General features: G+C 59.6%; 83 protein-coding genes (1 of these 83 only partly in view). 38 read left to right on the top strand and 45 right to left on the bottom strand.

All coding sequences use genetic code 11. The features are described from left to right. Window positions 1-51 precede the first annotated feature (51 nt). The 7 genes from AB4Y89_RS16375 to priA all read left to right on the top strand — a co-directional run bounded on the left by AB4Y89_RS16375 (window position 52) and on the right by priA (window position 9,038). Window positions 52-1,218, top strand: coding sequence for a transposase (locus tag AB4Y89_RS16375; RefSeq protein WP_442302011.1), 1,167 nt, complete (start codon window positions 52-54; stop codon window positions 1,216-1,218). Between the two features lie 144 nt (window positions 1,219-1,362). After that, window positions 1,363-3,492, top strand: coding sequence for a methionine--tRNA ligase (gene metG, locus AB4Y89_RS16370; protein ID WP_442302010.1), 2,130 nt, complete (start codon window positions 1,363-1,365; stop codon window positions 3,490-3,492). After that, window positions 3,492-4,319 (top strand): TatD family hydrolase, encoded by an 828-nt coding sequence (locus AB4Y89_RS16365; RefSeq protein WP_442302009.1) that lies wholly within the window; start codon window positions 3,492-3,494, stop codon window positions 4,317-4,319. Before metG ends, AB4Y89_RS16365 begins: the two co-directional genes overlap by 1 nt. 15 nt (window positions 4,320-4,334) lie before the next feature. Further along, window positions 4,335-4,835: a YajQ family cyclic di-GMP-binding protein gene (locus tag AB4Y89_RS16360; protein WP_442302008.1), complete on the top strand. Its 501-nt coding sequence runs from the start codon at window positions 4,335-4,337 to the stop codon at window positions 4,833-4,835. 116 nt (window positions 4,836-4,951) lie between these two features. Then, a complete protein-coding gene (locus AB4Y89_RS16355; RefSeq protein ID WP_442302007.1) occupies window positions 4,952-5,239 on the top strand; it encodes a hypothetical protein in 288 nt (95 codons plus the stop codon). 17 nt (window positions 5,240-5,256) lie between these two features. Further along, on the top strand, window positions 5,257-6,246 hold the full coding sequence (locus AB4Y89_RS16350) for a polyprenyl synthetase family protein (protein ID WP_442302006.1): 990 nt from the start codon (window positions 5,257-5,259) through the stop codon (window positions 6,244-6,246). A 299-nt stretch (window positions 6,247-6,545) separates the two neighbouring features. Next, window positions 6,546-9,038, top strand: a complete 2,493-nt coding sequence (priA, locus tag AB4Y89_RS16345) for a replication restart helicase PriA (RefSeq protein ID WP_442302005.1) — start codon at window positions 6,546-6,548, stop codon at window positions 9,036-9,038. A gap of 224 nt (window positions 9,039-9,262) precedes the next feature. Here priA and AB4Y89_RS16340 read toward each other — a convergent pair whose 3' ends face one another. After that, complete coding sequence (locus AB4Y89_RS16340; protein WP_442302004.1) at window positions 9,263-10,261, bottom strand: site-2 protease family protein; 999 nt, start codon at window positions 10,259-10,261, stop codon at window positions 9,263-9,265. 54 nt (window positions 10,262-10,315) lie between these two features. Beyond that, entirely contained in the window at window positions 10,316-10,585 is a 270-nt protein-coding gene (locus tag AB4Y89_RS16335) for an HU family DNA-binding protein (protein ID WP_147650135.1), read from the bottom strand. 178 nt (window positions 10,586-10,763) lie between these two features. Here AB4Y89_RS16335 and dcd point away from each other — a divergent pair, with 178 nt between their 5' ends. The 8 genes from dcd (at window position 10,764) to AB4Y89_RS16295 (ending at window position 18,598) form a co-directional block, all read left to right on the top strand. After that, window positions 10,764-11,318, top strand: coding sequence for a dCTP deaminase (gene dcd, locus AB4Y89_RS16330; RefSeq protein ID WP_147650136.1), 555 nt, complete (start codon window positions 10,764-10,766; stop codon window positions 11,316-11,318). A 96-nt stretch (window positions 11,319-11,414) separates the two neighbouring features. Continuing rightward, complete coding sequence (locus AB4Y89_RS16325; protein WP_442302003.1) at window positions 11,415-12,071, top strand: response regulator transcription factor; 657 nt, start codon at window positions 11,415-11,417, stop codon at window positions 12,069-12,071. A gap of 304 nt (window positions 12,072-12,375) precedes the next feature. Continuing rightward, window positions 12,376-13,068 carry a lipid-binding SYLF domain-containing protein gene (locus tag AB4Y89_RS16320; protein WP_442302002.1) on the top strand — a complete coding sequence of 231 codons (693 nt, stop codon included), beginning with the start codon at window positions 12,376-12,378 and terminating at the stop codon, window positions 13,066-13,068. An 81-nt stretch (window positions 13,069-13,149) separates the two neighbouring features. Beyond that, complete coding sequence (locus AB4Y89_RS16315; RefSeq protein WP_442302001.1) at window positions 13,150-14,739, top strand: PAS domain S-box protein; 1,590 nt, start codon at window positions 13,150-13,152, stop codon at window positions 14,737-14,739. Window positions 14,740-14,857: 118 nt separating this feature from the next. Continuing rightward, window positions 14,858-15,787 carry a lysophospholipid acyltransferase family protein gene (locus AB4Y89_RS16310; protein ID WP_442302000.1) on the top strand — a complete coding sequence of 310 codons (930 nt, stop codon included), beginning with the start codon at window positions 14,858-14,860 and terminating at the stop codon, window positions 15,785-15,787. Window positions 15,788-15,790: 3 nt separating this feature from the next. Next, complete coding sequence (locus tag AB4Y89_RS16305) at window positions 15,791-16,990, top strand: sialidase family protein (RefSeq protein ID WP_442301999.1); 1,200 nt, start codon at window positions 15,791-15,793, stop codon at window positions 16,988-16,990. An 18-nt stretch (window positions 16,991-17,008) separates the two neighbouring features. Further along, a complete protein-coding gene (gene lpxD / locus AB4Y89_RS16300) occupies window positions 17,009-17,944 on the top strand; it encodes a UDP-3-O-(3-hydroxymyristoyl)glucosamine N-acyltransferase (RefSeq protein WP_442301998.1) in 936 nt (311 codons plus the stop codon). Between the two features lie 9 nt (window positions 17,945-17,953). Beyond that, the gene (locus tag AB4Y89_RS16295; protein WP_442301997.1) at window positions 17,954-18,598 is read left to right on the top strand and encodes a hypothetical protein; all 645 of its coding nucleotides are present in this window, start codon (window positions 17,954-17,956) and stop codon (window positions 18,596-18,598) included. Between the two features lie 78 nt (window positions 18,599-18,676). On the opposite strand, the gene AB4Y89_RS16290 is transcribed toward AB4Y89_RS16295, so the two are convergent. Further along, window positions 18,677-20,125 (bottom strand): hypothetical protein, encoded by a 1,449-nt coding sequence (locus tag AB4Y89_RS16290; protein WP_442301996.1) that lies wholly within the window; start codon window positions 20,123-20,125, stop codon window positions 18,677-18,679. A gap of 136 nt (window positions 20,126-20,261) precedes the next feature. On the opposite strand from AB4Y89_RS16290, the gene AB4Y89_RS16285 reads away from it, so the two are divergent. The 3 genes from AB4Y89_RS16285 to rpiA all read left to right on the top strand — a co-directional run bounded on the left by AB4Y89_RS16285 (window position 20,262) and on the right by rpiA (window position 23,232). After that, window positions 20,262-22,133 (top strand): bifunctional homocysteine S-methyltransferase/methylenetetrahydrofolate reductase, encoded by a 1,872-nt coding sequence (locus tag AB4Y89_RS16285; RefSeq protein WP_442301995.1) that lies wholly within the window; start codon window positions 20,262-20,264, stop codon window positions 22,131-22,133. Between the two features lie 126 nt (window positions 22,134-22,259). Further along, a complete protein-coding gene (xseB, locus tag AB4Y89_RS16280) occupies window positions 22,260-22,478 on the top strand; it encodes an exodeoxyribonuclease VII small subunit (RefSeq protein WP_147650145.1) in 219 nt (72 codons plus the stop codon). A gap of 58 nt (window positions 22,479-22,536) precedes the next feature. Continuing rightward, complete coding sequence (gene rpiA, locus AB4Y89_RS16275; protein WP_442301994.1) at window positions 22,537-23,232, top strand: ribose-5-phosphate isomerase RpiA; 696 nt, start codon at window positions 22,537-22,539, stop codon at window positions 23,230-23,232. Window positions 23,233-23,518: 286 nt separating this feature from the next. Here rpiA and AB4Y89_RS16270 read toward each other — a convergent pair whose 3' ends face one another. Further along, window positions 23,519-23,785, bottom strand: a complete 267-nt coding sequence (locus AB4Y89_RS16270; RefSeq protein WP_442301993.1) for a hypothetical protein — start codon at window positions 23,783-23,785, stop codon at window positions 23,519-23,521. Continuing rightward, window positions 23,785-24,780, bottom strand: coding sequence for a class 1 fructose-bisphosphatase (gene fbp / locus AB4Y89_RS16265; protein WP_442301992.1), 996 nt, complete (start codon window positions 24,778-24,780; stop codon window positions 23,785-23,787). The genes AB4Y89_RS16270 and fbp overlap by 1 nt, the downstream gene beginning before the upstream one ends. Window positions 24,781-24,995: 215 nt before the next feature. On the opposite strand from fbp, the gene AB4Y89_RS16260 reads away from it, so the two are divergent. Beyond that, window positions 24,996-26,294 (top strand): M24 family metallopeptidase, encoded by a 1,299-nt coding sequence (locus AB4Y89_RS16260; protein ID WP_442301991.1) that lies wholly within the window; start codon window positions 24,996-24,998, stop codon window positions 26,292-26,294. Window positions 26,295-26,588: 294 nt separating this feature from the next. Here the strand turns inward: AB4Y89_RS16260 and AB4Y89_RS16255 are convergent, their stop codons facing one another. The 6 genes from AB4Y89_RS16255 to tilS all read right to left on the bottom strand — a co-directional run bounded on the left by AB4Y89_RS16255 (window position 26,589) and on the right by tilS (window position 34,150). Next, window positions 26,589-27,854, bottom strand: a complete 1,266-nt coding sequence (locus tag AB4Y89_RS16255) for a GGDEF domain-containing protein (protein WP_442301990.1) — start codon at window positions 27,852-27,854, stop codon at window positions 26,589-26,591. A gap of 535 nt (window positions 27,855-28,389) precedes the next feature. Continuing rightward, window positions 28,390-29,532 (bottom strand): DNA polymerase III subunit delta, encoded by a 1,143-nt coding sequence (holA, locus tag AB4Y89_RS16250; RefSeq protein ID WP_442301989.1) that lies wholly within the window; start codon window positions 29,530-29,532, stop codon window positions 28,390-28,392. A gap of 216 nt (window positions 29,533-29,748) precedes the next feature. After that, on the bottom strand, window positions 29,749-30,264 hold the full coding sequence (lptE, locus tag AB4Y89_RS16245; RefSeq protein ID WP_442301988.1) for an LPS assembly lipoprotein LptE: 516 nt from the start codon (window positions 30,262-30,264) through the stop codon (window positions 29,749-29,751). Between the two features lie 269 nt (window positions 30,265-30,533). Continuing rightward, window positions 30,534-30,890 carry a DUF4260 domain-containing protein gene (locus tag AB4Y89_RS16240; protein ID WP_442301987.1) on the bottom strand — a complete coding sequence of 119 codons (357 nt, stop codon included), beginning with the start codon at window positions 30,888-30,890 and terminating at the stop codon, window positions 30,534-30,536. 63 nt (window positions 30,891-30,953) lie between these two features. Then, window positions 30,954-32,870, bottom strand: a complete 1,917-nt coding sequence (ftsH, locus tag AB4Y89_RS16235; protein ID WP_442301986.1) for an ATP-dependent zinc metalloprotease FtsH — start codon at window positions 32,868-32,870, stop codon at window positions 30,954-30,956. 215 nt (window positions 32,871-33,085) lie between these two features. After that, window positions 33,086-34,150, bottom strand: coding sequence for a tRNA lysidine(34) synthetase TilS (gene tilS, locus AB4Y89_RS16230; protein ID WP_442301985.1), 1,065 nt, complete (start codon window positions 34,148-34,150; stop codon window positions 33,086-33,088). 20 nt (window positions 34,151-34,170) lie between these two features. On the opposite strand from tilS, the gene AB4Y89_RS16225 reads away from it, so the two are divergent. Continuing rightward, on the top strand, window positions 34,171-34,626 hold the full coding sequence (locus tag AB4Y89_RS16225) for a GNAT family N-acetyltransferase (protein WP_442301984.1): 456 nt from the start codon (window positions 34,171-34,173) through the stop codon (window positions 34,624-34,626). A 132-nt stretch (window positions 34,627-34,758) separates the two neighbouring features. Here AB4Y89_RS16225 and ispD read toward each other — a convergent pair whose 3' ends face one another. Then, window positions 34,759-35,460: a 2-C-methyl-D-erythritol 4-phosphate cytidylyltransferase gene (gene ispD, locus AB4Y89_RS16220; RefSeq protein WP_442301983.1), complete on the bottom strand. Its 702-nt coding sequence runs from the start codon at window positions 35,458-35,460 to the stop codon at window positions 34,759-34,761. Between the two features lie 54 nt (window positions 35,461-35,514). On the opposite strand from ispD, the gene ispF reads away from it, so the two are divergent. The 3 genes from ispF (at window position 35,515) to gltX (ending at window position 38,357) form a co-directional block, all read left to right on the top strand. Beyond that, a complete protein-coding gene (ispF, locus tag AB4Y89_RS16215) occupies window positions 35,515-36,117 on the top strand; it encodes a 2-C-methyl-D-erythritol 2,4-cyclodiphosphate synthase (protein ID WP_442301982.1) in 603 nt (200 codons plus the stop codon). Window positions 36,118-36,235: 118 nt separating this feature from the next. Then, window positions 36,236-36,529, top strand: a complete 294-nt coding sequence (locus AB4Y89_RS16210) for a hypothetical protein (protein WP_442301981.1) — start codon at window positions 36,236-36,238, stop codon at window positions 36,527-36,529. A gap of 328 nt (window positions 36,530-36,857) precedes the next feature. Continuing rightward, complete coding sequence (gene gltX / locus AB4Y89_RS16205; RefSeq protein ID WP_442301980.1) at window positions 36,858-38,357, top strand: glutamate--tRNA ligase; 1,500 nt, start codon at window positions 36,858-36,860, stop codon at window positions 38,355-38,357. Between the two features lie 399 nt (window positions 38,358-38,756). Here the strand turns inward: gltX and AB4Y89_RS16200 are convergent, their stop codons facing one another. Beyond that, window positions 38,757-39,233 (bottom strand): protein-disulfide reductase DsbD N-terminal domain-containing protein, encoded by a 477-nt coding sequence (locus AB4Y89_RS16200; RefSeq protein WP_442301979.1) that lies wholly within the window; start codon window positions 39,231-39,233, stop codon window positions 38,757-38,759. Between the two features lie 2 nt (window positions 39,234-39,235). Further along, window positions 39,236-39,871: a TlpA disulfide reductase family protein gene (locus tag AB4Y89_RS16195; RefSeq protein ID WP_442301978.1), complete on the bottom strand. Its 636-nt coding sequence runs from the start codon at window positions 39,869-39,871 to the stop codon at window positions 39,236-39,238. A gap of 76 nt (window positions 39,872-39,947) precedes the next feature. On the opposite strand from AB4Y89_RS16195, the gene AB4Y89_RS16190 reads away from it, so the two are divergent. Continuing rightward, window positions 39,948-40,934, top strand: coding sequence for a KpsF/GutQ family sugar-phosphate isomerase (locus AB4Y89_RS16190; protein WP_442301977.1), 987 nt, complete (start codon window positions 39,948-39,950; stop codon window positions 40,932-40,934). Window positions 40,935-41,154: 220 nt separating this feature from the next. Here AB4Y89_RS16190 and AB4Y89_RS16185 read toward each other — a convergent pair whose 3' ends face one another. After that, entirely contained in the window at window positions 41,155-41,895 is a 741-nt protein-coding gene (locus AB4Y89_RS16185; protein ID WP_442301976.1) for a Crp/Fnr family transcriptional regulator, read from the bottom strand. Window positions 41,896-42,096: 201 nt separating this feature from the next. Beyond that, the gene (locus AB4Y89_RS16180; protein WP_147650166.1) at window positions 42,097-42,441 is read right to left on the bottom strand and encodes an STAS domain-containing protein; all 345 of its coding nucleotides are present in this window, start codon (window positions 42,439-42,441) and stop codon (window positions 42,097-42,099) included. Between the two features lie 81 nt (window positions 42,442-42,522). Between AB4Y89_RS16180 and AB4Y89_RS16175 the strand changes: the two genes are divergently transcribed. From AB4Y89_RS16175 to rimM, 5 genes are all read left to right on the top strand, one after another. Continuing rightward, window positions 42,523-44,268, top strand: a complete 1,746-nt coding sequence (locus AB4Y89_RS16175; RefSeq protein WP_442301975.1) for a proline--tRNA ligase — start codon at window positions 42,523-42,525, stop codon at window positions 44,266-44,268. A 10-nt stretch (window positions 44,269-44,278) separates the two neighbouring features. After that, window positions 44,279-46,876, top strand: coding sequence for a transglycosylase domain-containing protein (locus tag AB4Y89_RS16170; RefSeq protein WP_442301974.1), 2,598 nt, complete (start codon window positions 44,279-44,281; stop codon window positions 46,874-46,876). 146 nt (window positions 46,877-47,022) lie between these two features. Further along, window positions 47,023-47,790, top strand: a complete 768-nt coding sequence (locus tag AB4Y89_RS16165) for an enoyl-ACP reductase FabI (protein WP_442301973.1) — start codon at window positions 47,023-47,025, stop codon at window positions 47,788-47,790. Between the two features lie 11 nt (window positions 47,791-47,801). Continuing rightward, a complete protein-coding gene (locus AB4Y89_RS16160; RefSeq protein ID WP_442301972.1) occupies window positions 47,802-48,311 on the top strand; it encodes a DinB family protein in 510 nt (169 codons plus the stop codon). After that, the gene (gene rimM / locus AB4Y89_RS16155; RefSeq protein ID WP_442301971.1) at window positions 48,308-48,856 is read left to right on the top strand and encodes a ribosome maturation factor RimM; all 549 of its coding nucleotides are present in this window, start codon (window positions 48,308-48,310) and stop codon (window positions 48,854-48,856) included. Before AB4Y89_RS16160 ends, rimM begins: the two co-directional genes overlap by 4 nt. Window positions 48,857-48,981: 125 nt before the next feature. Here the strand turns inward: rimM and AB4Y89_RS16150 are convergent, their stop codons facing one another. From AB4Y89_RS16150 to AB4Y89_RS16125, 6 genes are all read right to left on the bottom strand, one after another. Then, window positions 48,982-49,908, bottom strand: coding sequence for a hypothetical protein (locus AB4Y89_RS16150; RefSeq protein WP_442301970.1), 927 nt, complete (start codon window positions 49,906-49,908; stop codon window positions 48,982-48,984). 502 nt (window positions 49,909-50,410) lie between these two features. Further along, complete coding sequence (locus AB4Y89_RS16145) at window positions 50,411-51,805, bottom strand: alpha/beta hydrolase family protein (RefSeq protein WP_442301969.1); 1,395 nt, start codon at window positions 51,803-51,805, stop codon at window positions 50,411-50,413. A 30-nt stretch (window positions 51,806-51,835) separates the two neighbouring features. Continuing rightward, window positions 51,836-52,843 carry a pectinesterase family protein gene (locus AB4Y89_RS16140; RefSeq protein ID WP_442301968.1) on the bottom strand — a complete coding sequence of 336 codons (1,008 nt, stop codon included), beginning with the start codon at window positions 52,841-52,843 and terminating at the stop codon, window positions 51,836-51,838. A 53-nt stretch (window positions 52,844-52,896) separates the two neighbouring features. Then, window positions 52,897-53,163, bottom strand: a complete 267-nt coding sequence (locus AB4Y89_RS16135; RefSeq protein WP_442301967.1) for a hypothetical protein — start codon at window positions 53,161-53,163, stop codon at window positions 52,897-52,899. A gap of 12 nt (window positions 53,164-53,175) precedes the next feature. Then, window positions 53,176-54,903, bottom strand: coding sequence for a sodium:solute symporter family protein (locus tag AB4Y89_RS16130; protein ID WP_442301966.1), 1,728 nt, complete (start codon window positions 54,901-54,903; stop codon window positions 53,176-53,178). 229 nt (window positions 54,904-55,132) lie between these two features. Next, complete coding sequence (locus tag AB4Y89_RS16125; protein WP_442301965.1) at window positions 55,133-56,230, bottom strand: L-rhamnose/proton symporter RhaT; 1,098 nt, start codon at window positions 56,228-56,230, stop codon at window positions 55,133-55,135. A 174-nt stretch (window positions 56,231-56,404) separates the two neighbouring features. Between AB4Y89_RS16125 and AB4Y89_RS16120 the strand changes: the two genes are divergently transcribed. The 5 genes from AB4Y89_RS16120 (at window position 56,405) to AB4Y89_RS16100 (ending at window position 64,512) form a co-directional block, all read left to right on the top strand. After that, window positions 56,405-57,619: a TIM barrel protein gene (locus AB4Y89_RS16120; protein WP_442301964.1), complete on the top strand. Its 1,215-nt coding sequence runs from the start codon at window positions 56,405-56,407 to the stop codon at window positions 57,617-57,619. Between the two features lie 60 nt (window positions 57,620-57,679). Then, on the top strand, window positions 57,680-58,777 hold the full coding sequence (locus tag AB4Y89_RS16115; RefSeq protein WP_442301963.1) for a substrate-binding domain-containing protein: 1,098 nt from the start codon (window positions 57,680-57,682) through the stop codon (window positions 58,775-58,777). A 340-nt stretch (window positions 58,778-59,117) separates the two neighbouring features. Then, a complete protein-coding gene (locus tag AB4Y89_RS16110) occupies window positions 59,118-61,871 on the top strand; it encodes a glycosyl hydrolase (protein ID WP_442301962.1) in 2,754 nt (917 codons plus the stop codon). 12 nt (window positions 61,872-61,883) lie between these two features. Then, on the top strand, window positions 61,884-63,293 hold the full coding sequence (locus AB4Y89_RS16105) for a glycoside hydrolase family 28 protein (protein ID WP_442301961.1): 1,410 nt from the start codon (window positions 61,884-61,886) through the stop codon (window positions 63,291-63,293). A 7-nt stretch (window positions 63,294-63,300) separates the two neighbouring features. Further along, window positions 63,301-64,512, top strand: a complete 1,212-nt coding sequence (locus AB4Y89_RS16100) for a glycoside hydrolase family 88/105 protein (RefSeq protein WP_442301960.1) — start codon at window positions 63,301-63,303, stop codon at window positions 64,510-64,512. 303 nt (window positions 64,513-64,815) lie between these two features. On the opposite strand, the gene AB4Y89_RS16095 is transcribed toward AB4Y89_RS16100, so the two are convergent. From AB4Y89_RS16095 to AB4Y89_RS16085, 3 genes are all read right to left on the bottom strand, one after another. Next, the gene (locus tag AB4Y89_RS16095; RefSeq protein ID WP_442301959.1) at window positions 64,816-66,156 is read right to left on the bottom strand and encodes an oligogalacturonate lyase family protein; all 1,341 of its coding nucleotides are present in this window, start codon (window positions 66,154-66,156) and stop codon (window positions 64,816-64,818) included. A gap of 95 nt (window positions 66,157-66,251) precedes the next feature. Next, on the bottom strand, window positions 66,252-70,199 hold the full coding sequence (locus tag AB4Y89_RS16090) for a carboxypeptidase regulatory-like domain-containing protein (protein ID WP_442301958.1): 3,948 nt from the start codon (window positions 70,197-70,199) through the stop codon (window positions 66,252-66,254). A gap of 266 nt (window positions 70,200-70,465) precedes the next feature. Then, window positions 70,466-72,343 (bottom strand): alpha-L-arabinofuranosidase C-terminal domain-containing protein, encoded by a 1,878-nt coding sequence (locus tag AB4Y89_RS16085; RefSeq protein WP_442301957.1) that lies wholly within the window; start codon window positions 72,341-72,343, stop codon window positions 70,466-70,468. 186 nt (window positions 72,344-72,529) lie between these two features. Between AB4Y89_RS16085 and trmD the strand changes: the two genes are divergently transcribed. After that, complete coding sequence (trmD, locus tag AB4Y89_RS16080; RefSeq protein WP_442301956.1) at window positions 72,530-73,324, top strand: tRNA (guanosine(37)-N1)-methyltransferase TrmD; 795 nt, start codon at window positions 72,530-72,532, stop codon at window positions 73,322-73,324. Between the two features lie 308 nt (window positions 73,325-73,632). On the opposite strand, the gene AB4Y89_RS16075 is transcribed toward trmD, so the two are convergent. From AB4Y89_RS16075 to dnaK, 11 genes are all read right to left on the bottom strand, one after another. After that, entirely contained in the window at window positions 73,633-74,865 is a 1,233-nt protein-coding gene (locus AB4Y89_RS16075) for an MFS transporter (RefSeq protein ID WP_442301955.1), read from the bottom strand. Continuing rightward, window positions 74,865-76,466: a fucose isomerase gene (locus AB4Y89_RS16070; protein ID WP_442301954.1), complete on the bottom strand. Its 1,602-nt coding sequence runs from the start codon at window positions 76,464-76,466 to the stop codon at window positions 74,865-74,867. Before AB4Y89_RS16070 ends, AB4Y89_RS16075 begins: the two co-directional genes overlap by 1 nt. Before the next feature lie 5 nt (window positions 76,467-76,471). Then, window positions 76,472-77,374 (bottom strand): dihydrodipicolinate synthase family protein, encoded by a 903-nt coding sequence (locus AB4Y89_RS16065; protein WP_442301953.1) that lies wholly within the window; start codon window positions 77,372-77,374, stop codon window positions 76,472-76,474. A gap of 377 nt (window positions 77,375-77,751) precedes the next feature. After that, window positions 77,752-78,504 (bottom strand): GntR family transcriptional regulator, encoded by a 753-nt coding sequence (locus AB4Y89_RS16060; RefSeq protein WP_442301952.1) that lies wholly within the window; start codon window positions 78,502-78,504, stop codon window positions 77,752-77,754. A gap of 132 nt (window positions 78,505-78,636) precedes the next feature. Then, window positions 78,637-80,562 carry a CocE/NonD family hydrolase gene (locus AB4Y89_RS16055; RefSeq protein WP_442301951.1) on the bottom strand — a complete coding sequence of 642 codons (1,926 nt, stop codon included), beginning with the start codon at window positions 80,560-80,562 and terminating at the stop codon, window positions 78,637-78,639. A gap of 68 nt (window positions 80,563-80,630) precedes the next feature. Continuing rightward, on the bottom strand, window positions 80,631-81,017 hold the full coding sequence (locus AB4Y89_RS16050) for a DUF3037 domain-containing protein (RefSeq protein ID WP_246153480.1): 387 nt from the start codon (window positions 81,015-81,017) through the stop codon (window positions 80,631-80,633). After that, the gene (locus tag AB4Y89_RS16045; protein ID WP_442301950.1) at window positions 81,001-81,780 is read right to left on the bottom strand and encodes a HipA family kinase; all 780 of its coding nucleotides are present in this window, start codon (window positions 81,778-81,780) and stop codon (window positions 81,001-81,003) included. Before AB4Y89_RS16045 ends, AB4Y89_RS16050 begins: the two co-directional genes overlap by 17 nt. 482 nt (window positions 81,781-82,262) lie before the next feature. Further along, window positions 82,263-83,465, bottom strand: a complete 1,203-nt coding sequence (locus AB4Y89_RS16040) for a DnaJ C-terminal domain-containing protein (RefSeq protein WP_442301949.1) — start codon at window positions 83,463-83,465, stop codon at window positions 82,263-82,265. A gap of 18 nt (window positions 83,466-83,483) precedes the next feature. After that, the gene (locus AB4Y89_RS16035; protein WP_442301948.1) at window positions 83,484-84,401 is read right to left on the bottom strand and encodes an Fpg/Nei family DNA glycosylase; all 918 of its coding nucleotides are present in this window, start codon (window positions 84,399-84,401) and stop codon (window positions 83,484-83,486) included. Between the two features lie 30 nt (window positions 84,402-84,431). Continuing rightward, complete coding sequence (locus tag AB4Y89_RS16030; protein WP_442301947.1) at window positions 84,432-84,602, bottom strand: hypothetical protein; 171 nt, start codon at window positions 84,600-84,602, stop codon at window positions 84,432-84,434. A gap of 136 nt (window positions 84,603-84,738) precedes the next feature. Next, window positions 84,739-86,652: a molecular chaperone DnaK gene (gene dnaK / locus AB4Y89_RS16025; RefSeq protein ID WP_442301946.1), complete on the bottom strand. Its 1,914-nt coding sequence runs from the start codon at window positions 86,650-86,652 to the stop codon at window positions 84,739-84,741. A 186-nt stretch (window positions 86,653-86,838) separates the two neighbouring features. Here dnaK and AB4Y89_RS16020 point away from each other — a divergent pair, with 186 nt between their 5' ends. Beyond that, window positions 86,839-87,606: a hypothetical protein gene (locus AB4Y89_RS16020; protein WP_442301945.1), complete on the top strand. Its 768-nt coding sequence runs from the start codon at window positions 86,839-86,841 to the stop codon at window positions 87,604-87,606. Window positions 87,607-87,697: 91 nt separating this feature from the next. Here the strand turns inward: AB4Y89_RS16020 and AB4Y89_RS16015 are convergent, their stop codons facing one another. From AB4Y89_RS16015 to AB4Y89_RS16005, 3 genes are all read right to left on the bottom strand, one after another. Further along, on the bottom strand, window positions 87,698-88,576 hold the full coding sequence (locus AB4Y89_RS16015; protein ID WP_442301944.1) for a transglutaminase-like domain-containing protein: 879 nt from the start codon (window positions 88,574-88,576) through the stop codon (window positions 87,698-87,700). Between the two features lie 89 nt (window positions 88,577-88,665). Beyond that, window positions 88,666-89,415, bottom strand: coding sequence for a molybdopterin-dependent oxidoreductase (locus tag AB4Y89_RS16010; protein WP_442301943.1), 750 nt, complete (start codon window positions 89,413-89,415; stop codon window positions 88,666-88,668). A 2-nt stretch (window positions 89,416-89,417) separates the two neighbouring features. Then, the gene (locus AB4Y89_RS16005) at window positions 89,418-90,164 is read right to left on the bottom strand and encodes a cytochrome b/b6 domain-containing protein (RefSeq protein ID WP_442301942.1); all 747 of its coding nucleotides are present in this window, start codon (window positions 90,162-90,164) and stop codon (window positions 89,418-89,420) included. A gap of 72 nt (window positions 90,165-90,236) precedes the next feature. Here AB4Y89_RS16005 and AB4Y89_RS16000 point away from each other — a divergent pair, with 72 nt between their 5' ends. Then, window positions 90,237-91,403 (top strand): AAA family ATPase, encoded by a 1,167-nt coding sequence (locus tag AB4Y89_RS16000; protein WP_442301941.1) that lies wholly within the window; start codon window positions 90,237-90,239, stop codon window positions 91,401-91,403. Window positions 91,404-91,513: 110 nt separating this feature from the next. Here AB4Y89_RS16000 and AB4Y89_RS15995 read toward each other — a convergent pair whose 3' ends face one another. After that, window positions 91,514-92,734 carry a hypothetical protein gene (locus tag AB4Y89_RS15995; RefSeq protein ID WP_442301940.1) on the bottom strand — a complete coding sequence of 407 codons (1,221 nt, stop codon included), beginning with the start codon at window positions 92,732-92,734 and terminating at the stop codon, window positions 91,514-91,516. Between the two features lie 757 nt (window positions 92,735-93,491). Between AB4Y89_RS15995 and AB4Y89_RS15990 the strand changes: the two genes are divergently transcribed. Continuing rightward, a complete protein-coding gene (locus tag AB4Y89_RS15990) occupies window positions 93,492-96,437 on the top strand; it encodes a hypothetical protein (protein ID WP_442301939.1) in 2,946 nt (981 codons plus the stop codon). 423 nt (window positions 96,438-96,860) lie between these two features. Here AB4Y89_RS15990 and AB4Y89_RS15985 read toward each other — a convergent pair whose 3' ends face one another. From AB4Y89_RS15985 to AB4Y89_RS15965, 5 genes are all read right to left on the bottom strand, one after another. Continuing rightward, a complete protein-coding gene (locus AB4Y89_RS15985) occupies window positions 96,861-97,937 on the bottom strand; it encodes a glycoside hydrolase family 88/105 protein (RefSeq protein WP_442301938.1) in 1,077 nt (358 codons plus the stop codon). Window positions 97,938-98,095: 158 nt separating this feature from the next. After that, window positions 98,096-99,181, bottom strand: a complete 1,086-nt coding sequence (locus AB4Y89_RS15980; RefSeq protein ID WP_442301937.1) for a hypothetical protein — start codon at window positions 99,179-99,181, stop codon at window positions 98,096-98,098. 134 nt (window positions 99,182-99,315) lie between these two features. Next, window positions 99,316-100,560: an MFS transporter gene (locus AB4Y89_RS15975; protein ID WP_442301936.1), complete on the bottom strand. Its 1,245-nt coding sequence runs from the start codon at window positions 100,558-100,560 to the stop codon at window positions 99,316-99,318. Window positions 100,561-100,650: 90 nt separating this feature from the next. Then, complete coding sequence (gene metK, locus AB4Y89_RS15970) at window positions 100,651-101,847, bottom strand: methionine adenosyltransferase (protein ID WP_442301935.1); 1,197 nt, start codon at window positions 101,845-101,847, stop codon at window positions 100,651-100,653. A 183-nt stretch (window positions 101,848-102,030) separates the two neighbouring features. Continuing rightward, window positions 102,031-105,047, bottom strand: the 3' portion of a protein-coding gene (locus tag AB4Y89_RS15965) for a TonB-dependent receptor domain-containing protein (RefSeq protein ID WP_442301934.1). The gene runs 532 nt beyond the window's last position; 3,017 of the gene's 3,549 nt are visible here — the last part of the coding sequence; its start codon lies beyond the right edge, outside the window — the gene reads right to left on this strand; it ends in the stop codon at window positions 102,031-102,033.

Here is a 105,047-nt window from a genome sequence, read left to right as displayed (position 1 = left end):
AGAGTCTGTGTGAGTACTTGCTTTTCGGGGTTATTTATACGAGAAGAGAGTATGTCACGGTATTTGCCCTATTCGCCGGAGCAAGGGTACCTGGTGCCGCCTCGAGTGGATGAAGTTCTGAGTGCGGATCATCTGTGTTTTTTCGTTCACAAGAGTGTAGAGAAGCTGGATCTGAGCCGGTTTGCTCAGTCGTATGGTCAGATAGGCGGGCGTCTGTATGATCCATCGCTGATGTTGAAGGTGTGGCTGTATGCCTACCTCCTGGGTGTAACGTCGTCTCGCCGTCTGGAGCAGCGTATCCGTGAAGACCTCGCGTTCCGCTTCCTTGCGGGAGCGGCGACGCCTGACTTCTGGGCGTTGAACGCGTTCCGCACCCGTCATGGACGGGCGATCAACGACTGCTTCACGCAGGTGGTGGAGATGGCCCGATCGTTGGGGTTAGCTCAGTTAGGCACCGTAGCGATCGACGCGACTCGGATCAAGGCGTCGGCATCCCCGGACAAGGTCATCGCCAAGGAGCGGCAGCAAAGGGCCAAGACCCGCCGGAACATACGCCGCTGGCAGCAGAGCTGCGACGGGGATGAGCCGAACGAAGGCGCGGGCAGTCGCGTAGGAACTGCGATCGACGCCATCGAGGACGCTGCTGGGACGCTCAAGCCGCTTCCCCGGCGGGCGAAGAGACCCTCTGAGAAGCGCTCGATCACCGACCCGGATGCGCGCTTTTTACGCAGCCGCGGCAACCGCTTCCTGCTGGGCTACTCCGGTGAGATCGCGGTCTCAGAAGATCACCTCATCGTGGCTCAGAGGGTGACTCAGTCGGGCAACGAGAACGACGGCCTGGAACCGATGGTGAAGTTGGTCAACGAGACCTGCGGAGAGCTTCCCCGGCGCGTGCTGGCCGACTCCGGCTACTACTCCAACCAAAACGTAGAACGAATGGAAGTGCTCAACGTCGATGCCTATGTACCGGACTCCAACCTGGCCCGCGAACTCAACACCCGCAAGCCGGCAACCGATCTTGCCGGCCATGATCCGCGTCTGAAACGCATGCGCCACAAGCTACGAGATCCGGACGGAAGAGCGATGTACATTCGCCCTCGCCGCCACCGCCTACAACCTCAAACGCATCTACATCCTCCAGAAATCCCACTAAAACAGCTCCCATCCACACTCAACAATGAAATCCTCCAACAACGGCTCACTCATCCAGAGAGATGATGCCTCTCTCACACAGACTCTAAAGCCCTTTAAATCCTGTGGGCCTCGAAACCTGGGGCGTTGCCCCAGGCTGGTATGGAACGCGCCTTCAGCGCTTCCCGCCCATTTATCTGCCTCCCACCCGTTTATCCTTAACAACTGACCATGTCTGACCAGCACAAGCCCGGCACCTTCTACCTGACCACGCCGATCTACTACGTCAATGCGCGTCCGCACATCGGCCATGCCTACACCACGCTCGCGGCCGATACGATTGCGCGCCGCCAGCGCCTGCTGCGCGGCAACGACAACGTCTACTTCCTCACCGGCACCGATGAGCACGGCCAGAAGGTTCAGCGCTCCGCCGCGGCTGCCGGCATTACGCCGCAGCAGTTCACCGACGAGGTCTCGGCGACCTTCCGCGCCCTGTGGGACCGGATGGGCATTACCTACAACGACTACATCCGCACCACCGAGAAACGCCACGCCAAGGGCGTTCAGGCGCTCTTCAACCGTCTCTACGAGGGCGGACACATCTACCTGGACAGCTATACCGGCAGCTACTGCGTCTCCGATGAGGCGTTTGTCGATCTGCCCCCGGGGACGCCCTGCCCAGACTGCGGACGCCCGCTGGAGACCGTCACCGAAGAGAACTTCTACTTCCGCCTCTCGGGCTTTCAGCTTCAGTTGATCGACCTGATCGAGTCGGGCCGCTTCGCCGTCGAGCCGGAAGCCCGCCGCAACGAGGTGCTGAGCTTCCTGCGTGGCAATGTAGCCGCTGCGCCCGCCGAGGTACTCGAGCTCTCCGCCGCCGGCACGGCCTATATCCCCGGAGCACTCAAGGACCTCTCCATCTCCCGCTCAAGCTTCGACTGGGGCATTCCCGTTCCTGAGCCGGCCGCCTCCGAGAGCAAGCAGAAGCACGTCATCTACGTCTGGCTGGACGCGCTGGCAAACTACATGACCGCGCTCGGCTTCGGACAGGACGACTGCGAGACCTACGACAAGTTCTGGCCCGCCGATCTCCACCTCGTCGGCAAAGAGATCATCCGCTTCCACTGCATCTACTGGCCGGCCTTCCTTCTGGCCGCCGGCCTTCCGCTGCCGAAGATGGTGCAGGCGCATGGCTGGCTGCTCTTTGAGGAGAGCAAGATGAGCAAGTCGCGCGGCAACATCGTGCGCGCCGAGACCATTCTGGACGCCTTTGGCAGCCTGAAGCCCGGGGCTACGACGGAAGAACAGGACCTCTTCGGTACCGACGTGCTCCGCTACTTCCTGATGCGCGAGATTCCCTTCGGCCAGGACGGCAGCTTCAGCTTCGATGCGCTGGTGCAGCGCTATAACTCTGACCTCGCCAACGGCTACGGCAATCTCGTCAGCCGCACCTTGGCGATGATTGAGAAGTACTTCGGGGGCATTGTCCCGAACGTAGCAAACACTGCCACGACGGGCTCTCATCCCCGCGAAGCCCTCTTGAGCGGTGTCCCGACCGACTACGACTTCGGTACGCATCTGCAGCGGATCTGGAACCTGATCGCTGTCACCGATGGCTACATCACGGCCAATGCGCCGTGGAAGCTTGCGGCTGACGAGACGAAGAAGGAGCAGCTTGCAGAGGTGCTTTACAGCGCGGCCGAGGCGATCCGTCACCTCACGGCATCGCTCTATCCCTACCTCCCGTACACCACCTGCAAGGTCTGGGCCCAGCTTGGGCTCGGCCACATGAGTGAGGCCGCCAACAGCGGTGAACTCAAAAACCTCGAATGGGGCGGCCTCAGGCCGGGCACGAAGCTCGGTGCGCTTGCTCCTATCTTCCCGCGTGCACCCAAGGAACTGATTCAGAAGATGACCGACACCGAACAGAAACCCGTCGCCACCGAAGCTGCTACCGCGGTAGCCGAAGCCACTGCACCCGCAGAAGCTGCTGCGCCCGCCGAGGATGCCAACGGTATTCCCTCTATCGCCGAGACCATCACCATCGACGACTTCGCCAAGGTCGACCTGCGTGTCGCCAAGGTGCTCGCCGCCGAACGCATTCCCAAGGCAGACAAGCTGCTGAAGCTGCAGGTAGACCTGGGCTTCGAGCAGCGGCAGATCCTCTCCGGCATTGCCGAGTTCTACGAGCCCGAACAGCTCATCGGCCGCACTGTCGTCATCGTCGCCAACCTCGCGCCCCGCAAGATGCGTGGCCTGGAGTCGAACGGCATGATCGTAGCCGCCAGCATCGGCGACCACGGACATCCCTACCTGGCCACCTTCCTCGAAAGCCTGCCGCTGGGAGCACGCCTGAAGTAATGCATCTGGTCGATTCGCACTGCCACCTGGACAATCCCCGCTTTGCCGAGGATCTGGACGCCGTGCTGGCGCGCTCCTATGCCGCCGGCGTCCGCACCATCCTGACCATCGGCATCGGGGAAGGCCCCGCCTCCATGGGCAACGGCCTGGCGCTGGCTCGTCCAGCAACCGCCTCGACTCCCGCCGTCTACGCCAGCGCCGGTATCTATCCCGGCAACGCGCATGAGGCCACGGAAGCCGACTACGCGCGCCTGGAACAGCTTGTGCAGGATCCCAACTGCATCGCCGTCGGCGAGATCGGCCTGGACTACTACCACGCCGAATCGCCGGCTCCAGAGATTCAGGCAGCATGCTTCGCACGGCAGATGCAGATTGCCGTGGCGGCTCGTAAACCTATCCTGATCCACTGCCGCCCCAACGACGGCACCCCGAACTTCCCCGGCCTGGATGTGTGGAACGATCTCTTCACCCTGATCGAAGAGCACTGGACACCACACGACATCACCGGCGTTATGCACTGCTTCAGTGGAACGCAGGACCACGCCGACCGGAGCCTGGCCAACAACTTCGTCCTCTCCTTCGCCGGACATACGACCTTCCCGAAGTCCAAAGACCTGATGGCGGTGGCCATCTCGACACCGCTGGACCGCATTCTGGTGGAGACCGACGCTCCCTATCTGGCTCCGATTCCTCATCGCGGCCAGCGCAACGAGCCCGCCTACACGGCCTATACCGCAGCAGCAATCGCCGCCGCGCGCGGCCTGACGCCGCAGGATTTTGCCCAGGCGACTACCGCCAACTTCCGGCGCATCTTTGGCGTAAGCTAGACCACGGAGAAAAACATGGCAGGCGAAAACTCGTTTGATGTTGTCAGCAAAGTAGATATTCAGGAAGTACGAAACGCCATTGAACAGGCGTTGAAAGAAGTAAAGGCCCGCTTCGATCTGAAGGACGCCAAGGGCGAGATCACCCTCGAAGGTCAGGACGTGATCCAGACCGCCGCCACAGACGAGTACAAGCTGAAGGCGGTCAGCGAGATTCTGCAGCAGAAGCTGGTCAAGCGCGGCATCTCGCTCAAGAACCTGGACTTCGAAAAGATTGAGCAGGGCTCGCACGGATCTGCCCGCCAGAAGATCAAACTGCAACAGGGCATCCCCTCCGAGAAGGCCAAGCAGATCGTTGCCCTGGTCAAGGACTCCAAGAAGAAGGCTCAGGCCTCGATTCAGGGCGATACCGTCCGTATCGCCTCCAAGGACCGCGACGTGCTGCAGGAGGTTATGGCTCTGCTGCGCGGGAAAGACCTCGGCATCGATCTGCAGTTCACCAACTACCGTTCGAACTAGAGCGTTTTCCCTGTTGCTGGGTATCCCGGAAGCGTCGTACAGCGGCGCTTTCATTACGGAAAGCGCCCATAGATGCGGAAGCCCTACACTACACCCACAGGGAAAAGCTCCAAGCCATGACCAGAACCGCGGTAGTCGTCCAATACATTCAGACTGCCGTGGTTCTTGGCGTTCTCGCCGAGTTCATTGACGGAGCTACGCGGCACCTTCGCCCACCCTGTCCGAGCTGCCTTACCCCTCACGGCTGGCCGTTTCACTATTACTTCGATCCCGGCTCCGTCGGGCGGGGAGGCTGGATCTGGACCGGGCTTACGCTGGACCTGCTGCTGCTGCTCGGTCTCAGCGCGGTAATCGTCCGGCACCGGCAACGCCGCGCTCTTACGGCATCACCTTCGTCCAAGTAACTGGTACATTCAAAAGAGTGAGTGATTTGCAGATAGCGACGGCGAAAGAGGTCTTCGACCTGCTGCGTGACGATCTTGCCGCCATTGAGCGGGAGTTCGTCTCACAGTCGCAGTCCCAGGTGGAAGTCATCACCGAGATCGGCCGCTATCTCATCGCCGGCGGCGGCAAGCGCATCCGCCCCCTGCTGCTGCTGCTCAGCGCCAAGGCGCTCGGTTTCGAGGGCGAATCGCGTATCCGGCTGGGATCAGTGGTCGAGATGCTGCACACCGCCACCCTGGTACACGACGACATCATCGACGAGGCGGACACCCGCCGCGGCCGTCCCAGCTCCAACACCACCTGGGGCAACTCCAAATGTGTCCTGGCCGGCGACTGGCTCTATATGCAGGCCTTCAACGCGGCGCTGCAGGAGCAGAACTTCCACATCCTCGACCTGCTGATCTCACTGACCCAGCAGATGGTCGAAGGCGAGCTGCTACAGATGCAGAAGCTCGGCCACCTGATCAACGAGGAAGAGTACTTCGACCTGATCTTCCGCAAGACCGCCTGCCTCTTCAAGGTCTCCATGCAGCTTGGCGCGACTGTCGCCGGCGCTCCAGATGCCATTGAAGCCCAGCTCGGCGAATACGGCCGCAATCTCGGCCTGGCCTTCCAGATCATCGACGACGTGCTGGACCTCACCGCGACCGAGTCCACCCTGGGCAAGCCTGTCGCCAGCGACCTTCGCGAAGGCAAAGCGACCCTGGCCGTGATCCACGCCCTGGAGCGTGGCACCGGAGCCGACCGTGAGGCCATCCGTACCGTATTGGCCGACCGCAGCTTCCAGCGGGTGACGCACTCGCAGATTCTGGAGATCCTCGGACGGCACGGCTCACTCGAGTACGCGCACGACACCGCCCGCGCCTACGCCGAAGCGGCACGGCTCTCCATCGCCGACCTGCCCGACACTGACGCCAAGCGCGCCCTGTTGTGGGTGCCGGCCTACGTCGTCGACCGCGACCGCTAGATAAAACCGCTTTTTAGTTTTGTCATTTCGTAGCGTAGCGGAGAAATCYGCTTCTCCAACACWTTGCCCTCAGCGGCTAAAGCCGCTTCCTTCGCAGCTCAACTCCGGCATGGCTGAAGCCATGCCCTTAAGCAAAACCGTTGCGCACCGCGCAACTAGTTCGCACCTGCGGTGCGAATGTCTTGCTTAAGGGGACGGCTTTCAGCCGTCCCGTACAAACGCTCCACAGACGGCGGCTTCAGCCGCTGAGGGCAAATCCAGACCACATATCCGCACCCAATCCTCGTACCCTAGAAGCAGTGTCCCGCTTCGCCGACATCGCTCTGCCCGTCCCCCTGGACCGCCCCTTTACCTACGCGGTAAATGGCGTCGTTCCGGCTGTCGGAGCCCGCGTTCTGGTTCCCTTCTCCGGGCAGAAGCTGATGGGTATCGTCGTCAAAGTCCATGACACGCCACCGCCTCCAGAGGTCGAGACCAAACCGATCCAGCAGGTGCTGGATGCAGAAGCCGTACTCTCACCTGAGCAGATGGAGCTGGCCGCCTGGATCAGCAGCTACTACCTCGCTCCGCTGGGCGAGGTGCTGCGCGGCATGCTGCCCCTGATGGCGGAAGTCCGCCGCGACATCACTTATCGCATCAGCGAGACAGGACGCGCCATTCTTTACCAGGGAGCCGAAGTCGGCTCTTCCCGCCGCAGCAAGCTCTCGCCTGAAGACCAGAACCGCGAGTACGCCGTCCTGAACCTGCTGGAAGCCGGTGATGCTCTGCGCCCCGGCCGCATTCGCTCCAGCACCGGAGCCAACAAAGCGCTGCTGGAAGGCATGGTGCGCAAGAAGTGGCTCGTACGCGAGACCGTCGCCGAACAGCGCGACGCCCGCCGCATGGAGCGCGTTGCCGTCCTTGTCCCTGACGCCCGGCTTCCCAAGCTCAACGCCAACCAGATGCGCCTGCTCTCGGAGCTCGCCGCCGTCAATGGTCGGATGAAGCTCGCCGACCTGCGCGGGCTTCCGGTGCCGCAGACAACGCTCGTCACACTGGTCCGGCGAGGCCTGGTGACCATCGAAGAGGTCCCCGAGAACTTCCATCTCGGCGCAGTCCACGCACCCGGCAAGAAACATGCCCACGAACACACGCTGAACTCGCAACAGCAGGCCGCCGCCGACGCCATCATCGCGGCACTGGACGCGCCTGCAGAACAGTTCCAGCCCATCCTGCTCTACGGCGTGACCGGCAGCGGTAAGACCGCCGTCTACTTCGCCGCCATGCAGGCCGCGCTTGACCGGGGCAAAGCCGCCATCCTTCTCGTTCCGGAGATCGGCCTCACGCCCGCCATGGCCGCGCAGCTCTACGCGGCCTTTGGATCGCAGGTGGCCCTGCTGCACTCGCAGCTCTCCCCCGATGAGCGCGCCGAGCAGTGGCATCGCATTCGCCGCGGCGAAGCGCCTATCGTCGTCGGTACGCGGTCAGCCATCTTCGCGCCGGCATCGAACCTCGGGCTCATCCTTGTGGACGAGGAGCATGACGGCAGCTACAAGCAGGAGGAGACGCCTCGTTACCACGCGCGCGACACGGCCATCGTTCGTGCTCGCCTGAACGGCGCTGCCATCGCCCTGGGCTCCGCCACGCCCTCCCTTGAGAGCTGGCACAACGGGCAGCGGGGCAAGTATGCGCGCGTCGAGATGCCAGACCGCGTCTCCAACCGTCCGCTGCCCGAGGTTGAACTCATAGACATGCGCGCCGAGTTCCAGCAAACCGGCGCAGACCAGATCTTCTCGCGCACGCTGATTGAAGAAACCCGTGCCGCACTCGACCGCGGCGAGCAGGCCATCATTCTTCTCAACCGACGCGGCTACAGCTTCGTGGTGATGTGCCGCTCCTGCGGTGAAAAGATCGAGTGCCAGAACTGCGCCATCGCCATGACCTATCACAAGCATGGCCGCGCCGATGAGATGGACAATCACGCGCGTGCCGGGCAGCGTCTGGAATGCCACTACTGCGGCTTCCGTCGCACCGTACCGCAACACTGCCCGCACTGCCAGTCAGAACACCTGTACTACCTCGGCGCGGGCTCACAGCAGGGCGAAGAGCGGCTGGCCGAGATCTTTCCCAACGCGCGCATCGGCCGCATGGACCGCGATACCGTGCGCGGCCGCGCGGATATGGAACGCCTGCTCACGCGCCTGCACTCCGGTGAGATCAATCTCCTGGTCGGTACGCAGATGATCGCCAAGGGCCACGACATCCACGGTGTCACGCTGGTCGGCGTCGTCGGCGCGGACTTTGCTTTGGGTCTCCCTGATTTCCGCGCCGCCGAGCGTGTCTTTCAACTGCTCACCCAGGTCAGCGGACGCGCCGGACGCGGCGACAAACCCGGACGAGTCGTGGTGCAGAGCTATCATCCCGAGCACTACGCCATGAAGTTCGCGCAGCAGCATGACTTCCACGCCTTCGTGCAGAAAGAGCTGCAGTACCGGCGGTGGATGCACTATCCACCATTTACGGCGCTCGCAAACCTGGTCATCCAGTCAGACCATCTGGAGCAGGCGGCGGGATGGGCAGCAACGCTCGGACGCTTCCTGGAAAAGATGTCTCTACCGAAGGTGCGCATCATCGGCCCGGCAATCGCTCCGCTCTCGCGGATCAAACGGATCTATCGCTTCCACTTTGTGCTGAAGTCGGAGAGCCGTGCCGCGCTGTCTGAGGCGCTGCGCGCCATGCTCGCGCACGCTGCCGAACAACAGATCCCACGTGCGGCGCTGATCGCCGATGTCGATGCGGTTCATCTGATGTAACTCGGAGTTCTGGCTGACAATCCGATTTCTCCCATACACCGGGTGCCCCATTCACGCGAAGCGTGAGTGGGATATCGAGCGAAGCGAGACCGCTTTTAGGTTTTGTAGTTCTTCTTGCCCACCCTAACTTCGTGAGGGTGGGGCACCCGGCTATGCTTTACTCAACCGGGTGCCCCACCCTCGCAACGCTAGGGTGGGCGAAGAGTCAGCGCAACACGTCAGCCCTAACGTCCCCAGGTAATGCGCGAGAACTCAGCCACCAGGCTTGCGTCGGCGAAGGGCTGCAGCGAGAAACACAGCAGGAAGATCACACCGCAGACAGCAATCACGCCAACCTGCCACGGCTGCATCTCATCGTCGAGAGGAACATTCGGATGTTTCATTGCGGGCAGCATCAACAGCATCGCCCACAGCAGCCAGCCGATCCAGTAAACAGTTCCCAGCAGCATCAGCACGCCAATGGTGATCTGCGTGCCGATGTGGTGTGCTTTGGGAGAGATGGAGTAAAGGATATGGCCGCCATCAAGCTGTCCGGCTGGGATGAGGTTGACGGCCGTGATCAGCACACCAACCCAGCTTGCCACCACCATCGGGTGCGGAACGATGTTATAGATATCCGGCAGCGAGTGATTCGTCCCCTGCACCAGCAGATGAAAGATCTGCAGCAGCAGCGGCGGATTGAAGCGAACGATCGAAGAAGCCAGGGGCTCCGGCCTGGAGTTCGCCAGGCCCACCCATGTGGTGAAGATTGCAACCAGGAAACCCGCAATCGGGCCCGAAGCTCCGATCAACAGCAGTGCCTTGCGGGAGCGGATGCGCGAACGCAAGCGGATCACGGCGCCCACCGTGCCGCTGAGTGTCGGCGCAGGCAACAGGTACGGCAGCGAGGCGCGCACGCCCACATAACGGCAGGCAGCATAGTGCGCGAACTCATGCGCCAGAAGGATGGCCAGAAGCGTCAGGGAGAACGGCAGCCCCATCGGCAGAAGATTCAGATGGCCTGCGATCCACAGGTGCGGAAGGATGTCTTCGCTGCTCGCCAGCGGAGGCTTGCCCTGGTTGAAGTTGACCATGTAGCGCATGCCGAGCGCCGTGGTCGTGAACAGGGTCAGGAGGAACAGCAACAGATGCACCCAGATGGGCGAAGATAGCGGGCGGCGCGCACTTACCTGTGGTGCTTCAACAACGGGTTCGGCAAAGGTATCCAGTAGGCCGGCACTCATAGGACCACGAGCTTCCTACGGCTCAGTGGGCAGTGAGGCCTTGAATATCCAAATTCAGCCAATGACCTGAAGGTCCTTGCCGGGCTTGAAGCGAACTGCTTTTCCTGGAGTGATGCTGACCTCGGCGCCAGTCCTGGGATTGCGGCCGATGCCGGTCTTGCGCGGGCGTACGTTGAAGACACCGAAGCCGCGAAGCTCAATCCTGTCTCCGGCCGCCAGAGTCTGCTTCATGGCATCGAAGATAGTGTCGACAGCCGCCTCGGCTTTCGTCCGTGGAAGGCCGGTACGATCCACAATCCGCTGAATGAGATCTTGCTTGATCAAGAAGGATTGCCTCGCCACCGTGGAATTCTGCACAGACTCGAAACGACGCCATATGCATGTGCTGATGGTAGAAAGCGTTGAAAAGATTGTCAACGCGCAGCCCGTCCCGTAAGATTGCCTTTTCCGGCTCCCGTTAAAAGAGCATGGAATTTGTTACCCAAGGAGATTCACCCCAGACATGTCCATCAAGAGCGACCGCTGGATTCGTCAGCAGGCCATCGAACACGGAATGATTCGCCCGTTTAGCGAGAAGCAGGTACGGGAAGGCGTCATTTCCTACGGGCTGTCGTCGTACGGCTACGATCTCAGGGTCTCCGATGAATTCAAGATCTTCACTAACGTCAACTCGGCCATCATCGATCCAAAGCAGTTCGATGAGCGCTCGTTTGTGACGGTACAGGCGGAATCTGTCATTGTTCCGCCAAACTCCTTTGCTCTGGCACGATCGATTGAGTACTTCAAAATCCCCCGTGACGTACTGACTATCTGCGTTGGAAAGTCTACGTACGCTCGATGCGGCATCATCGTCAACGTGACGCCGTTCGAGCCTGAATGGGAGGGTTTTGTGACCCTTGAGATCTCAAATACAACCCCTCTGCCGGCGCGTGTCTACGCCAACGAGGGCCTTTGCCAGATTCTCTTCTTCCAGTCGGATGAACGCTGCGAGGTCAGTTATGCCGATCGCGGCGGAAAATATCAGAACCAACAGGGGATCGTTCTACCGAAACTCTAACGATCATCCCCTGGTCTCTGTTGTCGTTCCCAGGCAAAGCACGAAATTCCTCGTGTTGTGCCCGCAGCCCTGTTGAGTAGAAATCACTGCGGAAATATGACACTAGCGTCCAAGAATCACCCTTTCCGTTTGGGTCTGATGACGACGGACCTCGTGCGCCTTGCCGGCCTCGAGGCAATCTTCGAATCATCGAGGATTGAAGTCGTCCCGATCGCGATCCCAGGCGGCTTCCGAGAGGACGAGATCTCCGTCCTCATCATCGACTCTCAGGCGACGGAGCATCCGTTCGTTCTGCTGGCATCGCTCGCACGCACGCATCCCTCGCTGCTCACCATGGTTCTGGGGGATCGCACGGATCAGGAGTATGTCGAAAAAGTCATCGCTGCGGGTGCGCGCGGTTACCTGACCTACTCCGCTTCAGAAAGAGACTTCCAGATGGCGATTGACGCCATGCGCGAAGGCTCCATCTGGGCGCCGCGGAAGGTGCTGGCGAAACTCATCAGTCAGGCTCCAACCAACAGCCGAACCACACCCGAGCCGCCGGAATTCACGCCTCGCGAGCTTCAGGTTTTGGAGTTACTCACCGCCGGACGGTCGAATCGTGAGATTGGGCTCTCCCTCGACATTGACGAGTCCACGGTCAAAGCACACGTCGGCCGGCTCATGCGGAAGGTAGGAGTAGCGAACCGTATCTCATTGACAATGTTCGCGATGCAGCACCTCTTCCCAATCTCGGGAAGGAAAAACCGGTAACTTTAAGCTGTTTGCAAACTAGTAAACTTTTTTAGCACTTACGTCGATAGACCTCCGTACCGTTGCGTACTCTCTCGTAACCACTCAGAGTAATCACAGCAACACAGACCTGGGAGAAGCGGGGCTGACGGATACGGGACCCACCGGGAACGCAGCCCCCATTTTTTTACCCCTCTACTTCTCCACTCATTCACCAGATCACAACCTAGGTTCTTCGCACTTGTTCCTTCGGGACAACTTCTCGAATTGCCCGTCCATCCATTCCAATAGGACGAGGCGCTTGCGCCCGAAAGGAAGAAAGAACATGAAAAAGTTTGCAGCAGCACTGTGTGGCACGCTGATGACTGTGGCTCCGCTGGTTCACGCAGCCGACAACTCCAAAGAGCTGGAGCGCCTGCAGGCATCCGAAGGTGTACTCAACGAGATCATGGCAACTCCTGACAAGTCGATTCCAGAGAGCATTCTTGCCAGCGCTTACTGCGTCACCGTGATTCCTTCGTACAAGAAGGCTGCCTTTGTCGTGGGTGGACAGTACGGCCAGGGTGTTACGACCTGTCGCACCGGCCACGGCTGGTCTGCACCTGTCTTTGTGAAGCTGACTGGCGGCAGCCTCGGTTTTCAGATCGGCGGTCAGGCAACTGATCTGGTCATCATTGCGATGAATCAGAAAGGCATGCAGGACATGCTGAAGAATAAGTTCAAGATCGGTGGCGATGCCGCAGCGTCAGCCGGACCGGTGGGCCGTAACGCCCAGGCCGGAACGGACTGGAAGCTCAACGCCGAACTGCTGACCTACTCCCGTTCGAAGGGACTGTTTGCCGGCATCGATCTGGAGGGTGCGTGGTTCGAACAGAATTCCGACGATACCCGCGATTTCTACGGCTCGGCAATTCCCTTTGAGACCATCCTGAAAGGAAATACCCCTACTCCTCCCGCGGCTCACCCATTCGTCAGCACGGTGGCGAAGTACTTCGTGACCGCCAAGGCATCCCGGTAATCTCTCACGCATCTCAACAAATGAGGCCGCCTCTCCGGCGGCCTCACGTATCTTCTGACTAGAATGTCTGCCGCCGCACACATGACGATCTTGAGGGAACAGGTCGATACCTCGCGCCTGCTCGCGGAAGCGGGTCTGTCTCTTCTCCGTGCAACGGAGAGCACGCAGGCATTGTGCTTTGCGGCCGATACCGGGCGCACTCTCAGCGCTGCAGACGCAGGGGTTCTGCTGTATCGTCCATCTGACACCGGGTCGGTGTGGTGTGCGGAACCAGGCGCATCTGTGACGCCGCTTGCCGCCGACTTTCCTATCCCCGATAAAGTCATTCGCATCGATAACGCCAGTACCCGCTTCGGCATACCTGCTCTGCCGGAAAAGATCTCCCGCAAAGCGTTTCGCAGCTTGCTGGCGGTTCCATTGCCGTGCATCATCGGCGCGGGAGCCCTCCTTTACATCAGCAGTCGAACCGCCGCCTTTTCCGAGGAGGGTGTGTTCTCGATGAGCGTGTTGGCATCACAGACGGCGGCTTGCCTGGAAACCATCCGTTTACGGAAACAACTCGTCCTGCACGCCGGCGAGCAAAAGGAACATGCCAGACGTCTCAGTGAGCTTGCGGCGATTGTCACTTCATCCGACGACCCGATCCTGAGCAAGGACCTGAACGGCATCATTGCCAGCTGGAATGACGCGGCGACCCGCGTATTTGGGTATCGCCCCGAGGAGATAGTCGGGCAGTCCATCCTGAAGCTCATCCCACCGGAGTTCCATGCCGACGAGGAGCTTATCCTGAGCAAGATCAGAGCGGGAGAACGGATCGACCACTTTGAAACCACGCGCTTGACAAGGGGCGGAGAGCGGATTCCGGTCTCCCTGACGGTCTCGCCGGTCAAAGATGAAACCGGTAGAATCGTCGGCGCCTCAAAGATTCTTCGCGACATCTCCAACCGCAAGCGGATGGAAGAGTCGCTGCTGCAGGCGGAGAAGATCGCGGCTACTGGACGGATGGCCGCCACCATCGCACATGAGATCAACAATCCACTGGAAGCCGTGGTGAATCTCCTCTACCTGATGCGGCCCATGATTGCCGACCCACAGGGTATGGCCTATCTCGAGACAGCCGAGAGCGAGCTGGCACGCGTCTCTCATATCGCGAAACAGACCCTGGGCTACTACCGCGAACACTCTTCGGCGAAACCCACCTCCATCTCCGACCTGGTGGAGAATGCTCTCAAGGTCTATGAGCCACGTTGCAAGGCCTATCGTATTGCGCTGGAGAGGCATCTGGAGTCAGACCGGAAGATCGTCCTGCGTCAGGGCGAGATGCTGCAGGTGATCTCAAACCTCATCACCAACTCCCTCTATGCCATGCCCCAGGGCGGCACCCTTGCTGTTTCGGTGCAGGATGTCTCATTCCCCTCAGATGGAGTTAGGCTGCGCGTCAAAGACACAGGCGTTGGCATTCCAAAGGAGAACCTCGAGCGTGTCTTCGAGGCGTTTTTCACCACGCGCAGCACCATCGGCACCGGCATCGGCCTGTTTGTCGCGAAGCAGTTCGTGGAAGGCCACGGCGGGACTATCCGGGTGGAGAGCAGCACCGCCCCGGAGACCCACGGAACTACCCTGGAGATCTTTCTGCCCGTTCACACGCCTCACGAGCTACAAAGACCATAGAGTATTTTCCCTGTAGGTCTAAGGCTTCCGCATCTATGGACGTTTTCCGCAATGAAAACGCCGCTGCACGTCGCGTCGGTGATACCCGGCAACAGGAAAAACGCTCTAGACTGTTGTTTTGGCAATAAGCACGAACAAATCCGCGACCTTTCGCCACTGGCTTGAATTCATCCCTCTGTGGCTTCTTGTTGGCGCTCTGCGCATCCTGCCCCGCTTTGTGGCCCGGATCGTTGGCGCCGCTATTGGTACTGCGGCATTTCATCTGCTCTCCCGGCTTCGAAAAACAGGGGTCCGCAACCTGGAGATCGCGTTCCCGGCGATGCCCCCCGAGGAGCGGGAGCGCATTCTGCGCTCACTCTACCGGCACCTCGGATGGCAGCTGGCGGAGTTCTGCCAGATGGCGGGATACACCGCCGAGCGCGCCAGCCAGTTCATTCGCTATGAAGGCCTGGATAACTACCTGAAGGCCCGGGACAAAGGCCGCGGAGTCCTGATCATCACCGGCCACCTGGGAGCATGGGAGCTCTCAAGCTTCTTCCACTCCCTGCGCGGCTTTCCGATGGCCATGGTGATCCGGCGTCTGGACAATCCGCTGGTCGACAGATTCGTCAACGAAATCCGCTGCATGCACGGCAACCGCGTCCTTCACAAAGATGATTCCGCACGCGGTCTGCTGCGCGCCATGCATCAGGGCGAGACGGTCGGCATCCTGATGGACACGAACATGACGCCGCCTCAGGGGGTCTTCGTTCCATACTTCGGAACCCAGGCATGCACCGGCGCAGGCCTGGCGCGCGTCGCTCTCAAGACCAATGCCGCCGTCCTGGCGGGCTTCCTATTGTGGAATGAAGCAGAGAAACGCTATGTACTTCACTTCGGTCCCGAGATCGAGCTGACCCGCACCGGCGACCACGAGAGGGACGCAATCGCCAACACCGCTCTCTTCACCTTGGAGATCGAACGCTATGTGCGCGAGTATCCTGACCAGTGGCTATGGGTTCACCGCCGTTGGAAGACCCGGCCGGAAGGAGAAGCGAAGCTTTACTAAACTATGTTGGTTCCCCACCTTCTGCTCGCATTGGCTCTTCAGGCCCCCGTCGCGAACGAACCCTCGAAACAACTTGTAGACCCTGCCCTAGCGGCAACCGCGGACGGCGTTGTGCGGCACGCGGCGAACGGAACAGAACAGGCCCTGCTACCGATTGGCTTCCCGAGCTCGCACGCCGCCAACCTGCTGCAACTGAAGAATGGAGACCTGCTGTGTGTGTGGTTTGCCGGCTCGTGGGAGGGAAACTCCGGTGTCGGCATCGTGCTGTCGCGGCTGAATCGCGGATCGCACACCTGGACGAAGCCGCAGCTGATCGATAATCACGACGGCGAGTCCTACCAGAACCCGGTGATCTTCCAGTCGCCCGACGGAGCAGTGCACATCTATCACACGACACAGGGAGCAGGAGCTGGAGAGGCGAACTCCAAGGTACTCGAGGTCGTCTCACGCGATAACGGCCAGCATTGGTCTGCGCCGGTGGTCCTGTTCGACAAGGGAGGCTCCTTCACCCGCCATCCGCTGCTGGTTCTGGCGCCGAAGACCTGGCTGCTGCCCATGACGTATGTCACCAGCAGAGGCATCGGCGAGGGCGCCGAGACCAACTACTCCGCCATGAAGCTCACCCGCGATGGCGGGGCACACTGGGAGGAGTGCGTCGTTACCGACTCCTTTGCCCGGGTACAGCCGACGGTGGTGCAGATCGATTCCCATCATTTCGTCGCCTGGTTCCGCGATCGCAAATCGCAGTGGGTCTATCGCAGCACCTCGTCCGATGGCTGCCATTGGAGCAAACCGGAGGCTACCACTCTTCCGAACAACAACGCGTCGGTTCAGGCCGTCCGTTTGCAAAACGGATGTATCGTCATGGTCTTCAATAACTCCCACGATGACCGTTCGGGCTCTAAGCCGATACCTGGCCTGCGGAAACCGCTGTCGGTCGCTCTGAGCGAGGATAACGGCGCAACCTGGAGCTACGTACGAGATCTGGAAACAGGGCGGCCCGGCTTCGGCATCGAGGAGCAGCGCCCCAAAACGCCCGGACGCGAGGAGTATTCTTATCCAACCGTGATACAGACTAGCGACGGCAGGATCCATGTGGCATTTACCTACCGCCGCCAGACGATTAAGGAAGTCACTCTGGACGAAGGCTGGATTCGACACGGATCTACCGAGGGACTCTACAAGGGCTCCAGCACGAAGTAAGGTACGGAGGCACACCGCATGTTTGACCTTTCGCAGCTAGCAGCGAAGATTACGGCCTCCGGCTGTCCCACATTTGCCTCAGCCGACGAGGGCCCGGGTGAGATCGCTCGTGTTTCCGCCATCAGCAAAGCGACTCCGGATGCTGTTGTCTTCGCCAGTGATGAAAAAACACTGGAGGCTGCTCTGCTGTCGGCCGCCGGGGCAATTCTGACCAAGCCGACGCTCACTGCCGACATCTCCGACCCTCGCATCGTTCTGACCAAAGACCCGCGGCTTGCCTTTTCCCTGGCCGCGCAGCATTTCCTGGCTCCGCAGACGACGGAGATTCATCCCTCTGCTGTCGTGGATGAGACCGCCGTCATCGGGAAAGGCGTAAGCATTGGTCCTTACACCGTGATTGAGGCGCGAGTCAGCATCGGCGATGGTTGCGTGATCGGGCCTCGCGTGACCATTCTTGCGGATACGATTCTTGGCGAACGCTGCGTCATTCAAACCGGCGCTGTACTCGGCTCGTTCGGCTTCGGCTATGCGCGCTCGTCTTCCGGAGCGTATACGCTGTTTCCGCAGCAAGGGACGCTAACCCTGGAAGACGACGTCGAGGTGGGCGCAAACTCCACCATCGACCGCGGCGCTCTGGAAGAGACCCGCATCGGCCAGGGCACAAAGATCGACAACCTGGTGCATATCGGGCACAACTGCCGGATCGGAAAGCACGTCGTCATCGCGGCGCAGACAGGCATCTCCGGAAGTTCCGTGGTGGAAGACGGAGCGATCCTCGGAGGCCAGGTCGGTATCGGAGAAAAGGCCTTTATCGGCCCCGGAGTCATTCTGGGCGGCGGCGCCGGCGTACTCTCGAATAAGAAGCTCTTCGGAGCCAACCAGGTCTTCTGGGGCCGTCCGGCCCAGCCTCTGAAGCAATATCTGCGAGACCTGGCCAAACTGCGGAAGGATTAGGGCCCAGCCGTGCTGGTCGTTATCGGAGGACACACACGCAACATCGGCAAGACCTCTGCCGTCTGCGAGCTGATACGCACCTTCCCTGCCCTGCATTGGACCGCGGTCAAGATCACACAGTACGGTCACAACGTCTGCTCCGCCAATGGCGAGCCATGCGACTGCCAGACAGCCGACCACACCATTGCCCTGAGCGAAGAACGCGACTCGGCCTCGGGTACCGACACCAGCAGGTATCTCGCAGCCGGTGCTGCCCGCTCCCTGTGGCTGCGCACCCGTCAGGGCCAACTCGCGGAAGCGATGCCCCGTCTGCGCGCCGAGCTGGCCAAGTCAGCCAACAACATCCTGGAATCGAACTCAGTGATGCGCTTTCTGCGACCCGACCTCTACCTGGCAGTACTGTCGCCGGAGACAGCCGACTTCAAGCCCTCGGCACAGTACGTTCTGGACCGCGCCGACGCTTACCTGCTGACGGCAAAGCCGGACGCACCCACATGGCAGGGTGTCTCGCTAAGGCTGCTGGCAGGGAAACCGAACTTTGCATACACGGTTGGAGAACCGTTCTCTCCCGAGTTGAAGGACTGGCTGGCGGAGAAGCTGGGGTATTCCGAACCCACCCTAGCGTTGCGAGGGCGGGGCACCCGGGAAGGGTAAGCGCCTTCAGCGCTGCCCATCCTCTACGCAAAAGACAGAAGCGCTGCCCTCGGGCAGCGCTTCCGGCAAAGGCTCACCCTAGTTATCGAAGTTCGTCAGCGCATCCATGAACGCCACATCCAGAACCGTTCCCTGAATGGTGATCTGGCTGTTGTTGATCTCCGATCCATCAGAGGTGTTGAAGGCATGGATCTGGCCGCCGTAGGCCGTGTACATCTTATGCAGGCTCTGCACCCAGCACAGGCCCGTCAGGTCACCGTAGTAGTACAGGTTGTAATCCTGGTTGGGATACTTCACGGTGGTGTTGGCGTTGCGGTTCACCGACGGCACAATCTGGACGGAGCTGGCTGAGCGGTCAAAGCGAGTCAGGCAGTTGTAGTTCGCTGCCTGGGACGTGACGCCAAGATCCGCCTGGTGGGCACGCTCGCCGTTCGCGCAGCTCTGCGATCCGATCCAGAGCGTGTTGTCATCACCGAACAGCATCTTGGTGTGATAGCCGTCAGAGATCGAGTACTTGCCGGTCACCGTCTTCGTGGAGAGATTCAGCGTCGAGAGGTTCCCCGACCAATACCCGTCAGCCAGGAATTGCTGTCCGCTGAGATAAAGCGTCGAACCATCCGTCAGCGCCGCCGTCACACCTCCCGGCACAACCACCGTCTGCGACACATAGTTGGGCTCGGGCGAGACCGTCGGGATGTTGTAGATGGTCAGGTTGCTGAGGCTCAGGAAGCTGACACCGGCTGTCGTGCCCCCGCACTCCGGTCCGCAGTTCAGGATGTAAGCCTGGCTGCCGTCATTGGAGAAGTAGGCGCCGACCGGACGATCGAAGGAGCCCGTCACCTTCACCAGGCAGTAAACCGGCAACTGGTAGGGCTGGCAATCCACCGCTCCCGGAGGCACAGCCTGGTTGCTGTTCAGCTTCACCAGGCGATAGATGTTGTTGCCGTTCCGCTGCATGGCCAGAACCACCGTGTTGCCCTGGTTCGCGAAGACCCGGTTCACGTTTGGCAGGTTCAGCGAATAGCTTGCCTGGGTTGCGCCACGGATCACCACCTGAAGYTGGCCGGCAGTCTCCTGCGCCGAATAGACCATGGTCTGGTCGGTAGAAACCTTGATTCCGTCCGGAACGGCAGTTCTATTGATCAGCGTCGCGGCCGCGCCGCCGGTTTTCTCCGCACCGTAGTCGATGGCTGCCAGAGAGCCGTCGCCCTGGGCGTAGACGTAGCCGGCGACCTGCTCCGGGAAGTTCAGGATCGGGCTCGGCGAGTTCCCCGAGTAGCCCGAGATCGTGTAGGACGAGTTCGCGTCAAAGACGTTGTTGCGCAGGTCACGCTGCGCGTCCAGAATCTGCAGGCCTCCGCTCAGCGTGCTGGTGTAGGAGGCGAGCACGCGATACGCGAACTTACTGGGAGGAATCGGGCGTCCGGCGTAGGTGTATTGCGGAAACTTATAGTAGCGGACACCGCAGGCGCTCAGCACCATAGCCACAGCGGTCAGGGCTGCAAAAACATACAACTTACGCTTCATCAAGTAACGGACTCCAGCCCACCGCCCGGCGGTAGCAAACTGCGGTGTAAAAACCGCCTGAACTTTTGCCTCAAGTATAAAGCAAGCGCCCGCCCGGCTGCCCCATTCCCGCTACACTGGAAACAGCATATCCGCCATGGTCGAGACCTCAGAATCCTTGCTTGAGACCCTGATCGCCCCCGGACGCACTGTATTGTGTGACGGTGCGATGGGCACCATGTTGTACGCCCGCGGTGTCTTTATCAACCGCTGCTACGACGAGTTGAACCTCTCCCAGCCTGACCTGATCCGCTCCATTCACGAGGAGTATCTCCATGCCGGCGCGGAGATGATTGAAACCAACACCTTTGGCGCCAATGCCATCCGGCTGGCGCGCTATGGCCTGGCTGACAAGGTTTCCGCCATTAACCATGCCGGTGTCGCCCTGGCCCGCAAAGCGGCCCAGCACTCCGAGGAGAAGACGGCCACCCATGCCTACGTCGCGGGCGCCATCGGCCCCCTGGGAGCCCGTCTGGCCCCCGCGGGCACCATCACAGTACAGCAGGCGCACGATGCCTTTGCCGAGCAGATCGCAGCCCTGGCTGCCGCAGGCGCCGATCTTCTGATCGCCGAGACCTTCCCCTCGGTTGCCGAAGCGGAGATTGTGGTGCGCGCCGCCCGGGATATTGCTCCCCATCTGCCGATCTTCGTCATGGTGACGGTCGACGACAACGGCAACACCCTTGACGGCACCACCGCCGAGGAAACGGCGACCCGTCTGACCATCGCCGGCGCTAACGCTGTGGGCTGCAACTGCAGCTCCGGACCGCACGCCGTTCTGGACGTGATTGAGCGCATGCGCGCCGTCACCCATCTTCCGCTGGCGGCGATGCCCAATGCCGGTCTGCCGCGCGCCGTCGACGGCCGCAACATCTACCTGACCTCGCCTGAATATATGGCCAGCTTCGCCCGCAAGTTCGCCAAGGCGGGAGCGACCTTCATCGGCGGATGCTGCGGCACCACGCCGAACCACATCAAGGCGATGCGCTCCGCCCTGCGCGCGATCGACGCCCAGGTGACCGCCAAAGCCGACGTCACCGATGAGACCCAGGCAGCCGTCCAGCCGCCGGCCTTCGGCCAACGCTCCAAGCTCGCCGGCCTGCTTGCCAACCGCCAGTTCGTATCCATGGTGGAGATTGTGCCGCCGCTCGGCGTCAACTGCCAGAAGGAGCTGGACGGGGCAAAGAAGCTCGCCGACCTGGGCGTGCACGTCATCAACGTGCCGGACTCTCCCCGCGCCTCCGCGCGTATGTCTGCGCAGTCGCTGTGCGTTCAGATCCAGCACACGATCGGCATCGAGACCCTGATCCACGTCACCTGCCGTGACCGCAACCTGCTGGCGATCCAGTCAGACATGCTGGGCGCCTCCTCCATCGGGCTGAAGAATGTGCTCTGCTTGACGGGCGACCCGCCCAAGCTGGGGAACTATCCGGATGCGACCGCTGTCTTCGACGTGGATGCGATCGGCCTGGTAAACATCCTCCGCAACCTGAACCACGGCCTCGACCTGGGCAAAAACCCGATCGGTGAGTCCGCTGCCTTCGCCATCGGCGTCGCCGCCAATCCCGGCGTGCCGGACGTGGACAACGAAGTTCACCGCTTTGCGCTCAAGGTGGAAGCAGGCGCGGAGTACGCCATCACGCAGCCAGTCTTCGACATGCGTCTGCTGGAGACCTTCCTTCGTCGCGTCGAGCAGTTCCGCATCCCGGTCATCGCCGGCATCTGGCCGCTGACCTCGCTGCGCAACGCCGAGTTCATGAAGAACGACCTTCGCGTCGCCGTACCGGACGAGATTATGTTCCGCATGCACAAGGCAGGCGAGGTCTCAGCCGACCATGCACGCGCCGAAGGCATCAAAATCGCGCAAGAGATGCTGGCCCACACGCGGCCCCAGGTCGAGGGCGTACAGGTCTCGGCCCCCTTCGGCAAGTACACCGCAGCCGCACAGGTGCTGGAAGTGCTGGGATAGAGTATTTTCCCTGTAGGTGTAGTGTAGGGTTTCCGCATCTATGGGCGTTTTCCGCAATGAAAACGCCGCTGTACGCCTCTTCCGGGATACCCGGTAACAGGGAAAATGCTCTAAACGAGGAAGACGATGCCGACCTTTGAAGAGAATCTGAAAGCGCTGGAAACGGTGGTGGAACAGTTGGAGCGGGGCGACCTGCCGCTGGAAGACTCCGTCAAGCTCTTCGAGCAGGGCATGGCGCTCTCTGCCGCATGCAAACAGGACCTGGAGGCAGCCGAAGGCAAGCTGCAGGTCCTGATGAAACAGCAGAACGGCAAGATGGAAGCCAAGGATCTGAACCTGGAATAAAGAGGCTTCGTCCCCACCCGGCAAGATAAGCGCCATGCCGTGGATATACCCTAGTTCCATGCCTACTCAGGACGAGCTCAAGCTTCTCGCCGCCAAACGCGCACTCGACTTTATTGAACCCGGCATGGTCGTTGGCCTGGGCTCCGGCTCTACCGCTACCCTGTTCATCAAGCTGCTGGGCGAAAAAGTGCAGCAGGGCCTGAAGATCCGCGGCATCGCATCGTCCGAAGACTCTGCGAAGCTGGGAGCATCCCTGGGTATCCCTGTTATCGGCTTCACGGAAGCGACCGAGACCGATGTCACCGTCGATGGCGCCGACGAGGTCGCTCCCGGTCTGGCCTTGATCAAAGGCGGAGGCGGCAAGCTGCTGCGCGAAAAGATCGTCGCCTCCGCTTCGAAGAAATTCATCATCGTGGCTGACTCGTCAAAGGTCGTAAAGAAGCTGGGCAAATTCAAACTGCCGATCGAGGTTATTCCCATGGCGGAGCCTCTGGTTTCGGAGCGTCTGCGTGCGCTGGGTTACCCCAGCAGCATCCGTCAGGCCAAGGACGGCAGCGGCAACTACATCACTGACGAGGGCAATCTCATCCTCGACTGCGACCCGACGCAGATCGACGATCCTGCGGCTCTGGCAGCGCAGTTGGACACGATGGTCGGGGTCGTCGAACACGGCCTGTTCCTCGGCATGGCAAGCCTCGTACTGGTCGCCGGCGAAGACGCCATCACCGAGTACACACCGGAGACCAAGTTCTAAGACTTCCCATGCACCGGGTGCCCATCCATCGCAAAATCGGGGTCCCCGACGAACTTGTTCGTTGGGGTGATAACGCGATGGGTGGGACGTTCGCGCTTTGCGCGAATCCTTGTTTGCCCTCAGGAGCTGAAAAGCCCCTTTCTCTCGATGGCACGATACGGGACGGGCTGAAGCCGTCCCCTTAAGCGCAAGACATTCGCGCTTCCGCGCGAACCATATCCCCTAAACAAAGAGGGATGGCAGTCAAGCCATCCCTCCGTAATCACCAACCGGCAACTGGCAACTGTTAACTGGCAACTGGCCTTTCACTCACCCGCCCCACAACCACCGTTCCCTCGAGCAACGGCTTCATGGTCACGTGCCACGTCACGCCAGCCTCGTCTCGCACTACTTCCAACACCGGGACCTCCAGCTTCGCTCCGCTGCGCGCGGTGGCCTCCAACACGCCCGTCGCTCCCGGTGTGAACTCCGTGTGGCTAAGCGAGATCTGCCATACAGACCGACCCTGCTGCCGCGATGCCTCGCGGATATCTGTCACTTCTGCTTCGAACATTACTTCGCCAACGCGCTGCGCAGCGCCTCCACTTCCACCTTGCTGCCGATAGCCAGCGGTGTGCGCTGGTGGATCGCTTCGGGCTTAATGTCGAGGATGCGATCGATACCATTGGTCGCCATGCCGCCCGCCTGCTCCGCGATGAACGCCAGCGGATTAGCCTCATACATCAGCCGCAGCTTGCCAGTGGGAACCTTGGTCGTCGGCGGATAGAAGAAGATACCGCCCTTCAGCAGTGTGCGATGGAAGTCCGCCACCAGCGAACCGATGTAGCGCGAGCCATGCTTCTCACCGATCTTGCCGGCACGCATGTCATGCACGAACTGTGTGTACTCAGGTGCCGACTCTTCGAGATTCGCTTCGTTGACCGAGTAGTACGGCCCGGACTCCGGCATACGCATGTTCTCCCAGCTCAGGAGGAATGCACCGATCGTCTGGTCGAGCGTGAACCCGTGTACGCCGTGTCCTGTGGTGTAGACCAGAATTGTCGACGGCCCATACAGCACATAGCCGGCGGCCACCTGCTTGATGCCCTGCTGCAACACCGAGGTATTCACATCGCCCCACTGCGGACGGCGGAAGACGGAGAAGATCGTGCCGACGTTTACATTGACGTCGATGTTCGACGAGCCATCCAGAGGATCAAAGACGATGATGTACTTTCCGGTTTCACCATCGCGATTGAAGACCACGGGCTCATCGTCTTCTTCGCTCACCAGTGCGGCCACGCTGTCACGCAGACCGAGGCAATGCTCCATCGCGCGGTTGGCGTAGACATCGAGCTTCTGCTGCTGCTCGCCCTGCACATTCGTCTGTCCGTAGGCCCCGAGGATGTCGCTCAATCCGGCGGAGCGGATCTTGGCTTCGATCATCTTTGCCGCAAGCGTGACGCCCGAGAGCAGCCATGAGAAGGTTCCCGTCGCGTCGGGAAAGTTCTTCTGCTGCTGCAGAATATGCTGCTGGACCGTGGTGATCATCGACTGCTGCTGAGCCATGTTTGTTTTTATCCCTTTCCCCCATGCTAGAGCATTTCTCCTGTAGGTGTAGTGCGGGGCTGATGCATCTATGGGCGTTTTCCTCAATGAAAACGCCGCTGCACGTTCCTCGCGGGATACCCAGCAACAGGAGAAATGCTCTGAAGGCTGGGGCGTGCCCCAGTGCGTAGATAACACGCCCTATGTTCTAACTTGCCGCTACAATCTCAGTCATCATGAATCGCAGAAATTTCCTTCTCTCCTCGGCTGGAGTTGCGGCCGCTGGTCTTGTTGAAGCGCCGTTATTCGCACAGGGACGTGGCAGTGCGCAGATGCCCAACGGTCCACTGCCGCCTGCGATTGCCGCGCTGACCAATCGCGTATCAGGCGTGAAGCCTATCGCCATTGCAGAACGCGAGGAACGCTGTAACCGTGCGCAAACATTGATGGCGAAGGACAAGATTGACGCCATCGTCATCACCAGCGGCACTTCCCTGGTCTATTTCACAGGCATGCGCGGCGGCAATTCAGAGCGGCTCTTCGCATGGGTACTTCCCGTCAAAGGTCCGGCCTTTATCATCTGCCCGGTCTTCGAAGAAGAGCGTATGCGCGAGCTCACCGGCAATGTCCCCGGAGGCGACAAGGTTCGCTTTTATACCTGGGACGAGCACGAGAATCCCTATGCGCTGCTTGGAAAAGGCTTGAAAGAGGCGGGTCTGGCGACCGGAAACATCGGTGTGGAAGAGCAGACAAAGTTCGCCTTCTCGGACGGTTTTGCCCACGCCCTGCCTGCGGCAAAGATCGTCTCCGCAACGCCCGTGACTGCAGGTTGCCGTGGAGTGAAGTCAGCTCATGAACTGGAACTGATGAAGCTGGCCAACAACATTACCTGGCATGTCTACGAAGCGGCATGGAAATCACTCACCCCTGGTATGACCACACGCGACGCGTCCGCGCTGATCTCAGCCGCCTATATGAAGTGCGGTGTCTCCGGATTTGCCTCGGTGGAAGTAGACGAGTTCTCCGCTCTGCCGCACGGCTCCATCAAACCGCAGACGCTGAAGGAAGGCTCCATCGTGATGATCGACGACGGGTGCACGGTTGAGGGCTATCAGTCTGATATCACCCGCACCTTTGTGCTCGGCGGCAAAGCGACCGACAAGCAGAAGCAGGTCTTCGAGATCGTACGCAAAGCCCAGGCCGCCGCACTCGCCGCAGCAAAGCCCGGCGCGCCCTGCGAAGCAGTCGATATTGCCGCACGCAAAGTGATCACTGACGCCGGCTACGGCCCCGACTATAAGTTCTTCACCCACCGCCTGGGTCACGGCATCGGTATGGACGGCCACGAGTGGCCGTACCTTGTACGCGGCAATAAACAGCCGCTGGCGATCGGAAATACCTTCTCCGATGAGCCGGGCGTCTACATCCGCGGTGAGTTCGGCGTGCGTCTGGAAGATGACTGGGTAATGACAGAGAACGGCGGCGAGATGTTCACGCCAACCAGCAAATCAATCGAAGAACCCTTCGCCATCTGAATGAAGGCATGTACTGGGTGCCCCATTCACGCGACAGCGTGAGTGGGACATTCGGGGTCCCCGGCGAACTCCGTTCGCTGGGGTGAACCATTCGAGCAACGCTCGAACCGCCTTTTTTGTTTGTCATTTCGTAGCTCCGGGGTCCCCGACCAGCTTGCTGGTTGGGGTGGTCGACCAAAGGGAGCGGAGAAATCTGCTTTTCGCCCTTCACAAAAACGGTTCGCGCTTTTGCGCGAATACCCAGGTCCCCTAGGGACCTGGGCACCCAGTGTTTACTGCTCCCGAATGTGTCGCTTACTCATAACCCTTATGCTGCCAGGCGGCCTCAAGCAACGGCGCGGCGCATACGCGATTACGACCTTCAGCCTTAGCCGCGTAGAGCGCCGTATCCGCGGCAAGCAATAGCCGGCGGCGATCAATCCCTTCGACATTCTGGGCGGAAGCGACACCGCAACTCACCGTCGTCCACAACCCAAGCTCCGGTTGCGGCACAGGGTGAGACGGAGCGGGAGAACCGGCCATCTTGATCAGTTGCCGTATGCGCTCCGCCACCTTCATCGCGGACTCAAGGGTCGCTCCCGGCAGTAGGAGAACAAACTCCTCGCCGCCGTAGCGGGCTGCAAAGTCATCTTTACCTCGCAGCGCCTGCTGGATCAACAAGGCCACGCGCTTGATCACTTCATCGCCGTACAGATGTCCCTGCGTATCGTTCACGATCTTGAAGTGATCGATGTCGATCATGACCGCGGAGATCGGCTGGCGCGTCTGTGCCGCGTGACCCCACAGTACTTCGAACTCCTTCTCGAAGGCAGAACGGTTCGCAAGCTGCGTCATCGGATCGTGAGTAGAGATCAGCTCTAGCTCACGATTGGCTTCGCTGAGCTCTACACGCTTCAACTCATTGCTCCGCAACAGCAGATAGGAGAGCCGTTCCTCACGCTCCAGGCTGTAGTTCGCAATCAGGATGAATACACCGCCCCAAAAGACCAGGCCTCCCATGTGCACCTTTTCGATCGGCTGCAGAAAGGGATCTTTCACAAGGAAGGCAATCGACGTGAGATTGCAGAAGAGCATGGATGCAATTGCGTAGTTGAAACGCAGCCGCATCACGATATTGGTCACCAGCAGGATCAGCATCAGGCTGACGGATGCATGCGTCGAGATCTGATCGGAGACGTGCCAGTAAAGGATCACGGCACAAGTGGCGGCAACGCCCGCAAGCACAACGATAGAGCCTTCCCGAACGCGGGCGGATGGCTCTCGCCGGAGTACGCCATAGATCAGCAAAGCGACTGGCGTAAAGATACAGGTGCGCAGGAAAACCGCCAGCCAGATGCGCTGCGGCATCGCCTGATAATCGCCGATCAGAAACAGGTTGTAGATCAGAATGATGAGCAGGCCGTCCCGGCTCATCCGCAGCGCGCGCAGAGCTCCTACCGCGCCCTCGAACCGCTCTTCCAGCTCCCTGGGAAAACGCAGGGGGGCAAAACGCCCGGCTTTCAGACGGGCGATCTGCCGATCCAGCAGCAACTCCTGCGCATTGGCGGTATTCCGTACCACGGTACTTTCCACCGTAGACGTATATCGGCATCAATCCCATCACCCATTAGTGGAGTTTTCATTACGTTGGAGTAACGGCGCCTACCGCGAAGAGGCTAGGGCGTGTCATCAAACGCCTCAGGGATATCGACAAATTCGGGTACCCATACTCTGGGTGCCCCATCCATTGCATCGCAATGGGTGGGAAATTCGGGGTCCCCGGCGAACTTGGCTCGTTGGGGTGAACTATTCGAGTGAAGCTCGAACCGGGTGGGAGCATAGGGCCCCCGGCCAGCTTCGCTGGCTGGGGTAAAGGCGTGGGCTTCTTGAGCAATTCTCCTAATACTGTGGTGTTGGATACATCCGCGAATGCCGTTTTCTTTGCGGAAAACGGCGCAAATAGCCAGAACTTCGCTCTACACCTTTAGGAGAATTGCTCTAGCCCACGGTTTATAGGCTCAACATAGAAGCGGGCTGAAGCCGCTGAACACCCCAGCCAGCAAGCTTGCCGGGGGCCCGCTGCTCCCACAGTTTCAGCGTGCTCTGGACTACTCCCCTAAATTTCCATCGCGTACTGCCCTGAGACAAAGCCCGGAGGCGTCGGCTTTGGCTCCGCCGCCAGATCGAGGATCAGCCGCTCCAGCACCAGCCGCTTATCCGGCGGGCTGGAACGCAGCTCCAGGTCGGCCCTGGCAATAAGACGCAGAGCGCGCGTCAGCTCACGGCGTGTCTTATAGCGGCGTGCCTGCCGGATAAGATCTTCCGCCGCAAACGGAGGCATGCGGAACCCCTGCCACAGGGCCTGCCAGATAGCACGCGTATCGCGCACGTTCTTCTCCAGAATGATCAGCATCTGGCGGAAGGTACGCGCCAGCATGTAGAGGTGTCCGATCGCCGAGTCTTCCCCGCCGTCCGACGCATTCAACAGGCCATGCAGCAGCGCTAATGCTGCGGCGCGGTCATGGCGAGAGATCGCGTCGGTCAGCTCGTACAGCGAGCGCTGCTTGGCGGCGAGCACCTGGGTCTCGACATCGCCCAGCGTGATGCGGCCCTTGCCCAGGGTGTAGAGCAACAGCTTCTCCACCTCGGAGGCGATCAGCATCATGTCCGCACCGAGCGCATCCACCAACTCGCGGGCAGCATCCTGCTCAAAGTTCGCCTGCTGCTGGGCGGCATACTCAGTCACCCAGCGCACGGCATCGCCCTCGTCCACGCGGCCCATCTCCACCACACCGCACCAGTCGCCCAGCGTCTCGCGGATGCGATCGAACCGCTCCTTCTCCTGATAGTCCATGCGCCGCAGATCGGCGGGAATGCGGAGGTGATCCGCGACAAAGAGGATCAGCGCCTGCGGATTGGCAACGCGGAAGTAGGCGTCGATCGCGGCAAACTCGTCTTTCTTTGCGCCGCGGGTATAGAGGTTCTTCAGATTGCGGATGAAGATGACCTGGAAGGGCGCCATCAGCGACGGTGTTCGCGCAATATCCAGAGCGTCGAAGATCGAGGTCTCTGCCAGGTCCAGATCATGCAGGCAGAAGTCACGCAGATCGCCGGGCACAAACTGAGCCAGCACGGCCTTACGAGCCCGTTCCAACAGGAACAGCTCATCGCCGACGAGAACATATCCGGGCTTCGGGTTCGGGGAAGCGATCTCCGCCTGAAACCGGTCCACGGATGCAAAGCTGCGCAAAGCTGCCATTACCTTGATTTTCAACGGCTACGGCGTGTTAACGGCAGTGGAAATCAGGGGACGAATCCAAAGAAGAACATACTTTGAGCCTTGACCGACGCGGCGTGCACAAAGGATTGTGCAATCCACAGGGCCCTCGGATAACTGGATACCCTTACTGGCGGTCCAAGTCGTCTCCGACTACGCACCATTCAACAATTCAACGATTCAACCATTCAACTTCTTTTAGAAGCTCTCCACCATGTCGCTGACCAACGCCTGGGCAAAGTTCCGTGCCAGCCGCTGGACGGCCGGACTGTCTTCCTGGATGAAGGCACCCAGGTCCTGTGTCGACTGATACTGCTCCCGGAAGCTGAAGCCGTTGTTCTTGTACAGAACCCGTCCGTCCGGCGCGGTCAGCTCCACCTTGGCCACAATCGTGATCAGGTAACTGGAGGTTTGTCCGCTGGTGGAGTCATACGTTAGCGGAGCAATGGTCTGAGAGGTGATGGTTCCGGTCAACAGAGCGTCACTGTTCTCCGGCTTCTCATCAGACGTGACTACATAGCGGGTGCGATTGTTGAGCGCGTGCACCACGGCCTGCGTAAAAGCTACTTCGGTGTGATAGCTCTGCGTATTGTTCTTGAAGATGGGGACCGCGAGTGTACGCACGCCCGCCGGAATATGCGTAGCCTGCCCCGCACGGTGATAGCCACAACCAGTTGCTGCCAGCAAAACAGAGAGAAAGACGAACCGCTTCATCGCATGTTCAGTGTACGCAGAATCAAAGGTACCCCACTCTTTTTACTTGCCACTTCGGAGCGCTGAAGGCGCGTTCTATATCAGCCTGGGGCAACGCCCCAGGTAGCGAGTCCACAAAGAGTTGGAGGGCTGAAGGCCCGTTCTATATTCATGCAGTCTTGCGTTCTTGAAACGTCTCGATACCGCCGCGCACTTAACTCGCAGCCCACAGCTCGCTTGGCAGAGCACACTATGACAAAATTCGATCTCACGCTAGCTATAGGGCAGGCCTACAGACGCTGCAGATGCGTGTCTTTGAAGTGCGTAGGGTACTTCAATCCATAGCCCAGCAGGCGGTCAAAGCCAATATGGCTGATCCAGATCAGCGCAATCGCCAAAGCTCGCGGATGGTGCGCCCAGGCAGCCACGATAGCAAGCAGAACAGGCAGCACCTCCGTGTGAAAGAAGTTGTACGCCGCCGCTCCAATGCGAGCGCCCGCTGCAAAACCGATCATCGAAAGATCCGGCACAAGGAAGAGCAGACCGAAGAGCAGCCAGCTTGCATGGATCTGTTGGTAGAAGAACAGGGCAGCCGCAAAGACGGCGGCACCTTCGAGATGCAACAGAACTCGGGGACGCGTCAGCATGCCTTCACGCTAAACGAAAAGGCCACCCGGAAGGGTGGCCTTTCGATTTCCTGTATCAGGAATTTATGCGGGGCTAGGACGGCTGTCGCCAAAGCCAGGAGCGCGGCCGCTCTCAGGCTTCAGGACCTTCTGCGTATCCGCAGTGTTCGAGTCCGCGTGGGCCAGAGCCGACTTCGACGGAGGCAGATCCTTGCCTTCGATGATGAGGCGGATCTCCTGTGCGTCGATCGTCTCACGCTCCAGCAGGGCTTGCGCCATGCGGTGCATGATGTCCTGGTTGTTCTCCAGGATCGAGTAAGCCGACTTGTAACCCGCATCGACGAAGTTACGAACCTCACCGTCGATCTGCCTGGCCGTATCGTCAGAGAAATCGCGGTGCTGTGCGATCTCGCGGCCGAGGAAGATCTGCTCTTCCTTCTTGCCGAAAGTCAACGGGCCAAGATTCGACATACCGTACTCGCAGACCATGCGGCGAGCCAGATCAGAGGAACGCTCGATGTCATTACCGGCGCCGGTGGTCATCTTCTTGAGGAAGATCTCCTCGGCGCAGCGGCCGCCCATCAGGATGGCAAGCTGCGTCTCCAGGTAGTCCTTGGTGACGGTGTGCCTGTCTTCCTCAGGAATCTGCATGGTCACACCCAGAGCCATACCGCGCGGGATGATGGTGACCTTGTGCAGCGGGTCAGCATTCTCGCGCATGGCGGCAACCAGGGCGTGGCCGGCTTCGTGATAGGCCGTGACCTTCTTCTCTTCGTCGGTCAGCAGCATCGACTTGCGCTCGGCGCCCATCAGGACCTTGTCCTTGGCAACTTCAAAGTCGTACATGTGTACGGCCTTACGGTTGTTGCGGGCAGCGATCAGGGCAGCTTCATTGACCATATTGGCAAGGTCGGCGCCGGAGAAGCCCGGTGTCCCGCGAGCCAGAATGTTCAGGTCAACGTCCTCAGCCAGAGGAACCTTCTTGGAGTGAACGCGGAGCACTTCCTCGCGGCCACGGACATCCGGACGGCCCACGATCACGCGGCGGTCGAAACGGCCGGGACGCAGCAGCGCCGGGTCAAGAACATCAGGACGGTTGGTGGCAGCCACCAGGATCACGCCGTCGTTGGACTCAAAGCCGTCCATCTCGACGAGAAGCTGGTTCAGTGTCTGCTCACGCTCATCGTGTCCGCCGCCCAGGCCAGCGCCGCGGTGACGGCCGACAGCGTCGATCTCGTCGATGAAGATGATGCAGGGAGCGTTCTTCTTGCCCTGTTCGAAGAGGTCGCGAACGCGGCTGGCGCCCACACCGACGAACATCTCAACGAAGTCCGAACCGGAGATCGAGAAGAACGGAACATTGGCCTCGCCGGCGACTGCGCGCGCCAGCAGGGTCTTACCGGTTCCCGGAGGTCCGACGAGGAGCACGCCCTTGGGGATACGGCCACCCAGGCGCTGGAACTTCTGCGCCTCGCGCAGGAACTCGATGATCTCCTTCAGCTCTTCCTTGGCCTCGTCCACGCCGGCAACGTCCTTGAACGTCACCTTCTTCTGCTGCATGCTCAGCAGACGGGCACGGCTCTTGCCAAAGCTGAGGGCTTTGTTGCCGCCGGACTGCATCTGGCGCAGGAGGAAGAACCACAAACTCAGAATCAGCGCGAAGGGAGCGATCTGGATCAACAGGCCAAGCCATGCATTCGACTGCTGATCCTTCACCGTAATGGCGACACCGTGATCACGCAGCGACTTGTACATGTCCGGATAGTTGGCCGGAATGGTGGTATGGAACTGGTCCTTGTTGTCTCGGTAATGTCCGGTCACTTCCGTGCCGTTGACCACTACGTCAGAGATCTTGCCTTGTTCGGCATCGTTCAACAACTGACTCAGGGAGATGGTTGTGTCATGTCCGATGCCTGTTCCCTTGACCACGAACTGCCACAGAATCACGAGGCAGGTGATCATGAATACCCAGATCAGGACGGTTTTAACAGTTGAATTCAAATCCGGTTCCTCTTTCCGGCTGCTTCGCCTGGAAGCTAAACCAGCCGGCACGTTTCGCAGAAACGTCCCTGCAATGGTTTAGACGCCACCCAGGGGCGGAAGGTGCTCCCGGGAAAAGCGTTCGCGCTGGTGTTTTTGATTCTACTCCCAGCATTAACGATTCCGCCGCCACTTTCAGGGGAAGTTTCTGCAACTTCGGTCGGAGGTAACGATGTTCAAATCCGGGACAGTTGCAGCTCCCGGGCGGTTCTGCGGGCCCGTAAACCACCCTGTAGGTGAAGCTGGGCCCCAGGCTTGGCCGAGACGGTGGGATCCGGCGTCCACCCCTCCCCCGCCAGACCGCACATCGCCAGCAATTTTGCCGTCTCCACGAAGCTGAGCCGGCACCCAAGCCCGGCTGCTGCCCCCCGCAGCACCCGTCGCCGCGCCGCCACCGAAAGCGGCCGCAGCCGCTCAATCTCCATAGCGACCGCCCTGGCGCCGGGAGCCGTCTCCGAACTGCGGCCCCCGCCCCGGACCGGCGTCCCGGGCAGCACCAGCCCCGGCAACAGCCTCGCCAGCTCTCCAGCCCAGAACTCCTCCTCGGCACGGGCCAGCTCCGCTACCTGAGCCAGAGCTGGCGTGATCTGCGGGTTGAACTGCCGCAGCAGCGGCATCAGCTCATGCCGGACACGGTTGCGGGTCAGATCGAGGGACCGGTTGGTCGAATCCTCCCGCCACTCCTGGCCCCGCGACCGCAAATACGCCTCCACCTCCGCCCGGGAGACGGCAAGCATAGGACGAACAATCCTTGGCCCGAGCTGGGATCCCATCTGGGGCGCCTCGCCCGCGACCACCGGCGAAATGGCCCCCAGCCCTTCCGTCCAGGCGCCGCGCAGCAGCTTCATCAGCACCGTCTCCGCCTGGTCATCCTGGGTATGGGCGGTAGCGACGGCATCGGCGTCCAGACGCGCGAAGACCTGGTATCGCAGAGTGCGGGCGGCCTCCTCGACGGACTCCTTTTCCTGCTCCACCCGCGCTGGGACATCGACCCGTTCCACGGTCACCGGAATCTCGAGGCGCTCGCAGAGCTGCTGCACAAAGGCCGCATCGGCCTCTCCTTCTTCTCCGCGAATCCCATGCTCCACATGCACAACGCTGAGGCCGATGCCCAGGTCCGCTCTCCGGTCAGCCAGGGCAAGCAGCAACGCCACCGAGTCTGCCCCGCCCGAGACGCCGACGGCGACGCGGTCACCCACCCGGAAAAGACTGCCGTTCAAATTCAGTGCACCTTGAGCCATCGTTCCATTATCAATACGTTATGTTCCATACACGTCCTGCCACGCCAGCCGACGCCGCCCTTATCGCCGAACACCGCCAGCGCATGTTCGCTGACTCCGGCCAGGGAGATGAAGCCGTCCGTGCCACGGTGCGCGCCAACTTTGAACCCTGGGTCAGGCCGCGGCTCGAGTCTGGCGAATACACCGGATGGATCGTCGAACTCGATGGCCGTCCCATTGCCGGCGCGGGAATCTGGTGGATGCAGTGGCCGCCGCACTTCTTAGACCCAGTACCGCTGCGCCCTTACCTGCTCAATGTCTTCGTGGATCCGGCGCACCGCGGCCATGGTCTGGCGCGGAAACTGGTCGAACTTGCCATTGAAGCCTCACGGAGCCGCGGCTGCCGCCTGCTCTCGCTCCATGCCTCACGCATGGGAAAACCCATCTACGAAAAGATGGGCTTCAGCGGAACAACGGAGATGATGCTTCACTTGTAAATCGCCTAAATCACCACAAGACTCGATATCCCACCCATCGCGTATCGGGGTCCCCCACGAACTTCGTTCGTTGGGGTGAGTAGCGATGGATGGGGCACTCAGTGCATAGGCTCCCACCGGAATCGATAGCCCCTAATGCTTCAAATAAAACTCAGCCAGCTCCAAATCCCCAGGTTGCGTGATCTTGAAATTGCGGTGTGATCCCGCGACCACAGCGACCTCCATCCCTGCACGCTCAAGCACGCTCGCCTCATCGGTTCCGCTAAAGCCATCCGCATTGGCCTCCGCAAACGCCCTCCGCAACCGAGCGGCGGTGGCGCCCTGCGGCGTCTGTGCCTGCACAATCAGCTCACGCGGAATGGTGCTGGTGATAATCGCTCCGTCGGCGGTACGCTCCACCTGCTTGATGGTGTCGATGGCGGGTACGCCGACAATCGCCGCTCCGTGCTTCTGAATCGCCGCAATAGTGCGTTCGATGGTGTGTCCGTCGATCAGCGGACGCACAGCATCGTGCACCAGCACAATGTCATCATCAGCACAATCCAGCGCAGCCAAGGCATTGGCTACCGATCCCTGGCGGTTTTCTCCGCCTTCAACCACACGCACGCGGCCGTTGAGACCTGCCGCGGCAACCTGCTGGTGGACACGCTTCATCTCCTGCGGCCGCACCGCGACCAGAATCTCAGTGACCGCCGCAACTCCGGCGAAGGTCTTAAGGCTGTGAATCAGGATCGGCTGGCCGCCCAGCTCGAGAAACTGTTTGGGAGCGGAAGCGCCTGCCGCCGCCATGCGCGTGCCGATTCCGGCCGCTGGAAGAATGACAAAGACTCGCATATATCAGGACGCGAGTATATCGCGTCCGCCCGGTGCATTTATGCTGGTGCTTGCATGCGAATTGGTTACGGCTTCGATTCTCACGCCTTTAAACCCGGCGTTCCCCTCATCATCGGCGGTCTGCCGATTGACTCTCCGGAAGGCCTGGCCGGGCACTCGGATGGTGACGTACTGTTGCACGCCATCACGGATGCCCTGCTTGGAGCAGTCTCCGCCGGAGATATCGGCACCTTCTTCCCTCCGAGCGATGCGCGCTGGAAAGGCGCGGCCTCTGACATCTTCCTGCGCACCGCGCTGGAAGAGGTAGCTGCTGCCGGCTATCGCATCGTGAACATCGACACCGTGCTGGTGCTGGCCAAACCGAAGATCGTTCCCATCGCCGGAGACATGCGCGCCCGCGTCGCCGAACTGCTCGGCGTCTCGCCCCGTGACGTCGGCATCAAGGCCAAGACACCTGAGGGTCTGAACCAGGATGGAGTCGCCGTGGCCCACGCGACCGTTCTCCTGGAAGAGATCAAGACCCCCGAAGGCAAACTGGCCATCGCTGTGGAAGATGATGTCGACGCCGCCGTGAAGAACCTTGTGGACGGCATCGAAGTCCACGACACCCGCGCCCTGGGCCGTAAACCGGCCTTCGATACCGACGATCTGACTTAGTCTTTGTCTAGTATTCAAACGAAGGGCGTCCCGCGGGACGCCCTTCGTTTTTTCATTGGCAGACCGCCGGAAAGCATCTACAGTGGCTCACATCTTCAGGAAAGCGAGTTGAGCTGGCATGAATTCTGGTAATCCCGATCCATCCGCAATCATCGCTCTTATGGCGCCCGTGATCCTTATGTGCTGGATCATCGGCGCGGCCATCATCGTCGTTCCCTTCTGGCAGATCTTCAAGAAAGCCGGCATGGCGCCTGCGCTTTCGTTTCTGATGGTGGTGCCGCTGGCGAACCTTGTGATGCTGTATGTCCTGGCCTTCTCACAGTGGAAGACTCCAGTTGTTCCGGTATACGCAACAGCCGGATATCCGCCACCACCGCCACCGTCGCCCTATGAGGCTCCGCCGCAAGCCTGATTGCCGTGAAAAGATCAGCTTCGAAGGTCATAACATCCATACAGGAGAACAATTCAAAAATGGGTGAGCTTTTCGCTCCAACTCATCTCATCGTCCTCTTCTTTTTCGGCTCCTTGGTAATAGTTCCCTTCTGGCAGATCTTCAGGAAGTGCGGCTTCCCGCCAGCGCTCAGCCTTCTGATGATCGTCCCACTGGTTAATCTGGGGCTTCTCTTCGTGATTGCCTTCGGGAGAGGAAATCCACCACGGCAGTCCGTTTAGGCCAGGACGTCAAATCCGGGAACGGGCGGAATCTCCGCTAGAATCAGAGATTGGTTCTGATATCCAGCATGACTGATTCCGCCCGCCCTACTCGCGTCCGTATTGCTCCTTCGCCCACCGGCGATCCCCACGTCGGCACCGCCTACATTGGCCTGCTGAACTACATCTTTGCGCGCCAGCGCGGGGGACAGTTCATCCTGCGCATTGAAGATACGGACCGCACCCGTTTTGTCCCCACCTCCGAGCAGATGATCTTCGACTCGCTGCGCTGGCTGGGGCTGGACTGGAATGAGGGTCCGGATGTCGGCGGCCCCCACGGCCCCTACCGCCAGTCGGAGCGCACCGAGATCTATCGGGAGCACGTGCAGACGCTGCTCAACAACGGCACCGCCTACCGCTGCTTCTGTACCCCCGAGGAGCTGGAAGCCAAGCGCAAGGCCCAGATGGCCGCCAAGGTCGCACCCAAGTACGACCGCACCTGCAAGTACCTGCCGAAGGAGACCGTCGAGGCGAATATCGCCGCCGGTAAGACCTTCACCATTCGCATGGCCGTGCCGGAAGATGGTTCCACCACCTTCCGCGATGAGCTGCGCGGCGAGATTGTCATCGACCACAACAACGTCGATGACCAGGTGCTGCTGAAGTCCGACGGCTTCCCCACCTATCACCTGGCAAACGTCGTTGACGACCACCTGATGCAGATCACTGACGTGATCCGCGCCGAGGAGTGGATCAGCTCCACGCCGAAGCACGTGCTGCTCTATGCTTCCTTCGGTTGGGAGCGGCCTAAGTTCTGGCACATGCCGCTGCTGCGCAATGTCGACAAGTCGAAGATCTCCAAACGCAAGAATCCGGTTTCGCTGATCTACTATCGCGAGTCCGGCTTCCTGCCGCAGGCCATGATCAACTTCCTGGGCCTGATGGGCGGCGGCATGCCGACTCTCAATCCCGTGGAAGCCGCCAACGCCGGCAACACCAAAGAGATCGATATCTTCTCGCTGACGCAGATGGTGGAGAAGTTTGAGTTCCCGCGCATCTCCCTCGGCGGCCCCGTCTTTGATCTGGTGAAACTGAAGTGGCTGAACGGCGAATACCTCCGCGCCCTTCCGCAGGAAGAGTTCGTCGCTGTGCTGAAGCAGACAATCCTCTCCGACAGCTACATCCGAGCCATCGCGCCGCTGGTGCAGACGCGTATGGAGACGCTGGGACAGTGGGGTGACCTGACCGACTTCTTCTTCCGCGACATCGTCGCTCCGCCCGCCGATGTGTGGATTCCGAAGAAGCGCACGCCGGAAGAGACTCTCGCCTTCGCCGCGGAGATGCTTACTGCGCTGGAAGGAACGGACTGGACGACGGAAGCGATCGATGCAGCACTGCGCGCACTGCTGACCGCAAAGGAGTGGTCTGTCAAAGAAGCCTTCATGCTGCTGCGCGCCATCCTCACCGGAAGTGCACAGTCGCCGCCGCTGCTGGAGTCGCTGGTGGTCTTCGGCAAAGCCCGCAGCATCGACCGCATCCGGCGCTTCATCGATAACCAGAAGAAGGCAGCCGCCAATACAAAGAAATAAGAAAAGCCCGGCAACCGCCGGGCTTTCTATTTCTTTGTTGTCATCCTGAGCGTAAGCGAAGGACCCGCTTTATTGCCGCCACATTGCCCTCAGCGGCTAAAGCCGCGGCCTTCGCGGGCTCTGGGCGGCACGGCTGAAGCCGTGCCCTTAAACAAGACCATCCTGTGAAGTTGATCGCGGTGGCTGATGGCGAATAAAACCCGATGGAGAGTTTCGATGCATTGCTCATTGCCGGCCCCGCAAAACCGTTGCGCGTAGCGCAACCATTTCGCGCTGCAGGCGCGAATGCCTTGCTTAAGCGCACGGCTTCAGCCGTGCGATATCAAGGCCAGATGAGAGCGGCTTTAGCCGCTGAGGGCAATTTATTGGACTTCGCTACGAAATGACAGAAGACCCGACTTACTTCGCAGTGACCTCAATCTCCACCGGAAGCTTCTTCGGCGGATAGCAGGCGGCGTTGTCGCAGGCCTGGTAGCTGAGCACGCCCTTCACCGTATACGTTCCCGCCGCTGCCGCGGTGAGATGCGTCTTCAACGTCAGGTCGCCGGTATAGACATCCAGCTTCTCCTGCGGACTGAACGAGAAGCTGTACTCATGCCCCGCCGGATAGTCGATCGCACCCAGCTTGACGCCGGTGGCCGGCTCCAGCTTCAGCACGGTAGGAATCAGCAACTCGCTCTTCGGTGTATGCGAGTTCATGTGATAGCCGTCGAGCACCTTGAAGTGCAGTTCCACCACCGCAGCCTTCTTCGCCGCAATCGACGCAGGCTCGGCGGCGTAGGTCACGAAGCTCTTCGGCACAGGGCCGTTCATCTGTGCAGAAGCGAGTCCCGCAGCGAATACAGGTACAACCAGCAGGTTCAGCAGACGCTTCATGGTTACATGGCTCCCGTTGCAGCAATGGTCTTTTTGATCTTGGTTTCGATGTCGTCCTTGCTTCCCAGCCCGGCCGACTGCTCGACGATGGTGCCGTTGCCGGCGATGTAAAAGCTCATGGGCAGGATCGCGAAGTCGCCATAGGCCTTATCCGCTTTGTGATCGGTCAGCAGGATGGGATAGGTCACACCCAGCTTGTTTGCGGCTTTGGCAATCGCTTCCTTCGGCTCATCCTCATCTTCAGAGATGCCAAGAATCGTGAATCCCTGATCCGCATACTTCTTGCGGAGCTCTTCGAACCAGGGCATCTCCAGCTTGCAGGGCGCACACCAGGTGGCCCAGAAGTTCACCAGCACCGGCTTGCCCTTGTAATCGCTGAGCGAGACCTTCTTGCCCTCGAGCGTGGTCAGCGTGAAAGCCGGCGCAGGTTTACCCCGCAGATCCAGATCTCCTACGAAGCTGTCTGCGCTCACACTCGGCGTGGGAGGCGCCTCTCCCTCTTTCACCAGGGCCAGCTCCGGCGCCTGCTTTGCTTTCTCTGCCGCCAGACGGCGTGCGCGCAGGTTCTGCACCCCCGCCCACACCAGCGCCGCCACCAGCAACGCAAGGACGCCGAGTACTGCCAGATTCCGCTTCACGATTGAAGTCTCCTACCCTCCAGTGTACCGGCAGAGCTCTCAGTCATGCCTGCCGGTGTAGCATCTGGTTGGACTGATGGAAACCGCAAACAGCATCACCCCCTCCGATCTGGTGCGCATTGAAGCCGCTGCGCTGGAGAGCCTAGCCTCACGCCTGGACGGCTCCATGCACCAGGCCTTTCACGACGCCGCCACGCGGCTGGCCGCCTGTGCCAACAATCGTCAGCGCGTCGTGGTCACCGGCATGGGCAAGAGCGGACTCATCGCGCAGAAGATTGCCGCAACCCTGAACTCCACCGGCACCCCGGCACAGTTCCTGCATCCCGCGGAGGCCATCCACGGAGACCTCGGCATGCTTACCCGCGGAGACCTGGTGCTGGCGCTCTCCTACTCCGGTCAGACCGAAGAGATTCTGCGCCTGCTGGAGTTGCTGAAGCGGCTGGGCGATGCCCTCATCACCATGACCGGCGAACCGCAGTCGACGCTCGCCCAGGCAAGCGATGTTGTTCTGGACTGCTCCGTTTCCCGTGAGGCCTGCACGTTGAACCTCGCACCGACAGCCTCCACCACCGTGATGCTCGCACTCGGAGATGCGCTCGCCATTGAGGTGGCGCGGCAACGCGGGTTCCGCAGCGAAGATTTCGCACAGCTTCATCCCGGCGGCAAGCTGGGCAAACGGCTGCGGCTGGTCTCGCAGCTCATGCATGCAGGCGACAACATTCCCATCGTCGCGCCCTCCACCCCCATGCCGGAGGTCATCCATGAGATGAGCCGTAAGCGGCTCGGCATCACCACGGTGGCGGAAGACGGCAGACTGCTCGGCATTATCTCGGATGGCGACCTGCGCCGCCTGCTGGAACGGGAGCAGGCGCAGGCACTCTCCCGCACCGCCGTAGAGGTGATGAACACGGCGCCCCAGACCATCGCTCCGGATGCCCTGGCCTCGTCCGCCCTGGCTGTGATGGAAGAACGAAAGATTACCTCGCTGGTGGTTGTCACCAAAGACAGCCATCTGCAGGGAGTTCTACACCTTCACGACCTCTGGGGCCTGGAACTGGTTTAGGAGTGTCGACAGATTCGGGATAACCCATGCACCGGCTGCCCCATGTCCCTCGGGGACATGGGCCCGTCTTTCACTTTCCTGTGCACTTTTACCAATCTTTCTGAACCAACGTTAGGGTTACAGAAATACGATCGCGCGAAGCGCGATACCCCACCCTTCGCGATAAAACCGCGAAGAATGGGGCAGCAAGAGTCTACTGCTTCCGGATCTGCCGAGCGCCCTAAGCCTTCTTCAGAGCCGCCGGCCGAAACCGTTCCGTCGCCGTACGGAGCGTGTGATAGCACTCACACGCTGCCTTCTCCAGCTCAACGCGATCCTTGATGCGGATCTTGCCGCGGGTGTACTCCATCAGTCCGGCTCGTTGCAGATCGCCCGCCGCAATCGTCACGGTCGACCGGCGCGCACCCAGCATCTGTGACAGATACTCTTGCGTCAGCCGAAGCGAATTCGATTGCATGCGGTCAGAAGCTGTCAGCAGCCAGCGCGCCAGGCGCTGTTCGACAGAGTGGATGCGGTTGCAGACCACGTTCTGGCCCATCTGCACCATCTTGAGGTATGCCGCCTGGTGTACAGCATGGAGCAGCGCCGGATCGCGGCGCACCTCCTCACGCATCATTGCGGAACGGATGCGCAGAGCCGAACCCTCGCCCCGGACAGTAGCCAGGTGGGGCCCAACAGGCTGATCGATCAGCGGACCGACATTGATCAGGCTTTCGTGACCGATCGTGGCCACCTCGACCGAATCGCCCGACTCAGTAAGCACGCTCAGTGAGACGAATCCGCTCAACGGAAAATACACAAACTCCGTCGGCTTCTCCGGTTCTGCAAGTGTCATACCCACCTGTAACTCCACTTGCGTGAAATGCCGTTGCAGTGCGGCATAGGTGGCTTCCGGGAGTTGTAGCAAAATCCAGTTCAGGGGCCGTTGATTCATGGTCCCCGTCGTTTCCAGTCCATTCATCGTGGGGTTCCTTACACAACACAGAGCACGACGAATGCCATACCTGGGGTATGCCTATCCCTGGCATTTTCAGAGTGTGTATCGAAGTGCTGAACCTATCGTGAATGATTCTGCATATACGTGTCTGTCATACAGCACACATAGTGCAACTTTTTGAAAAAAAAGACCGTTTTGGATCTGGAACCTTAAGCCCGAATTAAGCTACAGGGTCGACTCGGCGTCGGCTACGGTGGGGAACACCTTCAACACCGTATTCACCTTGGTGAGTTCCATCAGCGCGGCGATGCGCTGTTGCGGGGCCGCAACGGCCAGCCTTCGCCCCTGTTTCTGGGCTGCCAGATGGAAGTTCATGATGGCGCCGAGCCCGGCAGAGTCGACGTACGGTACCCCCGAGATATCCAGAACCACCAGGGGCTCCGTAGACGCCTTTGCCGCCGCCTGCAGTTTAGGCAGATCGCCAAGCGTCAGCGAACCGGAGAGACGCATGATGAGGATTCCCTCCAACGCACCAGGAGCAGTATCAATCTTCAGCGGCACAGGCGGCATGGTGCCTACCACTATACCAAGCAGGAACCGGGGGCGCCGGAACCGTTTTTCGCCGGGTTCCCTTCGATACAATCAACACTTATGCATCGTTGGTCTCAGCTCTTTATCCCCACCTTGCGCGAGGCTCCGGCCGACGCCGAGGTGGCAAGCCATAAGCTGCTTCTCCGGGCGGGGTATGTGCGCCAGTTGGGCGCCGGTATTTACAGCTACCTGCTTCTCGGCAACCGTTCGATCAACAAGATCGTCGCCATCGTCCGCGAAGAGATGGACGCTATCGGGCAGGAGTTCCTTCTGCCGGCGCTGAACCCCCGCGAGATCTGGGAGGCCAGCGGCCGCTGGTCTGTGATGGGCGAGAACATGTTCCGCCTGAAAGACCGCAAGGGCGCCGACCTCTGTCTGGGCATGACCCACGAAGAGGTCATGACCGACATCGCCCGCAAGGAGCTGCGCAGCTACAAACAGCTGCCGCAGATCTGGTACCAGATCCAGACCAAGTTCCGCGATGAGCCCCGTCCCAAGGCGGGCCTGCTGCGCGTCCGCCAGTTCATCATGAAGGACTCCTACAGCTTCGACATCGATGCTGCCGGCCTGGACGTGAGCTACGACAAGCACGACCGCGCCTACCGGAATATCTTCTCGCGCTGCGGCCTGGACTTTGTCGCCGTCGAGGCCGACTCCGGCGCAATGGGCGGCTCCGCCTCGCAGGAGTTCATGGTCTACACCGATGCCGGCGAAGACCTGATCGCAAGCTGCCCCAACTGCCACTACGCCGCCAATCTGGAGAAAGCCACCAGCGCCCTGGCGGTTGTCACTGAACTCGAAGACGGCATTGTCGAAGAGGTCTCCACGCCAACCCAGCGCACCATCGACGAAGTAGGCGCGTTCCTGAACGTTGCCCCGGTCTACCAGATGAAGACCATGGCAATGGTCGTCACTACTCCCGACGGCAAGTCGAAGACCATCGTCGCTTTCCTGCGCGGAGACCACATGCTGAACGAGGCCAAGCTCGCAACCGCTGTCGGCGGAGGTGAGCTGCGTCCCATGGTCGCTGAAGAGATTCTGGCTGCCTTCGGCGCTCCGGCCGGCTTCCTTGGTCCGATCGGCGTCAAAGCCGACTTCGTCATCCTCGATGCCGCCCTGGAAGGCCGCAAGAACTTGATCACCGGAGCCAACAAGGAAGGCTTCCATCTACGCAACGTCACGCCGGGTAAGGACTTCAAACCGACCCTGATCGCGGACGTCCGCAACATCAACGAAGGCGAGCCCTGCCCGAAGTGCGGCACATCGCTCAAGCTGGGCAAGGCAGTCGAGATCGGCCATATCTTCAAGCTCGGCTACCGCTACTCAGAGTCGATGGGTGCCAGCGTGCTCGATCGCGAAGGCAAGGAAGTCATGCCCATCATGGGCTGCTACGGCATCGGCATCGAGCGCATCCTCACCGCGGCCATCGAGCAGTCTGCCGCTAATCGTGGTATCGACTCCAGGGGCGAGATCAGCTATGCCATGCCGCCCTCCATCGCGCCGTTCGAAGTGGTGGTCACGGTGACCAACGTCGCCGACGAGACGCTTCGCGCAGCCGGTGAAACCGTGGCCCAGGCACTCGACAAGGCCGGCTTCGATACGATTCTCGATGACCGCGACGAGCGTGCCGGAGTGAAGTTCAAGGATGCCGATCTGGCCGGTATCCCCTTCCGTATCAACATCGGCAAGAAACTTGCCGAGGGGAAGGTGGAGTTTGTGAACCGCCTGACCAATGAGAGCGTAGATGTTGCTGTAGAGGAAGTTACGCAGGCACTGACGCGTGTCTGCGAATCTGCGTCTAAGTAAGAGAACACCTATGGCCGTAAAAGTGAAGATCGGCGGCAACAGCCGCACCGGCGCCCAGCATTCGCTGGGCGTTCGTATCCTTCGGGTCGCGCTGATCGCGTGCTCGGCGCTGCTGCTTCTGTTCTTCTCCGTCTTCGGCTACTACTACTTCAGGTATCAGAAGATCGTGGACGACCGGCTGAACGCCGGTCCCATGTTTACCAATACCTCGCAGATCTTCGCTGCTCCACGTGAGGTGCGTCCCGGCCAGAAGTTAAGCGCCGGCGCCATCGGGCAGGAGCTTCGCCAGGCCGGATACAACAACAACCCGCAGATGGGCACCTTCCAACTACGCGGCGATACCATCCTGATCAAGCCTGGTCCGCAGAGCTTCCACTCCACTGACGGCGCCACCATCACCACCGAGGATGGAGAAGTTCAGTCCATCACCGCGGAAAACGGTGTGGCGTTGCGCGGCTACGAGCTGGAACCGCTGCTCATCACCGGCCTCTCCGAAGATAAGAACCGTATCAAGCGCCGCCTGGTCAGCTACAAGGACATTCCGCAGCGCATGGTGCAGTCAGTCACTGCAATCGAAGACCGTCAGTTCTTCGAACACGGCGGCATCAACTATGCCCGTACTATCAAGTGCGGCGTGCAGGACGTGTTGAGCGGCCGCAAAGCCTGCGGCGGATCCACACTGACGCAGCAGCTTGCTCGCGGCTTCTTCCTTACGCCTGAAAAGCACATCAAGCGCAAGCTGATCGAGATCCTCATCAGCTTCCAGCTTGAGGCCCGGTTCACCAAGCAGCAGATCTTCGAGATGTATGCCAACCAGATCAACCTGGGTCAGCGTGGCAGCTTCGCCATCAACGGCTTTGGCGAAGCGGCACAGGCGTACTTCGGCAAAGACCTCAAGCAGCTTGATCTGGCCGAGTGCGCGATGTTGGCCGGGATGATTCAGCGGCCCAACTACTTCTCGCCCTACAAGCATCCGGAACGCGCGATGGAGCGTCGCAATATCGTTCTCGATTCGATGGTGGAGACGAATGCCATCACGAAGAGCGAGGCTGAGCGCGCCAAGGCAGAGCCTATCCGCCTGGCTCCGCCGAACGTCGATGCCTCTGAGGCTCCGTACTTCGTCGACGTCGTGCATGACAACCTGGTGCAGCGCATCGGTGACCAGGAACTCTCGCACCAATCGCTGCGCATCTACACCTCGCTTGATCCGGATCTGCAGCGTGCCGCGTCAGAAGCTGTCGCTATCGGCATGCAGAACGTGGATGAGATGGTCCGCAAGCAGCATCGCGGCAATGGCCCCATCACCTGGCCGCAGGTCTCTCTCGTCGCCCTCAACCCGCACACCGGTCAGGTTCTGGCAATGGTCGGCGGACGCAACTACGGCGTCTCGCAGTTGAACCACGCCACCTCGAAGCGGCCGACAGGATCGATCTTCAAACCCTTCGTCTACGCGGCTGCCTACAACGCCAGCGTGAATGGCCAGACGATCGGCGATAAAGGCATTTTCACCGCGACGACGATGCTGGACGACGAACCCACCACGTTTACCTTCGACAACGGCCGTCAGACCTACGCGCCGCGCAACTACAAGGACGAATTCCACGGCTCTGTAACCGCCATCTATGCGCTGGCGCACTCGCTGAACAACGCCACCATCTCGCTGGGACAGATGGTGGGCTTTGAGAACGTCGCTGCGCTGGGGCGCCAGGCCGGCATTGCCGCTGCACGCGGCACACCTGCTGTCTCACTGGGAGCGTATGACGCCACGCCGCTCGACATGGCCGGCGCGTACACCATCTTTGCCAACAACGGCGTGCATCTGAACCCGTGGACACTGGCCAGCGTCCGCAATCTGAACGGCGATATCGTCGCCGACTTCGCGCCCGAAGCGCGCCAGGTGCTTGATCCACGCGTCGCCGCACTCTCCACCTCGCTGATGGAAGGCGTGATGAACTTCGGCTACGGCTATGAGACCCGCAAGCGCGGCTTCATGGCTCCGGCCGCGGGCAAGACCGGCACCAGCCACGACGCGTGGTTCGCAGGCTACACCTCGAACCTGATCTGCATTGTGTGGGTAGGCAACGATGACTACACCGACGTGAAGCTTGCCGGTGCTCTGGCCGCGGCGCCCATCTGGGCGGAGTTCATGAACCGCGCCATCAAGCTGCCGCAGTACTCCGATATGAAGCCGTTCAGCTATCCGGACGGCGTCGTGCTGGAGCGGCTGGATAAGAGCACCAACCTGCTTTCTGACTCGTCCTGCCCCAACGCCTACTCAGCCGCCTTCCTCTCAGGAACCGAGCCGCACAACACCTGCTCACACATGGGCGACGACCAGCGCAACTTCTTCCAGAAGATGCTGGGCATCGGCGGACAGGCACAATCGCAGGAGAACCAGCAACCTCCCGCAGGCAACGAGCCGGGAGCTTCGCCGAATCCAGCCGCGGTACGTTCAGGCCCGCCACCAAATCCGGGGGCACAGCCGAATCCTGGTTCTTCACCGAATCCAGCGGTGGAAGAGCCGAAAAAGAAGAAGAACTTCTTGCAGAAGATCTTCGGCGGCGGAGGCGACAAGGAGCAGCAACAACCTACACAGCCTCAGCAGTAGCAAGGCTCAGAGTCGTACCGAAGGCTCGATATAAGGTCCGCCAACCCGGGCTGAGGCCCGCTGCTCCCACCACGATCAAGACGCAACCATCTGGCCTCATCTTGCTCCAATCCTGATACCCTTTCCAATGGAAAGGAAGGATTTGCATGATTGATCTGACCGGCAAAGTTGCCGTTATTTTCGGCCTGGCCAACAAGCGCAGCATCGCCTGGGGTATTGCCCAGAAGCTCTCTGAGGCAGGTGCGACCATCGCCCTCTGCTACCAGAATGAGCGTCTGAAGAGAGAAGCCGATGCTCTGCTGCCGGAGCTGAAAAGCGCCAAAGCCTTCCAGTGCGATCTCTCCGTCGATGCTGAGATTGAGTCAACCTTCGCCGCCTTCCAGCAGGAGTTCGGCAAGATTGACATCCTGATCCACGCCGTTGCCTACGCACCAGCCGATGAGATCAAGAACGACTTCATCTTCACCAGCCGCGAAGGCTTCCGCATTGCACACGACGTCAGCGCTTACACGCTGATCGCCGTCTCGCGTGCGGCGCTGCCGCTGATGACGGACGGCGGGGCCATCCTCACGCTGAGCTACTACGGCGCGGAGAAGGTCTTCCCCAACTACAACGTCATGGGCGTCGCCAAGGCTGCGCTGGAAGCGACCGTGCGCTACCTCGCCGCCTCGCTCGGACCGAAGAACATCCGCGTCAACGCCATCTCCGCCGGTCCCATCAAGACCCTGGCTGCGCGTGGCATCGGCGACTTCACCAAGATCCTGGACACCGTGACCGAGCGCGCCCCGCTGCATCGCAATGTCGATCAGCTCGAGGTGGGTGGCGCAGCAGTCTTCCTGTGCTCTCCTCTGGCCAGCGCCATCACCGGCGAGATCACCTACGTCGACTGCGGTTACAACATCACGGGAATGTAAGGAGACCCTTCATGCGCATTGCAGATGTTCTGCTGGCCGACTACGACACGGAGATCAGAAGCGCCCAGCGGCTCTTCGAGCGGCTCCCCTCCGTTGAGAAGGCCGACTGGAAGCCCCATGAAAGGTCCATGCTCTTCGGCAAGCTGGTGATGCACGTAGCCACCCTGCCGGGCTTTGGCGCCACGGTGCTCAGCGAGCCGGTCGTCGACCTCTCGCAGAGCAAGATACCGAGCTTTACCTTCGAAAGCCCGGCAGTGGCCTCTGCGGTACTGGCTGAAACCTCAGCAAAGACGCGCGCACTGCTCGCAAACATCTCCGACGAAGAGATGGAGACGACCTGGCAGTTGAAGTACCATGATCGCGTCCTCTTTACCGGTGGCCGCATCCTGGCCTACCGCACCATGTTCTTCAACCATTTCGTGCATCACCGGGCACAGCTTGGCGTCTATCTGCGCCTGCTGGAAGTTCCCATCCCCGGCATGTATGGTCCGTCGGCGGACGAGCAGAGCATTCTCGGATGAGCAGTTCACCTTACACCGCTATCGCTCGCCTTCTGCGTCCCCAGGGACGCAAGGGCGAGGTGTTGGCGGATCTGCTCACCGACTTTCCGGAGCGCTTTGAAACCACCAGCTCCGTGCTGCTGGAAAATGCTGCCGGCGAACCTACACCCGCCACGGTGGAAGGCCACTGGTTTCCCGTCGGCCGCAACGCCGGCCGTGTCGTGTTGAAGCTGAGCGGCATTGATTCCATCAATGATGCTGAAACCCTGCAGGGCAAGCTGGTGTTCGTTCCCGACGCAGAACGCGTGGCCCTCGCAGAAGACCGCGTGTGGATCGCAGATCTGATCGGTTGCGAGCTCTATCATCACGATCGCCCTATCGGCACCATTGTCGATGTTCACGGGAGTGAATCGCCGCACGGCGCATCGCTTCTCGTCGTGAAGAAACACGAGAGCGACGATGAGCTTCTGATCCCCTTCGTGCAGGCATATATCCAGTCGCTGAATCTCGATGCGAAACGCATCGAGATGAACCTGCCGGAAGGTTTGCTGGAGATCAATGGTTAACCAACAACGCCTCGCGGCTTGCGAGGCGTTTGTTGTTACCAGAGATACCACCGGAGAGAAATGGGACGGCTTTCACCGTCCCTGCGAAGCCTAACTAGCATGCGGCTTCGAAAAACCAATCAAGTTTAGTCACGTGATCCGAAGTTCCAGGCAAAGCCAACGGAGATAACCGGATACACCGTTGCATAGTCCTTGAGATCGTTCTGGATCTTCACACGCTGGCGCTGCAGGTCAGCCTGAGCACCGGCGTCGGTCGAAAGCTTGCCGCAGCCCTGCGGATCGCAGACCGTTCCATCCATGTCCAGGCCGAACTTCGGAGCTCCCGTGAAGACCACTCCGATGTCGACCGGAATGCTCCAGCGGCGGCCATTGCGCGGAATCAGATTGCCGAAACCGAAGGTGACCATCGGCGCCACCGTGCGATCGTAGGCAAAGGTGGCATTTCCCTTGACCGGGTCGGTCGCCGAGTTTGTGTAGGTGCCGTCGCCCATGTCGAACCGAGCGCCTGGATCGATATGGATAAACGCCGATCCATGGTTCTTCTGGAAGGCAAGACCCGGACTGACGTGGAATCCGCCTGCCTTATAGAACGGAAAGTAGTCGACCTGCACCTGTCCGGACTTGAAGTTGAGGTCGGCGTCATAGTTCCAGCCGCCGTTCCCAAAGGTGCCGGTATACCCAAAGAAGTTTGCACCCATGCGCAGGTTAACTCGCCGGCCAAGCGGCGTAGCTACCTCCGGTCCGAACCCGAGAGAACCAAAGCGAACTGCAGTAGCGTATTGACGAAATGGACGAATCTGGAAGGCCGACCGTCCTGCAGGAGGCGGGATGATCGCCCCGGCATCCGCATCCGCCTCGTCCATGGAGCCAATAGGCTGGGACGAGCTGCTCATATCGAGCGCGGCGAGCTGCAGTGTGGGACGATTCGACCGGCTATCTACCGACCAGTCAGAAGTTGTTGATTGCAAAGGTGACGAACTCTGTGCGTGCAGGGGGAGGGATGCGACGCCGGCGGCGGCCAGCGTAAGCATTAGAATTCGGCGTTTCAGCACGTTATTCGATGTCCTAATAGAGGGAAATTTGGTCAAGACACACACACATCTACCCGGCAGGTTTCGCATACACGATCCCCTTTTGAGGCTCACTCGTCGTTCCGGGACCCCACCCGCTCACTGCAAATTGTGGCTGACTTCGTGAACCTAGAATAGCCCGGTTTCGGCGCTTCTCAATGAATTCCGCGCAAACCGGGATTCCAAATGTACCATTCTGGGACACTAGGGTGTGCCATCAAACTCCTGCCGTCAGCGTTGCGAGCGCAAGTTTGTCCAGACGAGGCGGAGGCCGAAGGCTGTGGCGGGTCCACAGCCGAGGACGACAACGAAGTATGGGCGAATTTGCGCCGCAACCCGAAGGGCCGGGGCAGATTTTCCCGATCTCTTCGTCACTCGTCGTTCCAGTAGACCAGCTACAGTTCGCTCCTCACTCCTCGATCTCGTAAAAATCTGCTCCCGGCGCTGACGGCAGGAGTTTGATGACACACCCCAGCGTCCTCCCTCAGCGGGCGGCGTTCCGGGCCTGCATCTGCCCCGCCCACGACTCGTACAGAAGCTGCTTCTGCTCCCGCTTCCACTCCTCTTCCGGAAGCACCATCAGATCCGCTCGTGGAATTCCCGGAAACCCAGTCCCGACCGCATCGAGCCCGCCTTCGCGGTCTTCGCGGATGTAATTCTTCGAGATCTCCACATTGTTCTTCTGGATCCACGCGGAGATATGCGTCGTCCCGGCGGCACGGATTCCCGCCTCATCCCAGAAAGCAAAGTGCAACTGCCGGTTGAGCCACAGCATGCCATCCAGGTTCACCCAACTGGTGCGATGGCTGATGCCCGGATACAGCACCGTCGTAAACAGCCCCTCTTCGGTGTCCATCAGGTTTGCCGCACGCTCGCGTGTCGCCGCAAACCACGCCGGAGGATGATCGCTCATCTTCATCACCGTATCCGCATCGCCATTCATCACGTACATGGGGCCGCGCTCGGCGTTCAGCGTGTAGAGAATCGGTCCACGATCGCCCAGCACCGCCAGCGCACGATACGGAGGCGCCTGGCAGGGCAGCTTGCCGGTATCGAAGTACTCATGTGGACCGTCGAAGGTGCCGCCACCGCTCAGCAGTACCGCATGGATCCGCGTGTCGATCGCTCCGGTAATACCGCTGACAAACGCACCCATGGAGTAGCCGACTGTACCGATCCGTGCGGCATCGACTTGCGGCAGCGAACGCAGATAGCTGACCGCCTGCATCACATCCACCTGCATCAGGCCCGCAAGCCGTTGCCCCCAGTGCGGTTGATCGACGGCGGCGTCATGCGGAGATGGACTCTCACGGCTGGCACGATGCGCATTGCGCTCTCCCTCGCCGATCGGATCGTAAGTCACCGCAACCGCGCCTGCCTTTGCGAAGAGCAGGCCGCTGTAAAAGGCATACCAACTGAACTTGTCGCCGCCGTGCCCGTTCACGACCACGATGCCAGGTAGCTTCTGCCCGGGCTTCAGCAGCTTCGGATCGGGACGATAGACGATCGCCGGAACACGCATACCGTCAGCCGTCGCATAGGTCACGCGATCGGCAACGACGCCTGGCATCGGTGAGAAGCTCGACCACACCTTTGCCCCGAGCGCAGGAAGACGATCCGGAACGTAAAGCTGCCGGCGGATCTCATGCCGCCACGCAGCATTACGCGCCTCCCTCTGCGCCGGAGTGAGCGAGCTCCCCGGCTTGATGAAGTTGCCGCTGTCAAACGGAGGCTGCACCTGAAAGTACTGCTCCGGGCGAGGATCGCCGCCGCCGCCGGCAGCCACAGGAGGCACATCCACGTGGCTCTGCGCAGCCAGCACACCCGCCGCGGTCAACGCGATACTGACAAGACTTTTACGGAACAGTACGAATCGCATGGCGGCTGTCGCTCCTGATGCGGTTTTTAGTTATGGCAGCCTTGCTGCTTCGGCAACCGGATTCCAGCCATCGCTTCCCTTCAGGAAGACCGCAGGCTCAAACGGCTTTGCCTGTGCGGCAGTAAGTTGATGCGTCCATGACGGACGATGTGCCGTATCCGCTCCAGGCCCGGTGTTGCCAAACTCAGCGTAGAAGGTCTTGGCGAGGTCGGCGGCATTCGATTTCCACTCCTGCCAGCCCTGCGGATTCAACGTTGCCGGCAGCTCCGTATGCATGAAGACCCCGCGAGAGTACGCGCGCCACGGACGTCCAAGATAGAACCCTTTGCCCTCGACGTTCTCCGCCGTCACCTTTGAGTTGGTGATGACATAGCCCGTCGTTTGCTCCGCTGTCGTTCGTGACTGAGCTGTCAGATAACCGGGACGAAAGATGTGGATCTCGCTCCTGTCGAAGACCGCGGTTGCGTTGCCAAAGATGAAGTCCACGCCGCCCGCGATGTAGGAGTCCACATAGTACTGACGGCCGAAGTCGGCAAAGAGCGTGTCCTGATCGCCGAGGAAGCGACAGTGCTTGAAGATGGCTCGGTCAGAGCTGACCGCAATCGCAACCGCCTGCCCTGTGTTGCCCGCAGTGTTCTCGAAGGTGACGTTATCGGCCTGGAAGTCGTCGCCGTTGATCTCGACCGACTCCGAAAAAAAAGTACCGCCCGTCGTCGGGCCGGTGCGCGCGGCCGTAATCACCACCTGTGACGGATCGCTGCCGGTGCCGAGAAAGGTCGTATGCGCTCGGCGACGCGAGACCCATACCCGCTCCTTGTAGGTGCCGGGGGCGATGTGCAGATACAGACGTCCGTTCGGTCCGGGGTCAGGCGCGTGATCCATCGCCATCTGGATCGTGGGGAAATCGTCGCTGCTGGAGGTGTTGCCCTTCGAATCAGGAGAGACCTTCACGTGAACATCCTGTGCCGTCAGTGCAGGAACAGACACCAGCCAGGCAGCAAGCGCCAGACTCGGCGCGGCAAACATCCGTAGACGCACGACTCATCCTCCAGTAAAACGTTTTGATTTAAAGACACGATCCTCCTCCTCCGTTATGGCCGGAAGCGGATCGTGTAGAAAGCACCAAAGAGGGTCATCCCGAGCCCCCACCAGAAGGTCGAGTGAAGCTCTGCCAGAACGACAGCCGGCGGATGCGAGAACTGGTACGCGCCGATCGGCAACAGCACCAGGCCGTAACCCAGGCAGAGAATTCCGACGAAGAACCAGATGGAGAGCGACCGACGGCCGCTCTCGGGTGCCGTTACCGACGAGGACGCCGGATGCGGATGAACATTAGGGTGAGGCGTTTGACCGGACATTGAGGCTTCCTCCTACCAGAAGATGATATTGACGATCACGAGCAAGACGGCCACAACCCCGGCCCAGAAGATTGGACGCTGCCACAGCGGAACTTCATCCTCTGCAGGAATGACCGTGGCTCCATAGACCAGCCCGTTGAGCTCCTCATCGGACTTCGCCTTGCCCATATAGCTGACCACTACGGTGATGCCAACGCAGATCAGCCAGCTCCACAACGCGCGATACAGATTCTCCGCCATCGGCTTCGCATCCGGGGAAAGCGCGATATACCGCAGCGCACCGGGATCTTTATAGACCCAGATCCACATGACGATCGAGGAGAGCGTTCCGATCAGCAGACCCCAGAAACCACCAGCGTTCGTGCTGCGCTTCCAGAGCATGCCCAGGATTACGGTTCCAAACAACGGGGCAATGAAGAAGCTGAACAGCGCCTGCACGTAGTCCATGATCGAAGCCGCATTCATCACCAGGTACGCCGTCGCAACCGACAGCAACATACCCACCACCGTGGACGCACGGCCAACCATGACGTAGTGCTTGTCGGGAGCATCCTTCTTCATGAAGGCGCCGTACAGGTCATAGGTCCACACCGTGGAGAAGGCACTGACGTTACCCGCCATGCCACTCATAAAGCCTGCAACCAGCGCAGTGATGCCAAGGCCAAGAAGTCCAGGACCGCAATAGCGCACCAGCATCAGTGGAAGAGCTTCGTTGAAGCTGTGTTGGCCGGTACGGATCGCTTCGCTCTCCGAGACCAGGTGCATCAGCGTTCCATCAGGATTACGCAGCACGGCAATCGCCAGCACGCCCGGCAGAATCACGATCAGCGGCACAGCCATCTTGAAGATGGCGCCGATGATTGGAGCCATCTTGGCCGCGCGGAGGTTATTGGCGGAGAGCACACGCTGCACCACCAAGAAGTCCGTCGTCCAGTAGCCGAAGCTGATGACGAATCCAAGACCGAAGACCAGGCCGGTCCAGTGGATACCCATCGCGTTGCCCTGGAAGCTGCCGGTGTTAGCCCACAGATGCATGTAGCTTTCGTTGCCGATCTGCGCAGCGATCTGATGCTTCAGGTTGGTCCAGCCGCCGGCCTCGATCAGGCCGAGAATCGGCACCAGCGCAGCGCCCGCCCAGATGAGCACAAACTGCAGCACTTCATTGATGATGGCCGAACGCAGACCGCCGAGCATGACATACAGGCCGACCGTAAAGGCGCCCACCCAGATGGAGAAGTTGATATCCCAGCCGAGTACGACCTTCATCACCAGCGCCATCGAGTACATGTTCACGCCGCTCATCAGCACCGTCATGACGCCGAAGGTGACCGCGCTGACCGCACGCGCGCCTTCACCGAAGCGTAGCTGCAGATAGCCCGGAACCGAGTGCGTCTTGGAGATGTAATAGAACGGCATCATCACGATGCCCAGGAAGAGCATCGCGGGAATCGCGCCGATCCAGTACCAGTGCGTCGCCAGAAGGCCGTACTGGTAGGCCGTTCCTGCCCATCCCATCAGCTCCAGCGAACCCAGATTCGCAGAAACGAAGCTGAGACCCGCAATCCAGGCCGTCATCTCACGACCCGCAAGGAAGAACTCTTCGCTGGTATTGGCTGAATCCTTCACGTAAAAGCCGATGAAGATCACCAGCACGAAGTACATCAGCAAAATCAAAATGTCGGGCCAGGACAAGGTAGCAAGCTGCCTGGCACTCAAGAGCGCGAGCGCGAGATGGGTCATAGTGGCGGTTCGGTCTGCGAATCCATCATCAACGATAGACGATTATTTTCGCAGGCCGAATTATATCAATGGGGTTTTATCTTTGGCTCCCAGAGAATACGTTTTCTCGCTAAGACGTATAAACCGCAGGGATAACCGGCTATACGCCCGTCCAACAGGACGTTGCGTTCAGCGCAACGATTTCTCAAGCTTCACCCCAACGAACAAGATCGTTGGGGTGGTCACTCGTCTAATGCGCCGACCGGTAGTTGCCGTATCCCACAATCACCGTCGAAAGAATCAGCAGCCCTACACCGCACGCAAGCACTGCCTTCGCCCGCGGGCTCGCCGACTTCCATTCCTTCAGACTCACACCCCAGATCGCCGCAAAGATGATGATCGAAGCCATATGCAACGTCCAGCTCGAAAAGTCATACTTGCCCATCTTGGTCTGGCCCATCGAGTAGAAGAAGAACTGGAAGTACCAGATGATGCCGGCTGAGGCCGCACAGAGATAGTTCTTCGCCAACTGTCCGCCGGTGAGTTTGTTGACGCCACCGGCCTGAGGATCAGAGACCGCACCCGCAAGCTGTCCTGCCGAGCGCTTCCGCAGGATCAGCCACGTTGACCATGCAAGGTTCGTCGCAAAGCCGCCCCACAGCACCACGATCAACACCGGCAGGTTCTGCCAGAGATCGAGCCGGCCCTGCGCGCGCAGCTCAACGGCGGCGATATCGCCGATCGGCTTGCCTGCCGCCAGACCAAAGGCAAAGAACGAGCTCATGATGCCGGCGAAGACCGCGACCACAATACCCTTACCAAACGAAAGATCTTTCTGCTGCTCGCTCGTCGGTGTCTCATCGGCCGTGTCACGGTCCTTGTAGTAACCGGCAAGGCCATTCACCGCGATCGCCAGCAGGCACACGCCTACACCCAGAAGAATGATCCGCCCGCCGGTCTGGCTGGCGATAACACTGAGCTGCCCTGCCAGCATGGGCGGAATCAGCGTGCCGAAGGCCGTGCAGAAACCTAGCGCAACCGCGTATCCAAGCGCGATACCGAGATAGCGCACCGCAAGTCCAAAGGTCAGGCCGCCAAAGCCCCAGGCCACGCCATAGAGAACGGCATGGACAACAGCCTCACGCGGAGAGCGAGAGAGGATCTCGCTTACATGCGGAACAAAGATCCAGGCGATGACCGAGGGAGCGATGAGCCACGCAGCGACGCCCTGAATGATCCAGTAGATCTCGAACGACCAGCGCCGGATGGCGCGAAACGGAATGAAGTTACTGGCTGACGCAAGTCCGCCAAGCCAGTGATACAGGACGCCGAGCAGAGGTCCGGGCATGCAAACTTTCCTTTAGCTGCAAAAGATAGGTACGGCTATGCTGAAAAACATCCATGAGACGGCTCAGATACCAAGAAGAGCCTTCCTTCATTAGGTGAATAGTTTCTCATGTGAATTCACACTCTGGTAGTATGTGCGTTGCAGTAATCGAAATCATTTCCAAGGACCCTGACGATGGAACGTAGCGTGTCATCTCTTCCGCAGGAGAAACAGGAGCGCGTGTGGCGCGCTCTCGATGGACTCCAGATCGAGATTCCATCGTGGGGCTTTGCCAATACCGGAACCCGCTTCGGCAAGTTCATTCAGGCGGCCGCCGCCACCAACCTGACCGAAAAGTTCGCGGACGCCTCTGAAGTCCATCGCCTGACTGGCATCACGCCCACTGTGGCACTGCATGTGCTGTGGGATCTCCCCGAAGGCGAAGGCAGCGTTGCGCAGGTGAAGGAGCTGGAGCAGGCCTACGGCGTGCGCGCCGGCTCCATCAATCCAAATCTCTTCCAGGATCAGGAGTACAAGTACGGCTCGCTTTGTAACCCTGACCCGGCCGTTCGCGAAAAAGCCGTGCAGCATATGCTGGCCTCAGTCCGCATCGCCAAGGCTCTCGATTCGCGCGATATCTCGCTGTGGGTCTCCGATGGATCGAACTATCCCGGCACACAAAGCATCTCCCGCCGCATCGGCTGGCTGGAAGAAGCTCTCAAAGCTACCCACAATGAGATGGCGCCGACACAGCGTCTGCTGGTGGAGTACAAGCCCTTCGAGCCTGCCTTCTATCACACCGATATCGCCGACTGGGGTATGGCCTACTCACTCGCCAAGGCTGCAGGACCGCAGGCCGTCGTCCTTGTCGATACCGGACATCACGCTCTGGGCACCAACATCGAACAGATTGTTGCGTGGCTGCTTCGTCTGGGCGTTCTGGGCGGCTTCCACTTCAATGACCGCAAGTTCGCTGACGACGACCTCACCATCGGATCGATCGATCCATACCAGGTCTTCCGCATCTTCCACGAGATTCTGAGCTACAAGACCTGGAACGAGGTCCACGAAGACCAGATCGCCTACATGATCGACCAGAGCCATAACCTCAAGGGCAAGATGGAGGCCATGGTACAGACTGTCATGCAGGCGCAGGAGCTCTTCGCCCGCGCCGCCCTGGTGGACCAGCATCTGCTCGCCGAGCTGCAGGACGCCTGCAAGCTGGTCGAGGCCGAAGAGCACTTCCGCGGCTGTTTCTATACCGACATCCGCCCCATGGTTGCCGAGTGGCGCCAGTCGCGCGGTTTACCCGCAAATCCCCTCGAAGCCCTGCGTACCAGCGGCTACGTGGCGAAGATTACCGAAGAGCGGGCGGCAAAAAACAGCAATACCCAGAGCTCTTACGCCTAACCCGCATCATCGCCCTAGGCGGCTCTATGATGGTTCCTTCATAATGGAAGGCACCTGAACGTGGCACCCAAAGGCAAAAGCCGGCAGCTCTACCTGATCCCTGTTCTCTCCAAGGCCCTCGACATCCTCGAGATGCTGCAGCAGAGCCAGGGCATGACGCTCGAATCCATTCACAAGCAGACGGGCATCTCCAAGACCACCGTCTACCGCATCCTGAAGAGCTTCGTGCATCGCGGTTACGTCTCGCAGAGCGCTGACGGCGCCTACCGCCATGTCACCCGGCAAAAGAAGCTGCGTTTCGGCTTCGGCAGCCAGAGCAGCGAAATGCCCTTCGCCATCGCCGTCGAAAAGAGCCTGCGCAAAGCCGCGGCCGCTGTCGGCGTCGATCTGCTGGTGCTGGACAACTCCTACGACGGCGCCACCGCCGTCGCCAATGCCGAAAAGTTTGTGCAGAGCAAGGTCGATGTCGTGATCGAGTGCCAGATCGACCAGCACGTAGCGCCCATCATCGCCGACCGCATCGCAGCGGCCAACATCCCCATGATCGCGGTCGACATCCCTCACCCGCACGCCATCTACTTCGGAGTCGATAACTATCGCGTCGGCTATGCCGTAGGCGAGGTCCTCGCCGAACATGCCCTCGAGCGCTGGAAGGGCAAGATCGACTGGATCATTGGCCTCGATCTCGCTGAAGCAGGCCCCATGGTACAGAGCCGCATCACAGGCGTCTTCGAAGCCCTGCGCAACCGTCTGCCCGAAACGCCGGTGGAATGCTTCGTGCGCATCGACACCCGAGGCCTGCGCGATAAAAGCTCCACGGCAGTCCTCGAGTTCCTCAAACGCCACCCGAAAGACCGCCGCATCCTGATCGCAGCGGCCAACGACACCGCCGCTCTCGGCGCTATCGACGCCGTCCGCAAGCTGGGCCGCGAGAAGCAGGTCGCCGTCGCCGGCCACGACTGCGTAGAAGAGATGATCGCCGAGCTCCGCCGCAACGATTCTCCGGTCGTCGCCTCCGTCTCCCACGAGGTCTCACAGTACGGCGAATACCTGATGCGCCTGGGCCTCTCCCTGCTGCGCGGCGAGATCGTGCCCCCCTACAACTTCACGCAGTACGAAGTAGTCACCCGCGAGAACCTGCCCGCCTCCGGCTCCTAGCACCCCAACCGACAACTTCGGACTGAACTTTAAAGCCAATGCACTGGGTGCCCCATCCATCGCGCATCGGGGTCCCCGACCAACTTATTGGTTGGGGTGAATAGCGATGGGTGGGAGATTCGAGCGAAGCTCGAACCGTCCTTCTGTGGATGTTCATGCCACCTGGGGCCCCGCCCTCGCAACGCTAGGGCGGGTAAGGATGGCACAACTCTCCAAACGACCATAGATCAAATACTGTCATCGCAATCGCCGACGTGAACACTTCCAGAAACTGTTTACCTATTGACACTGGCATGTCAGGTTCACTAGAGTTCGCACCTGAGGGAGTAAGCTCGCCAGCATGAAATCTCTACCCTGCAAACAGCTGCTCCTGCCGGCAGCTGCCTTGGCTTTTGCCTGCTGCCACGTCTCTGCCTACGCGCAAGCGGCACCATCTCTGCAAGCCATCCAACAGGGATTTCTGAATCCACCCAACGAAGCCAAACCCATGGTGCGCTGGTGGTGGTTCGGCCCCGCGGTCGAGAAGCCCGAGATCCTGCGCGAGCTGCAGCAGATGAAGGCCGATGGCATCGGTGGAGCAGAGCTCGCCTTCGTCTATCCCGAGGTCCTCGACGATCCTGCGCGCGGCCTGAAGAACTTTACCTTTCTTTCTCCAGAAATGCTCGATGCCGTGCAATACGCCCAGGCAGAGGGCCGCAAACTTGGCCTGCGCATTGATGTCACCCTCGGCAGCGGCTGGCCCTACGGCGGCCCTACCGTCACGCTGCACAACGCCGCTACACGCCTGCGCACCATCGTTGCGGCTCTGCCTGCGGGATCCGCCAGCACGCCGCTGCCCGCATTGAAAGAGGGCGAGAGCCTCATCTACGCCGCTGTAGTGAACGGCACGCAGTCGAAGTGGGATGCCTCCACCTCGTCGCTCGCAACCATTGACTCTGAAGCTGCAAAGGTCACCCCTGCGGACACGCCACGCGTCATCCTCTTCTTTGTGCAGAGCCACACCGGCCAGATGGTGAAGCGCGCCGCCGTCGGCGCTGAAGGCTGGGTGCTCGATCCGTTCAGCAAGGAAGCCGTCGCCACCCACCTGAAGACCGTGGGAGAGCCGCTCGTCAAAGCCTTCGGCGACACTCCTCCTTACGCCATCTTCTCCGACTCGCTCGAAGCCTACGGAGCCGACTGGACACCGACGCTTCCCGAGGAGTTCCGCAAGCGCCGCGGCTACGATCTGCTGCCACACCTACCGGAGCTGGTGGCAGGCGATACCCCCAACGCCGCAAACATTCGCCATGACTGGGGCAAAACGTTGACCGAGCTGGTGAACGAAGCCTATCTGGTGCAGATCAACGACTGGGCCAACCAGCACGGCACGAAGTTCCGTTCGCAGACCTACGGCGAGCCGGCCGTATCGCTCTCGAGCCAGAGGCTGGTCGTCCTGCCCGAAGGTGAAGGCCCGCAGTGGCGCGCCTTTTCGACGCTGCGCTGGGCCAGCTCCGGCAATCATCTCCTCGGCAACAACGTCACCTCCGGCGAGACTTTTACCTGGCTACACTCGCCCGTCTTCCGCGCGACCCCGCTCGACATGAAGGCCGAGGCCGACATCGACTTCATCATGGGCGAGAACCAGCTCATCTTCCACGGCTGGCCTTACTCAGCGCCGCAGGCCGGTGAGCCCGGATGGTCGCTCTACGCCGCCGCCGTCTTCAACGATCACAATCCGTGGCATCCGGTCATGCCAACGGTGAATAACTACATCGCCCGCCTGAGCTACCTGATGCGCCAGGGCAAGCCCGCAAACCAGGTCGCCGTTCTGTTGCCGACCGACGATGCATGGGCAGCATTCAAGCCCTCCAAGGTAACCGTCACCGGAGCGATGCAGGACCTGCTTCCCAAGGAGATGCTGGGCGCCATCCTCTCCGCGGGCTATAACTTCGACTTCACCGATGCCGAAGCGATTGACACCCTGGGCGTGCAACACAGCATTCTGCTGCTGCCTCCAACGACGCGCATCCCTGTCGCCACACTGCGCAAAATCGCAGCCTTTAAGGCAGCCGGCGGCAAAGTGGTCGCCTTCGGCCACACGCCCACACTCACCTCTGAAGGCAAGTCTTCCGGTGAACTCACGCAGCTGGCCTCCCAACTCTTTCCTGCCGCCGCCAACACAGCAGCCGAGTTGACAACGGCTCTGCACCAGGCTGCAGCTCCAGATCTCAGCTTCGAGACCGCAGAGTTCGACCGCAATGCGATCGGCTTCATCCGCCGCAAGCTTCCGACCGGCGATATCTACTTCCTGACCAACACCAGCAACCGCGAGATCAAAGCGACCGTCAGCTTCGCCACCAGCTATACCTCAGGCGCTGCGCTCGATCCGGAAACCGGCCATGCACTGCCCGGCACGCTCACGCCGAAGAAGATCACACTGACACTGGCTCCTTACGAGTCAAGGACGTATCTCTTCGGCAATAGCGTCACCGCGGCCAAAACCACAACGACAGCACCGACTGCTCCCATCGATCTCAGCCACGACTGGAGTGTCAGCTTCACCGGCACCGGCAAGACCGAGACACAACACACGCTTGCTGACTGGACGTCGAACGAAGTCACGTCGCACTACTCCGGCGAGGCCGTCTACTCGCGCAGCTTCCAGATCGAGAAAGCTCCGCCCTCAGGCGTATATCTCGCCATCACCGGCGGCAGTGCAGAGCTTGGAGCCCCCGACGCTCCACCGACTGCCGAGAAACGTGAGGGCATTCCCAATCCCCTGCTCACACGTACCGGCCCCGGCACGCACGCCTGGTACAACCCACCGGTGCGCGAAGGTGCATTGGTCGTCATCAACAGTAAGCCTGCGGGCGCGCTGTGGCACCCGCCCTATCGCCTGGACATCGCTTCCCTGTTGCAGCCGGGCGAGAACAAGATCGAGATCCATGTCTACAACACCGCGCTCAATGCCTGGGCCGCACAGCCTCCGCATGACTACAGGCCGCTGATCGCCAAATACGGCGACCGCTTCCAGATGCAGGATCTCAATAAGGTCAAGTCACTTCCATCAGGCATTCTCGGCAACATCGAACTCGTATTTGAAGCGCAGCGATAACAGGAAACTCGCATGAAGAAGACACTTCTTTCCCTCCTCGCTTTGGCCTGCACCACCGTCTCTGCCACGGCAGCAACCTTCTCTGTCGCCAAATACGGAGCCAAGGGCGACAGCGTCACGCTGAACACCAAGGCCATTCAGAGCGCCATCGATGATGCGGCGAAACACGGCGGCACCGTTACCTTCCCCGCCGGCACGTATCTGACTGGCGCCATCTTTGTGAAGTCTGGCGTCACGCTGCAGATCGACAAAGGCGTCACCATCCAGGGATCTCAGAAGCTCGAAGACTATCCCATGCGTCCTACACGCGTTGCCGGGATTGAAATGACCTGGCCGGCGGCGCTGATCAATGTCTACCAGGAGCACAACGCCGCCATTACCGGCGAAGGCACCGTCGACGGCGACGGCAAGGTCTGGTGGGATGGCTACTGGGCGCTGCGCAAAGAGGACGATCCCAAGGGCCTGCGCTGGGCCGCGGACTACGACGCCAAGCGTCCCCGCCTGATCGTCATCTATGACTCACACGATGTGAAGCTCGGCGGCGGCCTGCTGTTGAAGCGTCCCGGCTTCTGGACCGTGCAGGTGGTCTACTCCCACGATGTGCTGGTAGACGGCGTCATCGTCCGCGCCAATGAGGGCGGACATGGACCCTCGACCGACGGCGTCGATATCGACTCGTCCCGCAAGGTCACCGTCGCCCATGCCGACATTGAGAACAATGACGATGCCATCTGCCTGAAGGCCGGACGCGATGCCGACGGCCTGCGCGTCAATCGCCCCACCGAAGACATCATCATCCGCGATTCGCTGATCCGCGTCGGCGCGGCAGGCGTGACCTTCGGCAGCGAGACCTCGGGCGGCTTCCGCAACATCGAGATCTACAACCTGCATACGCTGAAGGGCGTTCCCTCGGGCATCCTCTTCAAGTCGGCACGCACCCGCGGCGGCTTTGGCGAGAACATCCGCATCCACGACCTGGTGATGGAAGACACACCGACCGTGCTGCGCATGACCATGAACTGGAATCCGAACTACAGCTACACCAAGATTCCCGACGGTCTGACCAACTATCCGGACTACTACAAGGTTCTTACAACTTCCGTCCCTGAAGAGAAGGGCATCGCTTACTTCCACGATGTGCACATCTGGAACATCAAGGCCACCGGAGCCAAGATGGTCTTCGACGTCGCCGGCAATCCTAAAAAACCCGTTGAACATTTCGAGATCGATCACCTCGACGTACAGGCCGGCACGGCCGGGCATATCAGCGCCGCGCGCGACTGGAATCTGCATGACCTGAAGCTGCAGATCGCTGACGGCAGCTCCGTCGCTCTCGATGACACCCAGGACATCAAGGGGCTGACTCAGAATTCCAAGAAGAGCGATGCCAACGCTCAAACACCGCACAAATACGAGGAATAACGCACGCATGAAGACGTCGTCTCTCTTCCGCGCCGGAGTTGCATCGCTCGCTCTGGCCGCTGTCTCCATCTCTGCTCAAGCGCAGCAAAGTCCGAAGCCCACGCCGGAGATGCAGGCCATCATCGACAAGGACAACGGCCGCCACTTCGGCACCTCGCCCGAAGATGCGGGTCCGCTGGCAAGGGACATCTCGCCGGCACTGACACCCGCTGCCATCGACAAGGTGATGCGCAAGGTCGCGGACTGGCAACTGAAGGAGTCGCAGCCTTACTTCGAAAAGATCTGGACCTGGAGCGTGCTCTACAGCGGCTTCATGGCCGCCTCCGACTCGCTGGGCGATCCGAAGTACCGCAACGTCATGGCGGAGATGTCAGAGAAGTTCGAGTACCAGCCGCGCAATCCCGACAAGCTGCCGAACGCCGACGATATCAGCATCGCGCAAACCTACACCGAGTTGTATCTCGCTGGCGGCAAGAAGGACGCGAAGATCATCGCTCCCACCATCCACACTCTCGATACCGTCATGCCGCTGGAGACGCTGCGCCCCGGCGATCCGCGTATCCCCTGGTGGTGGTGCGATGCGCTGTTCATGGCTCCCGCTGTCTATACCCGCATGTACGCGGCAACCGGCGATCACAAGTACATCGACTACATGAACGCGCAGTGGCAGCGCACCTATGACCTGTTGTGGGACAAGGACGAGCATCTCTACGCGCGTGACGCGAGCTACATCCCCAAGCGCGGACCGAACGGCAAGAAGATCTTCTGGTCGCGCGGTGAAGGCTGGGTCATGGCCGGTCTCGCCCGTACACTGCAGTTCCTTCCCAAGGACGACCCACGGCGTCCCTTCTACGTACAGCAGCTCAAGGACATGGCCGCACGCGTCGCCGAGCTGCAGGACAAAGATGGGCAGTGGCATGCAAGCCTGCTCGACCCAGAACACTTTCCTTCGGCCGAGACCTCAGGCGCATCTCTCTTCGTCTACGGCATGGCTTACGGCGTGAATGAAGGCATCCTCGACAAGGCAACGTACATGCCGGTGATCAAAAAGGCATGGGCCGGTCTGCTCACCAACGTCTACGCCGACGGTCGCCTGGGCAACATCCAGCAGACCGGCGCCGAGCCCGCCTACTACCGCTCCAGCGCCAGCTACACCTACGGCGTAGGCGGCTTCCTGATGGCAGGCAGCGAACTGAAGCGCATGACGAAGAAGAAGTAGCTATATCTTTTTTGCATGTCGTCCTGAGCGTAGGGGACCCCGGCCAGCTTCGCTGGCTGGGGTGGTTTAGCGAAGGATCTGCTTTTCGAGCGGTATTCAATCCGCCGGGGTGCCCCACCCTCACGGAGTTAGGGTGGGCAAGGAAACCACAAAACTGAAACCGGTCTCGCTTCGCGAGATACCATTCTTCGCTTTCAGCGAAGAATGAGCACCAAGACGGGTCCTTCGCCTTCGGCTCAGGATGACAAACCTAAACACAAAAAGAGGCACCCCATCGGGTGCCTCTTCTCTTCCCCCAATAACTTACTTCGCCTTCTCAATCTCCACACCAAAGACATAAGTCGGTCCAAACATATTCGACCGGAAGATCACCATCTTCAGATCCGGCGTAAAGCTTACATTCGGCTCCAGCGTGTAGTTGTGCTTGCTCATATTCACCAGCTTCTCCGACTGGAGGGCCCATGGCTGTACGTACACAGGACCATCCACCATGCCTTCGCTCTGGACCTTCTTTGCATGGAAGAGATAGATCCACTCCCCATCAGGAGCGCGAGCTACCTGGTGCGGATCGCCGCCGTCGCCCGTAAACAAACCGGCCTTCTCATTCACGTTGAAGTGAATCGACCACTCGTTGCGATCCATGTGGTACCAGTTGCGCTTACCCGTCTCCAGGTTCAGAGAAGCCAGCCAGAAGTCTTCTCCCTTGGGTGTCTGCAGATCGTAGTAGACGGTCTTTCCATCCTGTCCCCAGAACTCGTGTCCCGCGATCTCCATCGCCATGGTGCGCTTGTGCATCAGCTGGTTGTGCGTTCCGTCAGTCCAGATGGTCCAGATACGATCGACCTTCTGCCACGGACCCTCATGGCAGTACATCAACAGCTTGGGATCGCTGGGAGAGAAGAGCAGATGGTTTACCCAGTCAGTCGAGTGCAGCAGCGGCGTGACCTTACCGTTGCGCAAATCGAGCGTATAGAGCACCAGCGGAATCCTCGCCGCAAGACGCCGCTCCATCATCTCGCCCTTGTTCAGCGGCTGATCCAGCGGACTGGTCTGGGAGACACCGGCAGCGGGCTGCCCTGTTGACGTACGTCCGTTACGGCCATACTGTTCGTTCGGGCGATCCTCTTCATCATAGGTGCCTGCAGCCAGCGTCTCATCGGCATTCACTGAAACGATGTTGCCGCGCGGCGGCAGCTTGGCCAACATGGTGGTCTCGCCGGTATCGACGTTGGTTTTATAGACAGCACGCTCATCGTTCTTCACGTAGAAGATGCTCTGCGTCTTGTGGCCTACCTCCAACGTGCGGACCTTGCCCTTCACCACGCTGCGCGACTTGAGCGTGTGCAGGTCCAGCACTGAGATGCCTTCCGGTGTGGTGTAGACCATCTCCTTGCCATCGGGAGTGTAGGCATTGACGTTGAAGTAGAAACTCGCGGAGCCGGGCTCATCGGTCAGACGGACAACGCGATGGCCGGTGTCTTTGTCGATCCAGCTCTTGGGGGGATGCGCGATCTCCTCCGGCGTGGGACGCTTGTCGGCGGGACGGCGATCGTTGGGGACGTTGAAGTCCTGGGCGGCAGACAGGGCCGGACAGAGCAATACGCCGGCGGCAAGAGGGACGAGTGCAGCTACCTTGAAGCGCATACAACATACTCCTGCGGTACAGATGAGTGGGTAACAAAATTGAGCCCCACATGACAGTGTCATGCAGGGCCCATGAGTTGTGAAGACTACCTACGTTAGAAGTTGAGGTGACCCGCGAGCTGGAAGCTGCGCGGAGTGCTGGCACTGCTGATGCTGGTGATGGTTCCGAACGCTGTCGTGCCCCACTGTGCATTTGGGTTGCCCAGGATGGGATGGTTCAGTACGTTCGAAGCCGTCACTTCAAACTGGAAGTTGATGGATTCACGGATTGGAATGGTGCGCCGAAGCGCGGCATCCAGAGTGAGGGCTGCAGGATTCTTCAGTCCAAGCGCCTGAGTACGAGGTGCGTTCCCCAGCAGGTATATCGGCGTGCTTCCAGTGGAAATGCTTCTCGGTGCCTGGAAGGCCGTCGAATCAAGGTACTTGGTCGCGGAGCATCCCGCCCCGCCAAGGTTACAGGCGATGCTGCTGCCCCCCTTGCCGTAGTTGCTACCGTTTCGACCAGATCCGACATAGGACGGATTCAAGTCGGGCATGCAGCGTCCCTGAAGAGGATTTGATCCGGTTGCAGTCGAAAGCGTGTTGCAGCTTGCGTCCGTATTCCAGACCACAGCGACCGGCGTTCCAGTGCTATAGGTGAAGATGTTCGAAAGCTGCCAATCGCTGAAGAGCGTACGGGTCGCCAGATGACTGCCGCTGAATCCGCTCTTTCCAAAGGGCATCTTCCAGACACCGTAGGCGTGGATCGTATGCGGCGACGAGATGGTAGTGACACCACGATCGATGCGATCCTGCGCCCAGCTCTGCGTACCGCCCGAGATCGCGGCCTGCGGAATCGCGAAGCCGCTCCGGAAGGTTCCGTCATTACCGACATTCTTCGACCACGTGTAGTTGAAGTTGAAGGTAAGCCCACGCGACATGCGCTGCTGGACGGTCACCTGGAGAGAGTTGTAGCTGAAGTTGCCGACATTGCCCCAGGTGTCCGTGACACCGGAGTACTGCGGAAACGCTGTCAGACCTTGAGCGATCGTTGCCGCTCCGCCATTGCTGGCCGCAGCCGCATTCTGAAAGCTCTGTGGAATATTGATGCCCGGCATCGAGGCCTGTGCCTTGGCCACGTTCGCCGGGGTTGCCGGTGCAATCAGGATCGGCGTCTTACCGTCGACGGCCGTTACACTTCCAAGACCGGCGAGGTAGGTGGGGTTGAGCTGATTTGACCAGTAGCCACGGGCGTTTGAGGCATTCGAGGTCGAATTGATGAGGKGATGGCTCTGATTGCCGACGTAGTTGATAGCAAGCACCATATCCTTCGTCAACGAATGCTGAATGCCCACGTTGTAGAACGTGAAGTTCGGAGCACGGCTGGAGAAGTATGGGTCGGCATAGCTCACACCTTGTCCCGTTACCATCCTTCCGTTGCTCAAGTAGAAGCCGGTGTTCAGCCCCAGTGTCGCAGGTCCAGGAGTAGGAGCTGTCGGATATGCCTGGCCACCAAAGAGAGCCGTGTTGGCCATGCCCATCGCCTGGAACGCGCTGCTGTTGTTGAGATAGTACGACGGCCCCGCACCTGCGCCCGTGGTGACTTCCGCCGGCGACGCAATGCTGGTATTGAAGCCCAACTGGCCGGTTCCGTTGAACGCTCCGCCACGGCCGCCTACACCGCCGCCCTGAGAGAAGACGCGTCCGATGCCGAGGCGAAGGACTGTCTTATCATCCAGCGCATAGGTAAGACCTACGCGCGGGCCCCAGTTCTTCCAATAGGTTTGCACCGGCGTGCGGCACTGGCAGCTCGCCGCTGCGCCGCCATAGCTACCCGCGAACTGAATTGCGCCCGGTGTTCCGGTATAAGGATTCGTGAGGTTCGGATTCAGAAAGCTCCAGCGATCCTTCACCTCGTGATAGGGCGGCAGATAGTCCCAGCGAAGTCCCGCATCCAACGTCAGCTTTTCCGTGATTCTCCATGTATCGGAGACATAGGGAGCAATCGGACGATATCGCCCGCCAACCTCACTGACCGGACGGAGCTGCAGACTTGGGCTGCCACCGATGGCTCCCAGCAGGAAGCTGGCGTAGGAATATCCGGATGAGCTGGAGAGCGTCTGCGAGTTGGCTCCGAAGTTCGCGGTTGAGAAGTTATTGAACACCATCTGCAACAGACCGGTGTAGGTATCCGGGTTGGCGTTGTTGATCTGCTGCCACTGCACCTGGATACCGGCTGTGACCGAGTGCTTGCCTTTGGTCCACAACACGTTATCGAGAATGGTGTAGTTGTTTGGCGTCGTCTTCTGGGTTGAGACGGCATCGCTGGCGCCGGTCCAGGTCTGCAGAGCGACCGAGCTTGCACCGCCTGCTGTAAACGTCATACCTGGGAAGGTCTGGCCCGCCTGACCTGCAGGCAGGTTCGTGGCGCCAAGATCACCAATCTGATAGCCCGGGACATTCTGGGTCGCGTTCTTGATGTCCTGGAAGAACCGCACGAAACCGAACTTCAACTGGTTCACCAGGTTGTTGTTGATGGTGTAGACGTCCTGCACATCGAAGATCTTCGGATAGATCGTTGCGAGATTTCCGCCAGTGTAGGGCTGCGGCAAGAAGGGTGCGCTGTAGTTGTTCAGATATCCGACCTTACCGATCGCGCCTACCGTCGAGATGCGGTGGTTGGGTGTGATCTGAAAGTCAACGCGGTAGTCGACGGTGTAGTTATCGAAGCCGTACGGAACGCTGCCGAGATAGTTGTTCGTCGTTCCGGAGTTTGAGGGCTGGGGCAGATAGTTCTGGGCCGCCTTCGCGAACGGAGACAGATAGCTGCTCGGAATTACGTTGTAGGTCGGAACGCCGTTCTTGGATCCCTGAAACGGCTTACGTGTGCAGGTTCCACCGGAACAGGTTGTTGTTGTGGGGTCGAACAGCGCGGGACTGGATGTACCGAGCAGCTCCGTGAAGTCACCCTGACGCTCGAGAAGCGTGGGAAGCGTGTAAGCCACCGGACCACGCACCGTACGGTTGTGATAGCGGTCGTAGGCAACGAAGAAGAAGACACGCTTCGTGCCCGGCACGTGGCCACCGACACTGGCGGACAACTCATTCTGGTGATCGACGGGCTTCGGCGCGGCAACCTGCCCGCCCTTGCCGTCGGAGACCGTCTGCGCCTTGGTCAACAGCGGCCATGCATCCAGCGCTGTATTCCGGATGTAGTCCGAGATCTGGCCGTGATAGCCCAACGTGCCAGACTTGATGGTGAAGTTCTGCGCGCCAGCGCCGGAGTATTCCACGGGCGGCGTGCTGGTAAGAACCTGTGTCTGGTCAATGGATTCGATTGAGAATGCCTGCGAGACCAGGCGGTTGTCGCCCTGCTGGCTGACCGTCTGCGCGGGCAGACCATCCACGTAGAGCTGACCGAGATAATTTCCCGTGCCGCCGACGATCGGCAGACGAGCGCCACCCTGTGCGCCAGGCGCCAGGGCTCCAAATGCGGTTGCATCGCGCTGGGCGTTGTTGGTCACCAGCGGAAGATTGGAATATGCCTCGTTCTCGATCGTCAGACCAAGCGATGCGTTCGTCGTCTCCAGTTGCGGCGGAGCTTCATTGATGGTCACAACGTCCGTCGCAGCACCGACGGTCAGGGTTACATCGAAGCCGGTAACGGTCAGGGCGTTGACGGTCAGGTTCTTCTGGATGAACTCCTGGAAGCCTTCGTGCTTCACGTCGACGGTATAGATGCCCGGCGGCAGCGGGGCGATGGAATACAGGCCGGCGCCCGTGCTCTGACGGGTGGTCTGCGTGCCGGTTCCCTGGTTGGTAATGATGATGGTTGCGTCCGGAACTGCGGCTCCGGTGCTGTCTGTCACTGAGCCCTGCAGCCCGCCTTCTCCGCCGGTCTGTGCCGGCAATACGCCCGGCATCAGCACAACAGCGAGAAGGGCCAGCATACCCAGCAGACGGCTCCGCTTGGGACCCAGTAGACGGCTCCGCTTGGAACCCAGTAGACGGTTCCACCTGGAAGACACAAAGCGCTCACACGGCTCCAAAAGGGTTGTTGCCATATTTCCTCCTGCGACTCCAAATCTTGTCGTTGGATGTCCATCGGAACGCTATTTCGTGAAACGTTTCATTGTCAATAGGGAAGAAGTTTCAGCAGAGGAATTAAGACCTGAACTCCCATAAATTTCCCCAGATATATCAGGAAATCGAGATTTCGAAGGGTCAGAAACGTTTCCTTAAAATTCCTCGGGACGGGAGGTTTCCGGGCACAAAAAAGCGGGCGGGGCGCTGTTGCGCGCCCCGCCCGCTCCCCCTCTGGGGAAGGACTTTACTTCAGAGGAATGTCGATTACCTCGATGGTGTTCGGCCCCACGACATGCTTCCAGCTACCCGCCGTAACCGTCGCCGTTCCCTTCACCGGTTTGATGGTCTCCGGATGATCGATCGCGTTGGTTACATACCAGGTCGCCGCATGCATGGTGTTGGTGACCGCCGCGCCGGCCTTGGCTCCAGTCACATCGAGCGTCAGCGCCTGCGGACGGTCGCTGGCGTTCACTAGCTTCAGGTAAAGCACCTTCTTCTGGGGCGAAACCGTCGCCGACCAGAAGAACCGGTTCCCTACTCCCTCGGCCTGACTCTTCGCCACCTGCGTTCCCAGATGGTCATTGAAGAGCACCTGCGCCCAGTAGCTGGGAGAACCATACGAATGCAGCGCGTCATAGCCGATCAAGTCGCTCGACCACTGCATGCCGCCCGGGTTCACGTTCGTAAACAATGGCGCATACGCGGCCATCACTACCAGGTCGGCGTTGCGCTCCATGGAGGTCATCCAGGCAGCATCGCCCAGCGCAGCGCCGAAGTCCGGTGTCGGCGAGCCGGTACGCGTCGCCCACTCGCCCACGAAGATCTTCGGTCCGTTGCGATCGCCGTTGTCGTACTTGTGCACCAGGTCAAAGAACTCATGCGGAGTCTGATAGTAGTGATCGTCCACCAGGTCCGGCGAGCCGCCGTGCTGCCACGAAGTCGCAATCAGCTTTAGTTGCGGATACTTCGCACGGAGGGCCTTCTCAAACGGCGGATAGCGCTTGATGTAGCTTCCTGAGCGGTCGAGGTTGTCTTCGTTACCCACCTCGATGAAGCGCAGCTTGAAGGGCTCCGGATGGCCGTCACGCGCGCGGATCGCGCCCCACTTGGTATTCGAGTCACCGATCACGTACTCGATCTCATCCAGGGCTTCGGCGATGTACGGGTTCAACGCCTCGCCCTCGGCATGCTCGCCGTTGAGCGTGTAACCGGCGAAGATGGCCAGCACCGGCTCCATCTTCAGGTCTTCACACCACTCCAGGAACTCGAGCAGGCCCATACCGTCGCTCGATGTATAGCCCCATGAGGTCCGCTTGGTAGGACGATCCACCAACGGCCCGATGGTCTTCTTCCAGTCGAAGTGCTCGGCCAGCGTGTTGCCCTCGACGTAGTTGCCGCCGGGAAAGCGCAGAAAGTTCGGGTGCATGGCCGCCAGCATCTTCATCAGGTCAGGACGATTGCCATGCTCGCGATTGTTGAACGTCGGCTCGAACAGGCTGACCAACTGCAGTTCGATGCTGCCCTTCTGGGTAAACGTCATCTCCCAGTGATTGTCTTTGCCCGGAACCACACCAGCGCCGGTTTTCAAGGTGTAGTCGTATTTCTTCCAGTCACCGTCGGTCAGCGGCACTGTCGTCTCCGCCAGTGTCGCTGCGGTCTGGTTGGCGATCAGGCGAATGTGTGCCGTTCCTACCCCCGCTGGCTTGGCATAGAACGATCCGTGATAGATCGCGGAGGGCCGTACCGCCATACCCCAGTAGCCATCGTTGGAGACGCCCGCCTCATTGCCCTTCGACGCATCGCGCACCACCAGCTTCATGCTCTTAGGCAGCGCCGCACTGGGCCCGCTGTCGCCGTTCTCCACCACCGCGGAGGATTCGCCCTGGGTCACCACACGCCACCACTCAAACCGCGGCCAGCGATTGGTGAAGGTGCGGTTGCGGATCAGCTCCGCATACAGGCCACCGTCGTAGCTGAAGTTGATCTCTTCCGTCATCAGGCCATAGAGCGTAGGGCTCACATCAGCCGTCTTCTGCGTGGTGTCCACGCTCAGCTTCGCCGGCTGCTGCGCCGCCGCAACCCCCAGCGCCAGCGCGCTGAGGCCAACTGCCATCCACTTCATTCGCATGTATCTTCCTTGAACGGGTTTAAGAAAACGTTATCCCAACGGACCGGATTTGTCCCCGGAAAACGCCTCAGGAACGCAAAACGGGCTCACACACGGTTCGGTATGGACTATACCGAACCCGCCCCGGCGAAGTACACCCCCTCTCCCCTCCTCGCTGGGGACGTACACTGAACTCTCAGGATGCGGTTCGAGCTCATCACCATCTTTCCCGGCTTCTTCGCCGGCCCCCTCGACTACGGCGTGGTCTCCCGGGCCATCCGCAAAGGCGTGGTCTCTGCCAACACCCACGACCTGCGCGCCTTTACGCATGACCGCCATCGCACCGTGGACGACCGCCCCTTCGGCGGCGGCGAAGGCATGGTGCTGAAAGCTCAGCCCATCTTCGAGTGCGCCGAGTCGATCGGCATCACCCCTTTGGACGAACGCGACCTCGCACGTGAGTCCGTCATTCTGCTGGCCGCCGGCGGGAAGCCGTTTAGCCAGACCATCGCGCATGAGCTATCGAAGCTGGAACGCATCACCATGATCTGCGGACGCTACGAGGGCGTGGACGAGCGCGTCAACACACTTCTATGCGACCGCGAGCTCTCCGTCGGAGATTACGTTCTCTCAGGCGGCGAGCTGGGTGCAGCCATCATCCTGGACGCGGTCACTCGCCTGCTGCCCGGCGTTCTGGGCAACGCCGACTCCGCCCGCTTCGAGTCCTTCGGCCACAGCGATGAGGAGATCGAACACACCCTCGAAAGCCCGCAAGCCACCCACGGCAGCGGAGGCCTTCTGGACTACCCGCACTTCACCCGGCCCGCGGAGTTCCTCGGCCATACTATCCCGGAAGTCCTGGCCAACGGCGATCATGCCCAGGTACGCAAGTGGAGACGGCAACAACAGCTTCTGAAGACCGCCCGCAACCGCCCCGACCTGTTGGCCAAGGCCGACCTCTCCGATGAAGACCGCGCCTTTCTGGCCGGGCTGTAGAACACCCATTCCCCTATTACCCGGGTGCCCCGCCCTCACGAAGTTAGGGTGGGCAAGGAGCCACACCTCCCGAACAAGCAATACACTCGTTGCCCCATTCTTCGCGGCTTCACCGCGAAGGGTGGGGTATCGAGCGAAGCGAGACCGCTTTTGTCTTTTCATCATTGCTCCGGGCGGAGCAAGACATCTATCTCTCCATCAGTTAGCTAAACAGGTCGCGCACAGCGCGATACCCCACCCTTTCGCTACGCGAAAGAATGGGGCAACGGATGCATGGGCAAGCGATACATCTTATCTCACCCTTGCTGCTAGGTTCGCTTCGCGAGCTTCGCTGACAATCCCATCATCACGACAGCCAAACACAGATAGATCACCGACGTCGCGCTGATACACGCTGACAATCCAAAGCGCTGCGCTGCAGCGGCGATTAGAACAGGCGCAAATCCTCCACCAAGCCATCCCAGGCTATTCATCACACCGGCTGCCACACCACGCTTCTCCACCGGCACCACGTCATACAGCGACGCCCAGATATTCGCGTCGTAGATGCCTTTGAAAAACCCAAAGCCGGTCATGCTGACGATCAGTCCCAGCACCGTGATCGACCATCCGGTAAGAAACAGAAACGGCACACCGCACAGCAGGCCAATCGCCTGCGTCAACTGACGTCCGCCTGATCGCTTTGCAGCAAAGCGATCGGCAAGCCAGCCGCCCAGCAACACACCCAGCACCGAGGCAGCCTGCAGATATGCCGTCGAGCTGAAGCCGGCATTGGTCAGGCTCATATGGAACTTTTCCAGCAGGAAGGTCGGCAGCCACGTCAGAAAGACCACGGCAACAAAGTTCGCTCCCATGAAGACCGCAATCATCAGCATGATGTGGCCGTTGCGCAGCACCTCACGCACTCCCCGGGCGAAATGCAGCAGCGGATTCTCCTGTGGCTCATCGCCCGCAACCCGAGGCGGTTGCCGCAAACAGCAGAGCAGCACCACCGCCAGCGCCACGCCCAGCACACCAAAGATGGTGAAGCTCGAGCGCCAGCCGTGGCGCTCAGCGATGAAGGCCGACATTGCTCCACCGGCAATCGTGCCTGCGTACACGCTCGACTGGTGCAGCGCCATCGCTCGCGACCGGGTAGCCGCACCGTGATACGCGCCGATCAGCGCCATGGCGGCGGGAAAGTAAAAGGCCTCGCCTAACCCGCCCAGCGTGCGAAAGAAGACCAGGACGCCATACGTATGGCTCAGCGCGGTCCCCGCAGTCACCACCGACCAGAAGGCTAATGAGCCGACAATCACCTTGCGCGGAGAGACACGGTCGCTGGCCCATCCGGCCAACGGTCCGGCGAGCGCATACATCCACATAAAGCTTGAGCCCACAATGCCGAGCTGAATCGGCGTAAGCGCAAGCTCCTTACGCAACAACGGAAAGACCGAGAAGATGGCCTGCCGGTCCGCGTAGTTGAACAGGCAGACAAACCACAGCATGCCCACCAGCAGCCATGGATAGGCCTTGCCCGTGACCGCCTCGATCTTCGTCACTATGCCTTTACACCACAGAGATGGACGTTTAATCCGAGCTCGGCAAACGCCGCAGCCTTTACTGCGAGCGCATAGTCAGCTCCAGCAGCGTCGTTCGCATAGGCAATGCTGATGTGGTTGGCCCGATGCCGCGCCATGAAGCTATCTCGGGTAACGCCGTGCAGGACGGTATTCACAATAGGCCATTGATAGGTGGTCTCGCGCCAGCGGCGCTCCGTCTCTTCAGACGGCAGTGTGACAACCGTGCCGCGGCCCAGGTCCACGTGCAGCGCTCCACCCTCGACAAAGACGCGGCTCCACACAATCTCTCCCGGCTTGCCCACACCTTTCAACGACCCTCCCCCGAGGGGGAAGTACATCGCCGGCTGCCGCTCGCTGACAGAACCTGCGTAGCCGCCCACGAAGTGGCTCGYCGGAGCAGCGCCCGAGATCTGCAACACCCACACGAACTGCTTCTCCCCGTCGACCTCAAGCTCTTCGCCCCAGCGCACATCGTGCAGCGTCGTCGAAGGATCAAGCCCAAGCTTCACCCAGCAGCGGTTAGTCACCAGGGCATCCACACCGGCGCCCTCGTCTACCTCGTTGAAGTGCGGCAGGGCCTTGCCCGCGAAGAGCTCCACACCGTTCTCATCCAAGACCGGGGGGCGATCGGGATTATTCAACAAACCTTCCACCAGATCCGAAGCCGGAGTCGTGTCTTTCAGTCCCTGCTGATACTGAATGCCGATGGCGTCGCAGCCGAACTCCGCCGCCATGCGTACGGCGGCGATATACATCTTCGCCTGCAGCAGAATCTGGCGGTCGGTCAGCTCCGTCGCCTCATCTTTGCCTGTAACGAAGCGCAGGCCGCGTGCATCCAGCCACGCACGCACCGCCGCGGCCTCCTCATCGCTGACCGTGGTCATACGCGCGGCAAGCGCGCTCTGGCTCAGCCGCTCCTTGAAGAACCCGCAGGGATTCAGCAGCTCGTCATCGATGATGGCGTTGTACATGCCCATGCAGCCTTCATCGAAGATACCGAAGATCGCCTTGCGATCGCGCAGAGCCGTAGCCACCTCGCGGCCCACCGCCTTTGCCGTCTCCGGAAGCCTGTCCATCTTCAGCGGCTGTACATGCGAAAGATCATGCGTAACCGTCCCCGTCTCCAGCCACTGCTTCAAGCCATTCAGGAAGAAGGCATCGTCAAAGCCGCGGCTCCACAGTGTGGAGAACTTCACACCCGCTTTGATCAGAGATCCATTCAGATTCAACAGACCCACCAGACCGGGCCACTGTCCGGACCAATTGGCGATAGTCAATATTGGTCCCTTGTGAAAGCGCATGCCCGGCAGCACATGATGCGTGTACTGCCACGCTGCAGTGGCAAAGATTAGCGGCACATCCTTCGGGATAGTGGCAAAGACATCCATGCCCATCCGCTGGCTGGAGAGAAAGCCATGTCCTGCTTTTTCATCCACAGGAAAGGCGCGCCGCATCATTACCCCCATAGCAGCGAGCACTGAGGTCAGCTTCTCCTCCAGCTCCTTCTGCGCCGGCCAGCACGCCTGGTTGGCCGACAGCCGCAGATCGCCGCTAGTTATCAGAACAACTTCCTTCACCATCGCCATTACTCCTGAACCATCATGGCCGCGCGGTTCTCCGCAAACCACGCCAGCATCTCCTGCATCTGTTGTTTGCGCTCATCGCTGAGAGCAAAGGGGAAGGTCGCCTGCGCCAGGCCGCGTGCTTCTCCGAAGACCTTCAGCCCCCACGGCGTCGGCATCCGGTCAAGCTGCTGGATGAACATATGCAGCCTGCCGTTGAGCGCATCCAGGTCCACGCCGCGCGTCTCCTCCACACCGGAGGAAAAGAGAGCTGTGATCAGCTCCGGCAACACGCACGATACGCCAGAGACCACTCCATCGGCCACCTTGCTCTTCAAGGCCGGCGCCAGAGCACCGTCGTTGCCGATAATGCGGCATGCATTCGACGCGCGCTTGCTCAGCAGCGAGACCGTATCCAGAGAACCACTTGAGTCCTTGATGCCGATGATGTTGCTGCACTGCTCGATGAGCGCCAGCGACACCTCCGGCTGCAGACCGGAGGTGAACTGCGGCAGGTTGTAGAGCAGTATCGGTGTCTCCACGTTCTCGGCTACCTCGCGGCAGAAGGCAGTCAGGTCTCCCTGGCTGTAGGGAAAGAAGTACGGCATGGGCAGCAGCAAAGCCTTCGCACCGGCTTCACGGGCAATCTTTCCCAAGCGAATGGCGTCAGAGCTTCCAGCGGCCCCCACACCAGCAAGAAAGCTTCCCCGGCCCGCGACGGTACCGGCCACGATCTCCATCAGCTCCGAGAACTCCGCCTCGGTCACCAGCGGAAACTCGCCGGTCGCGCCATTGATGGCAAAACCCTTGACGCCTTTGCCTAGAAGAAACTCGATCCATCCTCGAAGCTGCCCTGCGTCAATCTTCCCTGCTGCATCGCGCGGCGTAAGCACCGCCGCATAGACCCCGGTCACCAGTTTTGCCATGTGGGCATGATAGAGGTAATGTCAACTATTTGTCGACAAATAGAGAGAAAACAGATCGCTGTCCTTCTTCTCTACCCGGGTGCCCCACCCTCGGGGTCCCCAACAAACTTTGTTCGTTGGGGTGAACCGTCGCAACGCTAGGGTGGGCGGGGAGGCCACAGAGTTCTAACAACCCATAAACCGGCTTCCTATGTCCCGTTTCTGGGACGTGGGGTATCGCGCTACGCGCGACCGTTCTATTTCTCCGTTGTGAGTCCGGTAGAGAAGCAGATTTCTCCGCGACCTTTGGTCGCTACGAAATGACAAACAAAAAGACGGTTCGAGCTTCGCTCGAATACCCAGGTCCCCAAGGGACCTGGGACACCCAGTGGATGGGCTCACCCTCCCAAACTCGCCAGGTGCTGTTCCCGCTCCCAGTAGTCGAACTCTTCCAGCCTCTCCTGGGCGCTCGCCTGGATATGCTGCGACAGCAAACTGCGCGCCGCTTCCGGCTCGCCATCGATCACGGCCTGCAGAATCTCTTTGTGGTGACGGTGAATCCGCTCCAGTTCTTCCCGGCGATGGCCGCTGCGCTGAATCCCGAAGATGCGGATCATCAGCCGCGTCTCATTCACGACCTTCAATAGGCGTTCATTGGCCGCCAGCCGCAGCAGCAGCGTATGGAAACCCAGATCGCTGACGGCAAACCGGCGCATCTGGTCCTCATCCAGCTCTTTCTGACCGGAAGACTTCAGCTCTTTCAGCAGCGCCTGCGTCTCGTCCAACAGCTCTTTCAGACGGGCAACGTCGGTCGGGCGAACCCCGTTCTGCGCCGCACGGCCTACGGCGAAGACCTCAAGTGCTTCACGCAACTCATACAGCTCCGTAATCCCTTGCCGCGTCAGCCGCGTGACCACAATGCCGCCGCCAGGACTCAGCTCCAGCATGCCCTCCGCCAGTAGTTGTCCGGCAGCCTCACGGACAGGCGTGCGGCTGCTGCCGAGCTCCTTGGCCAGAGCAACCTCTGAGATCAACTCACCCGCCTTCAACTGACCGTTACCAATCTTCTTCTGGATGAGCAGGTAAGCCTTCCGGCGTACCGAGTCTTTCTTTCCCTTTTGTTGGTGATGCGTGGTGGACCGTCTCGGCATGCAACCAGTCTAGGGCGTCTCTGGCTCTCAGCGATAGCCAAGAATTATCGATCCAAAGGCGAGGTAAATGTCTACGCCTCGCCCATACCGCACGATTCAACCATTCAACAATTCAACCATTCAACCGCGTCCCTACTTCACTACCGGCAATTCCACCGCGCTCCCTGCATAGATCCGCTGCGTTGCCCTCACATAGTCCTCAGGCTTCGCCCAGAAGATATTGGGCACAAACTTCTGCGGATTGCGGTCATACAGCGGGAACCAACTCGACTGCACCTGCACCATAAGGCGGTGACCCGGCAGGAAGACATGATTCGCCGTCGGCAGCTCCCAGCGATACTCAAGCGGTTTGTTCGCCTCAATCGGCTTGGCGGTGGCGAAGCTCTCGCGATAGCGGCCGCGGAAGATATCCATCGAGACCGCAAGCTGATATCCACCCAGCTCCGGCTGATCTGCCACCTCATCCGGATACACATCGATCAGCTTCACCACCCAGTCGGAATCCGTACCCGATGTCGAAGCCAACAGCTTCACCAGCGGCTGGCCGCTGATCTTCAATGGCTCGGTCAGGGGCTGACTGACGTAGCTCAGTACATCCGGCCTGCCCGAGGCCTCACGCTGATCGTCCACCAGCCAGTTCACCCAGGTCAGCGGCGGCGTATATCCAATGGGCTGATTGGGACGTGCACGGAACGGCACTGGCTTCGCCGGATCGGAGACGTACTCCTCAAACTCACCTGTCTTATTCGCCGGCGTATTCCAGGTCGCTGCCAGTCCTTTGCCGAGAAACAGATCTTTCTTTTCGATCGAGCAGGTGCCTTCGCATCCCACCGGCCAACTCTTCAGCTTGCGCCACTCATTGGTGCCGGTCTCAAAGGCGGTTACTGGCGCTACGTCCATCGCCGGAGCGTTGTCTTTCAGATAGTGATCGAGGAACGGCAGCAGCACCTTGCGCATGAAGTAGGTGCCGGTCGCGCTGCCCCAGCGGATCGCGGCCATGTTGCTGGACTCCTCAATCTCTTGTCCGTGATGCCAGGGCCCCATCACCAGGAAGAGCTTGCCCTTGTTCGCGGGCTGCGCCGATAGGGCCTTGTACACCGCAATGCCGCCATAGATATCTTCCTGGTCCCACAGGCTGTGCACCACCATCATGGGAACCGCCAGCGGCTCCTTCGCCAGCAGTTTGTCGACAGCCTGCTGTTGCCACCACTCGTCATACGCCGGATGCGCCAGGATATTCCGCCAGAAGCCGACCTGCTCTGCTCCATGACGCTTGCCCATCTCTCCGGCCGAGCCTGCCTTCATCCAGAAGTCGTACTCATCGAAAGCGTCGGACCACCACTTGTAATCGTTCGAGCGCGAGCCTTCCTGCTCGTAGATGTAAGGCAGGTTCTGCTGACGGAAAGCTCCATTGTGGAACCAGTCATCGCCCATCCACCCATCCACCATCGGGTTCATCGGCACCGTCACCTTCAATGCCGGATGCGGATGATAGGCCGCCATCAGCGGCTCGAAGCCGTCATAGCTGATGCCCAGAGTGCCCACACGTCCGTTGCACTCCGGGATGTTCTTCACCAGCCAGTCAATCGTGTCGTAAGTATCGGTCGAGTCGTCCACCGGCGTGGGATTCAGCGGACCATGTACCGGGCGATTCATCACATAGTCGCCCTCGGAGCCGTACTTGCCGCGAATGTCCTGCACGACTCGGATATATCCGCCGCCCACAATCGTATCGACAGCGTTGTCATACCCATACAGAGCAGCACCGAGATGCGCGCTGGCGCGGTTCGCCGTCAGGATATTGGCGCTGTACGGCGTGCGCGTCATCAGGATGGGAGCCTTCTTCGCTGTGGTCGCCGTTTTCGGCACCAGGATGACCGTATGCAGCTTCACGCCGTCGCGCATCGGAATCATCACCTCGCGGCGGGCATAGTCGAAGCCGGTCTCGGTCGGCTTCAGCGTTGCCGGAGTCTCACTGGGATACTCGGGGTACTTCGGCGTCTCCTGCGCGGCGCAGGACGCCACCATCGCGGCCAGAACGAGGACGTGCAGTCTCAAGGGATTCCTCCGATATGTGTCGACTGCAACCACCATATCGCGAGGCTTCACGAGAGCCTACGAATTTTTCAGGGATTAGCGATGACGAGCTGCCGCAGCAGGCTCTCCACCAGATCTTCCGTGCCTTCACATACACCCGTCCGCACCGGACCGGTCTGGAGAATGGTACTGCGCGGCGAAGTAAGCCAATGGAAGCGAGCCTTCAGTTCCATCTTCGCCAGTGGACCCGCAGACTCGTCACCGGCGGCAATCTTCTCGACTGCTTCCAGGTGCAACCGGATGGCGCCGAGATCGGCCTGCGGCCACAAGGCCTTCAGGCGCTCTTCATCCAGCATCGTCTTCGCCGCGAGATATCGCTTCTCCAGGCAAAGCACGATCACACCGGCGTTAATGAACTCCTCGCGCTCTACCCGGGGAACAATGCGGATGACGGCGTAATCAAACGAGGCGCGCACGCGTTGCCTCCTCTTCGAAGCGATCGGCATGCTCAAGCCGCCTCATCAGGAACTCCACATACGCGGCACGCTTGGCCTCAGAAGTATCAGCACCCTCTTCCGGCTCTAACCACGCATCCGGCGCCAGAGCGAGAATACGCTCAAACTCACTGCGATTGAGCCGGGCACGCGCTGTCTTTCCAGCGGCCCTGATATCGGCCGCCCACGACAACAACACATGATCGCGAATAGCGCTGAAGGGGCTCGCTGCCTTCTCCATCATCGACGCCCAGTCATGCTGCACATAGAGCGCCGCTCCATGATCGATGAACCACAGATTGCCGCCCCAGCACAGCAGGTTCGGATTTCGCGGCGTGCGGTCGACATTCATCACAAAAGCATCGAGCCACACCGCCATTGACGCAATCTCAGCCGTCGCGCAATCGCCTGCGGCAACCTCGAACATCGTCGAGCCAGGAAGGTAGTCCATGCCCAGGTTGCGGCCAGTGGAGGCCTTCAGCAGATCACGGATCTCCTCATCGGGATAGTTGCGCCCCAGGGCCGCATCGATCTCGACAAAGACCAGCTCCGGCACACGCAGGCCGACCGTTCGTGCAATCTCTCCAGCAACGATCTCCGCCAGCAGCGCCTTCACGCCCTGCCCCGCACCACGGAACTTGACGACATACATACCGTCGTCATCCGCCTCCACAATCGCAGGCAGACTTCCGCCCTCGCGTAGCGGTACGGCATAGCGGGTAGCGAGCACTTCACGCAACGGCATGTCTAGATCAACTTCTCTTTCTTAGGTTGCATGAGCGTCTTGACCAACACGAGCAATGTGTTATCGATAGCGGTGGAATCGCGAGAAACCCACGATACATTCGGTTTCAGGAGCACCAGATTCGTTCCCTGCGCCTCGAACTGCATGCTTACCGCGTATTCCCTTACTGAAATCGTATTCTCGACGCATGTAGTAACTAAATAACGCTGCTCGTGAGCCTGGAATAGTTGGTTATAGAACGGGCCTTCAGCCCTTGGTTTTGTTATTGCCCTGAGACCTGGGGCGTTGCCCCAGGCTGGTATAGAGCGCGCCCTTCAGCGCTCTAGTTATTGCGACCACTGGCTTTGTCATCCTGAGCAGCGCGAAGGACCCGCTTCTCTACCGACACATCCTACCCGGGTGCCCCACCCTCACAACGTTAGGGTGGGTCGGGAATACCCAAAATTCCGAACAAAACACAAACCAAATTTATCGACACATCCCTATACCTTGCTGAAGAGCTCGTCGCGGGGATCCTCGGGATTCAGCTTGGCGAGCTCGCGCAGAATCTCCTTCGAGCGCTCATCCTGCACCTTCGGCACCGCGATCTTGACCTCGACGATCTGGTCACCGCGACTGCCCTCGTGTGTAGCCGACGGCACACCCTTCTCTCGCAGGCGCAGCTTCTGCCCCGTCTGCGTGCCCGGCGGAATCTTCAGATGCGCCCGGCCATCGATCGTGGGCACCTCAACCTTCGCTCCCAGTGCAGCTTCAGAGACGGTGACTGGAACGGTGACATAGACGTCATCGGCCACTCGCGAAAAGACCGGGTGCTCACCGACCTTGATGATCAGATACAGATCGCCCGCAGGTCCGCCATGCAGCCCGGCGTTGCCCTTGGCTGCCAGACGGATGCGCTGTCCGTCACGCGTGCCGGCCTTGATGCGAAACTCCACCGGCTCACGCTTCAGCACGACGCCCTGCCCATGGCAGGTGACGCAATCGTTCTGCACCTTCCCCGTCCCCCCGCAACGCGGGCACTGCAGGTTGAACTTCATGCGGCCACCCATCTGCGTGACCTGGCCGCTGCCGTGGCACTCCGGGCAGGTCATGCTGCCGCCCGTGGTGGAGCGCCCATGACACGTCGGGCAGACCTCCTGCCGCTGGATCTCAAGCCGCGTCGTTCCACCGCGAATGGCGGTCCAGAAATCGACCGTCACCTGGTACTCGATATCCGTGCCGGGCTGCGGCCCCTCGTCCTGGTCGCGGCCACCGTTGAAGATGCCGCCGAAGATATCGCGGAAGCTACCCCAACCGCTCGATTCACTCTCCTGCGGTTGCTGCTGACGCCCACCGCCGCCAGTGAAACCGGAGAAGTCAAAACCGCCAAAGTCGAATGGAACGCCCTGACCACCGGCGCCACGTGCGCCGGCTCCGCCGCGGGCATACGCTTCGGCGGCGGCAGGATCGATATTGTCGGAGTAGAAGCCGAGTTGGTCGTAGACCTTGCGCTTCTTCGCGTCGGAGAGGATATCGTTCGCCTCCGAAATCTCCTTGAACTTCTCTTCGGCCTTCTTATCCCCGGGATTCACGTCGGGGTGATACTTACGCGCAAGCTTACGGAAGGCCTTGCGGATCTCATCCGCCGTCGCCGTCTTCTTCACGCCAAGTGCGCCGTAGTAATCCTTCTGCTGCGTCGTTGCCATAATCTGTTTCCCTTAAACTTACTCCGCCTGGCACGTCGGGCACCAATACAAACTGCGCCCAGCCATCTCCTGCCGCTGCACCTTCGTACCGCACACCCAGCATGGCTTGCCGTGCCGCCGGTAGACGTAGTGCACCTCCGGTTTCAACGGCTTCCCTTCACTGTGTGGACGATCCTTCGGCAGGGTCGTCACAATCCTTCTGTCCACCATACCCGCCTTAAGCAGCGGAATGGAATCGTTCCACATGGCCTCAACTGTTGTCTTTGGCACATCTTTGCCGGCAAGAAAGGGCGACAACCGCGCCCGGTACAACAGCTCCGCGCGATAGATATTTCCGATGCCCGAAAGTACCGACTGGTCCATCAGAAGCGCCGCGATCGGCGTCTTCGACCGCGCAATCTTCGCGAATGCCGGCTCGGGATCGTCGCCATTCAACGCATCAGGGCCTAACCTGGCCAGCAACTTCTTCCACTGCTCACGGTCATAGAGCGAGCAGTCGGAAGGCCCTCGCAGCTCGATCCAGTCCACATCCGCAGGCTCCAGAGAGGTAGACCCATCATCTTCCGAGTACCATCCATGCCGCGTTGTACTCGCCTCTCCGTTGTCATCCTGAGCGGAGCGCAGCGAAGCCGAAGGACCCGCTTTCTTTGCAGACCGTCTGGATAACCTCACCCGCAATGCGCCCTTCACCGGCGGCAACTCACCGACACCTTCCGTCCAGTCACCATAACGGCCAAGATGGACATGCAGAATCGCATCCGGCCCAAACTCATAGCCGAGATGCTTGCCCACTGCGTGAATCTTTTTCAACGTCTTACCATCGATGGCGTCAGCGTACGCAAAGCGTCCGCCGGGAGCTTCAACATGAAGCTTCTTCCCGACGAACGCTTTGCTGTGCCTCTCCGCCCAACGATGAATCTCATTTCCTTCAGGCATGAATCTCCGCTTTATCTCGCAGATGCTCGATTAGTTCCACACATGCTCTAACGGCATCGGCTCAATCCGGAAGATCACATCCGGGGCTACCTCGGAGAACTTACGTACGAACTCGCGCGCCTGATTCTCAGTCTCAAACATATTCTGCTGGCGCATCTTGCCACCGACAAACTGTTCGCACTTCCAGATCATCGTGTTCATATCGCTACCTCTCCTCCCACCTGCTGTTTCTATAAACCCCAAATCCTGCACTTCGTTTCTGCCGTCAGATACACCGCGGGCGCTCTGAATCAAATCTCAAGAGCGCCCGCGCATGCTTCTCAGCCGACTGCAGTTCTTACTTCTGATCGACGTCTACATACTCGGCGTCAATCACGCCCTCGTCCTTCTTCGGCTGCTCGGTTGTTCCGGTAGCCGCTGCTCCACCGTCGGTCGGAGCGCCCGATGCATTGGCCTTGTACATGGCCTCCGCCAGCTTATGGCTCGCCGCCGTCAGCTTCTCGTGCGCCGCCTTCAGGTCGCTGACTGAAGGTGTTCCCACCAGCGTCTGCTTTGCATCAGACAGAGCCGATTCGACCTCGCTCTTATCCGCGGCCTGCACCTTCTCGCCGCTCTCCTTCAACATCTTCTCGATGTTGTAGACCAGCGAGTCGAGCTGGTTGCGGGCCTCGATCTCCTCGCGCTTGCCCTTGTCTTCCGCGGCATTCGCCTCGGCTTCCTTGGCCATGCGCTCCACCTCGTCCTTGCTTAAGCCCGACGAGCTGGTGATGGTGATCTTCGCGTCCTTACCGGTGGCATTGTCCTTCGCCGTCACGTTCAGGATACCGTTGGCATCGATGTCGAAGGTGACCTCGATCTGCGGCACGCCGCGCGGAGCTGGCATGATGCCGCCCAGCTTGAACTTGCCCAGCGTGCGGTTCTGGCTCGCCAGAGGACGCTCGCCCTGCGTGATGTGCACCTCCACCTCGGTCTGGTTATCCGCCGCCGTCGAGAAGGTCTCGCTCTTCTTCGTCGGAATGGTGGTATTACGCGGGATCATCGGAGTAGCTACGCCACCCTGCGTCTCAATCGCCAGCGTCAGCGGCGTCACGTCGAGCAGCAGCAGATCCTTCACATCACCGGTCAACACACCACCCTGGATCGCAGCTCCGATGGCAACCACCTCATCCGGGTTCACACCCTTATGCGGCTCCTTGCCGAAGAGATCCTTCACCAGTTGCTGCATGCGCGGCATACGGGTCTGTCCGCCGACGAGAACCACCTCGTCGATCTTGCTGGCATCGACGCCCGCATCGGCCAGCGCCTGTTTGCAGGGGCCAACCGAACGCTGCAGCAGGTCCTCAACCAGCGACTCGAACTTCGCACGTGTCAGCTTCTTCACCAGGTGCTTCGGTCCGGTCGCATCGGCCGTGATAAAGGGCAGGTTGATCTCCGTCTCCATGGTGGTGGAGAGCTCGATCTTTGCCTTCTCGGCCGCATCCTTCAAGCGCTGCAAAGCCATCTCATTGCCCTTCGCGCCCAGGTCCATACCCTCGTCCTGCTTGAACTCGGCGATCAGCCAGTCGACGACGCGCTGGTCGAGATTGTCACCACCCAGGTGCGTGTCACCATTGGTCGACTTCACCTCGATGACGCCCTCGCCCACTTCCAGGATCGAGATATCGAAGGTACCGCCGCCGAAGTCATATACGGCGATGGTCTCGTCCTTCTTCTTGTCCAGGCCATAGGCCAGCGCAGCTGCAGTCGGCTCGTTGACGATACGCTTCACATCCAGACCGGCGATGCGGCCGGCGTCCTTGGTCGCCTGGCGCTGAGCGTCGTTGAAGTACGCCGGAACCGTGATTACAGCTTCCGTGACCGACTGCCCCAGGTAGTCTTCTGCAGCCTTCTTCAGCTTCTGCAGGATCATCGCGCTGACCTCAGGCGCGGTGTATTCCTTACCCTGCGCCTCGACCACCACGTTGTCGCCCTTGGCGACGACCTTATAGGGCACCATCTTCTGCTCTTCCGAAATCTCGTTCGGACGGCGGCCCATGAAGCGCTTGATGGAATAAATCGTGTTCTGCGGATTTGTGATCGCCTGCCGCTTGGCCACCTGGCCCACCAGACGCTCGCCACTCTTGGTAAAGGCGACGATGGACGGCGTCGTACGGCCGCCCTCTTCATTCGGAATCACCTTCGGCTCGCCACCTTCCATCACAGCGACGCACGAATTGGTGGTACCGAGGTCAATCCCAATAATCTTGCCCATAGCCTGCTCCTAAACCCTCTGAAATCCGTCCCGAAGGACGCGAACCAATCCCTCGACAGTCTCTATTCTGAACATTGAGTGAGTTACTGTCAACTTATCTGATGCGCTACCCTTCGCCGAGGTTTCACCCTCTTTTTCCTTTCTTTCCGGCTCGAACCGAAGGATACTGCTGCCGTTGGAGGCTCAATGCTGCGAACGATTTGCCTCACCCTTCTGTCTGCCACCCTCTTTGCCCAACAGCCCGCCGCCGCCCCACAGGACGCCGCGCCCAAGGCCCCGGTCAGGCCGCCTGACGGCGGCACCTCCGAAGTACTGGAGAGCATCTACATCCCCCCAAAGCCGGGTGCTCCCTTCGCCCTGACCCTCAATACCGAATGGGTCCGGACCTACGCTGATGGCAATACCACCACCGTGACCAACCACCGCTTCATCGCCCGCGACGCCCAGGGCCGGATCTTCGAGGAGCGGCGACTTCTTGGCCCGGTTGGCAGCCGGGGAAACTCCTACCTCTCCTGGTGGCAGCACGGCGACCCGGCCGCGCATGTTTTCTACAACTGCCATCCCTATAAGAAAGTCTGCTACATGCTGCCCTACAACGATCCGGTCGACGTCGATCCCACCTTTGACCCGGGCGTACAGAGCTTCCCGGCAGGCTCTACGACGCGCGAAGATCTGGGCCGCCGGTTCATCCTCGGCATCGATACCCACGGGGTTCGCGTGACCACCACTCTGAAACCGGGCGTCCTGGGGAACTCGCAACCCTGGATCATCACCCGGGAGTACTGGTACTCCGAGCAGCTCGGCATCAACCTGCTCTCTATCCGCAACGATCCTCGCTCCGGCCACCAGACCTTCACGGTTGCCGAGATCAGCACGGCGCCGCCGGACCCCAAACTCTTCGACCTTCCGGACGGATTCCAGATCATCGACCAACGCCTACCAAGCCAAAAGTAAGCGCAACGCAGCCGCTTTGTTCTGCAGGGTGTACCGGGAACACCCCTTCAACCCCCGCGGCACCTGACCAACTGGCAACGGGCAACTGCCCTTAAGCTGCTACCGGAATCTCAGGATGCCCATGAGGCAAAATCAGGTTCCCGTCGCTATCTATCTCATTCGACTCCACATAGAAGTGGGTCAGATTTGCAACGCCGAAGGTTGTCGTAATTGCGACATCGGTCGCATCGCGCCCCGCCGCCATCAACACACGGCCGATCCGTGGATGGTTATGACGAGCGTCCATCGTCCACCAGCGGCCGTCGAGAAAGACCTCGTACCACGCGGAGAAATCCCCCGCTCCGGCATAGGGCGAACGAATGTCGCCGAGGTAGCCGGCGACATACCGTGCCGGAATATTCATGGCCCGCGTCAATGTAATGGCCAGATGCTGAAAGTCACGGCAGACGCCGACACGCTCCGTGAACAGATCGAGCGCGGTCTTGGTGGGCCGCGCCGAGTTGTAGTCGAAGCTCACATGATCGTGAACCCAGTCACGAATGGTCACCGCCAGCAGCCATCCCTTGGGAACACTCCCGAAGAGATCGCAGGCAAGACCGCACATCCGGTCTACCTCGCAGTAGCGGCTGGCGAGCAGGAAGGGCAGCACTGCCGCCGGAAGATCCCGCACCTCGGCCTGTTGGGCGTCTACCTTCACCAGATCGGGCACGCCATCGATCTCCACCACATTCGATCCGCTTAACCGCACCGCCCCAGCCGGCAAATGCACACGTGAGCAGCGATTACCGTAGCTGTCCTGATACTTCTCGGTCACCAGCCGCGACATCAGCCCGCCATCAAGATGCTCCACGACAAGCGATGTCACCTCACGCGCGAGAGCATCGACCGACGGATGCAGGTCCAGCATAGCGAGCATCGTTATCGGAGCAGGAAGCTGGAACTGAATATCGAATTCAGAGCGAATGAGCATAGATTCACCAGTTGCTTTCTTTGGTTCTATGATGCCGAAATGCCATCGGACCGCTGTCTGCGGCCCCTTATGCCACACCCATTGCAGCTCTAAATGCCTGCATACCAGGCATATCCGCCCTCCGGCGAAGACGATCCCAGCCCCTTGCCGAAGCGCTTCATCGAGTCCGTTACGGTGATAGAGTCGACAAACTTCAGGCTCTTGTAGCCAAGCTGCCGTGGCAGACGAAGACGCAGCGGTCCACCAAACCTGACCGGCAGATCGTCATCATTCATGCCATAGGTAAGCAGCGTCTGTGGATGCATCGCATCGGCCATGTCGATACTCTCCCACCAATCGCGGTCGATGGAACGATAAACAACGTAGCGAGCCTGAGGCAGCATGCCGGCAGCGTGCAGGACTTCGAAGAGCGGCGTGCCGATCCACTCAGCGATATAGGACCAGCCCTCTTCGCACGCCAGCTCCGTAACCTGGCTGCGCGTTGGCAGTGTCTTGAGATCAGCAAGTGAGAGCGATGCCGGATGCTCCACCATGCCATCGATCGTCAGCTTCCAGTCCTTGAATCCCCCCGCCTGATGGCGCTTGAACTCCTCTTTGAGTGGCGGTATCTCATTCGCAAACGGAGCCTTCGAGATCATGTTGCGAGAGAACTCACGCGCCGTCGAGTGCGTGGTCATCAAACGCTGCGTCGCATAGGTCAGCGTCTCTCCCGGACCATAGACACCGCCGCTGTCAGGAGGCACCAGGCCATATCTCCGCGCCAGCCGCGCCGCTATGCCTGCAGCAGAAACACCGGCGCCCGCAGCCACGGCTGCAGCAATCATCCTTCGCCGCGTCATGCTCATAGCTGTTCCTCCTTCACGACACCGGTCACCATCGCCCGCGTCCGGCTCCAGAAACCCGCCAGCGTCACCATCATGACATGCACGACAAAGAACAAGACCAGCGCAATAGTCGCGAAGAAGTGCAGCGTCCGCGCAGACTGCCGTCCCCCGAGAGCCTCCACTGCCCACGGAGCAACGGAAGCAACGGCAGGCGACAACGCTAGACCAGTCCAGAGGAGCAACGGAAACAAACCAAAGATCACGCCCAGATACACCGCGCGTTGTACAGCGTTATAGGCCCCGCGCTCTTTTACCGGAGCGCGGTGAAGATATCTACCCAACACTGCCGTGTATGCCTTCCAGTTACGCTGTTCACGTGCCGGCAGAAGATCGCGGCGAAGATGTCCGTTCCATAGACTCGCCAGCACATAGACGATACCCGTTAGAACAATCAGCCATGCCGCCTCGAAGTGCAGATAGCGGCTCCATCCGTTCTGATCCGGCAGCACGGCGTATCCCGTGGGCACCATGGCGCGGGACGACGGCACATGCAGTGTGAACAACGGATGCATGTTCACATTGCCGGTCTCTCCCCAATAGAATCGCGGGTGCGAGAGAAGAATCTCTATACCGGTCACCAGCAGTGCCACAAAACAAAGCACCGTGATCCAGTGCGTGACACGCACGACGGCGGAGTGCCGCGATCTCTCGGTAGCAGGCGCTGCAACAGTAGTGGGCACGACGGGAGCATAGCACGGAGTCACCGTCGTTCCTCCACAAGAAATCAGCCATTTTCGGGGTGCAACAGCTATGCTGCAACCAGCTATGCTGCTTCTATGATTCGCACCATCGCCATCCAGGGATACCGCTCCATTCGCGATCTCGTTCTTCCCCTGGGGCAGCTCAGCGTCGTCACCGGAGCTAATGGCAGCGGAAAGTCCAATATCTACCGTTCGTTACATCTGCTTGCGGATGCAGCGCAGAACGCCGTCGTGGGTTCGCTGGCGCGTGAGGGCGGGCTCCCCTCCACCTTCTGGGCTGGTCCTGAAACTATCGCACGCAGCGTGCGGCAGGGCGAACATAAGATCGAACCCCTGGCCGGCAGGAACTCTGCAAGCCTTATGCTCGGCTTCGGCGGCGATCTCTACGGATACAGCATCGATCTCGGTTACCCGATACCCTCCCAGACAATGTTTGGACTAGACCCACGCATCAAGCGGGAGTGCATCTGGAACGGCCCCCTCTATCGCAGAGCCTCCGCGATGGTCGACCGCCGTAATAACTTCGTCTGGCTCTCCACCACCAGGGACGAAGAACCGGTCATGCTGACCCAGCACCTCGCCGACACCGACAGCATGCTCGCCAGTATCCCCGATCCCCAACGTGCACCGGAGATGCTCGCCGTTCGCGAGTCGATTCGAAGCTGGCGCTTCTACGATCACTTCCGCACCGACGCGGACTCTCCCGTACGCACGGCGCAGATCGGCACCTTCTCTCCGGTACTGCATCACGATGGCAGTAATCTCGCCGCGGCATTGCAGACGATCTTTGAACTTCGCTCTGACGAAGAACTGTCTCGTACGATCAACGATGCCTTCCCCGGAAGCAGCCTCTACATCGAAAGCACTGCCGGTGGTTTCAGCATCTGCCTGCAGCAGCACGGTCTGCTGCGTCCGCTCTCCGCGAAAGAGCTCTCGGATGGAACACTTCGTTACCTGCTGCTGACTGCCGCTCTGCTGACTCCGCGGCCACCGGAGCTGTTGGTCCTTAACGAACCGGAGACCAGCCTCCATCCGGACCTGCTGCCTGCACTGGCAAGGTTGATCCGCGCCGCCTCACGCAACACACAGATCATCATCGTCTCTCACGCGCAAGCCCTGGTCGAAAACATCCTCGCCGAATCCGGTTGCGCTCACTTGCACCTGATCAAATCATTCGGAGAGACCACACTGGAGTCAGCCACACTCTTCAACACACCGAAGTGGGCCTGGCCTGCACGATAGAGTGTTTTCTCTGTAGGTGTCGTGTAGGACTTCCGCACCTGTGGACGTTTTCCTCAATGAAAACGCCGCTGCACGCTCCTCCCGGGATATCCGGCAACAGGAAAAATGCCCTAGCCAAAGGCAAGGACCGCAGCAGGCTGCGCTTCCGGTGCCTCTTTCGCTACCCGAAGCAGCCACCAACCCACCACATAACCGACAATCGCCAGGGGCAGAGAGATCTGCAATGGCGCCTCTATATCCGGCAGATAGCTCACAACCAGATGAATCGCCAGAAACCCCCACGCCTTTGCGCCGCTCTTGAAGATCGGCGGAAGGCAAGCCGGAACAGCAAGCATAAAGACCGGCCAGGCATAGCCGAACAACCGCGGCACCGCTGTTCCCAGCATCGGCGCCAGCAAAAACGAGATCACGCCGTAAATCAAGCAGAAGCGCAGAAAAAGGCTTTCACGCCACAACGAACGCCACGTACRAATAGGAAAAAAGAAAAGCAGAAGCAACGGGAAAAGCCCAAAGCGTGTCAGGCCATCAAAAAGCGTCGTCAACGGCAAAGACAGCACCCACTCGCAGACACCAAAGGCTTTGATGGGACCGAATGGCAAATGTATCTGCCAGGCAGGTGTACATATGTTCATGCCGGGTGTCCACGGATAAGCTCCAATAACATTCTTAAAAAAATTCCAGGGGATTTTGCCCAGAACATAGAGCGAACCCGGAACATGTTGCTGGTTCGCCAGGGCGTTCGCGCTCAGCCGGCTAGTAATGAAGGAACCTGCAAAGGTTGCTACAAAAGCAAGTACGCGCTCGACTACACTCAGACGCCACCAGGTAGCCAACAGCAGGCATAACAGCACCAACAAGGTGGATTCTCGCGAGAGCGAAAGCGGAAACAACATAAGTATCGCCGCTAGCGTCTGATGATTTGCCAAAGCGTAGAGCATGATCGACAACAGCGCTGCATACCAGAGATCGGGAAGCGCCAGTCCCCGGACCAGATCAGCCCAGAAGAAACAACCGCCTGTAGCAATCAGGATCCACACCGGTGTCCCCGAGCGCAATAGAAGACCACCAACGATCGTCAGTACGGCAACGACCGAAACGATCCCGAGAGCAATAAAGATCGAATAGACAGAAAAACCTGTCAGATGCGAAAGGCCACGAACGACCAAAGGCTGCAGTTGACGCATGGCGAAAGGCTGCATGACACGCTCAACATGGCCTTCGGCGAGAGCGATGTACCACTCTACATCAGAGATCGAAAAGAGACTGCTGCCCCGATATCCTCTGACGAGCGCCAGCAACGAAGAAAGTACAACAAAGATCGCCAGTTGCAACGGTTGAATGGGCTGCTTTGACCGCATCCGTGTCTGCAAAGAAGGAGCCGAGAACAAGGTCATGACCTGTTTTCTTTCGAAAAAGTAGATGAGCCTACTTTACCGTGACCGGCATGGAGCGCGCATCGACCTGCCAGAGGGATGCGGCATAAGGAGCAAATCGTATAAGAATGGATATGGAGGAACGAAGTGGTCACCGTAGCCTCACCAGGTCTCAAATACCACCCGATTGTTCGAGTCCCCCCTCCCCCAGTTGTGCATACGTCGAATGTTCGCCCTCTGAACTTTAACCGCCGTTACCCGCTCCGGCGGAAGGCGCAGCAAAGCGTAAGACAAGGACTTTTGCGGGTGAGACTCCTGAGTGCTCATTCACGACTCGTTAATGTAGGCCGAGGTTCATATGCTTTCAATGAGAAGTCGTCACGCTAGAGCATTTTCCCTGTTGCTGGGTAGCCCGGAAGGGAAGTGCAGCGGCGTTTTCATTGCGGAAAACGCCCATAGATGCGGGATCCCTACACTACACCTACAGGCAAAATGCTCTACCCGTGTTCTTTGGGTAGCGGCTGCCCTATTGCTGGTCTTCTGTGCCCGCTCTCAATCGCAAACAATTGCTTGTTCCACTTCCGGCGGTATCGTTTATTTCGACGGTGCCAATTATGTTTGCTCTCTCGGCGCTATCTCCTCTGATCGAAAAAGCATTACAGCTCGTCCCCAAGTGACCGCCAACCAGGTCCACCTCCCGTGGAATATGGAAACAATGGGGCCGAACAATATCCAGGCGAATCTCGTCTCCGCCGGTTGCGGCACTGCCGCTTGTGACTCGATCTCAGGAGAACTCACTACGGACAATTCCGACTATAGGATTCGCCCGGCCATCCCGACGAATAGTTATAACAACGAAGGTGTCGGTGTAAACGGAGCTTTTAATCCGCTGAGCCATAGTCAGCAGAAGCAGGGATACTTCGGCTGGAAAACGGCAAACTCGACCAGCAACTTCGGCGGCAACTATGTTCCGTTCAACTTCTCGACTGTGGTCTCGCATCAGCCTCCAGCGGGCCCTTACCACGGCGCCATGACGGGCATGACGTTCAACTACCTCAACGGTAACGATGACACGCTGACCGGAAGCCGACAGAATTACCAGGGGCTCAAACTATTCATCAACTCCGCTGGCGGTCAACAAGGAGGACTTCTCGATGCCGAATCCTGGCTCACCGGCGACGGAGACAACGTAGGACTCGTGCAGTACCTGCAATGCACTGGGCATAACCAGGGAGACAACGAAGGCTGCGAGTTCTATCGCCGTTTTGCTTTCGACCAGGTATCGCGATTCGGAATCCAACTGAACGCTTCTCCAACCTTGCAGAGTCCTGCTTATCCAAACGCGCGGACGGGGATTTGGCTGCTCGCGGGAAGCACACGGGTCAACTACGATAACAACAGTCTTGGCGTCCGCAATGGAATTATCAACTCCACGAAGAAGTACTCCAAAGGGAACATCCTGAGTCTCTCCTCGTGCACGATTGATGGAATAAAGACTGTATGCGCGCGGCCTGATTCGGGAGCCACTTGGACGGCTGACTTCGGCATATCGACGATGCAGGCGTGTGCCGTGAGCAACACCGCCGTAACGCCTGTCGTGAACTACGTGCAGCCCCCCGCGGACAACGAAACCGGAAGCAACTTCAGCACTGTCTCTTGCACCGTCTCGTCATCGTCGAAATTCACGGTAGGAAGCACCGTAGTGCTCACCGGACATAACTTTGACTATTGCCCAGTTTCTTCCGTTCCGGACACTCATACTGTAGTTCTGCAATGCAAAGAGGGTCATGCGGGAACGGAGATCCTCTCCACCGGCGGCATGGTCGGGTATGCATTCAACTTCGACGCGGACATCATCAGGCCGGGTACGTTTAATACAAAGATCGGTATAGGACTTCCGTTCAATATCAAGCCCATCGATATTCGGCGCCAGGTCGCTCCCATCATTGGCTACGACGGCAGCAACATGATCCTGTACACAGGGATGTGGACTGCGATCACGACTATGGGCTTAGCCAAGACGGTGGTAAGTTCTCCTCCTGTGCTTGCCGTCACCGTAGATAGATCAGGCAATGTAACCGCAGTCACAATCACGTCCCAAACTGGAAACGCATACCGGTCCGATGTGGCTGAGGTAGGAGCTCTACCGCAGAGTATGCCTATGCCGCAGATCATCTTCCCTGGAAGATGCACTGCCGCAGCCAGCTTCAGCGGCCTGAATCTCAATGGCAATGGCCAGTTCGTACTTGGTTCGGTGAATATCACCAACAACGGTGGTGGAACCTGCACGGGAGTGGCCTCAGCAACAACGCAGACAACATACCCCAACCCCTATGGGATCTATCCTTACGCTCGCAATTACTCCGTCCTAACGAACATGGGTAATGCTTATCAGCCTGGGCAGCCGAATGCCTATGTAACTTTGGTTGACCCAGCGAAGTGGTCTCCGGGAATACCAGGAGATCCCACGCATCCTGGGGATTTAATCGACAATGTTCTATTCATCCATGACCGCGTCCACGAAGGCTATAGCAACACCGTGAAGTACAACACAATTGGAGGCAGCCCCAGCGAGTCGAGTCTTTCTCGGACTTTCACTGGGCTTGGAGGTGGAGACTTCGCCGAAGCCATCATCAACGGCAACAACGCTCAGATGTATGCGTCGAGGAACAATCCTCCAACCGCAGAGAAAGGCTACACCGTTGCTCCTCGGTTGTTCAGCATCCTCGGAGGCTGGAGGACTCTGTTTGATATGCCCGCTCCGTACCCGACAGGCATGGCGTATAACCCTCCGATGACCGAACCTGCAAATCGCGGGACCATATTCCTCATCAGCTGCAACCACCACCTCATGAATATAGACTGCGGTAGCTCTCGCGATGACTACGATATAGTTACGGCTCAGCCTTCTCCTGCGAGTGGGTCAACTCTAGGAACATCCAGTTTCGGGTACTCGCCCGATGCTGCAAATTACTTCTTCAACGACAACGTAAGGTTAGTTGGAAATGCCGCCAGCCTCATTATCAGCGGTAACTCGGGAGTTATGAACTGTCCCGGGGGCCGCGGAACGTGCTTGCAGTACAACAACTCCAGCAATGGATATAAGGGATACCTTGGCATTTGGGCTGCCAACGGGGCGCAGAAATTTGCGATCCATTCCAACAACGGTTTGCAGTTCTTCAGCTCTCCGAACTTTATTACCGGGCTACAGGGAACCACTGGAACGAATCTGTTGCGCACGACCGGAAGCTTCACTCCCGGGCATGTCGTATCGATTGACTCCAATGGCAACGGCACTGATGGTGGCGCAATTCCATTGGCTAATACAGGAGCTGTATCCTTCACGGCCGGCAGTGCGGCTGGAAGTACTGGATCAGTTGCCTGCATGGGAGGAGCATCCTGCAATGCGAATAGAGGTCGAGTAACAGTCACTCCAGGCGGAACGGGTATTGGCGCCGGCACGATATTCACGATCACCTTCGGAGCGGCTTATCCGAATACTGCGTACACATGCCAGGTCATACAGAATGGTCTCAATCATGGTGTTAACGCATTCCCTCAATGGTCGCCGACATCCACAACTGTAGTAACGGTCAAAACCTCAGGGAGCGGAATCCTGGATACATTCACGCAGGAATTTGATTACATCTGCCTGCAATAAATCACCTCAATGAATTCTTCTCTCGGCCCCGTTCGCGGGGCCTTTTTACTGCCAGCTATGGTCTCTAGTGTGGTGATTCGATGTAGCTGCAAGATGAAGGGCACGAACACGAAAGATCATCCCCAGGCGGAAAAAAGCGGCGCCATCCTTGAGGATGGCGCCGTTGATCTATCCAGGGGCTTCTTTCAAAACCTCCCTGTTTCAAACCTTCTGATACAGCCGATACCGCTCGGTTGTAATCGCGTCGAACGGCCGCATCTCCACGTCACCATCTCTTCATCGCAGCTCCTTGAAGCAGCTCGCAACCATCTAGAGCAATTCTCCTAATACCGTAGCTTGGGATAAATCTGCGAATGCCGTTTTCTTCGACGGAAAACAGCGCAAGCACCCGAAGCTTCACACCAGGACTTTAGGAGAAACGCTCTACCGCAGTAATGCGTTGGTGCACCAGATGGCAGCTTCCTGTCCGTGGAAGTCCCCGGTACGGCGGCGGCGAGCGTAGTAGTAGGCAAGGTCATTCTTTTTGCCGGTGCCTTCGCACACCTGCGTGATGTCGCTGTTCTGATCGATATAGCCTGCCACCGCGATCCATCCCTTACGTGCCGCGGGACCGTACTCTGCCTCCGGCAGCCAGCCGTTCTTAACACCGGTGATGAAGGCGTAGGTAAACATCGCCGAGCTCGAACTCTCCGGCCAGGCATCGTCTTTATCGATCAGCTCACGCCACATGCCGTCCTTGCCCTGGTACTTCAGAAGGCCGGCCATCATCAGCTTGTAGCCCTTCAGGATTCGCGCACGGTCGGGATGATTGTCAGGCAGGTCACGCAGCATCTCAGCCATTCCCACGGCGACCCAGCCGTCACCCCGTCCCCAGAAGAAAGGAACATCGGGCGCGTGATGGAACAGGCCGTTCGGCTGCTGCAGCTTATCGAGATAGCTCACCATCTCCTTTGCGGTGCGGTCCAGGTACTTCTTGTCGCCCGAGGCGCGATACTCCTGCAGCTGCAGGATGGTTAGCATGTACATGTCGTCGATCCAGTAGCGGGTCTCAGCCGAAAGGCCGTCCGGCTGCGGATTCTCCCACTGACGGTCAGCCCAGCTCTTGCCGTAGCTGGCATACTTCTCGTCCTTGGTCAGGATGCCGATCTCGATGGGCACGATGCCGAAGATCGAGTCGTCCACGTGCCGCCGCTGCGGAATACGGGACTCCTCGGCGCCGCCGGGCATCAGCGGCTCGAACTTCTTGATCAGCTTGTCGCGGAGATCGGTGTCGCTGGTGAGCTTTGAGAACTCCAGCGATCCGTACCATGCCCCGACTTCTGAGTAGTGGATCGTCGCCGTGTACTGGTGCGGGCTCACAACAAAATGGTCGGCCAGCTTCTTCCCGACGACCTTGGGGTCGGTATTTTCCGGCCAGTTCGTAAAGTACTTGTCACCGGGCTTCTGAGCCAACAGAGCCGTCGCAAAGAGAGGTAGAGCAGCCAGGATGCGGAGCTTCATACGAAAACGATTTCTCCTTCTAGAACGAGAGGATTGTACCGAATGGAGCCACCATTGAGTACTCCGTTTTTTTCGCCGTTTCAATGGAATCAGCAGGAGTTAGCGCTAACAATGCCGCGACGAACCCCTCCCTCGGCGGAGGGATACCATTCACTCGCTCACGAATGAGCAATCATATTCTGAACCGCCTGCGCAGGCCGGTCGGCTGCCGCATTCCCACGCCTGACAATAAGCAGGCTGTTGCTGGCGATCAGTGCCAGGCACGCCGTCATATAAGGAATCCATTCGTTATACAAACGGATCTCCAGCGGATCCCCTGTATAGAACATCACCGCGACCCAGAGCGGAAGCAGGTACGCGCAGCGGCGCAGCCGTGTATCCGAAACTCTGTCATGAAACAGGACCAGCGGGATCCAGAGAAAACCGAAGGTGCTGGCAAAGAGAGGCCAGTGCGTCGGGTTGGAGACGATACGCAGATTGTTCTGCCAGGAGATCACAATGCCGGTTCCGTGTCCTCCGGTCATTTGCTCGCACCACATCACCAGGAGCTGCCATACCACCAACTGAGCGGCTGCCTCGACCAACACAAGAGGACGAATCTGCCGCCATGCCTGGCGCAGGGAAAACTCCTCCGGCAAAGAGCAGACAACAAACAGCAGCGGCAGGAACATCGTCGTCTCACGATTCAGCGTTCCAACCAGAAAAGCCACGTAATAAAGCCATCGTTTACGGCTGATCAGAGCGTATAAGCCGGTCCCGAAAAATATCGGCGTGGTCAGATCATAGGGAAACTGCGCTCGAATATCAAAGGAGAGCAGCTCGTGGGTGTCGAGCATGTAGATGGCCGCCAGAGAGATCCATTGCCACGGGGTCTGGCGTCCCAGTAGTTGGCGGATCAGCGTCCAGGTCACTACAACCATCAGAAGTGACGCGATGAAGCCGGTAAGAAACAGAACCTGCTGCTCCGGAGTCATGGTGCGCTTGCCCAGATGAAACAACCGGGTACCATGCAAATGCAGAAATGCCCGGTAGACCCACTCCATGAAGATGCGCCGGCGGTACGGGCTTTCAACGTGACCATAGGCGAAATCCTGCAGGGTAAACGCGGGCCCCAGAGTGATGGAAAATCCCTGCGCGAACTGGAAGCAGCCAGCAATACACAGCATCCAGAAGAGAAGATTGCGCTTCCCGCCGGAGCCGCTGTCGCCGGAAACCGTTAGCGGCTGAACCTCGGTCTTAGGCATACTTCAAGCTACCATGCCGAACAGAACGGAGTGATAAACGCAACCCGATAGATATCCTTGATCCGGAAGTGAGTTGTAGATCGTAATTATTGGCGTTTCCAGAGAAATAACGGTGTACGAAACTCGCGTCAGCATTACTCCTCCGCCGTGCGCGAGTGACCAATTGCCTTCTCAACCGACCGCGGAGCGCGCAGAAGCGCCGGATCGAACTTGTAGAACGCCACCAGCAACAGGACTCCGAAAACCATCATGAGCAGCGTATCGGTCGCCAGCATTCCCGGCATGCCGAAAGCCGCATAACCTCGTCCATCCAGCCACGTAACATAACTGGTCGGCAGATTTGCCGCGCTGAAGAGTACTGACATCTGCGTCGCCGCGAGCGGATTCTCATTCCCCGTCAACTGGAAGACGATTGCCGTTAGTGCAGTGAAGTTGATTCCCTGGCAGAAGTTATAGAGCAGCACCAACAGCGCATAGCTTGCAGCCGAGCGCGGACAAAAAATCGCGACTCCGGTCGCGATCGAGGTGGCTGCGCCGGCACAGATATAGACCTTCATCCGCGAAAACCGATCGGCCAACGGACCTCCAGCGAGACACCCCAGCGAACAGGCGATGGCGACTCCCGCACCGCAAACGGTCGTCACCCAGCCCGGAGAGACAGCAAAGTCGTTCCCCAACCCGGAAAAGACATTGTTCAATGCGAATGCACCCGCAGGCAGAAGGAACGTAATCAATCCGAGCAGCACATCGCGATGCCGCAGGATCTTTCCCAGATCGCGGAAGAGGCTACCGAAGACAACCGCAGACGAACGAGCTGGACTCACAGGTCGTGGAAATAGCGAAAAGAGTATCAACGCAGGCACAAGAAAGAGCACCGCCGTCAGCACTGCCGCCATCATGCCGGGTTCAAACCGGCGGACCAGGAAGATCGCCGAGACTCCGAAGAGCGCGGCGCCACCGAGATTTGCGATCTGGTACCAGGAGCCGAGGTGCCCGCGATGCTCGTCCTCCACCATCTCCGCGAGCCATCCGCCTGCGGCAGATTGAAAGAGGTTTGTTGCCAGACATCCAAGCGTGAGATCGGCTGTAAAAAGGACCAGGTGCCGTGTCAGCAGGACACTGGAGGCGATGCACACCGCCATCACGGTCAGCCATATCCAGACCCAGGTACGCCGCGAGAGGCCGACATCCACGATCGGAGCCGCGACAAATCCCCAGAAGCTTGGGGAAAACGCAATCGCCGAGATCGTCGCGATGCGCGCTACCGAGACACCCTGAGTGCTGAGCAGCAGCGGCATGGTGGTGTTGATGAAGCCGTAGAAGAAGCCGAGCGGCAGGTTGGCGAACCCGGTCACCCACATTGGCAATTGTCGCTGCATGGATGAGATGACTATAGCGCCCGATCAAGCCCGCCAAAGAAAAAGCGCCGCAAACGCGGCGCTTTCTTATTCCATTATTCCTTTATTCAATTACTTGGTAGCGACCGCTTCCTGCGCCACGGCAGCCTTCAGAGCGGCAGCCTTGTCGGTCTTCTCCCAGGTGAACGCATCGCCGGTGCGGCCAAAGTGGCCGTAGGCTGCGGTCTGCTTGAAGATCGGGCGGCGAAGCTCGAGGGTCTCGATGATGCCCTTCGGCGTCAGCGAGAAGTTGGCGCGGACAGCCTCAGTGATCTTCGCCTCGGAGACCTTGCCGGTTCCAAAGGTGTCTACCAGAACCGAAACCGGCTCGGCGACGCCGATGGCGTAAGCAAGCTGAACCTCGGCGCGATCGGCCAGACCGGCAGCGACGATGTTCTTGGCGATGTAGCGGGCCATGTAGGCAGCCGAACGGTCGACCTTGGTCGAGTCCTTGCCGGAGAAGGCGCCGCCACCGTGACGGCCCATGCCGCCGTAGGTGTCGACGATGATCTTGCGGCCGGTCAGACCGGAGTCACCCATCGGTCCGCCGATAACGAAGCGGCCGGTCGGGTTGATGTGGTACTTGGTGTCGGCATCCAGAAGCTCGGCAGGAATGACGGCCTGGATCACGTTCTTCAGGATGTCGGCATGAAGCTGCTCGTTGGTCAGCGTCGATTTCGGATCGCGGTCCTTGAACTCGGCATGCTGGGTCGAGATAACCACTGCGTCCACACGGACGGGCTTGTGGTTCTCGTCGTACTCCACCGTGACCTGGCTCTTGCCGTCAGGACGCAGGTACGGCATCAGGCCGTTCTTGCGGACCTCGGAGAGGCGAAACGACAGCTTGTGCGCCAGCGCGATCGGAGTCGGCATCAAGTCCGGGGTCTCGTTGGTGGCATAACCGAACATCATGCCCTGGTCGCCGGCGCCGCCGGTATCCACACCCTGGGCGATGTCAGGCGACTGGCTGTTGATCGAAGAGATGACGGCGCAGGTCTGGCTGTCGAAGCCCTTCAGAGCGTCGTCATAGCCGATGCCCTTCACCGTGTTGCGGACGATGGTCTGGAAGTCGACGTACGCCTTGGTCGTGATCTCGCCGGCAACCACCACCAGGCCGGTGCAGGTGAGGGTCTCACAAGCGACGCGGCTATAGGGGTCCTGCTCCAGGCAGGCGTCCAGGATTGCATCCGATACCTGATCGGCAATCTTGTCAGGGTGTCCCTCGGTTACGGACTCACTGGTAAACAGAAAACGGTCGCGTGTCGCCAAAACTACTTCCTCCAATGCCGCGTTGCAGCTCGTGTGATGCACTATTCATTTTACGCGTTTGTGCCCATTCCGGGGCGGATTTGCAGCGAGCGGGGCGTTTAGAGGGCCGAACGGAGTCATTTCCCGGCAAAAGGAACGACGGCCGATGCATCGGCCGCCGTCAGGTACCTCAAACAACAGGAGTTAGAAGACGATCTTTGCTCCAAGCTGCATGATCCGCTTGTCACGATAGCTGGTGATATTACCTGCGGTCGAACTGTACGAGGTCACATTCGTGGCCGCGTTATAGCCCGTCACAATGCTGGAAGTCGTTACGCCGTCAGGATTGGTGTGATTGAACAGGTTGTAGGCCTCGCCGCGAAGCTGCACGGTCAGGCGCTCATAGATTCGGATGTTCTTGAAGGCGCCCAAATCAGCACGCCACCAGCCCGGACCTTCGATGATGTTGCGTTGCGCGTTTCCACCACGGAACTGACCGGCGGGCACCGCAGTATATGCAGCCACGTTGTACCAGTGAGCACGCGTGTGGATCGGATAGTTGGAACCGGCGACATTCGGATCGGCAACACGGTCAGGACGTCCACCCGCCACACTGCTTCCCAGAAAGCCGACCCCGGCAGGATCCAGACCCGAGGTGGTTGCATTCAACGGTAAGCCACTGTTGACGAACGCGATGGCCGAGACCTCCCAGCCTCCCAGCAGACGACCGGTCAAGCCCTTCTGCTCATAGAAGAACGGAATCGCCCACACAGCGTTCATGTTGAACATGTGGCGGCGGTCGGCGGCGGAACGGCCATACTCCGCCGCGGGGTTCGAGGAGATCTGAGGAGCGCCGGTGCGGTCGGCATTGGCGTTGGTCAGAGCCTTCGAGTAGGTGTAGTTTATGCCGATCTGCGAACCATGCGAGAACTGCCGCTTGCTCGAGAACTGCAGCGAGTTGTAGTTGCCCGTGAAGATGGGCTGAATCGAGTTGATGGCCTGGTACCCCTTGTACGGACGAACGCGGTTCACGAGAACCGTATTGCTGCTCGTAACGGTCGTGTTGTTCGTCAATGCCGCAAATGCGCCCGCCGAAGCCTCGTTGATGTCCACCAGGCCAATTAAGTGAACCTGGTGGCTGCCGACATAAGCGAGTTCCATAAAGACGTTACCGGGGAGCTGCTTCTGCAGACTGAGCGAGTACTGCTGGTTATATGGCGTCCTCATCTTCGGGGCGGTGGCGCGGATCAGCTGAGCCGCGTAGCTGGTGTTCGCCGAAACCGCCGCCGGGTTATCGAAGCCGGTGTTCGAAATACTTGGGGTCAGAATAAACGGCGGATTCTGGAAGATGTTCTGCTCGTAGGTACCGAACAGCGACGAGTCATACGCGATGCCATAGCCGCCGCGCAACGACGTTCTTCCATCACCAAAGACGTCATAGGCAAAACCGACGCGAGGTGCAAAGTTCAGCTTGTCTTCCTTGCCAACCTTGTTTCCGTACGGAGAATTGGTGCCGTTGACGGTGGTGCCGTTCGCCTGACTGCCCACCAGCTTGCCGTTCACGCTCACACCATTGGTAATGGCCTGCGAGTAGGTGACTGAGCCGTTCGGGGTAACGCCGGTGCACGGAGCTCCGACAACGCAGAGCAGACCATTGGTATCGATGGTTGCCGCGTTCGCGGAGTTGTAGAGCGACGGATCGAACGTTGTAAGTCCGTGATTATTGTCAGTCGGCTGAGCAAAGTAGGAGTAACGAACACCGAAGTTGAAGGTAAAGCGCGGCGTGACCTTCCAGTCATCTTGCGCGAAGACCTCAAACTGGTTGCTGGTTACACTCGGCGTTACGTCCACCGAAGCCTGGCTGAAGGTCGTGACGTAGCCTGTCAGGAAGTTCGCCCAGGACTGCTGGTAGTTCTGCGCACCGGAACCCGTGGGAGCGTTGCCGTTGCTGAACGCGAAGCTGCCCGCGTTCGCTGCGGCGTTGTTCTCCGTCTTGGTGTAGTTGTTAAAGGTCGCACCAAACTTCAGTGTGTGCGTGTGAGCCACAATCGACACATTGCCGAAGATATTGTGGTTCCGGTTGTAGTCACGGTACGGTCCGTAGGTGGCAAGAGTCGTGCCGCCCGTAAACGTCAGGGTTGGAACACGCGGTAGCGTGGAGGTATACGGCAGCGTCGGCTTGATGTCAGGCGAGTTGGCGTTCAACATCTTGCCGGTCGGGTCACTCAGCAATGCGCCATAGGAATATGCATAGCCGCCCTCAACCAGAAGACGCGGTGAGATCACATAAGTTGCGTGCCCCAGGTAGATACGCCCGGGCGCGTTGGTCGCGGTGGTATTGACGCCGGGATAGCCGCTTCCTTGAAATAGGCCGCCCGGTTCAATCGTGGGGATCGAGTCGTTGATAATGCGGAAGAAAGCGCTCAGCTTGCTTCCGAAGGTCTGATCGATACGGCCGATCTGCTGGTTGCCGTTATAGATATTGCGCTGTGGCGACAACACCAGGGTTCCGGTCGAGTCGGGAGCCCCTACACCCGCAAAGATGTCTTTCAAATAGGCCTGTGCCATCGGGCTGCTAACAGACACAGATGTTGTCCCCGCATTGCGGCATTTACCGAGGTTCGACGAAGTCGTATCCGGTTGACCCGGCAGATAGGTGCTCTGGTAAGTGCAAACGGGAGAGGTGAACGTACCGGCGCGCTCCGCAAGCGATGGAACGCCGGTCAAGGTAATAGGTTTATAAAGAACGACGCGGCGTAGTTCCTGCGAATAGAAGAAGAACGTTCCGTGCTTGCGCCCGTCGTAGACATTTGGAATCCAAACAGGACCGCCGAAGGTGCCCCCGAAGTCGTTATAGCGCAGCAGGCTGCGTGCGGAGGTGGTTTTGGCTGCCCCGGAAGGAGTCGTCGTCAGCTTGTTCAGCGTGTCGTTGGCGTTGAAGATGTCGTTGCGGACAAACTCATACGCGGTTCCGTGAAACTGCGTTGAGCCGCTCTTGGTAATCACGTTGACCTGGCCGCTCGCGGCGCGTCCATATTCGGCACTGTAGCTTCCACGCATTGTCTTGAATTCCGCAATGGCGTCGACCGACGGATAGGTCAGCAGCGTTGAATTGGATCCGCGATCCACATTGTCCGCGCCGTCCACCGTCCAGGCATTGCCGGATGTACGAGATCCATTGACAGAGAAATTCACCACATTCGTGGTGCCCACAGGATTTG

This window comes from Terriglobus sp. 2YAB30_2, assembly GCF_052114765.1.
GTDB lineage: Bacteria > Acidobacteriota > Terriglobia > Terriglobales > Acidobacteriaceae > Terriglobus.
This window is presented reverse-complemented; position numbering and strand designations above follow the sequence as displayed.

Coding starts and splice junctions, on each gene's coding strand:
- AB4Y89_RS16045 (WP_442301950.1), bottom strand. CDS start 81,780: ATGCCGTTGCGTGAAGTGCTCGCTACCCGCTATGCCGTACCGCTACGC.
- tilS (WP_442301985.1), bottom strand. CDS start 34,150: ATGGCTCAAGGTGCACTGAATTTGAACGGCAGTCTTTTCCGGGTGGGT.
- AB4Y89_RS16240 (WP_442301987.1), bottom strand. CDS start 30,890: ATGCTGACGCGTCCCCGAGTTCTGTTGCATCTCGAAGGTGCCGCCGTC.
- AB4Y89_RS15975 (WP_442301936.1), bottom strand. CDS start 100,560: ATGCAGCGACAATTGCCAATGTGGGTGACCGGGTTCGCCAACCTGCCG.
- AB4Y89_RS16270 (WP_442301993.1), bottom strand. CDS start 23,785: ATGTTCGAAGCAGAAGTGACAGATATCCGCGAGGCATCGCGGCAGCAG.
- AB4Y89_RS16225 (WP_442301984.1), top strand. CDS start 34,171: ATGTTCCATACACGTCCTGCCACGCCAGCCGACGCCGCCCTTATCGCC.
- xseB (WP_147650145.1), top strand. CDS start 22,260: ATGCCGACCTTTGAAGAGAATCTGAAAGCGCTGGAAACGGTGGTGGAA.
- metG (WP_442302010.1), top strand. CDS start 1,363: ATGTCTGACCAGCACAAGCCCGGCACCTTCTACCTGACCACGCCGATC.
- AB4Y89_RS16190 (WP_442301977.1), top strand. CDS start 39,948: ATGGAAACCGCAAACAGCATCACCCCCTCCGATCTGGTGCGCATTGAA.
- dcd (WP_147650136.1), top strand. CDS start 10,764: ATGTCCATCAAGAGCGACCGCTGGATTCGTCAGCAGGCCATCGAACAC.
- AB4Y89_RS15990 (WP_442301939.1), top strand. CDS start 93,492: ATGGGGCCGAACAATATCCAGGCGAATCTCGTCTCCGCCGGTTGCGGC.
- AB4Y89_RS16010 (WP_442301943.1), bottom strand. CDS start 89,415: ATGACGCGGCGAAGGATGATTGCTGCAGCCGTGGCTGCGGGCGCCGGT.
- AB4Y89_RS16315 (WP_442302001.1), top strand. CDS start 13,150: ATGACGATCTTGAGGGAACAGGTCGATACCTCGCGCCTGCTCGCGGAA.
- AB4Y89_RS16145 (WP_442301969.1), bottom strand. CDS start 51,805: ATGCGATTCGTACTGTTCCGTAAAAGTCTTGTCAGTATCGCGTTGACC.
- AB4Y89_RS16000 (WP_442301941.1), top strand. CDS start 90,237: ATGATTCGCACCATCGCCATCCAGGGATACCGCTCCATTCGCGATCTC.
- AB4Y89_RS16125 (WP_442301965.1), bottom strand. CDS start 56,230: ATGCCCGGACCTCTGCTCGGCGTCCTGTATCACTGGCTTGGCGGACTT.
- trmD (WP_442301956.1), top strand. CDS start 72,530: ATGCGGTTCGAGCTCATCACCATCTTTCCCGGCTTCTTCGCCGGCCCC.
- AB4Y89_RS16095 (WP_442301959.1), bottom strand. CDS start 66,156: ATGCGCTTCAAGGTAGCTGCACTCGTCCCTCTTGCCGCCGGCGTATTG.
- AB4Y89_RS16135 (WP_442301967.1), bottom strand. CDS start 53,163: ATGTCCGGTCAAACGCCTCACCCTAATGTTCATCCGCATCCGGCGTCC.
- AB4Y89_RS16015 (WP_442301944.1), bottom strand. CDS start 88,576: ATGCTCATTCGCTCTGAATTCGATATTCAGTTCCAGCTTCCTGCTCCG.
- AB4Y89_RS16120 (WP_442301964.1), top strand. CDS start 56,405: ATGGAACGTAGCGTGTCATCTCTTCCGCAGGAGAAACAGGAGCGCGTG.
- AB4Y89_RS16020 (WP_442301945.1), top strand. CDS start 86,839: ATGCTGCGAACGATTTGCCTCACCCTTCTGTCTGCCACCCTCTTTGCC.
- AB4Y89_RS16165 (WP_442301973.1), top strand. CDS start 47,023: ATGATTGATCTGACCGGCAAAGTTGCCGTTATTTTCGGCCTGGCCAAC.
- AB4Y89_RS15980 (WP_442301937.1), bottom strand. CDS start 99,181: ATGCCTAAGACCGAGGTTCAGCCGCTAACGGTTTCCGGCGACAGCGGC.
- AB4Y89_RS16360 (WP_442302008.1), top strand. CDS start 4,335: ATGGCAGGCGAAAACTCGTTTGATGTTGTCAGCAAAGTAGATATTCAG.
- AB4Y89_RS16305 (WP_442301999.1), top strand. CDS start 15,791: ATGTTGGTTCCCCACCTTCTGCTCGCATTGGCTCTTCAGGCCCCCGTC.
- AB4Y89_RS16085 (WP_442301957.1), bottom strand. CDS start 72,343: ATGAAGTGGATGGCAGTTGGCCTCAGCGCGCTGGCGCTGGGGGTTGCG.
- AB4Y89_RS16175 (WP_442301975.1), top strand. CDS start 42,523: ATGCATCGTTGGTCTCAGCTCTTTATCCCCACCTTGCGCGAGGCTCCG.
- AB4Y89_RS16285 (WP_442301995.1), top strand. CDS start 20,262: ATGGTCGAGACCTCAGAATCCTTGCTTGAGACCCTGATCGCCCCCGGA.
- AB4Y89_RS16340 (WP_442302004.1), bottom strand. CDS start 10,261: ATGAGTGCCGGCCTACTGGATACCTTTGCCGAACCCGTTGTTGAAGCA.
- AB4Y89_RS16130 (WP_442301966.1), bottom strand. CDS start 54,903: ATGACCCATCTCGCGCTCGCGCTCTTGAGTGCCAGGCAGCTTGCTACC.
- AB4Y89_RS16180 (WP_147650166.1), bottom strand. CDS start 42,441: ATGCCGCCTGTGCCGCTGAAGATTGATACTGCTCCTGGTGCGTTGGAG.
- AB4Y89_RS16105 (WP_442301961.1), top strand. CDS start 61,884: ATGAAGAAGACACTTCTTTCCCTCCTCGCTTTGGCCTGCACCACCGTC.
- AB4Y89_RS16365 (WP_442302009.1), top strand. CDS start 3,492: ATGCATCTGGTCGATTCGCACTGCCACCTGGACAATCCCCGCTTTGCC.
- AB4Y89_RS16035 (WP_442301948.1), bottom strand. CDS start 84,401: ATGCCTGAAGGAAATGAGATTCATCGTTGGGCGGAGAGGCACAGCAAA.
- AB4Y89_RS16200 (WP_442301979.1), bottom strand. CDS start 39,233: ATGAAGCGTCTGCTGAACCTGCTGGTTGTACCTGTATTCGCTGCGGGA.
- lptE (WP_442301988.1), bottom strand. CDS start 30,264: ATGAAGCGGTTCGTCTTTCTCTCTGTTTTGCTGGCAGCAACTGGTTGT.
- AB4Y89_RS16355 (WP_442302007.1), top strand. CDS start 4,952: ATGACCAGAACCGCGGTAGTCGTCCAATACATTCAGACTGCCGTGGTT.
- AB4Y89_RS16160 (WP_442301972.1), top strand. CDS start 47,802: ATGCGCATTGCAGATGTTCTGCTGGCCGACTACGACACGGAGATCAGA.
- AB4Y89_RS16060 (WP_442301952.1), bottom strand. CDS start 78,504: ATGCCGAGACGGTCCACCACGCATCACCAACAAAAGGGAAAGAAAGAC.
- AB4Y89_RS16065 (WP_442301953.1), bottom strand. CDS start 77,374: ATGGCAAAACTGGTGACCGGGGTCTATGCGGCGGTGCTTACGCCGCGC.
- rimM (WP_442301971.1), top strand. CDS start 48,308: ATGAGCAGTTCACCTTACACCGCTATCGCTCGCCTTCTGCGTCCCCAG.
- fbp (WP_442301992.1), bottom strand. CDS start 24,780: ATGGCTCAGCAGCAGTCGATGATCACCACGGTCCAGCAGCATATTCTG.
- gltX (WP_442301980.1), top strand. CDS start 36,858: ATGACTGATTCCGCCCGCCCTACTCGCGTCCGTATTGCTCCTTCGCCC.
- AB4Y89_RS16375 (WP_442302011.1), top strand. CDS start 52: ATGTCACGGTATTTGCCCTATTCGCCGGAGCAAGGGTACCTGGTGCCG.
- AB4Y89_RS16030 (WP_442301947.1), bottom strand. CDS start 84,602: ATGAACACGATGATCTGGAAGTGCGAACAGTTTGTCGGTGGCAAGATG.
- AB4Y89_RS16185 (WP_442301976.1), bottom strand. CDS start 41,895: ATGAATGGACTGGAAACGACGGGGACCATGAATCAACGGCCCCTGAAC.
- AB4Y89_RS16325 (WP_442302003.1), top strand. CDS start 11,415: ATGACACTAGCGTCCAAGAATCACCCTTTCCGTTTGGGTCTGATGACG.
- AB4Y89_RS16110 (WP_442301962.1), top strand. CDS start 59,118: ATGAAATCTCTACCCTGCAAACAGCTGCTCCTGCCGGCAGCTGCCTTG.
- ispF (WP_442301982.1), top strand. CDS start 35,515: ATGCGAATTGGTTACGGCTTCGATTCTCACGCCTTTAAACCCGGCGTT.
- lpxD (WP_442301998.1), top strand. CDS start 17,009: ATGTTTGACCTTTCGCAGCTAGCAGCGAAGATTACGGCCTCCGGCTGT.
- AB4Y89_RS15985 (WP_442301938.1), bottom strand. CDS start 97,937: ATGAAGCTCCGCATCCTGGCTGCTCTACCTCTCTTTGCGACGGCTCTG.
- AB4Y89_RS16040 (WP_442301949.1), bottom strand. CDS start 83,465: ATGGCAACGACGCAGCAGAAGGATTACTACGGCGCACTTGGCGTGAAG.
- holA (WP_442301989.1), bottom strand. CDS start 29,532: ATGGCAGCTTTGCGCAGCTTTGCATCCGTGGACCGGTTTCAGGCGGAG.
- ispD (WP_442301983.1), bottom strand. CDS start 35,460: ATGCGAGTCTTTGTCATTCTTCCAGCGGCCGGAATCGGCACGCGCATG.
- AB4Y89_RS16260 (WP_442301991.1), top strand. CDS start 24,996: ATGAATCGCAGAAATTTCCTTCTCTCCTCGGCTGGAGTTGCGGCCGCT.
- AB4Y89_RS16100 (WP_442301960.1), top strand. CDS start 63,301: ATGAAGACGTCGTCTCTCTTCCGCGCCGGAGTTGCATCGCTCGCTCTG.
- AB4Y89_RS16320 (WP_442302002.1), top strand. CDS start 12,376: ATGAAAAAGTTTGCAGCAGCACTGTGTGGCACGCTGATGACTGTGGCT.
- AB4Y89_RS16170 (WP_442301974.1), top strand. CDS start 44,279: ATGGCCGTAAAAGTGAAGATCGGCGGCAACAGCCGCACCGGCGCCCAG.
- dnaK (WP_442301946.1), bottom strand. CDS start 86,652: ATGGGCAAGATTATTGGGATTGACCTCGGTACCACCAATTCGTGCGTC.
- AB4Y89_RS16210 (WP_442301981.1), top strand. CDS start 36,236: ATGAATTCTGGTAATCCCGATCCATCCGCAATCATCGCTCTTATGGCG.
- rpiA (WP_442301994.1), top strand. CDS start 22,537: ATGCCTACTCAGGACGAGCTCAAGCTTCTCGCCGCCAAACGCGCACTC.